This window comes from Ralstonia sp. RRA, assembly GCF_037023145.1.
Taxonomy (GTDB): Bacteria; Pseudomonadota; Gammaproteobacteria; order Burkholderiales; family Burkholderiaceae; genus Ralstonia.
Genome location: NZ_CP146091.1, coordinates 1,814,216 through 1,929,558, shown reverse-complemented (window position 1 = coordinate 1,929,558; position 115,343 = coordinate 1,814,216). Strand labels below are relative to the sequence as shown.

The 115,343-nt window shown below is 63.8% G+C and carries 103 protein-coding genes and 2 pseudogenes (2 of these 105 running past the window's edge); 77 read left to right on the top strand and 28 right to left on the bottom strand.

Annotation, left to right across the window (positions count from 1 at the left end; translation table 11 throughout):
• Together V6657_RS09485 and V6657_RS09480 are read right to left on the bottom strand one after the other, a co-directional pair.
• Positions 1-637, bottom strand: partial view of an ATP-binding protein gene (locus V6657_RS09485; protein ID WP_048932224.1) — the start only. Its footprint begins 773 nt before the window's first position; 637 of the gene's 1,410 nt are visible here — the first part of the coding sequence; its start codon is at positions 635-637; its stop codon lies beyond the left edge, outside the window.
• Complete coding sequence (locus V6657_RS09480; RefSeq protein WP_048932225.1) at positions 630-1,313, bottom strand: response regulator transcription factor; 684 nt, start codon at positions 1,311-1,313, stop codon at positions 630-632. The genes V6657_RS09485 and V6657_RS09480 overlap by 8 nt, the downstream gene beginning before the upstream one ends.
• A 168-nt stretch (positions 1,314-1,481) precedes the next feature.
• On the opposite strand from V6657_RS09480, the gene V6657_RS09475 reads away from it, so the two are divergent.
• The 4 genes and pseudogenes from V6657_RS09475 to V6657_RS09460 all read left to right on the top strand — a co-directional run.
• Entirely contained in the window at positions 1,482-2,627 is a 1,146-nt protein-coding gene (locus V6657_RS09475) for an efflux RND transporter periplasmic adaptor subunit (RefSeq protein WP_048932226.1), read from the top strand.
• On the top strand, positions 2,620-5,736 hold the full coding sequence (locus V6657_RS09470) for a CusA/CzcA family heavy metal efflux RND transporter (protein WP_048932227.1): 3,117 nt from the start codon (positions 2,620-2,622) through the stop codon (positions 5,734-5,736). Before V6657_RS09475 ends, V6657_RS09470 begins: the two co-directional genes overlap by 8 nt.
• The gene (locus V6657_RS09465; RefSeq protein WP_048932228.1) at positions 5,736-7,211 is read left to right on the top strand and encodes an efflux transporter outer membrane subunit; all 1,476 of its coding nucleotides are present in this window, start codon (positions 5,736-5,738) and stop codon (positions 7,209-7,211) included. Before V6657_RS09470 ends, V6657_RS09465 begins: the two co-directional genes overlap by 1 nt.
• An 18-nt stretch (positions 7,212-7,229) precedes the next feature.
• Positions 7,230-7,448: pseudogene (locus V6657_RS09460) on the top strand (tryptophan--tRNA ligase); the annotation flags it as partial.
• Between the two features lie 203 nt (positions 7,449-7,651).
• On the opposite strand, the gene V6657_RS09455 reads toward V6657_RS09460, so the two are convergent.
• The gene (locus tag V6657_RS09455) at positions 7,652-8,218 is read right to left on the bottom strand and encodes a hypothetical protein (RefSeq protein WP_048932229.1); all 567 of its coding nucleotides are present in this window, start codon (positions 8,216-8,218) and stop codon (positions 7,652-7,654) included.
• A 305-nt stretch (positions 8,219-8,523) separates the two neighbouring features.
• Between V6657_RS09455 and V6657_RS09450 the strand changes: the two genes are divergently transcribed.
• From V6657_RS09450 to V6657_RS09355, 20 genes are all read left to right on the top strand, one after another.
• Positions 8,524-9,531 (top strand): sulfate ABC transporter substrate-binding protein, encoded by a 1,008-nt coding sequence (locus V6657_RS09450; protein ID WP_048932230.1) that lies wholly within the window; start codon positions 8,524-8,526, stop codon positions 9,529-9,531.
• Between the two features lie 30 nt (positions 9,532-9,561).
• On the top strand, positions 9,562-10,185 hold the full coding sequence (gene ssuE / locus V6657_RS09445; RefSeq protein ID WP_048932231.1) for an NADPH-dependent FMN reductase: 624 nt from the start codon (positions 9,562-9,564) through the stop codon (positions 10,183-10,185).
• Positions 10,186-10,314: 129 nt separating this feature from the next.
• A complete protein-coding gene (locus tag V6657_RS09440) occupies positions 10,315-11,319 on the top strand; it encodes a sulfonate ABC transporter substrate-binding protein (protein ID WP_048932232.1) in 1,005 nt (334 codons plus the stop codon).
• Positions 11,320-11,324: 5 nt separating this feature from the next.
• A complete protein-coding gene (locus V6657_RS09435) occupies positions 11,325-12,347 on the top strand; it encodes a sulfonate ABC transporter substrate-binding protein (protein ID WP_048932233.1) in 1,023 nt (340 codons plus the stop codon).
• Between the two features lie 36 nt (positions 12,348-12,383).
• Positions 12,384-13,547, top strand: coding sequence for an FMNH2-dependent alkanesulfonate monooxygenase (ssuD, locus tag V6657_RS09430; protein WP_048932234.1), 1,164 nt, complete (start codon positions 12,384-12,386; stop codon positions 13,545-13,547).
• A 12-nt stretch (positions 13,548-13,559) separates the two neighbouring features.
• Positions 13,560-14,354 carry an aliphatic sulfonate ABC transporter permease SsuC gene (gene ssuC / locus V6657_RS09425; protein WP_048932235.1) on the top strand — a complete coding sequence of 265 codons (795 nt, stop codon included), beginning with the start codon at positions 13,560-13,562 and terminating at the stop codon, positions 14,352-14,354.
• Between the two features lie 10 nt (positions 14,355-14,364).
• Positions 14,365-15,216: an ATP-binding cassette domain-containing protein gene (locus V6657_RS09420; protein WP_048932236.1), complete on the top strand. Its 852-nt coding sequence runs from the start codon at positions 14,365-14,367 to the stop codon at positions 15,214-15,216.
• Between the two features lie 70 nt (positions 15,217-15,286).
• Entirely contained in the window at positions 15,287-15,502 is a 216-nt protein-coding gene (locus tag V6657_RS09415) for a molybdopterin-binding protein (RefSeq protein ID WP_048932237.1), read from the top strand.
• A gap of 50 nt (positions 15,503-15,552) precedes the next feature.
• The gene (locus V6657_RS09410) at positions 15,553-16,455 is read left to right on the top strand and encodes an EAL domain-containing protein (protein WP_048932238.1); all 903 of its coding nucleotides are present in this window, start codon (positions 15,553-15,555) and stop codon (positions 16,453-16,455) included.
• 44 nt (positions 16,456-16,499) lie between these two features.
• Positions 16,500-17,204, top strand: a complete 705-nt coding sequence (locus V6657_RS09405; RefSeq protein WP_048932239.1) for an alpha/beta fold hydrolase — start codon at positions 16,500-16,502, stop codon at positions 17,202-17,204.
• A gap of 120 nt (positions 17,205-17,324) precedes the next feature.
• A complete protein-coding gene (gene cysT / locus V6657_RS09400) occupies positions 17,325-18,236 on the top strand; it encodes a sulfate ABC transporter permease subunit CysT (protein WP_048932240.1) in 912 nt (303 codons plus the stop codon).
• A 1-nt stretch (position 18,237) separates the two neighbouring features.
• On the top strand, positions 18,238-19,224 hold the full coding sequence (cysW, locus tag V6657_RS09395) for a sulfate ABC transporter permease subunit CysW (protein ID WP_048932241.1): 987 nt from the start codon (positions 18,238-18,240) through the stop codon (positions 19,222-19,224).
• Positions 19,221-20,330, top strand: a complete 1,110-nt coding sequence (locus V6657_RS09390; RefSeq protein ID WP_048932242.1) for a sulfate ABC transporter ATP-binding protein — start codon at positions 19,221-19,223, stop codon at positions 20,328-20,330. Before cysW ends, V6657_RS09390 begins: the two co-directional genes overlap by 4 nt.
• Before the next feature lie 51 nt (positions 20,331-20,381).
• Positions 20,382-21,341, top strand: coding sequence for a CysB family HTH-type transcriptional regulator (locus tag V6657_RS09385; protein ID WP_021194319.1), 960 nt, complete (start codon positions 20,382-20,384; stop codon positions 21,339-21,341).
• Positions 21,342-21,469: 128 nt separating this feature from the next.
• A complete protein-coding gene (locus V6657_RS09380; protein ID WP_048932243.1) occupies positions 21,470-21,769 on the top strand; it encodes a 2TM domain-containing protein in 300 nt (99 codons plus the stop codon).
• On the top strand, positions 21,769-23,034 hold the full coding sequence (locus V6657_RS09375) for a sensor histidine kinase (protein WP_048932244.1): 1,266 nt from the start codon (positions 21,769-21,771) through the stop codon (positions 23,032-23,034). Before V6657_RS09380 ends, V6657_RS09375 begins: the two co-directional genes overlap by 1 nt.
• Positions 23,035-23,037: 3 nt before the next feature.
• A complete protein-coding gene (locus V6657_RS09370) occupies positions 23,038-23,862 on the top strand; it encodes a LytTR family DNA-binding domain-containing protein (protein WP_021194322.1) in 825 nt (274 codons plus the stop codon).
• Between the two features lie 93 nt (positions 23,863-23,955).
• Positions 23,956-25,665, top strand: coding sequence for a thiamine pyrophosphate-binding protein (locus V6657_RS09365; RefSeq protein ID WP_048932245.1), 1,710 nt, complete (start codon positions 23,956-23,958; stop codon positions 25,663-25,665).
• Positions 25,666-25,701: 36 nt separating this feature from the next.
• Entirely contained in the window at positions 25,702-26,199 is a 498-nt protein-coding gene (gene rraA, locus V6657_RS09360; RefSeq protein ID WP_048932246.1) for a ribonuclease E activity regulator RraA, read from the top strand.
• Complete coding sequence (locus V6657_RS09355; protein ID WP_021194325.1) at positions 26,196-26,615, top strand: gamma-glutamylcyclotransferase; 420 nt, start codon at positions 26,196-26,198, stop codon at positions 26,613-26,615. Before rraA ends, V6657_RS09355 begins: the two co-directional genes overlap by 4 nt.
• 25 nt (positions 26,616-26,640) lie before the next feature.
• Here the strand turns inward: V6657_RS09355 and V6657_RS09350 are convergent, their stop codons facing one another.
• A complete protein-coding gene (locus V6657_RS09350; protein ID WP_048932247.1) occupies positions 26,641-28,614 on the bottom strand; it encodes an APC family permease in 1,974 nt (657 codons plus the stop codon).
• A 241-nt stretch (positions 28,615-28,855) separates the two neighbouring features.
• On the opposite strand from V6657_RS09350, the gene V6657_RS09345 reads away from it, so the two are divergent.
• Positions 28,856-29,011, top strand: coding sequence for a hypothetical protein (locus tag V6657_RS09345; protein ID WP_160315275.1), 156 nt, complete (start codon positions 28,856-28,858; stop codon positions 29,009-29,011).
• A 487-nt stretch (positions 29,012-29,498) separates the two neighbouring features.
• Entirely contained in the window at positions 29,499-30,806 is a 1,308-nt protein-coding gene (gene aceA, locus V6657_RS09340; protein ID WP_048932365.1) for an isocitrate lyase, read from the top strand.
• Between the two features lie 111 nt (positions 30,807-30,917).
• Here the strand turns inward: aceA and V6657_RS09335 are convergent, their stop codons facing one another.
• The 7 genes from V6657_RS09335 to V6657_RS09305 all read right to left on the bottom strand — a co-directional run bounded on the left by V6657_RS09335 (position 30,918) and on the right by V6657_RS09305 (position 38,100).
• A complete protein-coding gene (locus V6657_RS09335) occupies positions 30,918-32,552 on the bottom strand; it encodes an aromatic amino acid ammonia-lyase (protein ID WP_048932248.1) in 1,635 nt (544 codons plus the stop codon).
• Between the two features lie 87 nt (positions 32,553-32,639).
• Positions 32,640-33,341, bottom strand: coding sequence for a GntR family transcriptional regulator (locus V6657_RS09330; protein WP_048932249.1), 702 nt, complete (start codon positions 33,339-33,341; stop codon positions 32,640-32,642).
• 68 nt (positions 33,342-33,409) lie between these two features.
• Entirely contained in the window at positions 33,410-34,144 is a 735-nt protein-coding gene (locus V6657_RS09325; RefSeq protein WP_048932250.1) for an aspartate/glutamate racemase family protein, read from the bottom strand.
• A 25-nt stretch (positions 34,145-34,169) separates the two neighbouring features.
• Entirely contained in the window at positions 34,170-35,660 is a 1,491-nt protein-coding gene (locus V6657_RS09320) for an NCS1 family nucleobase:cation symporter-1 (RefSeq protein ID WP_048932251.1), read from the bottom strand.
• Positions 35,661-35,857: 197 nt separating this feature from the next.
• Entirely contained in the window at positions 35,858-36,292 is a 435-nt protein-coding gene (locus V6657_RS09315; protein WP_048932252.1) for a universal stress protein, read from the bottom strand.
• An 85-nt stretch (positions 36,293-36,377) separates the two neighbouring features.
• Entirely contained in the window at positions 36,378-37,307 is a 930-nt protein-coding gene (locus tag V6657_RS09310; RefSeq protein ID WP_021194333.1) for a LysR family transcriptional regulator, read from the bottom strand.
• Between the two features lie 16 nt (positions 37,308-37,323).
• Complete coding sequence (locus V6657_RS09305; RefSeq protein WP_048932253.1) at positions 37,324-38,100, bottom strand: hypothetical protein; 777 nt, start codon at positions 38,098-38,100, stop codon at positions 37,324-37,326.
• Between the two features lie 214 nt (positions 38,101-38,314).
• Here V6657_RS09305 and V6657_RS09300 point away from each other — a divergent pair, with 214 nt between their 5' ends.
• The 4 genes from V6657_RS09300 to V6657_RS09285 all read left to right on the top strand — a co-directional run bounded on the left by V6657_RS09300 (position 38,315) and on the right by V6657_RS09285 (position 42,788).
• Positions 38,315-39,013, top strand: a complete 699-nt coding sequence (locus V6657_RS09300) for a haloacid dehalogenase type II (RefSeq protein WP_048932254.1) — start codon at positions 38,315-38,317, stop codon at positions 39,011-39,013.
• A gap of 70 nt (positions 39,014-39,083) precedes the next feature.
• Complete coding sequence (aceB, locus tag V6657_RS09295; RefSeq protein ID WP_048932255.1) at positions 39,084-40,664, top strand: malate synthase A; 1,581 nt, start codon at positions 39,084-39,086, stop codon at positions 40,662-40,664.
• A 115-nt stretch (positions 40,665-40,779) separates the two neighbouring features.
• The gene (locus tag V6657_RS09290; protein ID WP_048932256.1) at positions 40,780-41,250 is read left to right on the top strand and encodes an SRPBCC family protein; all 471 of its coding nucleotides are present in this window, start codon (positions 40,780-40,782) and stop codon (positions 41,248-41,250) included.
• 83 nt (positions 41,251-41,333) lie between these two features.
• Entirely contained in the window at positions 41,334-42,788 is a 1,455-nt protein-coding gene (locus tag V6657_RS09285) for a DHA2 family efflux MFS transporter permease subunit (protein ID WP_048932257.1), read from the top strand.
• Between the two features lie 47 nt (positions 42,789-42,835).
• Here the strand turns inward: V6657_RS09285 and V6657_RS09280 are convergent, their stop codons facing one another.
• A complete protein-coding gene (locus tag V6657_RS09280; protein ID WP_021194339.1) occupies positions 42,836-43,105 on the bottom strand; it encodes an acyl-CoA-binding protein in 270 nt (89 codons plus the stop codon).
• 150 nt (positions 43,106-43,255) lie between these two features.
• Here V6657_RS09280 and tsaB point away from each other — a divergent pair, with 150 nt between their 5' ends.
• The 3 genes from tsaB to V6657_RS09265 are packed head-to-tail and all read left to right on the top strand — an operon-like array spanning position 43,256 to position 45,320.
• Positions 43,256-43,993, top strand: a complete 738-nt coding sequence (gene tsaB, locus V6657_RS09275; RefSeq protein ID WP_048932258.1) for a tRNA (adenosine(37)-N6)-threonylcarbamoyltransferase complex dimerization subunit type 1 TsaB — start codon at positions 43,256-43,258, stop codon at positions 43,991-43,993.
• Positions 43,990-44,517, top strand: a complete 528-nt coding sequence (gene rimI, locus V6657_RS09270; protein ID WP_048932259.1) for a ribosomal protein S18-alanine N-acetyltransferase — start codon at positions 43,990-43,992, stop codon at positions 44,515-44,517. The genes tsaB and rimI overlap by 4 nt, the downstream gene beginning before the upstream one ends.
• Positions 44,514-45,320 carry a uracil-DNA glycosylase gene (locus V6657_RS09265; RefSeq protein ID WP_048932260.1) on the top strand — a complete coding sequence of 269 codons (807 nt, stop codon included), beginning with the start codon at positions 44,514-44,516 and terminating at the stop codon, positions 45,318-45,320. The genes rimI and V6657_RS09265 overlap by 4 nt, the downstream gene beginning before the upstream one ends.
• A gap of 8 nt (positions 45,321-45,328) precedes the next feature.
• Here the strand turns inward: V6657_RS09265 and V6657_RS09260 are convergent, their stop codons facing one another.
• Entirely contained in the window at positions 45,329-45,934 is a 606-nt protein-coding gene (locus V6657_RS09260; protein ID WP_048932366.1) for a LysE family translocator, read from the bottom strand.
• 88 nt (positions 45,935-46,022) lie between these two features.
• Here V6657_RS09260 and V6657_RS09255 point away from each other — a divergent pair, with 88 nt between their 5' ends.
• The gene (locus V6657_RS09255) at positions 46,023-46,934 is read left to right on the top strand and encodes a transcriptional regulator GcvA (protein ID WP_248694700.1); all 912 of its coding nucleotides are present in this window, start codon (positions 46,023-46,025) and stop codon (positions 46,932-46,934) included.
• Here the strand turns inward: V6657_RS09255 and lplT are convergent.
• Positions 46,931-48,247 (bottom strand): lysophospholipid transporter LplT, encoded by a 1,317-nt coding sequence (gene lplT / locus V6657_RS09250; protein WP_048932368.1) that lies wholly within the window; start codon positions 48,245-48,247, stop codon positions 46,931-46,933. The two genes, V6657_RS09255 and lplT, sit on opposite strands and share 4 nt — an antisense overlap.
• A gap of 658 nt (positions 48,248-48,905) precedes the next feature.
• Between lplT and alr the strand changes: the two genes are divergently transcribed.
• The 5 genes from alr to V6657_RS09225 all read left to right on the top strand — a co-directional run bounded on the left by alr (position 48,906) and on the right by V6657_RS09225 (position 53,962).
• Positions 48,906-50,030 (top strand): alanine racemase, encoded by a 1,125-nt coding sequence (gene alr, locus V6657_RS09245; RefSeq protein ID WP_048932369.1) that lies wholly within the window; start codon positions 48,906-48,908, stop codon positions 50,028-50,030.
• A gap of 79 nt (positions 50,031-50,109) precedes the next feature.
• On the top strand, positions 50,110-51,480 hold the full coding sequence (radA, locus tag V6657_RS09240) for a DNA repair protein RadA (protein ID WP_048932261.1): 1,371 nt from the start codon (positions 50,110-50,112) through the stop codon (positions 51,478-51,480).
• A gap of 178 nt (positions 51,481-51,658) precedes the next feature.
• The gene (locus V6657_RS09235) at positions 51,659-52,849 is read left to right on the top strand and encodes a transferrin-binding protein-like solute binding protein (RefSeq protein WP_137884622.1); all 1,191 of its coding nucleotides are present in this window, start codon (positions 51,659-51,661) and stop codon (positions 52,847-52,849) included.
• A 95-nt stretch (positions 52,850-52,944) separates the two neighbouring features.
• Positions 52,945-53,424: a disulfide bond formation protein B gene (locus V6657_RS09230; protein ID WP_048932263.1), complete on the top strand. Its 480-nt coding sequence runs from the start codon at positions 52,945-52,947 to the stop codon at positions 53,422-53,424.
• Between the two features lie 16 nt (positions 53,425-53,440).
• Positions 53,441-53,962, top strand: a complete 522-nt coding sequence (locus V6657_RS09225) for a DUF523 domain-containing protein (protein ID WP_048932264.1) — start codon at positions 53,441-53,443, stop codon at positions 53,960-53,962.
• Here the strand turns inward: V6657_RS09225 and V6657_RS09220 are convergent.
• A complete protein-coding gene (locus tag V6657_RS09220; RefSeq protein WP_137884621.1) occupies positions 53,945-55,060 on the bottom strand; it encodes a CaiB/BaiF CoA-transferase family protein in 1,116 nt (371 codons plus the stop codon). The two genes, V6657_RS09225 and V6657_RS09220, sit on opposite strands and share 18 nt — an antisense overlap.
• Before the next feature lie 29 nt (positions 55,061-55,089).
• Positions 55,090-57,027: an ATP-binding cassette domain-containing protein gene (locus tag V6657_RS09215; protein WP_048932266.1), complete on the bottom strand. Its 1,938-nt coding sequence runs from the start codon at positions 57,025-57,027 to the stop codon at positions 55,090-55,092.
• Positions 57,028-57,265: 238 nt separating this feature from the next.
• On the opposite strand from V6657_RS09215, the gene V6657_RS09210 reads away from it, so the two are divergent.
• From V6657_RS09210 to V6657_RS09170, 9 genes and pseudogenes are all read left to right on the top strand, one after another.
• The gene (locus V6657_RS09210) at positions 57,266-58,261 is read left to right on the top strand and encodes a MurR/RpiR family transcriptional regulator (protein WP_048932267.1); all 996 of its coding nucleotides are present in this window, start codon (positions 57,266-57,268) and stop codon (positions 58,259-58,261) included.
• 17 nt (positions 58,262-58,278) lie between these two features.
• The gene (locus V6657_RS09205) at positions 58,279-59,241 is read left to right on the top strand and encodes an isoaspartyl peptidase/L-asparaginase (protein ID WP_048932268.1); all 963 of its coding nucleotides are present in this window, start codon (positions 58,279-58,281) and stop codon (positions 59,239-59,241) included.
• Between the two features lie 47 nt (positions 59,242-59,288).
• Complete coding sequence (locus V6657_RS09200) at positions 59,289-61,136, top strand: dipeptide ABC transporter ATP-binding protein (RefSeq protein WP_171017943.1); 1,848 nt, start codon at positions 59,289-59,291, stop codon at positions 61,134-61,136.
• A gap of 48 nt (positions 61,137-61,184) precedes the next feature.
• The gene (gene gsiB, locus V6657_RS09195; RefSeq protein WP_048932270.1) at positions 61,185-62,738 is read left to right on the top strand and encodes a glutathione ABC transporter substrate-binding protein GsiB; all 1,554 of its coding nucleotides are present in this window, start codon (positions 61,185-61,187) and stop codon (positions 62,736-62,738) included.
• A 72-nt stretch (positions 62,739-62,810) separates the two neighbouring features.
• Entirely contained in the window at positions 62,811-63,734 is a 924-nt protein-coding gene (gene gsiC, locus V6657_RS09190) for a glutathione ABC transporter permease GsiC (protein ID WP_048932271.1), read from the top strand.
• A gap of 10 nt (positions 63,735-63,744) precedes the next feature.
• Positions 63,745-64,644, top strand: coding sequence for a glutathione ABC transporter permease GsiD (gene gsiD / locus V6657_RS09185; RefSeq protein ID WP_048932272.1), 900 nt, complete (start codon positions 63,745-63,747; stop codon positions 64,642-64,644).
• A gap of 10 nt (positions 64,645-64,654) precedes the next feature.
• Positions 64,655-65,680, top strand: a complete 1,026-nt coding sequence (locus V6657_RS09180; protein WP_048932273.1) for a P1 family peptidase — start codon at positions 64,655-64,657, stop codon at positions 65,678-65,680.
• An 8-nt stretch (positions 65,681-65,688) separates the two neighbouring features.
• The gene (locus V6657_RS09175; protein WP_048932274.1) at positions 65,689-66,504 is read left to right on the top strand and encodes a M55 family metallopeptidase; all 816 of its coding nucleotides are present in this window, start codon (positions 65,689-65,691) and stop codon (positions 66,502-66,504) included.
• A gap of 320 nt (positions 66,505-66,824) precedes the next feature.
• Positions 66,825-67,189, top strand: a pseudogene (locus V6657_RS09170) (chitin-binding domain-containing protein).
• A 281-nt stretch (positions 67,190-67,470) separates the two neighbouring features.
• On the opposite strand, the gene prmB reads toward V6657_RS09170, so the two are convergent.
• From prmB to dapC, 7 genes are read right to left on the bottom strand one after another with little or no spacing between them, the layout of a single operon-like run.
• Positions 67,471-68,373 (bottom strand): 50S ribosomal protein L3 N(5)-glutamine methyltransferase, encoded by a 903-nt coding sequence (prmB, locus tag V6657_RS09165; RefSeq protein ID WP_048932276.1) that lies wholly within the window; start codon positions 68,371-68,373, stop codon positions 67,471-67,473.
• A 7-nt stretch (positions 68,374-68,380) separates the two neighbouring features.
• Positions 68,381-68,899 (bottom strand): class IV adenylate cyclase, encoded by a 519-nt coding sequence (locus tag V6657_RS09160; RefSeq protein ID WP_048932277.1) that lies wholly within the window; start codon positions 68,897-68,899, stop codon positions 68,381-68,383.
• Positions 68,899-70,050, bottom strand: a complete 1,152-nt coding sequence (gene dapE, locus V6657_RS09155; RefSeq protein WP_048932278.1) for a succinyl-diaminopimelate desuccinylase — start codon at positions 70,048-70,050, stop codon at positions 68,899-68,901. The genes V6657_RS09160 and dapE overlap by 1 nt, the downstream gene beginning before the upstream one ends.
• A gap of 25 nt (positions 70,051-70,075) precedes the next feature.
• Complete coding sequence (locus V6657_RS09150) at positions 70,076-70,420, bottom strand: arsenate reductase (RefSeq protein WP_021194362.1); 345 nt, start codon at positions 70,418-70,420, stop codon at positions 70,076-70,078.
• Positions 70,421-70,434: 14 nt separating this feature from the next.
• Positions 70,435-70,830 (bottom strand): membrane protein, encoded by a 396-nt coding sequence (locus V6657_RS09145; RefSeq protein ID WP_048932279.1) that lies wholly within the window; start codon positions 70,828-70,830, stop codon positions 70,435-70,437.
• 59 nt (positions 70,831-70,889) lie between these two features.
• On the bottom strand, positions 70,890-71,717 hold the full coding sequence (gene dapD / locus V6657_RS09140) for a 2,3,4,5-tetrahydropyridine-2,6-dicarboxylate N-succinyltransferase (RefSeq protein WP_021194364.1): 828 nt from the start codon (positions 71,715-71,717) through the stop codon (positions 70,890-70,892).
• Positions 71,718-71,759: 42 nt separating this feature from the next.
• Entirely contained in the window at positions 71,760-72,959 is a 1,200-nt protein-coding gene (gene dapC / locus V6657_RS09135; RefSeq protein WP_048932280.1) for a succinyldiaminopimelate transaminase, read from the bottom strand.
• 129 nt (positions 72,960-73,088) lie between these two features.
• On the opposite strand from dapC, the gene V6657_RS09130 reads away from it, so the two are divergent.
• The 7 genes from V6657_RS09130 to V6657_RS09100 all read left to right on the top strand — a co-directional run bounded on the left by V6657_RS09130 (position 73,089) and on the right by V6657_RS09100 (position 84,304).
• Positions 73,089-74,018 carry a DMT family transporter gene (locus V6657_RS09130; RefSeq protein ID WP_048932281.1) on the top strand — a complete coding sequence of 310 codons (930 nt, stop codon included), beginning with the start codon at positions 73,089-73,091 and terminating at the stop codon, positions 74,016-74,018.
• Between the two features lie 36 nt (positions 74,019-74,054).
• Positions 74,055-75,101: an alpha/beta hydrolase gene (locus V6657_RS09125; protein WP_048932282.1), complete on the top strand. Its 1,047-nt coding sequence runs from the start codon at positions 74,055-74,057 to the stop codon at positions 75,099-75,101.
• A gap of 251 nt (positions 75,102-75,352) precedes the next feature.
• Positions 75,353-78,868 carry a chromosome segregation protein SMC gene (gene smc / locus V6657_RS09120; protein WP_048932283.1) on the top strand — a complete coding sequence of 1,172 codons (3,516 nt, stop codon included), beginning with the start codon at positions 75,353-75,355 and terminating at the stop codon, positions 78,866-78,868.
• A complete protein-coding gene (locus tag V6657_RS09115; protein WP_048932284.1) occupies positions 78,869-80,098 on the top strand; it encodes a cell division protein ZipA C-terminal FtsZ-binding domain-containing protein in 1,230 nt (409 codons plus the stop codon).
• Positions 80,099-80,115: 17 nt separating this feature from the next.
• Entirely contained in the window at positions 80,116-82,539 is a 2,424-nt protein-coding gene (gene ligA, locus V6657_RS09110) for an NAD-dependent DNA ligase LigA (protein WP_048932285.1), read from the top strand.
• 24 nt (positions 82,540-82,563) lie between these two features.
• Positions 82,564-83,097 carry a peptide deformylase gene (def, locus tag V6657_RS09105; RefSeq protein WP_048932286.1) on the top strand — a complete coding sequence of 178 codons (534 nt, stop codon included), beginning with the start codon at positions 82,564-82,566 and terminating at the stop codon, positions 83,095-83,097.
• An 85-nt stretch (positions 83,098-83,182) separates the two neighbouring features.
• Entirely contained in the window at positions 83,183-84,304 is a 1,122-nt protein-coding gene (locus V6657_RS09100) for a hypothetical protein (RefSeq protein WP_048932287.1), read from the top strand.
• A 77-nt stretch (positions 84,305-84,381) separates the two neighbouring features.
• Here V6657_RS09100 and V6657_RS09095 read toward each other — a convergent pair whose 3' ends face one another.
• From V6657_RS09095 to map, 3 genes are all read right to left on the bottom strand, one after another.
• The gene (locus tag V6657_RS09095) at positions 84,382-86,286 is read right to left on the bottom strand and encodes a pseudouridine synthase (protein ID WP_048932288.1); all 1,905 of its coding nucleotides are present in this window, start codon (positions 86,284-86,286) and stop codon (positions 84,382-84,384) included.
• A 25-nt stretch (positions 86,287-86,311) separates the two neighbouring features.
• Positions 86,312-88,906 (bottom strand): [protein-PII] uridylyltransferase, encoded by a 2,595-nt coding sequence (locus V6657_RS09090; protein WP_048932289.1) that lies wholly within the window; start codon positions 88,904-88,906, stop codon positions 86,312-86,314.
• 116 nt (positions 88,907-89,022) lie between these two features.
• A complete protein-coding gene (map, locus tag V6657_RS09085) occupies positions 89,023-89,847 on the bottom strand; it encodes a type I methionyl aminopeptidase (protein WP_048932290.1) in 825 nt (274 codons plus the stop codon).
• A 305-nt stretch (positions 89,848-90,152) separates the two neighbouring features.
• Between map and rpsB the strand changes: the two genes are divergently transcribed.
• From rpsB to V6657_RS08990, 19 genes are all read left to right on the top strand, one after another.
• Positions 90,153-90,896 carry a 30S ribosomal protein S2 gene (rpsB, locus tag V6657_RS09080; protein WP_039595870.1) on the top strand — a complete coding sequence of 248 codons (744 nt, stop codon included), beginning with the start codon at positions 90,153-90,155 and terminating at the stop codon, positions 90,894-90,896.
• A 262-nt stretch (positions 90,897-91,158) separates the two neighbouring features.
• Entirely contained in the window at positions 91,159-92,049 is an 891-nt protein-coding gene (tsf, locus tag V6657_RS09075) for a translation elongation factor Ts (protein WP_048932291.1), read from the top strand.
• 287 nt (positions 92,050-92,336) lie between these two features.
• The gene (pyrH, locus tag V6657_RS09070) at positions 92,337-93,047 is read left to right on the top strand and encodes a UMP kinase (RefSeq protein ID WP_048932292.1); all 711 of its coding nucleotides are present in this window, start codon (positions 92,337-92,339) and stop codon (positions 93,045-93,047) included.
• Between the two features lie 175 nt (positions 93,048-93,222).
• Positions 93,223-93,783: a ribosome recycling factor gene (gene frr / locus V6657_RS09065; protein ID WP_048932293.1), complete on the top strand. Its 561-nt coding sequence runs from the start codon at positions 93,223-93,225 to the stop codon at positions 93,781-93,783.
• A gap of 52 nt (positions 93,784-93,835) precedes the next feature.
• Positions 93,836-94,612, top strand: coding sequence for a polyprenyl diphosphate synthase (uppS, locus tag V6657_RS09060; RefSeq protein ID WP_048932294.1), 777 nt, complete (start codon positions 93,836-93,838; stop codon positions 94,610-94,612).
• A gap of 3 nt (positions 94,613-94,615) precedes the next feature.
• Positions 94,616-95,434, top strand: a complete 819-nt coding sequence (locus V6657_RS09055; protein ID WP_048932295.1) for a phosphatidate cytidylyltransferase — start codon at positions 94,616-94,618, stop codon at positions 95,432-95,434.
• Positions 95,435-95,448: 14 nt separating this feature from the next.
• Positions 95,449-96,639 (top strand): 1-deoxy-D-xylulose-5-phosphate reductoisomerase, encoded by a 1,191-nt coding sequence (gene ispC, locus V6657_RS09050; protein ID WP_048932296.1) that lies wholly within the window; start codon positions 95,449-95,451, stop codon positions 96,637-96,639.
• A gap of 88 nt (positions 96,640-96,727) precedes the next feature.
• A complete protein-coding gene (gene rseP / locus V6657_RS09045) occupies positions 96,728-98,116 on the top strand; it encodes an RIP metalloprotease RseP (protein WP_048932297.1) in 1,389 nt (462 codons plus the stop codon).
• Positions 98,117-98,231: 115 nt separating this feature from the next.
• Positions 98,232-100,529 carry an outer membrane protein assembly factor BamA gene (gene bamA, locus V6657_RS09040; protein ID WP_048932298.1) on the top strand — a complete coding sequence of 766 codons (2,298 nt, stop codon included), beginning with the start codon at positions 98,232-98,234 and terminating at the stop codon, positions 100,527-100,529.
• Positions 100,529-101,086 (top strand): OmpH family outer membrane protein, encoded by a 558-nt coding sequence (locus V6657_RS09035; RefSeq protein ID WP_048932299.1) that lies wholly within the window; start codon positions 100,529-100,531, stop codon positions 101,084-101,086. Before bamA ends, V6657_RS09035 begins: the two co-directional genes overlap by 1 nt.
• 10 nt (positions 101,087-101,096) lie before the next feature.
• Complete coding sequence (gene lpxD, locus V6657_RS09030; protein ID WP_048932300.1) at positions 101,097-102,170, top strand: UDP-3-O-(3-hydroxymyristoyl)glucosamine N-acyltransferase; 1,074 nt, start codon at positions 101,097-101,099, stop codon at positions 102,168-102,170.
• Positions 102,167-102,670 (top strand): 3-hydroxyacyl-ACP dehydratase FabZ, encoded by a 504-nt coding sequence (gene fabZ, locus V6657_RS09025; protein ID WP_048932301.1) that lies wholly within the window; start codon positions 102,167-102,169, stop codon positions 102,668-102,670. The genes lpxD and fabZ overlap by 4 nt, the downstream gene beginning before the upstream one ends.
• On the top strand, positions 102,667-103,479 hold the full coding sequence (gene lpxA, locus V6657_RS09020) for an acyl-ACP--UDP-N-acetylglucosamine O-acyltransferase (protein ID WP_048932302.1): 813 nt from the start codon (positions 102,667-102,669) through the stop codon (positions 103,477-103,479). Before fabZ ends, lpxA begins: the two co-directional genes overlap by 4 nt.
• A gap of 41 nt (positions 103,480-103,520) precedes the next feature.
• Positions 103,521-104,657: a lipid-A-disaccharide synthase gene (gene lpxB, locus V6657_RS09015; protein WP_048932370.1), complete on the top strand. Its 1,137-nt coding sequence runs from the start codon at positions 103,521-103,523 to the stop codon at positions 104,655-104,657.
• Between the two features lie 4 nt (positions 104,658-104,661).
• Complete coding sequence (gene rnhB / locus V6657_RS09010; protein ID WP_048932303.1) at positions 104,662-105,360, top strand: ribonuclease HII; 699 nt, start codon at positions 104,662-104,664, stop codon at positions 105,358-105,360.
• A 5-nt stretch (positions 105,361-105,365) separates the two neighbouring features.
• Positions 105,366-106,148, top strand: coding sequence for an RNA methyltransferase (locus V6657_RS09005; protein ID WP_048932304.1), 783 nt, complete (start codon positions 105,366-105,368; stop codon positions 106,146-106,148).
• A gap of 191 nt (positions 106,149-106,339) precedes the next feature.
• A complete protein-coding gene (locus V6657_RS09000; protein WP_048932305.1) occupies positions 106,340-107,227 on the top strand; it encodes a M24 family metallopeptidase in 888 nt (295 codons plus the stop codon).
• Positions 107,228-107,244: 17 nt separating this feature from the next.
• The gene (locus V6657_RS08995) at positions 107,245-109,044 is read left to right on the top strand and encodes an SDR family oxidoreductase (protein WP_048932306.1); all 1,800 of its coding nucleotides are present in this window, start codon (positions 107,245-107,247) and stop codon (positions 109,042-109,044) included.
• A 35-nt stretch (positions 109,045-109,079) separates the two neighbouring features.
• Positions 109,080-109,976, top strand: a complete 897-nt coding sequence (locus tag V6657_RS08990; RefSeq protein WP_048932307.1) for a metal-dependent hydrolase — start codon at positions 109,080-109,082, stop codon at positions 109,974-109,976.
• A gap of 70 nt (positions 109,977-110,046) precedes the next feature.
• On the opposite strand, the gene V6657_RS08985 is transcribed toward V6657_RS08990, so the two are convergent.
• Positions 110,047-110,886, bottom strand: a complete 840-nt coding sequence (locus V6657_RS08985; RefSeq protein ID WP_048932308.1) for a pyruvate, water dikinase regulatory protein — start codon at positions 110,884-110,886, stop codon at positions 110,047-110,049.
• Positions 110,887-111,104: 218 nt separating this feature from the next.
• On the opposite strand from V6657_RS08985, the gene ppsA reads away from it, so the two are divergent.
• From ppsA to V6657_RS08970, 3 genes are all read left to right on the top strand, one after another.
• On the top strand, positions 111,105-113,492 hold the full coding sequence (ppsA, locus tag V6657_RS08980; RefSeq protein ID WP_048932309.1) for a phosphoenolpyruvate synthase: 2,388 nt from the start codon (positions 111,105-111,107) through the stop codon (positions 113,490-113,492).
• 151 nt (positions 113,493-113,643) lie between these two features.
• Complete coding sequence (locus tag V6657_RS08975) at positions 113,644-114,072, top strand: NfeD family protein (RefSeq protein ID WP_048932310.1); 429 nt, start codon at positions 113,644-113,646, stop codon at positions 114,070-114,072.
• A gap of 34 nt (positions 114,073-114,106) precedes the next feature.
• Positions 114,107-115,033 (top strand): SPFH domain-containing protein, encoded by a 927-nt coding sequence (locus V6657_RS08970; RefSeq protein ID WP_048932311.1) that lies wholly within the window; start codon positions 114,107-114,109, stop codon positions 115,031-115,033.
• A 26-nt stretch (positions 115,034-115,059) separates the two neighbouring features.
• Here the strand turns inward: V6657_RS08970 and smpB are convergent, their stop codons facing one another.
• Positions 115,060-115,343, bottom strand: partial view of an SsrA-binding protein SmpB gene (smpB, locus tag V6657_RS08965; protein WP_048932312.1) — the 3' portion only. The gene runs 163 nt beyond the window's last position; the window shows 284 of its 447 coding nt (coding positions 164-447); its start codon lies beyond the right edge, outside the window — the gene reads right to left on this strand; it ends in the stop codon at positions 115,060-115,062.

Sequence of the window (115,343 nt, the reverse complement as noted above, 5' to 3'; positions counted from 1 at the left end):
GGTTGTTGTCACCGATCCGGCGGGCTTGCTTGACGACGTTGTCGATGGCACGAAAGACGCGCTGCGTGAGCATGGCGCCCGCCGTGCCGACAGCGAGCAGCAGTGCGATGGCCAGCCCGACAAACAGCACCACGGCCGATTCCAGGATCCGATTGACGTCATCGAGCGACCCCGCCACCTGGATGACCAAGGGCGGCGTACCGGGCGCATTGTGGTTTTGTATCGGCAGCGACACCATGCGCAGCGGCTCTTCGCTGAAATCCTGCAGGGTCTCGAACACCGTTTCGCCTTGCGCGAGACGTCCGAGCAATGCCGGAGACGTCGGCAGACGGGTCGTACCCAGGTTTGCACTGCGCGCAAGGACATCCCCCTGTGCATCAACGATCTGCACAAGCCGGTCCAGGCGCACAAGGGAAGGCGGTGCCGTGCCGGTCGGCTTTTCGTGCACGCGAATGGGCTGCCCCTGGCGGGCGTGCAGCATGCCGGCCTCGGTTTCGGCCAGTGCCAGCAGCGCGGCATCCAGTTGCCGATGGGCGATGCGCGAGAGCTCCCACCACGCGGCGAAGGCCACGCCCGTCACAACGATCACGATCACGGCCCAGTGCGCGAGGATCAGACGGCGCTGAAAACTAAACATGGTGGTCCGGTGGTGTGCTCAGACGAAAGCCCTGTCCGCGTACGGTTTGAACGAGCGCAGGCAGATCGGGCGGGTCGATCTTGCGGCGCAGGTTCTTCATGTGCACGTCGATCAGGTTGTCGATGGCGATGAGATCTGCATGCCAGATGTTTTCAGCGAGCTGCACGCGACTGACCACCTCGCCGGCATGGCGCATCAGGAACTCCAGCAGGGCGTATTCCTTGGGCGTGAGATCGATGGCGTTGCCTGCTCGCGTGACCAGGCGCGTGGACGGTTCGAGCCGCAGATCGCCAATGGCGAGCACAGGCGCCGGCGTCAGCCTGGCCCGACGCAACAGCGCGCGGACGCGGGCCAGCAGCTCGTCAAACACGAACGGCTTGGTCAGGTAGTCGTCGGCGCCGGTGTTGAGGCCAGTGATGCGGTCGGTGTGGGCATCCCGCGCGGTCAGCATCAGGATCGGGGTCTGGATGTCACGCTCGCGCAACTCGGCACAAAACGTCACACCTTCTTTGCCGGGGAGCATCCAGTCGAGGATGACCAGATCGGCCGCGCGGATCATCGGCTCGTGTGCCTCTTCCGCCGCGTGCGCAAGCGCCACCGTAAAGCCTTCTTCTTCCAAGCCTCGTGCCAGCAGGCGGGCGGCTTTTCGGTCGTCTTCGATCAGCAGGATGTTCATCGGATAGCGCGCATGAGGGCGGCGGGACGGCGGGATTCTAGCAATGCGACCGTTTGATGTTCCTGAAGAAGAATTCAGGTTGCACTGCAACATCGTTGCGTAGCATGGCGACCGCGTCCTCATGGAGCGGATGCGCAGAACATCAACACGCATGTATCGGAGCACGCCATGCAAGCCTCCTCGACTTCTTCCAAACGACTTTTCTATAGCGCCATCACGTTAGCCGTGGCCGGTGTGTGCGTGTGGGGCGCACTGTCCCTGCATGCCAAGGAACCCAGTGCGCCGGCTGCGGTGGCCCTTCAGCACAAGGATGACCGCATCGTGGTTCCGGAGGCTTCGCCGCTGCGCCGATCGCTGGTGGTGACGGCCGCGTCGGAAGATGCCGTCTCTGCGGCGTTTGTGCTGCCGGCCTCGGTGGAGGCCGACCCGGGCAAGCTCGTCAAGGTGTTGCCGCCGCTGTCGGGCCGCATCGTGAGCCTGAACAAGCAATTGGGCGATGAGGTCAAGGCTGGCGACGTGCTGTTTACGCTCGACTCGGCGGACTTGGCCGAGGCGACCAGTACGGCAGCCAAGGCGCAAGCGGCGCTGGTACTGGCCAAAAAGAACCTGGACCGCCTGCACGAGCTGGACAAATCCGAGATCACACCCCGGCGCGATTTCGAACAGGCCCAGAACGACTACGCCCAGGCCGTGAGTGAGGCCGAGCGCGCCAACAACAAGCTGGCACAGCTCGGTGCCAAGGGCGGGGCCAAAGTGTCCGGCGGGCACATCCTGTCGGTGCGCTCGCCCATCTCGGGCCGCGTTGTCGAACTCAATGGCGCCACCGGCGGGTACTGGAACGACAGCAATGCGTCGGTGATGACGGTGGCGGATCTGTCCCGCGTGTTCGTGACGGCCAACGTGCAGGAGAAGGATCTGTCCAAGGTCTACGTTGGCCAAGCGGCTGCCGTCAAGTTGGATGCCTACGCCGAACCGCTGGCCGCCAAGGTGCGCTACGTGGGCGAAATGCTCGACCCGGATACACGCACGGTCAAGGTGCGCATGGTGTTCGACAACAAGGACGGTCGCCTGAAGCCCGGCATGTTTGCGCAGGCCACGCTGCAGGGCCAGCCGCACACGGGCGTGATCGTGCCGATGTCGGCGCTGGTGCAGTCGGGCTTCAACACGCGCACCTTTGTCGAGGTGGCGCCGTGGCAGTTCCAGGCGCGCGTGGTCAAGACGGGTGCGCAGGTTGGCGACAAGATCGAGATCCTCGCAGGCCTGAAGGCCGGTGAGCGCGTGGTGACCAAGGACGGGGTACTGCTCAATGATTGAACGTCTGGTCACCCTATGCTTCAACCGGCGCGGCATTGTCGTGCTGGTCTTCCTGATGGCGGCGCTGTATGGCTGGTATTCATGGAAGCAGTTGCCGCTTGAAGCCTATCCCGATATTGCCGACACCAGCTCGCAGGTCGTGACGCAGGTCAATGGTCTAGCGGCGGAAGAGGTCGAGCAGCAGATCACCATTCCGCTGGAGCGCGCCATCATGGGCACGCCCGGCATGCACGTGATGCGCTCCAAGAGCACGTTCGGGCTGTCGCTGATCACCGTGGTGTTTCAGGACGGCGCGGAAGACTACTGGTCGCGCCAGCGCCTGCAGGAAAGCATCAACGGCGTTGATTTGCCCTATGGCGCCAAGCCCGGCATGGACCCGCTGACGTCGCCCATTGGCGAGATCTACCGCTACACGCTCGAATCCAAGACGCGTGACTTGCGTGAGCTGTCGGAACTGCAGTTCTGGAAGGTCATCCCGCGTCTGAAGCAGGTGGCCGGCGTGGTGGATGTCGCCAACTTTGGCGGCCTGACCACGCAGTTCATGCTCGAATTCGATCCGGCCAAGATGACGAAGTACAGCGTGTCATTGAGCCAGATCTCGCAGGCCATCCAGGCCAACAACGCCAACGCGGGCGGCAGCATCATGCAGCGCGGGGAGCAGGGCCTGGTGGTGCGCGGCGTCGGCTTGATCCGCAACCTGGAAGACCTCGGCAACGTTGTCGTGAGCCAGAAGGGCGGCGTGCCGGTGCTGATCAAGGACATCGGTCAGGTCATGCTGGGTAACCACGAGCGCAACGGCATTCTGGGGCGAGACGGCAATCCCGACACGATCCAGGGCATCACGCTGCTGCTGCGCGGCCAGAACCCCTCAGTCGTCATGAAAGGGGTGCACGAGGCCGTGCGCGACCTCAACGAGCACATCCTGCCGAAGGACGTGAAGGTGGTGGCGTATATCGACCGCAGCAAGCTGGTGGAGGCCACCGTCCACACCGTTGGCAAGACCCTGATCGAGGGCATGGTGCTGGTATCGCTGGTGCTGCTGCTGTTCCTGGGCAGCCCGCGTGCGGCGTTGATCGTGGCGGTGACGATTCCGTTCTCGTTGCTGGCCGCGTTCATCCTGATGCACCACTTCAAGATTCCGGCCAACCTGCTGTCGCTGGGCGCAATCGATTTCGGCATCATCGTCGACGGTGCGATCGTGATGATGGAAAACATCCTGCGCAAGCGTGAAGAAGAGGAAGGGCGCGAGCTGGATGGCGCCGACATCATGGCCGCTGCACGTCAGGTCACGCGCCCGATCTTCTTCGGCATGGTGGTCATCATCGTGGCCTACCTGCCGCTGTTTGCCTTCCAGCGCATTGAGTACAAACTGTTCTCGCCCATGGCGTTTGCAGTGGGGTTTGCGCTGTTTGGCGCGTTGCTGGTGGCGCTGTTGCTGGTGCCCGGCCTGGCGTACTGGGCTTACCGCAAACCGGCCAAGGTGTTCCACAACCCGGTGCTGCAGTGGCTGACGCCGCGTTATGAGGGTTTGCTCAACCGGGTGGTCGGCAAGTCGCGCGCCATGATCGGCCTGGCTGTGGCCACGCTGGCCGGTGTGGTGATCCTGGGCGCGTCCATCGGGCGGGATTTCCTGCCGTATCTGGATGAGGGCTCGATCTGGCTGCAGGTGACGTTGCCGCCCGGCATTTCGCTGGACAAGGCATCGGAGATGGCCGGCAAGCTGCGCGAGGCTGCACGGGAGTTTCCGGAGGTCGAGCACATCGTCACGCAGGTCGGCCGCAATGATGAGGGGACGGACCCGTTCTCGCCATCGCACATTGAAAGCGCGGTGACGCTGCACCCGTACAGCGAATGGAAGACCGGTCGCGACAAGCAGGAGTTGATTGCCAAGATGGCCGAGCGCTTCCAACAGTTGCCCGGCATTCAGGTGGGCTTTTCGCAGCCGATGATCGATGGCGTGCTCGACAAGCTGGCCGGTGCGCACAGCGATCTGGTGGTCAAGGTGTACGGCAACGACTTTGCGCAGACCCGGCAGTTGACCACGTCGATCGAGCGCCTGCTCAAGACCGTGCCCGGCGCGCAGGACGTGATCATCGATCAGGAGCCGCCGTTGCCGCAGGTGCGCATCGATGTGGACCGCGCAGCAGCGGCCCGCCTGGGCATCAACATTGCCGACGTGATGGATCTCATCCAGACCGGCATTGGCGGCAGCCCGGTCACGAAGGTGTTCGTGGAAGACCGCAGCTACGATGTAGCCGCACGCTTTGTCGGCACCTCGCGCAACAACCCCGAGGCCATCGGCAACCTGACGCTGACCACCGCCAACGGGGCGCACATTGCCCTGGCGCAGATCGCCAAGGTGGGCTTTGCCGAGGGCGAAACGACGATCACGCGAGAAATGAACAAGCGCCACCTGACCGTGCGTCTGAACCTGCGCGGGCGCGATCTGGCCTCATTCCTGGACGAAGCCAAACAGCGCATCGACCAGGAGATCCAGTACGACCACACGCGCAACCAGATTGCGTGGGGCGGCCAGTTTGAGAACCAGCAGCGTGCGCAAGCCCGCCTGGCGCTGATTCTGCCGATGGTGCTTGCGCTGATGTTCGTGCTGTTGTTTGCCGAGTTCAAGAACCTGCGCCAGCCAGCGTTGATCCTGTGCGCGGTGCCGTTGGCCACGCTGGGTGGGCTGGTGGCGCTGCACCTGCGCGGCATGACGTTGAATGTGTCGTCTGCGGTCGGCTTTATCGCGCTGTTTGGGGTGGCAGTGCTCAACGCCATCATCATGATTTCCAACCTGAACCGTTGGCGACGGCAGCCAGGCATCGGCCTGAAGGATGCCGTGGTGTGTGGTGCGCGCGAGCGCATGCGCCCGGTGCTGATGACGGCCACCGTGGCTGCGCTGGGTTTGATTCCCGCAGCGCTGGCACACGGTCTTGGCAGCGATGTGCAGCGGCCGCTGGCCACCGTGGTGGTGGGCGGCCTGGTGAGCGCAACCGTGCTCACGCTGGTGCTGCTGCCCGCGCTGTATTACCTGATTGAAGAACGAGCGGCCCGACGCAAGCGTCCGGAAGGTCCGGTCGCCTATGTTGCAACGGAAGGGGAGTCGTGATGAACCGCATGACACGTATTGCCGCCAGCGTCGTGCTGTCGGTGACTGCCGCGGGTTGTGCCGTAGGGCCGGACTTCAAGCGCCCGGCGGCACCGGATGTGCCAGGCTACACAGCCAACCAGCCCACTCCCACCGTAGCGACACCAACGCAAGACGGGCAGTCCCAACGCCTGAACCAAGGGCAGGCCGTCTCGGCCAAGTGGTGGACGCTGTTTGGCTCAGACGCGTTGAACGCGCTGGTGGAGGAGGCCCTCAAGGCGAATCCCGACCTGCAATCGGCCAAGGCCGCACTGCGTGCTGCCCAGGAAAACCTGGCAGCGCAGCGGGCCGATTTCTTTCCAACGCTGGATGGTTCGCACAACTCGTCACGCACACGGAATGCCAAGGCGATCGCCAGCCCGCTCAAGTCCAACGCGGATCTCTATTCGTTGCATACGTCGCAGCTGGTGGTGTCCTACATGCCGGACGTGTTCGGCGGGGTCCGGCGACAGGTTGAGTCGACCGCGGCCCAGACGGAGGCGGCGCGCTTCGAGTACGAGGCCGCCTACCTGACGCTGACTTCCAGTGTCGTCAACGCAGCCATCCAGGAGGCCGCGTTGCGTGCGCAGGTCAAGGCGACACAGGAGGCCGTGAGAGTGGCCGAGCAGTTGCTGGAGGCGACCCGCAGGCAACAACACGCAGGGCTGCTGGGCGGCGCCGATGTGGCCGCGCAGGAAGCCGCGCTCGCGCAGATGGAGGCCAGCTTGCCCCCGCTTGAGAAGCAACTGGCGCAGCAGCGCAACCTCATCACCGTGTTGGCTGGCCGTTACCCGAGCGACGAGATCACGCAGCGGTTCGAGTTGGACGCATTGCATCTGCCGGCTGAACTGCCGCTAAGCTTGCCGTCACAACTGGTTGAGCAGCGGCCCGACATTCGGGCGGCTCAGGCGCAACTGCATGCGGCCAGCGCAGACATTGGCGTGGCGATTGCAGCACGCCTGCCCAGCGTGACCTTGACGGGCAACGTGGGCAGTGCGGAGGAATTGCTGCGCATGCTGTTCACCAGCGGCACGGGCCTGTGGAACCTCTCGGCTGGCTTGGCGGTGCCGATTTTCCGTGGCGGCGGCCTGATGCACCAACAACGTGCGGCAGAGGCCCGGTATGACCAGGCAGCTGCGCAATACCGCAGCACCGTACTGACGGCGTTCCAGAACGTGGCAGATACGCTGCATGCCATCCAGGCCGATGCGCGCTCGCTGCAAAGCGCACATAAGGCCGAGCTGGCCGCCCGCAAGAGCCTGAACATGGCGCAGCGCCAGCTGGCCGCCGGCATGGTCGGCTCGCCGGCCGTACTGCAGGCGGAGCAGGCGTATCAGCAGGCCCTGGTGAGCGTGGCGCAAGCCCGCGCGGATCGCTTCACGGATTCGGTGGCACTGCTGCAGGCGCTGGGCGGCGGCTGGTGGAACCGTGACGAGCCATCTGCGTCCAGCAGCTAAACCACGCGATAGCGATTGATGATCCTCACCCTACGAGCGGGCAACCCTCGTAGGGTTTTTTGCCGAATCGGTGATCGGCCGACCGGGCCGCTGCACCTTGGGCATTACGTCGGGTTGTTGCAGACCCGTCTTCAACTCCAGGAAACGCACCGCCAGTTCGTGCTGGTGGCCGACACGCAAGCCCTGACCGACAACGCGCACGATGTCGACAAGGTGCGCCGCAACGTGCTGGAGGTGGTGCCGGTGGATGATCGGGATGGGCAGTTTACGTTTGAGCGCGTGGTGCACTGAGGGCTGCGCTAAAGGCTGAAGTGCCGCTCTGGAGGGCTCTAGAGCGGCATTTTTTGCGTTTATCGTTCGTGTCTCCTCGCCTTATCCCGCGCTCAAGGGCCGGATAAGCGCTCCAGCGGAGCGAGCTTGTCCTCGTCCAGCGTTTGAATTCATGCGTCGCCAAGGGCGTGGTTCGCTTTCATGCTGGCACGGCCGGCTTTCCTCAAGGCCTGATTCACCTGCCGGATGAATCGCCAGTGAATGATCCAGAGTGGTAAGGCCAGAACCCCCGCTATCGCCCCCACGTCGTTTGGGAGCAAAGAGATGATCTGTGCGGTGCACCAGCCCATGCCAGATACCATGCCGAAACGCTGGAAAGGATGAAGCGCACGATTGTGCTGCGCCTCGCTCCGCAAGGAATTTGCCACGTTAGCGATGATGAAAAAGTCCTCAACGAAGTTGTAGGGCAGCAGAAACATGAGCCAAACACTTCGCGGGGATGCCGTTCGCGCACTTGGGCGTACCAAGGAAAGGGATCGAAAAAGATCGCGGCAATACAGAAAAATCAATGTGAGAAAAGCGATCACAAGGACAGTGGCCCAGAACACGCCAAGCAACTCAACTTCCTTGAAAACGCCCCCGGTTGCGGACGCGTTAAAGAATGGGTAAGCCAACGCGTATGTCACCGGTACGGTGAGTGCGATCTTGATGAGGACGAGGAGGGCGTTTCGACTCATAGGCTGCGGGGCTGTCGATGCGGCTGAAAGTGCAATGCTATCAACTTGGCGGTGCCTATAGGACGGTCGTCGCCAAGACCCACCCGATCGGCCTGATGGCGCAACGGCCAAGAGGCGGTCACCTTGGGTCTGCACGGCCGCAAGCGGACACGCTGAGGGCCCTGCAGATTGGCGACATGACGGGTGCGCCTCTATATGCAAAAAACGATGAACAATCCCTGAAACCATTCGTTCCCCGTACAAGGCCCGCTCGGTAGTCTTGCTCCTATCCAAATCCATAAGATGCAAGAAACGGAGCCAGCAAGATGATTCGCAAGTTTGTCTTCAACGCCATCGCGGCTGCCATTGTGGCGGGGGGAACCGTAGGCGCGCACGCGGCAACGACGCTGCTGAACGTGTCGTATGACCCGACGCGCGAGCTGTACAAGGAAATCAACACCGAATTCGCCAAGAAGTGGAAAGCCGAGACGGGTGAAGACATCACCCTGCGCGCCTCACACGGCGGTTCGGGCAAGCAGGCCCGCTCGGTGATCGACGGGCTGGATGCCGATGTGGTGACGCTGGCACTCGGCTACGACATCGACGCCATTGCAGAGAAGGGCCTGACGGCCAAGGATTGGCAGAAGCGCCTGCCGAACAACGCGTCGCCGTACACGTCCACCATCGTGTTCCTGGTGCGCAAGGGCAACCCGAAGGGCATCAAGGATTGGAACGACCTGGTCAAGCCCGGCATTGCCGTGATCACGCCCAACCCGAAGACCTCGGGCGGTGCACGCTGGAACTATCTGGCCGCCTGGGCCTATGCGCTCAAGCAGCCGGGCGGCTCGGACGCGACGGCCAAGGACTTTGTGCAGAAGCTCTATAAGAACGTGCCGGTGCTGGATTCGGGCGCGCGCGGTGCCACGACCACCTTCACGGAACGCGGGATTGGTGATGTGCTGATCGCATGGGAAGACGAGGCGCTGCTGGCTGCGCGCGTGGAAGGCAAGGACAAGTTTGACGTGGTGGTGCCGTCGATTTCCATCCTGGCCGAGCCGCCGGTGGCGGTGGTGGACAAGGTGGCCGACAAGAAGGGCACGCGCAAGGCGGCCGAGGCGTATCTCAAGTTCCTGTACACGCCGCAAGGGCAAGAGATTGGCGCGAAGAATTTCTATCGCCCGACCGACCCGGCGGTGGCCAAGAAGCACGAGAGCGAATTCCCGAAGGTGAAGCTGGTGACCATCGACGACACGTTCGGCGGCTGGCAGAAGGCGCAGAAGACGCACTTTGCCGATGGCGGCCAGTTTGATCAGCTCTATCAACCGGGCAAGTAAGCCCAAGCAACCCACAGGTGTGTCCGCATCATGAGTATTCTCACCATCTCCGGCAGCCCTTCGGCGCAATCGAAGTCCGCGCGCCTGCTGGGCCATGTACGTGCGCAGCTCGAACGCGCCGGTGAGACAGCGGACCACCTGGACCTGCGTAGCCTGCCGGCCGATGCGCTGCTGGGCGCGCAGGTGTCCGACCCCGCCATCGCGAATGCGGTGGCGCGGGTGGAAGCGGCTGGGGTGGTGATTCTGGCCACGCCGGTCTACAAGGCGGCTTACAGCGGCCTGCTCAAAACGTTTCTCGATCTGCTGCCGCAGAGCGGGCTGCGCGACAAGGTCGTGCTGCCGATTGCCACCGGCGGCAGCCTCGCCCACACGCTGGCGATCGACTATGCGTTGCGCCCGGTGCTGACGGCACTCGCCGCGCGCTCGATCCTGCCCGGCATCTTTGCGGTCGATTCGCAGATCGTGGTGGAAGACGATGGCCTCACGGTGGAGCCGTCGCTGCAACAGCGTCTCGATGACGGTGTGGAGCGCGTGCACCAGGCGCTTGCGCTGGCCCGGCACCCTGCCGTTGCGCAGGTGATCGTCTCCAGCCGCAGCGCGGTACGCGCCACGTTCCAGACCGCCGGCGCAGAACGAATGCGATGTCTGGCTTGATGCCATAGCGGGTGCGCTGAGCGCACCGCTTGCATCGCCGACGCGTCCCCGACGCTTTCCCGTTGTTGTCATGCCGCGCAGCGCCTGCGCGCGGATCGTGCCGCCCTTACATCCCTGATCGACTGAATCATGAAAGCCCACTCGCCCCTGCGCAGGACCCTGACCATTGCCGCCACGCTGCTCGCCACGTTGGGTGCACCGGCCGCGTTTGCCAATAGCGATACGCCGCCCCCAACCGCTGCAAAGCAGCTCCGCATCGGCTATCAGAAATACGGCACGCTGACTGTGCTCAAGGCGCGCGGCACGCTGGAAAAGCGCCTCGCTTCGCAAGGCATTGAAGTGAAGTGGACGGAGTTTCCGGCTGGCCCGCAATTGCTCGAAGGCCTGAACGTGGGGGCCGTCGACTTCGGCACCACGGGCGAAGCGCCACCGATCTTCGCGCTGGCCGCCGGTGCTCACCTCGTCTACGTCGGCAACCAACCGCCCGCACCGGCCGGCGAGGCGATCATCGTGCCCAAGAATTCGCCGCTCAAGAGCGTGACGGATCTGAAAGGCAAGCGCGTTGCCTTCAACAAGGGCTCGAACGTGCACTACCTGCTGGTCAAGCTGCTGGAGAAGGCCAACGTGCCCTACAGCGACATCCAGCCCGTCTACCTGACGCCCGCCGATGCACGTGCCGCCTTCGAGCGCGGCGCCATTGATGCCTGGGTGATCTGGGACCCGTTCTTTGCGGCTGCCGAGCAGCAGCTCGGCGCACGTGTGCTGGCTGACGGCACGGGCGTGGTCAACAACTCGCAGTACTTCCTGGCATCGAAGGGCTATGCATCTGCGCGGCCCGATGTGCTGAACATCGTGCTCGATGAGCTCAAGAAGACCGACACGTGGGCCGCGGCCAACCCGAAAGACGTGACGACCATCCTCGGCCCGCAACTGGGTCTGGAGCCAGCAGTGGTGACCCGTTCGGTCTCGCGCATTGTTTACGGCATCCAGCCGGTCAGTGCGGAAGCCCTGGCGGATCAGCAACGCATTGCCGACACGTTCCACGCGCTCAAGCTGATCCCGCGCCCGGTGAAGGTGGCGGATTCCGCCTGGAATCCGAACGCGCAACCGACCACGCAACAAGCAGCTCGCTGATCGCCATGACCATTGATATTCAACGCCGCCGTTTGCTGACGGCCTCGGCCGCCGGGGCATCGCTGGCGGCGCTGGGCTCCGTCGCGCATGCTGCGAACGCTGCCGGCGCCCCTGCCAACCTGCCGAAGATCGCGCCGCCCGCGCAACTGCGCATTGGCTTTCAGAAGAGCGCGGTCAACCTCGTCATCGTCAAGGAGAACCGCGCGCTGGAGCAGCGCTTTCCGGGCACGAAGGTGAGTTGGCTGGAGTTTCCGGCCGGGCCGCAGCAACTGGAAGCGTTGTCCGCCGGCAGCCTGGACTTGGCGATTACCGGCGATACGCCGCCCGTGTTTGCGCAGGCGGCGGGCAAGGACTTGCGCTACGTGGGCGTGGAGCCGCCCAAGCCGGACAGTTCGGCCATCCTCGTGCAGCAGGACTCGTCGCTCAAGACGCTGGCGGACCTGAAGGGCAAGCGTGTCGCGTTGCAGAAGGGGTCGAGCGCGCATTTCCTGATCGTGCGCGGCCTGCAGAAGGGCGGCCTGACCTTTGCCGACATCCAGCCCGTGTACCTGACGCCCGCCGACGCACGTGCCGCCTTTGAGCGCGGCGCCGTGGACGCCTGGGGCATCTGGGATCCGTACTACGCCGCCACGGAACTCGCCATCAAGCCGCGCGTGCTGGCGACGGGCCGCACGTTGTCGTCCAACAACTCGTTCTACTTCGCGCCGACCGCGTTCACCGAGAAGCATGGCGACGCCATCGCCGCGATCTTTGCGGAGCTGTCGCGCGCGGATCGGCTTGTGCAGGAGAACCGCAAGGAGGCTGCGCAGCGCATTGCGGAGTTCTCTGGGCTGTCGCTGGCGACGGTGCATCTGTTCCTGTCGCGCCGGCCGCCGTCGCCTGTGCGGCCCGTCACGCCAGAGGCGATTGCCGAGCAGCAGCGCGTGGCGGATGCCTTCCACGGGCTCGGGCTGATTCCGCGTGCGGTCAAGCCGCTGGACATCGTGTGGCATCCGACGCCGGCGCAGTTGGCCATCGCTCGCGCGTGAGTTGATCTGAGAACAACACAATCCAAGGAAACCATCATGCAAGTCTTCTGGTTCATCCCCACCCACGGCGACAGTCGCTATCTCGGTACTGCCGAAGGCGCGCGCCAAGTTGATCAAACCTATCTGCAGCAGGTGGCCGTGGCCGCCGACACGCTCGGCTACGAGGGCGTGCTGATCCCCACCGGCCGCTCGTGCGAAGACCCGTGGATCGTCGCCGCCAGCCTGATTCCGGTGACGAAGCGCCTGCGCTTTCTGGTGGCCGTGCGCCCCGGCCTGATGGCACCGACGCTGGCTGCTCGCATGGCCGCTACGTACGACCGCCTCTCGCAAGGTCGCCTGCTGGTGAATCTTGTGACGGGTGGCGACCCGGCTGAGCTGGAGGGCGATGGTCTGTTCCTCAATCACGCAGAACGCTACGAAGCCTCGGAAGAGTTCATCCGCATCTGGCGCGAGACGCTGGCCGCGAGCCATGAGGGCGCGGCGCTGGACTACACCGGCAAGCACCTGAGCGTGAAGGGCGCAAAGGTGCTGTACCCGCCTGTGCAGAAGCCGCATCCGCCGGTGTACTTCGGCGGCTCGTCGGAAGCCGCGCATGAGCTGGCGGCAGAGCAGGTCGACACGTATCTCACCTGGGGCGAACCGCCTGCTGCCGTGGCCGAGAAGCTGGCCGACGTGCGCAAGCGCGCCGCCAAGCACGGCCGCACGGTGCGCTTCGGCATCCGCCTCCACGTGATCGTGCGCGAGACGGACGAGGAAGCCTGGCAAGCCGCGGACAAGCTGATCAGCAAGCTGGATGACGACACCGTCGCCCGCGCGCAGGAAGCCTTCCGCAAGATGGATTCGGCCGGCCAGCAGCGCATGGCTGCCCTGCACGCAGGCGGTGCCAAGCGCAGCCGTGCCGATCTGGAAATCAGCCCGAACCTGTGGGCAGGCGTGGGTCTGGTGCGCGGCGGTGCCGGCACGGCGCTGGTGGGCGATCCGCAAACGGTGGCCGCGCGCATGAAGGAATACGCCGATCTGGGCATCGATACGTTCGTGCTCTCCGGCTACCCGCATCTGGAAGAGGCGTACCGCTTTGCCGAACTGGTGTTCCCGCTGCTGCCGCGCTCGGTGCGTGAAAAGCTGCCGGGCAACGTGCTGAACGGGCCGTTTGGCGAGGTGATCGCCACCGGCATCGTGCCCAAAGTGGCAGCAAGCTGAAGGGGCAGGCGCATGGCATCAAAACAGAACACCTTCCTGCGTGCGGCGCGCAAGCGTCTGACGCCGTGGATCGTGCCGCTGGTGCTGCTGGTGCTGTGGCAGGCGTCGGCGCAATGGGGCTGGCTGTCGAACCGCATCCTGCCGGCGCCGCCGGACGTGGCCAAATCCGCCATTGCGCTCGCGCGCTCGGGTGAGTTGTGGACGCACGTGGCGGTGAGCACGTGGCGCGCACTGCTGGGCTTTGCGATTGGCGGCTCGCTCGGGCTGGCGCTGGGGCTGCTGACCGGCACGTTCCGCACCGCTGAGACACTGCTCGACACCACGCTGCAGATGATCCGCAACATCCCCGTACTGGCGCTGATTCCGCTGGTGATTCTGTGGTTCGGTATTGATGAATCGGCCAAGCTGTTTCTGGTGTCGCTGGGCGTGTTCTTCCCGATCTACCTGAACACGTATCACGGCATCCGCTCGGTCGATCCTGCGCTGGTGGAGATGGCGCGCAGCTATGGTCTGTCGCGTGCGCAGCTGTATCGCGAGGTGATCTTGCCCGGTGCGCTGCCGCAGATCCTGGTGGGCGTGCGGTTCTCGTTGGGGCTGATGTGGGTGACGTTGATCGTCGCTGAGACGGTCTCCGCACAAGCCGGCATTGGCTACATGACGATGAATGCGCGCGAGTTCCTGCAGACCGACGTGGTGCTGCTTGGCATCCTGCTCTACGCGCTGCTGGGCAAGCTGGCTGACTTGCTGTCGCGTGCCCTGGAGCGCTTCTGGCTGCGCTGGCACCCCGGCTATCAAGCGGCTGCCTGAGGAGAACATGATGCAAAGCAACGCTACCGAACACGCCGCGCTGGCCGGCACGGCCTTGCACATCGAACACGTCGTCAAACGTTATGGCGATCGTGAAGTGCTGCACGGCATCGATCTTGAGATTACGCCGGGCGAGTTTGTCGTCATCGTCGGGCGCAGCGGCTGCGGCAAGAGCACGCTGCTGCGGTTGATTGCTGGGCTGGAAGGTGTCGACGATGGCCACCTGCGCCGCGATGGTGATGCCGAAGATGGTCTGCATGACGATGCCCGTGTGATGTTCCAGGACGCACGCCTGCTGCCGTGGAAGAAGGTGCTCGACAACGTAGCCCTCGGCTTGCCGAAAACGCAGCGTGCGCAAGCTGCTGAAGTGCTAGCGCAAGTGGGCCTGGAGGAGCGGGCAGGTGAGTGGCCGGCACGCCTGTCGGGTGGGCAACGCCAGCGTGTGGCGTTGGCCCGTGCATTGGTGCACCGCCCACGCCTGCTGCTGCTGGATGAACCGCTGGGCGCGCTCGATGCGCTCACCCGCATCGACATGCAGAACCTGATCGAAGGCCTGTGGCAGCGCCTGGGCTTTACCGCCGTGCTGGTCACGCACGACGTGGCCGAGGCAGTGGCACTGGCTGACCGTGTGGTGCTGATCGAAGACGGCCGCATCGCGCTGGATGAACGTATCGACTTGCCGCGCCCGCGCCACCGGGGTTCGCCCGCGTTTGCACGGCTGGAAGAGGCCATCCTCAACCGTGTGATGCAGCGCAAGATCGATCCGAATGAGGTGGCCAATGAGGTGACCGATGTGCGCTCGCACACGGCGTGGACATCACCCCTGGACGTGTCGGCCACGGCCGTGCGCTGGGCGGTGTAAGACGCCGCAAACCTTTCTCCTGAAAACATTCATTGGCACGTAGTGCCGTTGTCATCTAAGAAGGAACATCATGACTATCCAAGCGATTAACGTACGCAACCAATTTCGTGGGCAGCTCAAAGAGATCATCCGGGGCGATGTGCTCTCGGAGATCGATGTGGAGACCCCGGCCGGCATCGTCACTTCGGTCATCACCACGCGCTCGGTCGATAGCCTCGGCCTCAAGATCGGCAGTGAAGTGGTTGCGCTGGTGAAGGCGACAGAAGTCTCGATCGCCAAACTGTAAGGACGGGGAGGAGACGGCGACCTAGTAGGAACATCCAGGAGCCCCATCCCATGAGTCTCATGCACACCACCGCACTCGCACAATTTCTCGGCACCCTGCCGAGTGCCCCGACGCCGGACCGCCAACTGTGGCGCGACGCCAGCGGCCGCGTGCAGGGCCAGTTCTTCCACAGCTCGCTCACCAGCCTGTTTGAACCGGTCTGGCAGCTTGCCGCTGACGGCACGCTGGCGCTCGCCGGCCACGAAGCGCTCATGCGCACGTGGACGCGCGACGGCGATCTGGGCCTGAACCCGTGGAAGCTGTTCTCGCTGGCGTCGGACGACAGCACGCTGGTGGAACTCGATCGCCTGTGCCGGCTGGTGCATACGCTCAACTACTTTGCCCGCACCGATGCGCGGCGGCTGGTCGTCAACGTGCACGGCCGCCTGCTGGCGGCGGTGGCGGCCGACCACGGCAAGGCGTTCCACCGCGCGGTGGTGGCGCTGGGGCTGTCGCCGGAGCAGTTCGTCATCCAGGTGCCGTCCACGGCCAATGACGATCTGGGTCTGCTGCTGTTCGTGGTGGACAACTACCGGCGCAACGGCTTTGCCGTAGCGGTGCAGGCGTCAGACCCGGCGGAAGCGGGCGCATTGCTGGTACATGCGAAGCCCGCGTATCTGAAGCTCGATGCGCGGCGCGATTGGGTGACGCGGCACGTGGTGTCGCTGGCCGAATCTGCGCGCGAGCTGGGCATCACGCTGACCCTGCGCCGCTGCGAGCGCCCGAGCGACCTGGAACTGGCGCGTGCAGCCGGTATCACCCACGTGCAGGGCAGCGTATTGCCCGGCGCGGAGCCGGAGCCGGAGCCTGTGGCTGCGCCCGAGCCCCTGGTGCTGGCGTCATCCACGCGCGCACCGATGGCGCAGGCGCCGCTGGTGCAGCAGCAATGCGCAGGTTTTTCTCTCATTGAATAGCGGCCTCGCCGGGTCACCCGGCGGGCGGCCCCAAGGAAGGTTTCATGGCACGCAGCGCATTGGCAACTTCGCCCGATACCTCGCCGGGCAAACGCGCGACGCGCGATTGGCACTGGCCGGCCGATGTGGCAATCGTCACGGTGCCCGGTCTGCATGGCAGCGGCCCCGGACACTGGCAGACGCGCTGGGAGGCGCGCTTTCCGGAATGGCGTCGTGTCGAACAGACAGATTGGTCGACGCCCGAGCTGCCGCGCTGGTCTGCGCGCGTGGGTGAAACGGTGCGCGCTGCGTTGGCCGAGCGTGCCGCGTCTCGCCACAAGCGCCGGGTGATTCTCGTGGCGCACAGCTTCGGCTGCCTGGCATCGATTCATTGGGCCACCCAGGCACAAGGCGCCCGCAATTCGGTCGCCGGCATCCTGCTCGTCGCGCCGGCCGATCCGGACAAATTTGGCGTGCGCGATCTGCTACCGCAGCGCACCTTGCCGTTTCCCGCCGTGCTCGTTGCCAGCCGCAATGATCCGTGGATGCCGCACTGCTACGCCGTCGACTGGGGCTCGCGCTGGGGCGTCGAACTGGTCGATGCGGGGGAGGCCGGCCACATCAACGCCGACTCCAACCTGGGCGAATGGGACGCCGGCCTTGCGCTGCTCGATCGCCTGATCGGCCGTGCATGTGCACAAGACGCCACCCGTGATGGCGCAGACTGGCAAGCACAGTGGGATGTCTTACCGAGCACTCCTTATATCTAGAACGATGATGCACATGCGTAAATATTCGTTTTCGTCATAAGAACAGTTCGCCACAATTGGTTCATCTGCATATCGGCCGCAGTGTTTTTCGCTTTGCGGCCATTTTTATCGGTTGCGCTGATGAGCCTGTCCTCTGCGTTGTTTCCTCCCGCGCGGCGTAAGCCTGCCAACGTGCTCCCCGGTTTCGGGCTGGCGCTGGGCTTTTCGCTGCTGTACCTCGCGCTGATCGTCCTGATCCCGCTGTCGGCGACCGTCCTCAAGACGTTCACGATGACGTGGGATGCGTTCTGGACCACGGTCACCGCGCCGCGTGTGGTGGCGTCGTACAAGCTGACGTTTGGCGCGTCGTTGATTGCGGCGGTGGTCAACCTCGTGTTCGGGCTGATCGTGGCATGGGTGCTGGTGCGCTATCGCTTTCCGGGCAAGCGCGTGATTGATGCACTGGTCGACCTGCCGTTTGCGCTGCCGACTGCGGTGGCAGGCATTGCGCTCACCGCGCTGTATGCGCCGAATGGCTGGATCGGCTCGCGCCTGGAGCCGCTTGGGCTGAAGGTTGCCTTCACGCCGCTGGGCATTGTGGTGGCGCTCACCTTCATCGGTCTGCCGTTTGTGGTGCGCACGGTGCAGCCGGTGCTCGAAGACTTGGAAACCGAGCTGGAAGAAGCTGCCGCCAGCCTGGGCGCCACGCGCTGGCAGACCTTTACCCGCGTGATCCTGCCGACCTTGCTGCCCGCGCTGCTGACTGGCTTTGCGCTGTCGTTTGCTCGAGCCACGGGTGAATACGGCTCGGTCATCTTCATCGCCGGCAACATGCCGATGGTCTCCGAGATCACGCCGCTGATGATCTATTCCAAGCTCGAGCAATTCGATTACGCAGGCGCCACAGCCATCGCTGTCGTCATGCTGGGTATCTCGTTCACGCTGCTGCTGGTGATCAACCTGCTGCAAGCCTGGACGCGCCGCCGCGGCAATCGCAATGACACCATCGAGCGTGCCCCCGAAACCTTGATCACCAGCGCGGCAGGAGCCTGACATGGCCGGTACTGTTTCCCGTCAACTTGGCGCGGCACCGGTTGCCGCACGGCGTGGTGCCACGGTGGAATCCGCCTGGGTGCGTGCGACGCTGATCCTCGTGTCGTTCGTGTTTCTCGCGCTGTTCCTGTTCGTGCCGCTGGCGAGCGTGTTCTACGAGGCATTCAAGAAGGGTGTGGACGTTTATCTCGAAGCCCTGATCGAACCCGATGCGCTGTCGGCGATTTACCTGACGCTGACCGTCGCGGCGATTGCCGTACCGCTGAACGTGGTGTTTGGCGTGGCGGCGGCGTGGGCGATTGCCAAGTTCGAGTTTCGCGGCAAGAACCTGCTGCTGACGCTGATCGACTTGCCGTTCTCGGTGTCGCCGGTCATCGCAGGGCTGATCTACGTGCTGCTGTTCGGCGCGCGGGGTTGGTTCGGGCCGTACCTCTCCGACCACGATTTCAAGATCATCTTTGCCGTGCCGGGCATCGTGCTGGCCACCGTGTTCGTCACGTTTCCATTCGTGGCGCGCGAGCTGATTCCGCTCATGCAGGCGCAGGGCAGCGAAGAGGAAGAGGCCGCCATCGTGCTGGGTGCATCAGGCTGGCAGACCTTCTTCCGCGTGACGCTGCCGAACATCAAGTGGGGTCTGCTGTACGGTGTGATCCTCTGCAATGCGCGGGCGATGGGTGAGTTTGGTGCGGTGTCGGTGGTGTCGGGCCACATTCGCGGGCTGACCAACACGATGCCGCTGCATGTCGAAATTCTCTACAACGAATACAACTTCGCGGCGGCGTTTGCCGTGGCCTCGCTGCTGACCCTGCTGGCGCTGGTGACGCTTGGCCTCAAGACGCTGGTCGAATGGCGCAGCCGCCGTGAACTGGCTGACGCAGATGCCGGCGTGGGCGAGGGCCCCGGTCAGCGCGCCGCCACGCAGCAAACCACATCCGTTTCGAATTCGCACGTCTCCGTGCAATCTCCGCTCGAAGGGAGCGCAGCATGAGCATCCAGGTTCAACATATCACCAAGCGCTTCGGCAACTTCATCGCCCTCAACGATGTCTCGCTCGATTTCAAGCAAGGCGAGCTGACCGCGCTGCTGGGCCCGTCGGGCTGCGGCAAGACCACGCTGCTGCGCATCATCGCGGGGTTGGAGCATGCGGATTCGGGCAGCATCCATCTGAACGGTGAAGATGCATCGGACCAGCACGTGCGCGAACGCCAGGTGGGCTTCGTGTTCCAGCACTACGCGCTGTTCAAGCACATGACGGTGTTCGAGAACGTCGCCTTCGGCCTGCGCGTGAAACCGCGTGCGCAGCGGCCCAGCGAAGAGAAGATCCGCGCCAAGGTGAAAGAGTTGCTGGAGCTGGTGCAACTGGACTGGCTGGCCGATCGCTATCCGCCGCAACTGTCGGGCGGGCAGCGTCAGCGGATTGCGTTGGCGCGTGCACTGGCGGTGGAGCCGCGCGTGCTGCTGCTCGATGAGCCGTTCGGGGCGCTCGATGCCAAGGTGCGCAAGGAACTGCGCCGCTGGCTGCGCCGCCTGCATGACGATCTGCATGTCACCAGCCTGTTCGTCACGCACGATCAGGAAGAGGCGCTGGAGGTGGCCGACAACGTGGTGCTGATGAACCGTGGGCAGGTGGAGCAGGTCGGCAGCCCGGCTACCGTCTACAACACGCCGGCCACGCCGTTCGTCTATGGCTTCCTCGGCAATGTGAACCTGTTCCACGGCCGCCTGGAAGAAGGCGAGGGCGGCAGCGTGCTGCATGTGGGCGATGCGTCCATCACCGTGCCATCGGGCGGTGTGGATTCGTCGCGTGCTGATCAAGCGGTGGCGTTTGTCCGCCCGCACGAGATCGACCTGGAGCGCTATGCGCCCGGCGCCGAAGGCATCCCCGTGACGCTGCGCCGCGCGCTCACGCTGGGCGCCGTCGCACAGCTGGAGCTGGAGCGCGAAGACACCGACGACGTTATCGAAGTCTCCCTGCCCATCGAGCGCTTCCGCGCCGAGGGTTTCCGTGAAGGCGAAACGCTGGTGGTGCGTCCGCGTGCCATTCGTGTGTTCGCCCAGGGCAGCGCACAGCCAACCGTGCAATCCGCCGCTTAACCCCTCACTCAATCCGCCGCTCCGACGACAACCATTCGAGAGGACACGAGCATGAACTTCCAACAACTGCGTTCCATCCGCGAGGCGGTCCGCCGCCAGTTCAACCTGACCGAAGTCGCCAACGCGCTCTATACGTCGCAGCCGGGGGTGTCGCGACAGATCCGTGAGCTGGAGGACGAGCTCGGCGTGGAGATTTTCGAGCGCTACGGCAAGCGTCTGACCGGCCTGACGGAGCCGGGCCGCGAGATCGTGCGCATTGTCGAGCGCCTACTGCTCGAAGCCGAGAACCTGCGCCAGGCCGGTGAGGAGTTCTCTGGCCGCCAGTCTGGTCGCTTGACTGTGGCGACCACGCACACGCAGGCGCGCTATGCGTTGCCGAAGGTGGTGCAGTCGTTCCGCAAGGAATATCCGCACGTCACGCTGGCGCTGCAGGAGGCCTCGCCATCGCACATCGTTGAACTGCTGCTGACGGGGCAGGCCGATATCGGCATCGCTACCGAGGCTGTGGCTAACGAACCGGGGCTGACGTCGTTTGAGGCCTACCGCTGGCGCCACGTGCTGGTGGTCAGCCCGGACCATCCGCTGACCAAGAATCCGTTGCCTACGCTGGAAGACGTGGCGCAGTACCCGCTGATTACCTACGACGCCGGCTTTACGGGGCGCCGCAACATCGACGCCGCGTTTGCTGCCTCGGGCCTGCATCCGGAGATCGTGCTGACCGCCATGGACGCCGACGTGATCAAGACCTACGTCGCGCTGGATGTGGGCGTGGGCATCATCGCGTCGATGGCGTATGACGGGCGCAAGGATGACAACCTCGTGTGCATCGGTGCGGACCATTTGTTCGAGCCGAATACCACGCGTGTGGCGGTGCGCCGAGGCGCGTATCTGCGTGGTTATGCGCACGACTTCATCGGGATGTTTGCGCCGCATCTGTCGCGCGAGACGGTGGCGGAGGCGGTGGCTTCTACGGTGGTCACGCAAGGGGTGCGGGAGGCGCTGGCGGCGTAGGGGCCACGCCAGCGGCGCGGGGTGGCGGCCGTTCACCCCTCCAATTCCGCCATTCGTCACACGCCAATGGCGCCCGCCCAGGCGCCATTCCTATACTGCGGACATCCTCGGTTCCACCTGAGACCGCCATGTCCGCCGTCCCCTACAACACCTCCCCTGAATCTGACGATGCCCTGCTGCGCCGCGCCCGCCACCGCGCCGGCGCCCGCATGGGATTCCGCATCCATCTGCTGTCGTTCCTGGCCGTGAACGCCGTGCTGGCGGCGATTGCGCTGTCACGCGGGCAGTTCTGGTTCGTCTGGCCGCTGCTGGGCTGGGGGATGGGATTGGCCGCGCACGGTCTGAGCCTGGCCTGGAGCATGGGCAACGGCTACCAGCGCATGGTCGATCAGGAGCTCGCCCGTCTGCGCGAACAGGCTGGCCGCTGATGCGGGAAACCCCAAGCTTCAACGCCGGAGAACCCTCCGGTAAGATCGCCCGCATGCTCGCCAATGTGTCGTTTCCTTCGCTTGCCGACTGCCTGCGCTTCGTGCGGCGCTGGCTGGTCCGCTATGCCGTCATCATCGTCATCAATACGTTGATTGCGACGGTGCTGGCGTTCGGCATCCGCCCGGAAGAGACGTTCTGGCAGGACTTTGTTTTCAGCCAGTCGATCGGTCTGTCGGTGTTCTCGTTGATTGGCATTCCGCGTCACGTCTTTTGGGGCGATGGGCCGCCCAGCAAGAAGTTCTTTCCGTGGGTTGTGGTTGGCGCGGTGGTGATTGGCGTGCCGTTCGGGCAATGGGTGGCGCGCATCATTCTCTGCATGAATGCGCCGTTCCCCATGCCCTGGCGGGCCGATAGCCTGCGCATGAGCTTCATCATCACGATGCTGGCCGCGCTGGGGGCAACCTACTACTACTGGTCGCGCGGCAAGCTGGTCGCGCTGGAGCGTCAGTCCGCGCTCGATGCGCTGGACCGTGAAGAAGCCGAGAAGCAGGTCGTGCGTGCGCAGCTCATGGCGTTGCAAGCGCAGATCGAGCCGCACTTCCTGTTCAACGTGCTCGCCCATGTGGATGTGTTGATTGCCCGGGACCCGGTTGGCGCGCGGCGCTTGCTGCAGCACCTGATCGGCTTTCTGCGTACGTCGCTCTCGCATGCCCGCGCCGAGCAATGCACGCTGGCGCAGGAGTTTGCGCTGCTGCGTGCGTATCTCGACATTCAGGCGCTGCGCTTCGGCAATCGGCTGCGGTTTTCGCTGACGCTGGACGATGCCATCGCCAACATCGTCATTCCGCCCATGTTGATCCAGCCGCTGGTGGAGAACGCTGTCGTGCACGGCATCGAGCCGGCACGCGAAGGCGGAGAGATTGCGCTCTCGGCCCGCTTGGTTGCCCACAATGAGGGCGAACGCCTCGTGCTGGAAGTGCGCGATACCGGCGTCGGCTTCGGCAACGATGGCGGCAAGGGCTCGGGGCTGGGCCTCACGCATGTGCGTGAACGGCTGGCGCGCCTGTTTGATGGTGACGCGCGCCTGACGATTACGGAAACCGTGCCGCATGGCGTGACGATCATTGTTGAGCTGCCGCTCGCACGCGAAACAACTGATACGCCTGCCCAGGCGGATGCGCCTGAATGGCGTTGCCGCTTTTCCCAGTCCTCACGCCCCGCCGCCAACCCAGCGCTGTCTTCACGCGCGCCCGCCGGAGCCTGACCGATGCCGTCTTCCCCCCGCCTGCTGATTGCCGACGACGAACCGGCGCTGGCTGACAACCTGGTCGCCGAACTGGCTGCGCTGTGGCCCGAGGCCACGCTGTTGCCGGCCGTGCACGACGGGCAATCCGTGCTGGACGTGATTGACGATACGCAGGCCGGGCAGGGGCCGGACGTTGTCTTCCTCGACATCCGCATGCCGGGGCTCTCAGGCATCGACGTGGCGCGTGAGCTGTCGGACCGGGAGGACCGCCCGCTGGTGGTGTTCGTCACGGCCTACGATCAGTTTGCGCTGGATGCCTTCGAACAGGCGGCTGTCGACTACGTGCTCAAGCCCGTGCAGACCGAGCGCCTGGCCGAGACCGTCAAGCGCCTGAAGGACCGACTGACCGTGCGCCCCAGTAGCAACGGCGCCGCGGATCCGGCGCAGACGCTGGCAGAGCTCGTCGAACGCCTCGCCGGCCTGCAAGGCGCTGCGCAGACGCGGGTGACACCGCAGGGCGGTTATCTACGCTTCATCAAGGCGCTGGTCGGGCAAGAGGTGCGCTTCATCCCCGTGGATGACGTGCTGTATCTGGAGGCGACCGACAAGTACGTCAACGTGGTCGCCAGCAGCGGTGAATCGCTCATCCGCATGAGCCTGCGTGAGTTGCTGGCCCAGCTTGATCCGGAGCACTTCTGGCAGGTGCACCGCGGCACTGTGGTCAACGTGGCGCATGTGTCGAGCGCCGTGCATCTGTCGCTGGGCCGTTTGGGTCTGAAGATACGCGGGCGGGCGGAGACGCTGCCGGTGGCGCGACAGTACGCGCATCTGTTTCGGCAGATGTAGCCCGTTCTTGCGTGTGCGCCCGCTGTTTACACAGGCTGGCCTTCCGCTATGATCCGTTGTGTCGTCAACGAATCAAGCGTGAGACTACTCGCCATGGAGACTGCAGTTGTAGGCCAACCCCGCCACGGCGGGCAGATCCTGGTCGATGCGTTGGTCGGCCACGGTGTCGACATCGCCTTTGGCGTGCCCGGTGAGAGCTACCTGTCGGTGCTTGAGGGTTTCTATCAGCGCCGCGACCGCGTGCGCTTCATCATCTGCCGGCAAGAGGGTGGTGCCGCCAACATGGCCGACGCCTACGGCAAATTGACCGGCCGCCCCGGCATCGTTTTCTGCACGCGGGGCCCCGGCGCCACCAACGCCAGCATCGGCGTGCACACCGCGTTCCAGGATTCCACGCCGATGATTCTGTTCATCGGCCAGGTCGGCCGCGATTTTGTCGACCGTGAAGCGTTTCAGGAAATCGACTACCGCCGCATGTTCGGCCAGATGGCCAAGTGGGTGGCGCAGATCGACAGCGTGGAGCGCATCCCCGAATACATCGCGCGCGCCTTCCAGACGGCCACTGCTGGCCGGCCCGGTCCGGTCGTGCTGGCGTTGCCGGAAGATATGCTCACCGAGGTCGCTACGGTGGCCGATGTGCCGCCCGATGTGGCAACGAAAGTGCGCGCCATGGCGTGGCCCGGTCCGCACGATCTCGCACAACTGAAAGTGTTGCTGCAGAACGCAGAGCGCCCGCTATTGCTGCTGGGCGGCTCTGGTTGGACACCGCAGGCCGCCGCACGCATGCAGGCGTTTGCCGAGCGCTGGAACCTGCCGGCCGGCTGCGTGTTCCGCCGGCAAGACCTGTTCGACAACCGGCACCCGAATTACGCGGGCGATGTTGGTATCGCCATCAACCCGAAGCTTGCCGCGCGCGTGAAAGAGGCGGACGTGGTGCTCGCCATCGGCCCGCGCCTGGGCGAGATGACGACCTCCGGCTACACGCTGTTCGACGTGCCGCGCCCGAAGCAGACGCTCATCCACGTACATGCCGGCGCGGAAGAACTGGGGCGTGTCTACCAGGTACACCTGATGATCCATGCGTCGATGCCCGCGATTGCCGAAGCGCTGGAGGGTATCTCGCCAGACGCCACGCCACGCTGGTCCGCCTGGACCGAAGCCGCCCATGCCGATTACCTTGCCAACATCGTGCCGCCGCCGTTCACCGGGCAAGGCATCGACATGGCCCGTGCGATGCAATGGCTGCGCGAGCGCCTGCCGCACAACAGCATCCTGACCAATGGCGCAGGCAACTACGCCACGTGGCTGCATCGCTTCTATCAGTACGGCGCGCTGGCTTCCGGCTCGCGCACGCAACTGGCGCCGACCAGCGGGGCGATGGGTTACGGTGCACCGGCTGCCGTGGCCGCCAAGATCGTGTGCCCCGACACGCCCGTCATCTGCATGGCGGGTGATGGCTGCTTCCTGATGAACGGTCAGGAGCTGGCGACCGCCATGCAATACAACGCGCCGGTCATCTTCATCGTGGTCAACAACAACATGTACGGCACCATTCGCATGCATCAGGAGCGCGAGTACCCTGAGCACGTGAGCGGCACCGAACTGCGCAATCCCGACTTTGCGGCACTCGCCCGCGCGTACGGCGCCGAGGGGCTTACGGTACGCTCGCTCGAAGGCTTCCAGTCGGCCGTTGAGGCTGCGTTGGTTGCCCCCGTTGCCACGATCATCGAGGTGCAGACGGATCCGAACATCATCAGCCCGCGTGCGACCATCGACTCGTTGCGAGCACAGTCGCGCAGCTAATCTCCTTCTACCAACGCCCAACCCTTCGACACTGCCATGACGATGACCCCAGTCACTGACCTGTGCGATCTGCACGAAGACAAACTCATCTACGGAAGCCTGCGTGTACTCACGCCCGTGTTCCGCAGCTTTGGCAAGCGTGCCGCGTTTGCCGGCCCGGCTTCGACGCTCAAGGTGTTTGAGGACAATGGCCTGGTGCGTGCCGCGCTGGAAGAGCAGGGCGCGGGGCGCGTGCTCGTCATCGACGGCGGCGGCTCGTTGCGATGCGCATTGGTGGGCGGCAACCTCGGCAAGCTGGCCGAGGAGAACGGGTGGGAGGGCATCCTGCTCAACGGCTGCGTGCGCGATACGCGCGAGCTGATCGAATGCAATGTCGGCATTCATGCACTGGCAGTGCATCCGCGCAAGAGCATCAAGAAGAACGCCGGCCAGCGCGAGGTGGGGGTGCAGATGCCCGGCGCGTACATCCAGTCCGGTGAATGGATCTATGCCGATGAAGACGGCGTGCTGGTTTCGCAGGACCCACTCGTATGAGCCCGGTCAACGCCATTCACGTGTTCGTCTACGGCACGCTGCGCGCCGGAGAGGCCAACGACCTGCGCGTGGCCGCAGCCAAGCGCGGCATTCCCGAACCGGAGTTGCTGGGCACCGCCATGTTGCACGGTCGCCTGTACGACTTCGGTGCATATCCGGGCCTGGTGCTGGACCCGACCGGCACCGCCGTGCGTGGTGATGTCTATCGTATCGATGCCGCGCTCGTGCCGGTGCTCGACGAGATCGAAGAGGTGTACCCCGGTGGCGACGCGCTCTTCCTGCGCGAGAACCACGCCGTGATGCTGGGCAGCGAGCCTGTCGAGTGCATCGTCTATCCGGTCAGCCCGGCACACATTGCTGGGCGGCATGTCATTACGGGCGGCGATTGGGTCGCGCATCGGCTGGCGCGCGGCTGAGCGCTGCGCACTTGCACAGTTCGCCTCAGCCGACATTCATCGGCAGCAGCACCATCTGCTTACCTTGCAGATGCAGCCGCGTCTGGATTTCCAGCGGGCTCTGGTTGTGCAACCAAGCGGTGAGGAAGTTGACCTGCCGGAAGATCAGTTTGCTGGCAAAGCACACGCTGTTGGGAAACTCATCCATCGTGGTCTCGGCCAGCTTGGTGAACTGTGCAACCGGGTTGGTACCGAAGGCGATGCGGTAGTCGGCCGCATCGCCATGTCGGCGGCATTGCGCCACGTAGTAGTCCAGTGATGCTGTGATGGTCTGGCGCAGGCGCTCCAGATGTTCGGCACCGTCGTAGCTCTTGGCATCGACCTCGCCCACGGCCAGGAAGATGAAGTTCTTGAAGTGCCCTGGGAAGAGTCGGTTGACCCACAGCAGCGCGTGCATGCTGGCCCCGCGATGCTTGCCCACCAGGAGGATGGCGGTGGGTAGGCTGGGGTCGGGTTTGCTCGGCGCTGCGGTGTCGAGCACGACGGGGGTCTCGCCGGAGAAAAGCGCGTCTTCCTTGGCGATCTGCGCGCGGGTCTCGTCGTAGTGATGCCGGATCAGGAAGCACAGCGCAATCACTGCGCTCGTGACCAGCACCGTCAGCCAGCCGCCCGCAGTGAATTTTTCGACCAGGGTGATGACCAGCACCGTGCTCGTGACCGACAGCCCCAATGCTGACAGCGCAAAGTGTCTCCACCAGTGCGCGCCATTCTTGCGTTGGCGCCACCAATAGGTGCACAGGCCCAGCAGTGACAGGCTGAAGGTCAGGAATACGTTGATGCTGTACAGCACCACCAGCACCGCCACGTCGCCGTGCGTCCAGAACAGGATCAGCACGCTTGCCACGCCCATCACGATGATGCCGTTCTGGCGCACCAGCCGGGCCGACAGATCACGAAAGTGCCGGGGCACCCAGGAGTCGTGCGCCATATTGGCCAGCACGGCGGGACCGTCGAGAAAACCGGTCTGCGCACCGACCAGCAGCAGCCCCGCCTCAAACGCCAGCACCGCAGCCAGCAGCGCACCACGCGCAAATGCCGAGCCGAGCCCCAGGTGGTCGATCACGCTGCCGAACACCACGGCGTTGAGCGTCTGGCCCTCCACCGGTTTGGCGTGCCACAGCATATAGAGCAGGATGATGCCGCCCGCCGTGAACGCCAGCGATGTCGACATATAGAGCATGGTCCGCTTGCCGTGGGGCGTGCGCGGCTCGGCCAGCATGTTGACGTTGTTCGAGACCGCTTCCAGGCCCGTGTAGGTACCACCGCCCAGCGAGAACGCGCGCATCAACAGCGCCAGCATCACCAGCGGCCCGAGCGTTTGCGACATGGTGTGCGCCTCGCCCACGGCGTCCGGGACGACGGCGGTGAGCCCGCTGCCATGGACTGCCACACCATAGACGATCAGCCCGAAGTGCAGCACGACAAAACCCAGGAAGATCGGCAGCAACACGAGAATCGATTCGCGCATGCCCCGGAAGTTGAGGCCCGTCATCAGCACGATCAGGATCAACTCAGTGGTCAGCTTGAACGCTTGTGCGCTCAACGGCAGCAGGCTGAAGAAGGCATCGACACCGCTTGCCAGTGACGTGGCCACCGTCAGTACGTAGTCGACCAGCAGTGCGGCGCCGGACACCAGTCCCGCGCGCTGGCCCAACAGCGCAGTTGCAACGCGATAGCCACCGCCCCCGGTGGGAAACAGTTCGATGACCTGGTTGTAGCCCAGGGCAATGATGAACACGGTGGCTGCAGTTGCCAACGCCAGGAAGAGGGCGAGGGGTGTGTGCTGGCCCAGGGCGAGGAATGCCTCCTCGGGGCCGTAGCACGATGAGGACAGACCATCGGCCCCAAGCCCAACCCACGCCAGAAGCGGCGTCACGGCAATGGCATGGCGGGTTCGTGGGTCGAGTGGATCAAGCGGCTTACCAACAACCGCCTGCCACATCTTGTCGAATGTAGCCATCGTGCCTCCCGCCCTTCTTATTGACGCTATCTGTAGGTGTAGAGCAATTCCGTGAGGCATACCAGTCTGAGATACCCAGCACCCTGGCCGGGCAGATGACTGCCGGGTCAGCGGTTTGCGTGCGGGCCTGCACGTTGATGCGAATTTTGCGTCGAGGGCGGCGTTCTTTATGACTTCTTGATGAACGACGTCTTACGCTGGAGGCCCAAAAAACATGGGGGCGTGCTGCGCCCTGACCGCTATGACGCTGACGGATCGGCTGTTGCTGGGCGTGGCGGCCGTGTTGGCCGTCGTCGGTATTTTCGTTGCCGAAGCCATCCGTGCAGAGCGTGTGGCGCGGCGCTTGGCGAAGGCGAAAGAGACGGCGGCCCACAAGCACGCCAACGATTCGGATTGAACGCGCATGGCCTGCATGTAGATGCCAGGCATAGGCATGTAGACGTATTTCTCCCGGCCCGCAGAAGCCACCGTGCCAAAGAGGGCCAGTGGAGCGGCGCCATCAACGCCACGAAGCCAGTGTGATGGGTGCCGACCTACCGCATGTGAAGGATGGGTCTTCTATTTTTCATAATGCGGAAAGTCTTTTTGGTCCACAAAAATTCCGCATCGCAGGGCACCATCACTCTCTTTCATGATGGGGAAAATCTTTCCGTATCGTGAAATGATGGTATTAAGTCGTTGAAAATAAACAAATAAAAACTTCAGGTCGAGTTGAGGTTCTTCTTGTTGCGCCGCATCGTGCCTTTCTACACTCTTATATAAGACACATGACTTTTGGCCAGCCGACGACACCCAGGAAGGGCGCCAGCGGAAGGCAGTGGCTTTGAGCGGTGAGCGAGCTACCCGGTTCTTATTGGATGGATGCGATCAAGCAGGAGAGTGTGATGACGACGCGCGAACAACAAGTGCAGCAACTGCAAAAGGAATGGGACACCAACCCGCGTTGGAAAGGCATCAAGCGCGGTTATACCGCCGAAGACGTCGTGCGCCTGCGCGGCTCGCTGCAAATTGAGCACACGCTGGCCAAGCGCGGTGCTGAAAAGCTGTGGGACCTGATCAACAACGAGCCATTCGTTAACGCGCTGGGCGCACTGACGGGCAACCAGGCCATGCAGCAGGTCAAGGCTGGCCTGAAGGCCATCTACCTGTCGGGCTGGCAAGTGGCGGGTGATGCCAACAGCAACGGCGAGATGTATCCGGACCAGTCGCTGTACTCGGTGGACTCGGTGCCCAAGGTCGTCAAGAAGATCAACAACACGTTCGCCCGCGCCGACCAGATCCAATGGTCGGAAGGCAAGGACGACATCGATTTCTTCGCCCCGATCGTGGCGGATGCGGAAGCCGGTTTCGGTGGCGTGCTGAATGCGTTTGAACTGATGAAGGCCATGATCGAAGCGGGTGCAGCCGGCGTGCACTTTGAAGACCAACTGGCCGCCGTGAAGAAGTGCGGACACATGGGCGGCAAGGTGCTGGTGCCGACGCGTGAAGCCGTGAGCAAGCTGGTGGCTGCGCGTCTGGCTGCCGACGTCATGGGCGTGCCCACCGTGCTGATCGCCCGTACCGATGCCGAAGCCGCTGATCTGCTGACCGCCGACGTGGACGACAACGACCGCCCGTTCTGCACCGGCGAACGCACGGTGGAAGGTTTCTACCGCACGAAGCCCGGTCTGCAGCAAGCCATCTCGCGCGGCCTGGCCTACGCAGAAGTGGCCGATCTCGTGTGGTGCGAAACCGGCAAGCCGGACCTGGAGTACGCCAAGAAGTTTGCCCAGGCCATCCACGCCAAGTTCCCGGGCAAGATGCTGGCCTACAACTGCTCGCCGTCGTTCAACTGGAAGAAGAACCTGGACGACGTCACGATTGCCCGATTCCAGAAGGAACTCGGCGCGATGGGCTACAAGTTCCAGTTCATCACGCTGGCCGGCTTCCATGCCCTGAACTACTCGATGTTCAACCTGGCTTACGGCTATGCCCGCAATCAGATGAGCGCCTTTGTCGAGCTGCAAGAGGCCGAGTTCAAGGCGGCGGAAAAGGGCTTCACTGCTGTGAAGCATCAGCGCGAAGTCGGCACGGGCTACTTCGACGCCGTGACGCAGACTATCGAGCGCGAAGCGTCCACCACGGCGCTCAAGGGCTCGACGGAAGACGAACAATTCTTCGAAGAAACGGCGCAAGCCAAGAAGGTGGCTTGAGTTTGCCGACGCATCCGGCATCCAGGACACCTGGGCCCGCGCGCTGACCACGCGCCGGCCTCTCGAAACCGCGCTTTCCTCAACGGCGCGGTTTTTTTTTTTGCGTGCGAATTACTGCGGCATCTGGCGCAGCACCTGCGTTGCCGCGCGGAAGTCGTCCGTCAGAGCGCGGTCCTGATCGATGAAGGGTGCACGGGCGCGCAACGCGTCGTACAGCTTCTGCGAGGATGGCGACAGCGTGAAAGTAGGCTGCTTGCGCCGGCGCAGGTCAATCGCCTGCGCAGCCTGAATCGCTTCAATTGCCAGCAATGCGTACGTGTTGTCGATCTGCTTGCGCACCCGTTGGACTGCCGCCGGCGCGTTGGTTGCCACATCCTCAATATTGCCGGCCATGGGCAGGTAGTCCAGCGAGACCGGCTGTGCCAACGCCTTGATCTCCATGGCCAGCGCCGTGGCAGGCTTCTCAATTTCCGCCAGCGCTTGCACGGCGGTGTCGGTGCCCAGGAAGCGCGGCAGCCCCGTGAACTTTGTGTCGTTCAGCTTGACCACGCGCTGCGCCACACCGAGCCCATGCTGAGCCAGTGCGATGCCCAGGCTCTCAAACGCCAGCACCCACGGCAGCGGCTCAAAGTTGGCCGATGGCAGGACCGCTCCCCCTTGCAGATAGCCTTGCGATTCCTGTGCGCGGTCGGACTTGGGGTGCACACCCAATGCTATGCCTGGGTTGTCGTCGGAACTGTTCAGCTGTATGTCGATCAACGCGCGAGAGGCCGCATTCGCGCGGTCCAGTTCGCCCAGCAGGTAGACGCTGGTGCGATAGCTCAGCGGGTCTTGCAGCGGCCGAGCGGGATCGTGCTGCCACAGGCTGGAGCCATCCAACAGGCGGCGCAGTTCCGTGCCAGCGCGTACGGTTTGCGGGAAGGGCCGCAGCGCCAACGTGTCCTCCAGGAACGGCGACACATTGCCGTTGAGCGCCTGCAGGCTGAGTGCGTAGACCTGCTTGGCGACGGTTGCCAGGTGGTCCATCTCATGCAAGGTCAATGCTGCCAGGCCAGCACTGTATGCGTTGGAGCTCAGGATCGACAGACCATCTTTGCCGAAGGGCGTGATGGGCACGATGCCGGACGCCTGGAGCGCTTGCAGGGCAGGTTGCTTGCGACCACGGTAGTAAGCCTCGCCTTCGCCCATCAGGCCGATACCGATGTGGGCCAGCAGGGTGATATCAGCTTCGCCCACCGAACCATTGGCGGGCATGGCGGGTGTGACGCCGGCATTGAGGGCGGCAGCGTAGGCGTCGACAATGCTGGGCTGCACGCCGGAACCGCCAGCGAGCATGCCGTTGAGCCGCGCGGCCATGGCGGCGCGCGTGTCGGCAACCGATGCATCCGGGCCTGTGCCCATGCCATGCGAGCGCAGCAACCCGATGTTGAAGCGCCGCGAGGCGTCGATGACCTCCGGTGTCAGCTGGCCGCGGGCGTCGACCATCTCGCGGTCTTTGTTTTCGCCCACACCTACGGTCAGGCCATAGATTTGTTGGCCCTGACGTGCGGCATCCAGCAGCAACTGATGCGATTGGCGAACGCGCTCGCGTGCCGCTGGGGCAATCAGAGCGGGCTCGCCCTGCGCAATGCGCGCAATGGCTTCAGGCGTGACGTGGCGGCCGTCGAGTTCAACGCTCGCAATGGCGGCGAGTGGGCAGGATGCGGCAATCGACAGCGCCAAGGCTGTGATCGTGCGGGCTTGCATGGTGTCTCCTCAAGCAGGGTTGGTATGAGGGAGACATTGTTGGCAACGCCGCTTGCAAAAAGGGTGGCGTTTTGTGGCGCGGGCAGGTCAGGCGCGTTTGAAAATCGATTCGAGATCCAGCGCCGACGTTGGTGTGGTATGCAGGTCCAGCGAATGCTCGATGTGCTCAAGGTGCTCGCGCATCAGGTCGTGCGCGCGTGCCGCATCGCCTGCGGTAATGGCCTCGGTGAGGGTGTCATGCTCGTGCTCTGGGCAGGCGGGCAGGCCGGGGCGGTCGTACAGCGTGATGATCAGGCAGGTGCGCGAGACGGTCTCGCGAATCAGCCGCTCCAAGACGTGGTTGCCGGCCATCTCGGCGATGAGCACGTGGTACTCGCCGGAGAGGCGGATGGTGCCTGCGCGATCGCCACGCTCGCGTGCGGCATGCTCTGCAGCGATGTGTTCGCGCAGGCGCTTGGCCTGCGCGGGCCTGCACGCGCGTGCCAGCATGGCGGCCAGTTCGGGTTCGATGATGCGGCGGGTCTGGAAGACGTCGCGCGCCTCCTCCACGGAAGGCTGCGCGACGAAGGCGCCCTTGTTGGGCACCAGTGTCACGAGTTGCTCATGCGCCAGCCGCGCCAGCACCTGGCGGATGCGGGGCCGGCCTGCGCCGGTGGCTTCACATAGGCGCTCCTCGACCAGCTTGGTGCCGGCCGGAAGCCGGTGTTCCATGATGGCCGTCAGCAGGCCTTGGTAGATCGGCTCGGCAGCAGGCTGGCTGTCGGTGGTTTCCCGTTCGGATGCGGGCATGGCGGGTGACAGAGCGGAGGAAAAAGGCGGAAGGATGCATGGTAGCAAATGCACCCTCCCGTGCCGCACTAGGCTAATGCAAACGGTGCAAGCATCCCCGTGTAGGGTTTTGGCAGCGGGCGCGCCCAATCGCCGCGCTTGCTGGTCGATAGCCGCATGCCGACCAGCGCCTCCACCAGCTTCACCGCCGCCACCACGCCATCGATGACGGGCACGCCCAGTTCGGCACTCAGGTCTTCGCACAGATCCGCCATGCCAGCGCAGCCGAGCACGATGCAGTCGCTGCGGTCCCGCACCAGTGCGTCGCGGCAGGCTTGCAGGATGACGGCGCGCGCATTGGAGCCCGGCTTTTCCAGATCCAGCACCGGCAGGTCACTCGCGTGGACGTTGCGGCAGGCATGGCGCATGCCGTAGCGCTCGGCCAGGTGCCAGGCCATGCCGACGGTACGTTCCAGCGTCGTCACCACGCTGAAGCTGTTGCCGATCAGGCTGGCCATGTGCATAGCCGCTTCGGCAATGCCGATGACGGGGCCGTGCGCCAACTCACGTGCGGCGTAGAGGCCCGGGTCACCAAAGCAGGCGATCACGTAGGCATCGGCGCCGTCGCGCTCGCCGTGGCGGATTTCCTCCAGGATGCCGGGCACGGAGAGGGCCTCGTCATAGTGGCTTTCGATGGAAGCCGGGCCCATCTTCGGGCTGACCGCGGTGATGCATGTGCCCGATGCGGCCGCTGCTTGTGCGCAGCGGCCGATCAGCGCGGTCATGCTGGCGGTCGTGTTGGGGTTGATGATGCGGATGTCCATGTTGGTGCGTCGTAATTCGTCAGGGTCAATGGGCGGAGGCGAGTTGCTTGCGGCTCAGCGTGGTGTAGAGCACCAGCGCGATGCCCACGCCGATGAACCAGCTGTAGTTGGCCAGCCATTGCAGGCGCTCGAACACCACGCAGGCCATCGGGATCAGCGCGGACGGGATCATCGTCCAGACGGCTGCCGGGTTGTAGCCGTTGCGGAACCAGTAGCTGCCCGTCGGGCGCATCGAGTAGAGATCGTCCACGTTGATCTGCTGGCGGCGCACGAAGTAGTAGTCCGCAATCAGGATGCCGAACAGCGGGCCGATGAAGGCGCCCAGCACGTCGATCGTGTAGTGGATCACCTCGGGGTTGTTGTAGAGGTTCCAGGGCGTGATGAAGATCGAGGCCACCGCCGCGATCATGCCGCCCGTGCGCCAACTGATATGTTGCGGCGCCACGTTGGAGAAGTCGAACGCCGGCGACACAAAGTTGGCGACGATGTTGATGCCGATGGTGGCAATCATGAACGTGAGCGCGCCGATCACCACTGCTGTCGTGTTGTCGATGCGGGAGATGACTTCCACCGGGTCGGAGATCAACTGGCCAAACACTGGCAGCGTGGCGGAGGTGGTAATGACCACCAGCAGCGCAAAGCCGAGGAAGTTGACCGGCAAGCCCCAGAAGTTGCCGCGCTTGACCGAGCCGAAGTCCTTGCCGTAGCGCGAGAAGTCACCGAAGTTGAGCATCGGGCCCGAGAAGTACGACACCACCAGCGCAATCCCGGCCAGCATGACGGGCACGGCATCCCAGCCTTCGTACTTGAGGAAGGAGAGCGTGAAGTTGATGTTCTCCCAACCCGCCTTGTGCACCAACCACACGGCCAGCGCGATCATCACCACATACACGGCCGGGCCGGCCCAGTCGATGAACTTGCGGATCGACTCCATGCCGTGCCAGAACACAAAGGCTTGCAGCACCCACAGCAACATGAAGGCCGCCCAGCCCAGCGTGGACAGGCCGACAAAGCCATGCTGTTTCAAGTCCGCATACGGCGCGAGTTCCGGCATGAATTTCAGTGCCACGATCAGGAAGGCATGCGAGGCCAGATAGGTCTGGATGCCGTACCACGCCACCGCGATCAGGCCACGGATGATGGCCGGAATGTTGGCACCAAGCACGCCAAACGAGGCCCGACAGATCACCGGATACGGCGTGCCGGTCGCTTGGCTGGGCCTGGCAACGAGGTTGCAGAACACCTGCACGATCACGATGCCCACCAGCAGCGCAAACAGCACTTGCAGGCTCGACAGGCCCAGCGAGAACAGGCTCGCCGCGGTCAGATAGCCGCCCACGCTGTGCACGTCCGACATCCAGAACGCGAAGATGTTGTAGGTGCCCCAGGTTTGCTTGCTCAGCGGGGCGAGGTCTTCGTTGGTGAGCCGCGGGTCGTACTGCGGTTTGATGACGACGTTGGAATGCGCGTGCGGCGGATCATCCGCCGGTGCCGCCGAAGCGGTAGTGATGGTCATTCTGTCTTCTCCTTGGTTGATGCCGGCATGAAGTCGAGTTCAGGCTGTGCATTCATTGTGCGCAAACTTGTGCACAAGATTATTTAGTTTTGTGTACAAAGTTGTATGCACGAACAAGCCAAGAGTCAAGGACAAAAAGAAAGCCGCCCGGTCAGGGGCGGCTGCGTGTCGAGGGAGTCCTGCCTTCTGGAGGTGGCTCAGCGATAGACGATCACCGGGATTTCGGTGTGCGTGAGCACCTTCTGCGTCTCGCTGCCGAGCAGCAGTCCGGCCAATCCGCGTCGGCCGTGCGAGGCCATGAAGATGACGTCACAGCCGTGACGTTCTGCCGCATCGATGATGCCCATGTAGGGCACCGCGAAGCAGCTCATGTCGGTATCGCAGTTGATGCCGGCGCTGCGGGCCGCGTCTTCCACGTCCTTGAGCACCACGCGCGCCTGGGCTTCAACGCGCTCCTTGAAGGCCTGAGGGGTCTCCACGACAATCTCGGAGAAGGGCGTGTAGGGGTATTCCTCCAGGCAGGTGTACGCCGTCAGGCGCGCCCCCAGCGTCTTGGCAAAGTCGAGTGCGCCTGCCACGGCCTTGCGCGATAGCTCGGAGCCATCTGTGGGGATGAGGATGTGCTGGAACATGCGACCTCCTTCAAAGTGATGCGTACTGTCTTGATTGTAGGCTCCGTGCTTCGCAACACCCATCGGGAGTGATCGCTAGGCGTCGCTAGTCCATCCCGATGAGAGCATCGGCCCGGCGCCAGTAGGCTGGGTTGCCGTAGGTGTTCTTGAGGAAGTCGATAAAGAGCCGCACGCGCAGCGGCAGGTGCTTGCGCTGCGGAAACACCGCATGGATGCCGATCGGCGGCGCCTCGAAGGCATCCAGCACCGTCACCAGCTTGCCCGTGGCGATGTCGTGGCCGACCTCCCACCACGAGCGCCATGCCAGGCCATAACCTTGCAGGCACCACTCGCGCAACACGGCGCCGTCGGTGCATTCCATCGTGCCCGATACCTTCACGGTGACAGTCTTGCCGCCTTGCTGGAAGACCCAGCCGCGCTGCACGTTGGCGCTGGCGCCGAAGGCCAGGCAGTTGTGGCCAGAAAGTTGCTCCACCTGGGTTGGCACGCCATGGCGCTCCAGATAGGCGGGCGCGGCCACCACGACGCGGCGGTTCTCCCACAGGCGGATCGATACCAGGCTCGAATCCGGCAGATCACCCAGGCGGATGGCGCAGTCGAACCCTTCGTTGACAAGGTCGACTACGCGGTCGCCCAGGTCCAGCGTCATCGACACATCTGGGTGGGCCTCGATGAAGTCCGGCACCATCGGCGCGACGTGGCGGCGGCCGAAGCCGGCCGGGGCCGTGATGCGCAGGTGGCCGCTGGCCTTCACGCCGCCGGCGGAGACGCTGGCTTCAGCGTTGTGCAGATCGTTGAGAATGCGCTGGCAATCTTCCAGGAACGCCGAGCCCTCGAAGGTGAGGGTGATGCGCCGGGTGGTACGCACCAGCAGCTTCACGCCGAGGCGCTCTTCCAGTGCGTCGATACGCCGGCCGATGATGGCCGGTGCCACGCCTTCAGCGGCGGCCGCAGAAGACAGACTGCCGCGCGTGGCCACGGCGACAAAGGTTTCGAGTTGCTTGAAGTGATCCATTCTGATGCCAGCGCTGTTAGGCGGGGAGTCCCGCCGATGTCGATGTCCGGCGCAAGCGCCATTGCGCCAGACCGATTTCTGGTGCCGCCAGGGCCAGCCAAAAGAGGCAGTGCAACCCGATGCCGCGATAAAGCGCAATGAAGAATGCGTGTATCCGCTCGGCCAGGATACTCGCCACGAATTCGCCGTCGGCCAGTGATGCCAAGGATTGGCGCAGCGCAATGCGCGTGGTTTGGGCATCGATATGCGCGAGTTTGTGCAGGCGCTCCACCAGCACGTCCTTGATCGTTTCGCGAAACGCGTGTGCCCCCAGCAGTGCGGCACCGGCCGCCGCGAGTTGCCGCAGCGCGCCATTCCCCATGGCTTCGGGCGCCTGCACGGCTTGGTCAACGGCGGTGTCCACCACATGCTCAATGGAAACCGTGGACAACTGCGGATGCTGTTCAAGCAGCGATTGCAGTTGCACCTGCATCGCGCCGAGCGTCTGTTGCGTCAATGTCCGGATGACGGGGCGAGCGGTCTTCAGGTGTTCGGCCAATGTGCCTTCCACGCACACGGCCAATGCGGCCTGCATCGCGCAGATTGCCAGCACGACGGGCAGATACAGGAAATACAGGCGTGCCACCCAACGCCCGATCCGAGTGCGCCGGCGCAGCAGCCCGGCACGATGCAGCCCCCATGCCGCCATGACGCCCAGCGCCAGACCGGCCAGCAGCGCCAGTGCGGCGTACAGCATGAGTTTTGCGACCGGCACGAACTGTGCAATCGACCAGAATTGGGCCCACAGAGACATAGGGTTTGGAATGTATCGGAAAGCGTGGGATTGTGACGAATATAAAGGTTATCACTCGTCATTCCGATGGTAAAAGTTAAAGATCAAGTGACCATTGCCGTCTTTGTGCGGTGCGTCACCTTTTCTACAATGGCCCTCGTTGCGAAGGTCGGATAGGCGTTCTGTGCAGTAGAACAAACGGGGCGCGCCGCCTTCGGGTCCGTGGAGCTTTGGCATGAGTTCGATTCGCGCGGTGGTCTTCGACGCCTATGGCACGTTGTTCGACGTGTATTCCGTGGCTGCGCGCGCCGAGCAACTCTTTGCCGGCAAGGGCGAGGCGCTGTCGGTGCTCTGGCGTGACAAGCAGATCGACTACACGCGCATCCGCTCGCTGGCCGGCCCTTCGGGCGAGCACTACAAGCCGTTTTGGGACATCACCGTTGATGCGCTGCGCTACGCGGCGGCACGCCTGGGCGTAGAACTTTCCTCCCACGACGAAGCCACGCTGATGCGCGAATATGCGTGCCTGTCGGCGTTTCCCGAGAACGTGCCTGCCCTGCGCCGCCTGCGCGAGATGAAGCTGCCGCTCGGCATTCTCTCCAACGGCAATCCGCAGATGCTTGATATCGCTGTCAAGAGCGCGGGTATGTCAGGCCTGTTCGACCACGTGCTGTCGGTCGATGCTGTGAAGCTCTACAAGACTGCTCCGCAAGCGTACGCATTGGCACCGCAGGCTTTTGGCGTGCCGGCCGAAGAGATTCTGTTCGTGTCGTCCAACGGCTGGGACGCCTGCGGCGCGACGTGGTACGGCTTCACGACGTTCTGGATCAACCGCCTGGGGCATCCGCCCGAGGCGCTCGACGTGGCGCCCACCGCGGCTGGCCACGACATGCGCGATCTGCTGCAGTTTGTACAGGCAAGGCAACTGACCTAAGGCATTCCAAATCGGCCCAAACATAGGGCCGAACCCGTTCAACCCTCACATCATCCTCTGGAGAACAACCATGGCGCTCACGCTGCCCCAAGGCATGGAGATCAAGGCCGAGATCCTGCCGGCCTACGAAGACATTCTGACCCCCGAAGCACTGGCGCTGGTTGCCAAGCTGCACCGTGCCTTTCAGCCGCGCCGCAAAGAGCTGCTGGCTGCCCGTGTCGAGCGTGCCAAGCGCCTGGACGCCGGCGAGCGCCCGGATTTCCTGGCGGAAACGAAGGCCGTGCGTGAAGGCGACTGGAAGGTTGCCCCGATCCCGCAGGCACTGCACTGCCGCCGCGTGGAAATCACCGGCCCGGTCGATGCCAAGATGGTCATCAACGCGTTCAACTCGGGCGCGGACAGCTACATGACCGACTTCGAAGATTCGAATTCGCCCAGCTGGCACAACCAGATCCAGGGCCAGGTCAACCTGAAGGCCGCCATCCGCCGCACGCTCACGCTGGAGCAGAACGGCAAGACGTACAAGCTCAACGACAAGATCGCCACGCTGCAAGTGCGTCCGCGCGGCTGGCACCTGGACGAGAAGCATGTGCTGATCGACGGTGAACGCGTGTCGGGCGGCATCTTCGACTTCGCGCTCTTCCTGTTCCACAACGCCAAGGAACAGATCGCCCGCGGCGCCGGCCCGTTCTTCTACCTGCCGAAGATGGAAAGCCATCTGGAAGCGCGCCTGTGGAACGACATCTTCGTGATGGCCCAGAACGAGATCGGCCTGCCGCAAGGCACGATCAAGGCCACCGTGCTGATCGAAACCATCCTCGCCGCGTTCGAGATGGAAGAAATCCTGTACGAACTGCGTGAGCACAGCGCTGGCCTGAACGCCGGCCGCTGGGACTACATCTTCTCGTGCATCAAGAAGTTCAAGGTCGACAAGAACTTCTGCCTGGCCGATCGCGCCAAGGTGACGATGACCTCGCCGTTCATGCGTGCCTACGCGCTGCTGCTGCTCAAGACCTGCCACAAGCGCGGCGCGCCCGCCATCGGCGGCATGAGCGCACTGATCCCGATCAAGAACGATCCGGAGAAGAACGCCATCGCCATGGCCGGCATCATCGGCGACAAGAAGCGCGACGCCACCGACGGTTACGACGGCGGCTGGGTGGCCCACCCGGGTCTGGTCGAACCGGCGATGAAGGAATTCGTGGCGGTGCTGGGCGACAAGCTGAACCAGTTCGAAAAGCAACGCCCGGACGTGGAAGTGACGGCCGCCCAACTGCTGGACTTCCAGCCGGAAACGCCGATCACGGAACACGGCCTGCGCATGAACATCAACGTCGGCATTCACTACCTGGGTGCTTGGCTGGCCGGCAACGGTTGCGTGCCGATCCACAACCTGATGGAAGATGCCGCCACGGCGGAAATCTCGCGCTCACAAGTGTGGCAGTGGATCCGCTCGCCCAAGGGCAAGCTGGAAGACGGCACGAAGGTCACGGCCGACCTCGTGCGCAAGCTGATCCCGGAAGAATTGGCCAAGGTGAAGGAGACGGGCGCGGTGGGCCACTTTGACCGCGCTGCAGTGATCTTCGAACAGATGTCGACGTCGGAAGACTTTGCGGAATTCCTGACGTTGCCGCTGTACGAAGAAATCTAAGCGACGCTTCGGCATCGCGACGGAAACGCCGGCTGGGGCAACCCACCGGCGTTTTTCATTTGGCGCAGGGTTCGCCGCGTCGCGCGATAATGGCGGGAAATCTTTGGAGGCCGCTTTGCGCTTTGAACACCTGGTGGAAGTCAACGATCCACTGAACCCCCTCATCGACGCACTTACCTTGAACCAGATCTGGCAGGGCCTGGTGCTGCGTGTGCGTGAACAGACCGAATTCGTCGAAAGCCTGGACGAATGCAACATCACCGCGGAAGGCGATGGCTGGGTCGAACGTGAACTCGTCTTCGGCAAGGCGCGTATTCAAGACCGCGTGACGCTGGAGCCGCACAAGCGCGTGACCTACACCACGGCTGCCACGGGCGAACACGCCGGCGGTTCGCTCACCATGACGATCGAAACGAACGACGCCAACAGCACGTTCATCCGCTTCGTCTACGACACCACGCTGCCCAATGCGGACGAGACGGGCGACACGCGCTACTCAGAGATCGTCAAATCCGCCTACCGTGAATCCGATATCGACACCGTGCGCCGCATCCGCGAGATCGCTGCTACCGGCCGCCTAGGCTGATGTGTCCCACCCGACCGGCGCTGGAGGAGGCGCCGGCCGGGGTTTGTCCCCCTGGTCGTCTCACACATCACGATAACGAGACCATGACGACATTCACGCCCACCCTGGAAGCCCTGCGTGCCCGCTACGGCGAGCGCTTCAAGTGGCTAGTGTTGTTCACGCTGATGGTGGGCGCGGTGTCGTCCGTCATCTCGGCCACCATTGTCAACGTGGCGATTCCCGACCTGAGCCGGCACTTCGTGCTGGGGCAGGAGCGGGCACAGTGGGTGTCCGCCAGCTTCATGGTGGCGATGACGCTGGCGATGCTGCTCACGCCGTGGCTGCTGTTGCGCTTTGGCTTGCGGCGCACCTTCATCGGGGCATTGTTGCTGCTGGGGCTGGGTGGGTTGGCCGGAGGGCTGTCACCCAACTACGAGGTGATGATCGCCATGCGGGTGGTGGAGGGCATTGCCGCCGGCATCATGCAGCCGCTGCCCAATATCCTGATCTTGCGGGTGTTTCCCGAGCGTGAGCAGGGCAAGGCGTTCGGCCTGTTCGGTTTCGGCGTAGTGCTCGCGCCAGCGGTCGGCCCAAGCGTGGGTGGCTTTCTGGTGGAGCTGTTCGGCTGGCGCTCGATCTTTTTCGTGGTGGTGCCGTTCACGCTGCTGGGCTGGGTGATGGCGCGGCGCTTCATGGCGCTCAACTCGTCCATGGCGGGTGAGCCCAAGCCGCTCGACTGGCGCGGTCTGCTGCTGATCGGCGCGGCCACGGTATCGTTGCTCAACGGATTGGTGGCGCTGCATACCGATGCCACGCACGGCGTCATGCTGATGGCCGTGGCGGCGGCATGCGTGGCGGGCTTCGTGTTCTGGCAGCGGCGGGTGGAGTCGCCGTTGCTGGATCTGCGGCTGTTCAGCTACCGGCAGTTTGCGATGGGGGCGGTGGTCGCCTTCATCTATGGGGCGGGGCTGTACGGCTCGACGTATCTGGTGCCGGTGTATATGCAGGTGGCACTGGCCTATGCGCCGTCGCGTGCGGGGCTGGTCCTGTTGCCGGCCGGGTTGGTGCTGGCCGTGACCATCATTTTGGCGGGGCGCCTGACCAACCGTATCGAGCCGTTCCGGCTGGTGTCGTTTGGGTTGGCTGCGCTGGCAGTGTCCTTCTTCCTGATGGCTACCAACACCCGCGCGACGAGCTATTTGTTGCTGATTGCCATTGCTGTTGTTGGCCGAATCGGGCTGGGTTTCGTGCTGCCATCATTGAGTCTGGGCGCCATGCGCGGTGTGGATTTCACGCTGATCCCGCAGGGTTCCAGCGCCGTCAATTTTCTACGCCAGCTCGGCGGGGCGATTGGTGTGTCGGCCACGGGCATTTTCCTGCAATGGCGGCTCGCCTCGCGCGGCATCGAGACCATTCATGGTGCCGCGGTCGATCCGGAGGCACGCATTCTCGCCTTCGACGAGACCTTCATCTTCCTCGGCACGCTGTGCGCACTGGCGGTGCTGGCCGCGTGGCGCATGCGGCGGCGCGAGGTGCCATCCGCCATTTCCGCCGCGTAATAAAAAACCGGGCACAAGGCCCGGTTTTTCGTCTGACGAGGCAGCGATCAGGTCGTCGCACCGCTCTTCAGTTCTTCGACGAGGTCGATGTATTTCTGCTTGGCGTCGTCTTGCGAGGTGCCCTTCAGGCCTTCCCACGCTTCAAACTTGTAGCGGCCGACGATGTCGGTGAAGCCCGGTTTGTCGCCGTGCGCATCGCCTTCGCTGCCTTGTTTGAAGAGGGCGTACAGACGCAGCAGCGTCATGTTGGCGGGGCGCTCGGAGAGGCCCTTGACGTCGATCTGGGCTTGGTCGAAACGGGCTTGTAGGTCGCTCATGATGATTCCCGGCTGAAAACAATGGTCCGGCGATGATAGCGCCGGGGTCGCACGGTCGGGCCGTTTGAATTCGAGGATGGCTTCGGTTTTCTGCATGGCGAGGCATGGGTTTGCGCATTCAGCCGTCACACCAGCCGGTACAATGCCGCCATGCCTTGGATTCTTGCTTTCGATACTTCCACCGAGTTCTGCTCCGTCGCCCTTGGTGACGGCACGCGCACGCTGTTCCGCCATGAGCACACCGGCGCGCGCTCCAGCAGCCGTGTGCTGCCGGCTGCCGGCGAATTGCTGGCCGAGGCCGGCATCGCTCTGGCCGATTGCGCCGCGATTGCCTTTGGCGCTGGGCCCGGCTCCTTCACTGGGCTGCGTACCGCCTGCGGTGTCGCACAGGGTCTGGCGTTTGGTGCTGATCTGCCGGTGGTGCCGGTCAACTCCCTGGTGGCATGCGCGGAGCAGACACGAACAACATTGCCAGCCGGCATGGCGGTGACGGTTGCGCTCGATGCGCGGATGGACGAGTGCTACTGGGCCAGCTTCGTCCCCGCCGATGCGGCACAGGATGCTTCGGGCTGGCATGCGCTCTCGGCCATTCAGGTGAGTGGCCCTCAGACCGTGATCGCACCGTCGCAGCCGTACTGGCTGGTCGGCAATGCCGCCACGGTATTCGGCGACCAACTGACCGCTGCGACTGGCGCGACCACCGTGCTGCCGGAGGTGGCACCGCATGCGCGCGAGATTGCCGCGCTTGGGTTGCGCCTGCTGGCTGCGGGTCACACGGTCCGCCCCGAGGATGCCGCGCCGCTGTATGTGCGCGACAAGGTCGCACTCACCATTGAAGAGCGTCAGGCCGTGCAGCAGGCCAAGGCCGCGGCAGGACTGCGCGCATGAGCCTGATCGACAACGCACTGGCCAGCGTGACCGCGCAGACGCCGCTGCCCGCCGGCTGGCGTGCCGAGCGCATGACGGCGTTGGATCTGGCCGGCGTGGCCGCCATCGAGCAGGCCGCGTTTGCGTTTCCCTGGTCGCGCGGCAACTTCGAGGATTCGCTCAAGTCGGGTCACCTCGGCATCGTGCTGCGCGACGGTGGCAACGAGGTCGCGGGCTACCTGATTCTGATGCCAGTGGTTGACGAGATGCACTTGCTGAACGTGACGGTGGCCCCCGTCTGGCAGCGACAAGGGCTGGGGCGTTGGCTGTTGCGTCTGGCAGTGGCGCTGACGCTCGCGCATGGCTTTGGCAGCCTGCTGCTGGAAGTGCGGCCGTCCAATACCGGCGCGATTACGCTGTATCACCGCGTCGGATTTGCCGAGATCGGCCGCCGCAAACGCTATTACCCGGCCGAGAACAACACACGTGAAGACGCGCTCGTCATGCGCATCGTCTGCGAAGCGAGCGGGGTGGAGGCTGCATGAATCGTCGATCTCGCATGCTGGAGGCGCTGGGCGTTTCCAACGAATGGGTGCTGCGCGGCGCCGAGCGGGCTGAGGTGGAAGTCGCTGAAGTCGTCGAGGTTGCCGTTGCCGAGCCGGTTGTCGCTGAGATGGCGGCGGTGGCTCCGGAACCCGTCGTCGCGCGCGCCGAGGTGCCCGGAGTGGCCCACGCAGCCGATGCGCCGAACGACGCTGCCGTGCCCCGCGCGCAACGCATTGCAGCGTTTGACTGGGCGCAGCTGGAAGACGCCGTTTCCAACTGCACGTCGTGCAAATTGTGCGAGCGCCGCACCAATACAGTCTTTGGCGTTGGTGACCGCCAGGCCGAGTGGATGCTGATCGGCGAGGCCCCGGGCGAAAACGAAGACAAGCAAGGCGAGCCCTTTGTCGGCCAGGCCGGCAAGCTGCTCGACAGCATGCTGCGCGCTGTCGGTCTCTCCCGAGAGAAAGGCGTGTTCATCGCCAACGTGCTCAAGTGCCGCCCGCCAGGCAACCGTGATCCGGAGCCGGACGAAGCAGCGATGTGCGACCCGTATCTCAAGCGCCAGATCGCGTTGGTCAAGCCACGCATCATCGTTGTGCTGGGCCGCGTTGCCGCGCAGAACCTGCTGCAGACACAGACGGCCGTGAGCAAGCTGCGCGGCAAGGTGCACGAGGTGGAAGGTGTGCCCGTGGTGGTGACGTACCACCCGGCGTATCTGCTGCGCACGCTTACCGACAAGGCCCGCGCGTGGGAAGACCTGTGCCTCGCGCGCAAGGTCTATGCAGAGCATGGCGGCCAATAGCATCACCCTCAGGTGAGGGCGACATACGCCGCCACCGCGAGCATGCACAGCCCGAAGATCCACCCCTGAATGCGCAGCGCCCGCGGTGAGCGGAAGCGCTGCAGCACCACCTTGCCGCCCGCAATCCAGGGGAAGTGGCACGTTACGCCCACGAGCATGAAGCCCGTCGTCAACAAGGCCGCCTGTGTCGCCATGCTTGCGCCCGGCTTCAGGAACTGCGCGAACATCACGACGATCATCGAGTGGATCTTCGGGTTGACCATCACGCAGAAGAAGCCCGCGCCAAAACCCAGGCGCGAGGTATCACGCGCTTCCGCAGCGCCTTTGGCCGACGGCATCAGGAAGCCTTTGGCGAGATAGAGCAGATACAGCACGCCCACCCATTTCAATGCCAGTTCAATGGCCGGATAGTCGTGCAGCACACGGCCGAGACCCAGGCCGTAGATCAGGCACAGCACCAGGTTTGCCGCTTCAAAGCCCAGCCAGAACGGGACTGAGCCACGGATGCCGAAGCGCCCGCCGGCAGTCGCCAGTAACGTGTTGCCCGGGCCGGGGCTGATGACCATCGGAATGGCGTAGCCGAAGAAGGCGGCCCACAGTTCCCAAGCGAGCATGGTGTCGATCTCCAATGACGATGGCGCGGTGTGCGCTGAAGCGGTCATTAGACGGGGTACACGATGCGGTGCAAAACGATCTATCCTCATGGCTTCGATCAACCAGGGTTATCGAGCAAACACGATGCGACGACTGCCGCCGTTGGGTGCGCTACGGGCTTTCGAGGCTGCCGCACGCCACCTGAGCTTCACCCGTGCCGCTGCCGAGTTGTGCGTCACGCAAGCGGCCATCAGCCATCAGGTGAGGCAGCTGGAGGACTGGCTTGGCCTGAAACTGTTTGCCCGACATGGTCATGCACTGACGCTGACGGCAGAAGGCGGCAGCTATCTATCCGAGCTGACGCATCTGTTCGATGGTCTGGCGGAGGCCACTGCGCGTTTGAGCGGGCGCTCGCAGGACACGCTGCGCATCACCGCGTTGCCGTCGTTTGCATCACGCTGGCTGCTGCCGAGGCTGGGCGGCTTCCGCGCGCAGCATCCGGAGATCGATCTGAAGTTGACCACTTCCACCACGCTGTGGGCTCACACCGACGACACCTTCGACATTGGCATCCGCTCGGGGTTGGGCCGCTGGCCCGGCCTGAAGGCTGACCTCATCGCACGTGAGTACCTGAGCCCCGTGTGCAGCCCGGCGTTGCGCGAATCATTGGCAGCGCCGACCGACCTGCGACATACCACGCTGCTGCACGACGAGCCCAAGGGCGCTTGGCGCGCGTGGTTCGAGCACGCCGGTGTGACTCCGCCCCGGCGTACGTCGGGCGTGGTCTTCAACGATGCGGGGATGGCCCTGCAGGCGGCCGTGGAAGGCCAGGGTGTGGCGCTGGGCCGGTTGCTGCTTGCTGCGGAGGATCTGGCGGTAGGGCGGCTGGTGCAGCCGTTCGACGTGAGCATGCCGAACGACTTCAGCTACTGGCTGGTGTATCCGCGTGCCTCGGCCGGGCGGCCAGATGTGGCGGCGTTTCGCGCATGGCTCCTGGCGGAGGCGCGCGGCAACGCTTAGTGGTGCTTATCCTCGCCGATGAGGGCGGCAGTGTGGAACAGTTTCTCGTTGATGCGATGTCGGCGCATCACCAGCGCCATCGTGATGCACACGAAGATGCCGAACGATACGATTACGATGCTCACCGGCACGTTGAACTTGATGAGCAGTGCGTACAGGCACAGCATCAGCAGCACCGAAACGTTCTCGTTGAAGTTCTGCACGGCGATCGAGTGGCCCGCCGAGAGCAGCACGTGCCCACGGTGCTGCAGCAGCGCATTCATCGGCACCACAAAGAAGCCCGACATCGCGCCCACCACCATCAGGAACAGGTAGGCGATCAGCATGTACAGCGGCAACTTGAACTCGCCAATGTGGAACGTGACTTCGGGAATCGTGTGCTTGGTGTAGAACGCCATCAGCATGACGACTGCGCCCATCGCCACGCCCACCGGCAGCACATCGAGCGAGCGGCGCAGCGGGATCTTCACCGCAGCTGCCATGGCGCCGGCGGCCACACCTACGGCCACCACGGCCTGCAGGATGGCGCCCTGCGAGAGGTTCAACTCAAGCGATTGTTCTGCCCACTTCAGCACGATGAACTGCAGCGTGGCGCCCGCGCCCCAGAACAGCGTCGTCACCGCCAGCGAGATCTGGCCCAGCCGGTCGCGCCACAGCGCGTTGAAGCAGTCGGCAAATTCGGAGATCAGGCGTACCGGGTTCTTCTCTTGCTGCGGGTAGCGCGCACCGGTATCGGGAATCCGCAGATTGAACAGCGCCGCGATCAGGTAGATCGCCATGATGACGAGCATGGCCGCTTCCGCCGGCGTGTCGATGGCTTCCAGGCCGGGAATATCAAACGCCAACAGCCACGTCGACACATGCTTGGAGATCAGTGCGCCGCCCAGCACCGTGCCGAGGATGATCGAACTGACTGTAAGTCCTTCGATCCAGCCGTTGGCGGCAACCAGTTTTTCTGGGGGGAGCAGCTCGGTGAGGATGCCGTACTTGGCCGGAGAATAGGCCGCCGCGCCAAAGCCCACCACGCCGTAAGCGAGTAGCGGATGTACGCCGGTGAGCATGACGCCGCAGCCGATCAGCTTGATGGCATTGGTGATGAGCATCACGCGGCCCTTGGGCCGGGAGTCTGCAAAGGCGCCCACGAACGCGGCAAGCAGAACGTAAGAGAGCACGAAGAACAATTTGAGCAGCGGGGTCATCCACTGCGGCGCATGCATCTCTGTCAGAAGGGCGATGGCGGCGATGAGCAGCGCATTGTCGGCGAGCGACGAAAAAAACTGCGCCGCCATGATGATGTAAAAGCCCTTCTTCATACCTTCGAATTCGTCCCCGTAGAGCGCGGTGCCAATCCCGTCTTCACGACGCGCAGACGTTGTGCCGGCGTACGGAAGCTTCCCTCCCAGGCAGCCGGCTGCGCGATGCATCGGCTGACCGGCCGTGCAGCGCACAGGTGCGCGAGTGCGGCATGCATGCCGCCGCCCACGCGGGCTCCCCTGGCTGTGGTTCCCTTTGCCGGACCTGTTCGGTGCTGCAAGGCATGCATCGCAGGGCAACGGTGGGAATCTTCACTGACAGGCGTCCGAGGCATGCGTTCCGCTCGGTGCATCTTTTGGTCTCGCCTGCGCACATGGTCAAACCGGGTGTGACGCGTGAAAGCACGAAGACGCGCAAAAAGAAGTGGCTGTTACCCAACTTTCCTTATGCAGCCAATGCATCACGTATGTTTGCCCATGCCTAAATTGAACGGCTTTATAACATGAAACTTGTGCGCTTCCGGTGACGGCGGCGCACTTTCTTTTTTGCCGATCGGCCCGTGGGCGCGAACCACTTGGCGTCCTGTGGTCAAATAGAACGCTGATCGCTCGGGGCTGGCCGCCACACGTTCGCCGGCCTCGCAATATTTATTGCATTGCAACACCGATGCCGCACCACAAGCGCGCCATCGCTCCAACGTTCTGCAGGTTTGCCGTCATGCCAAGACCCATTCAGGCCGTCATCCACGGCCCCGCACTTGCCAACAATCTCCAGGTTGCCCGCCGCCATGCACCCAACTCGCGCGTGTGGGCGGTCGTCAAGGCCAATGCCTACGGCCACGGTATCGAACGCGCCTACGAGGGCCTGCGCCAGGCCGATGGCTTCGGGCTGCTCGATCTCGATGAGGCCGTCCGTGTGCGCCAGCTTGGCTGGCAGGGGCCGGTTCTGCTGCTGGAGGGTTTTTTCAAGCCCGAAGACCTCGCCATCGTCGAGCAGTATCGCCTGACCACCACCGTCCATAGCGAAGACCAACTGCGCATGCTGGAACTGGCCCGCCTGAAAGGGCCCATCAGTGTGCAGCTCAAGATCAACACGGGTATGAGCCGCCTGGGCTTCATGCCGGCGGCTTACCGTGCCGCGTGGGAACGTGCCCGTGCCATCTCCGGCGTTGGCACCATCGTCCACATGACGCATTTTTCCGATGCGGATGGCCCGCGTGGCATTGAGCACCAGCTCGCTGCCTTCGAGCTGGCTACGCAAGGATTGCCGGGCGAGGCATCGCTGTCGAACTCCGCCGCCACGCTGTGGCACCCGAAGGCGCACCGCGACTGGGTGCGCCCGGGCGTGATCATGTACGGCGCCTCGCCGACGGGCCTGGCCAGCGATATCGAAGGCACCGGCCTGATGCCCGCCATGTCGCTCAAGAGCGAACTGATCGCCATCCAGGATCTGCAGCCGGGCGACACCATCGGTTACGGCTCGCGCTTCGTGGCAGAGCGCCCGATGCGCATCGGCGTGGTGGCATGCGGCTATGCAGACGGCTACCCGCGCCACGCCCCAGGTTGGGGTGACCAGTTCACGCCGGTGCTGGTCGACGGCGAGCGCACGCACACGGTGGGGCGCGTATCGATGGACATGATTACCGTCGATCTGTCGGGCCTGCCGAACGCCCGCGTTGGCACGTCCGTCACGCTGTGGGGCGAAGGTCTGCCCATCGATGATGTGGCGCATGCCGCTGGTACCGTCGGCTATGAACTGATGTGCGCGGTCGCGCCGCGCGTGCCGGTCACAGTCGAGCCGGTTGAGACCGCGGACGCGGGCGAGCTCGGCAAGGCAGCCTGAGCGTCGCGCCAAGTTACACACGCAATACGAAGATCAAGCGGCCGCCCGACACACGTAGCGGCCGCAAGCAGGGGGTTGTTTGGCCAAGAGCAAGACGGTCTATACGTGCACCGAATGCGGTGGCACGGCACCGAAATGGGCGGGGCAGTGCCCGCATTGCCAGCAGTGGAACACGCTGGTGGAAACCGTGGCACAGCCGGCATCCGGCGCGGGCGCGCGCTTCCAATCACTGGCATCGAGCGCGACGGTACGCAAGCTGTCGGAGATCGACGCGGAAGACGTGCCGCGCTTCTCCAGCGGCATTGATGAGTTTGACCGTGTACTGGGCGGTGGCCTGGTCGGTGGTGGCGTGGTGCTGATCGGCGGCGATCCGGGCATCGGCAAGTCGACGCTGCTGCTGCAGGCGCTGTCCAACCTGTCGGCCACGCGGCGTGTGCTCTATGTGAGCGGTGAAGAATCCGGCTCGCAGATTGCGCTGCGTGCGCATCGCCTCGGCATCGAAAGCCAGAATCTGGCGCTGCTGGCGGAGATTCAACTCGAACGCATCCAGGCAACCATCGAGACGGAAAAGCCGGAAGTCGTCGTTATCGATTCCATCCAGACGCTGTATTCGGAGGCGTTGACCTCCGCGCCGGGCTCGGTGGCGCAGGTGCGCGAATGCGCGGCGCAACTCACCCGTATTGCCAAGCGGCTCGATGTGACCACCATCCTGGTCGGCCATGTGACCAAGGAAGGCGCGTTGGCGGGCCCGCGTGTGCTGGAGCACATCGTCGATACGGTGCTGTATTTCGAGGGCGATACGCATTCGTCCTACCGGCTGGTGCGCGCGTTCAAGAACCGCTTTGGCGCCGTCAACGAGTTGGGTGTGTTTGCGATGACGGAGCGCGGGTTGCGCGGCGTGGCGAATCCGTCGGCACTGTTTCTGTCGCAGCATGAGCAGGTGGTACCGGGCTCATGCGTGCTGGTCACGCAGGAGGGCACGCGGCCGCTGCTGGTGGAAATCCAGGCATTGGTGGATACGGCCAACGTGCCGAACCCGCGCCGCCTGGCAGTGGGCCTGGAGCAGAACCGCTTGGCGATGTTGCTGGCGGTGCTCCATCGCCATGCCGGCATTGCGTGCTTTGACCAGGACGTGTTCCTCAATGCTGTGGGCGGGGTGAAGATCACCGAGCCGGCAGCCGACTTGGCGGTGTTGCTGGCGATTCATTCGTCGATGCGCAATAAGCCGCTGCCGCGCGGGCTGGTCGTGTTTGGTGAGATTGGCTTGGCCGGAGAGATTCGCCCGACGCCGCGCGGCCAGGAGCGGTTGAAGGAAGCCGCCAAGCTGGGTTTCTCGATCGCCGTCATCCCGAAAGCCAATGCGCCCAAACAGGCGATCGATGGGCTGGAGGTGATTGCGGTTGAGCGTATCGAGCAGGCGATTGACCGCGTGCGGGCGTTGGAGGCTTGAGGGGTAACCAAGCGGAATATGCGTGCCGCGATGACGTGCTCCATGTGATACTGAATGCTTGGTAAGCGTGTAAAAATCAGTATTTCATTATTTTTTATTGTTAAACCTGAACTCTATTTACTGATTTTTTTTGTGGCTCTAAATTGCCTGCTCTTTTCAAGCGGAAATGGAGTAAGGCGTGGAGGTTTCGCAGATTTTTAGGGCCGCAGTTGTTGTTTCGGCTTCTGCTATGTTCGCTGCGTGCGGTGGTGGGGGTGATGCAGTTGATGATGCTGGCGTCGTTAAGGACGCGGTGCCCGTTGTTGGAGGTGGGGGCGGAGCGCCAAGTGAGGGAACTCCGCCGGTGAAGGAGCCAGGCTCCCCAGGTGAGCAGCCGGGCTCGGGTGGTGAGGCTCAGCCGCCCGTGACGCAACCTCCAGTGGGAGGCGGGGAGGTTCAACCACCCGAGGAGTCAAAATACGCGCGTATTGTCGATCTGCCGCCAGGTCCGATTGGCAATGTCGACAGTGTCCTGATGGCAGCTGATTCAAGGCACAGCACATTTCCCCCGCCAAGCGGAACCGAGGTTATCAACAATATAAAAAATCCAGTCACTGGACAGGTCGTGCTTCGGGTGGCCGGTGAGCCGGGGGCATCGAGCGGAAACCTGGGCCGTATTGGTATTCAGGCAAGCCAACTTGAAACATTGAGGTCCAGTGCTACCGGGTTTGATGAGAGAATCGTTTCATTGACAACTCGTACGATCAGGATTGGTCAATTTGACTATGACGTTTCTAGCGGAAATAGCCTGCGCTTTACGCTTTTCGGAGCCAAAGGTGGTACTGGATATGCCGCTATTGGTGCGTGGGAAGCCGTTTTTACTGGCTTGTATGTAACTGATTATTCGCCGGTAACCGGCGCGTTTGTCTTTGGTTTACCCACGATCGCCACAGAGCTAACCACGATTGATCGGCACGGCTATGCGGGGGTAGCTGTTGGCAAGTTGCGCTACTCAGGTGATTGGATCGGCTCACCCAGCTACCCTGTTGCTGGAGCAGTGGTCAACGCCACGGTTGATATGGCTACGAACAAAGTTGCCGTGCGAGTTGCGAAGATGACCTCAATCAGGGATCAGGCTGATTGGGGGAAGCTGAACGCGCAACCTTCGGATGCACTGTTCGCCTGCGAGGCGGACATTGATGTTCAAGCAAATCGATTCTCTTGTGAGCTCCGATCGCTGGACGATTACACGTTGTTATCTGGTGGAAAAATCAGTGGTCGTTTTTATGGGCCTAGCGGCAAGGAAATCGGTGGTGTGTTGAGCTACTGGGATTGGTCAAACTTCCCGGCCAATCAGGTTGTCGCAGGATTCGTGTTGGAAGCGCAATAGCCCTGAGGCGCCTGAACCCGTCGCTCTGCGGGTTCAGGCATGCTAGGCGCGGTCTTGATGCGATAATCGCGCGTTCCTACTGATTCGCTAATGCCATGCAAGCCAATTCGCGTGCCTTTTTCCTGCTAATTGCCGTGATCTCCTTTGGGGTGGTCGGCTATGCGTTGTACCTGCAGCACGTAGAGGGGCTGCAGCCATGTCCACTGTGCATCCTGCAGCGGTTTGCTTTCCTTGGCATTGGGGTGTTCTCCTTGCTGGCGGCGCTGTCGTCGGCCACGCGGCTGCTGTGGCACGGGCTGGGGATGCTGTCCGGGCTGGCTGGCCTGTGCGTGGCGGGGTACCACGTATCGCTGCTGCTGAATCCGAAGGCGACGTGCGGTATCGACCCGATCGAAAACTGGGTCAATGCGCTGCCCACAGCCAAATGGCTGCCGCAGGTATTCGAGGCCGATGGCCTGTGCGTCGGGCCGATGCCGCCGGTGCTGGGACTGTCGGTGCCGGTATGGTCGCTGATCTGGCTGGTGATTCTGTCGCTGACGCTGGTGGTGGCGATGATCCGCCGCGAGCGTCGCTAAGCCGGAGCCGCACATCATGCAACGCGTACTGGTGAGTGCCTGTCTGCTGGGCCAGCCGGTGCGCTATGACGGCGGCACGGTTGTCACAGAGGGCGGCATTCTGGCGCGTTGGCAGATGGAAGGTCGCATCGTGCCGATGTGCCCCGAGATGGCCGGCGGTTTGCCCGTGCCACGGCTGCCCGCAGAAATCCATGGCGCGGGTGGCGGCGCAGCCGTATTGCAAGGAATGGCTCGCGTGGTCGAGCATCACGGCCATGATGTGACCGAAGCCTTTGTACAGGGCGCGCAATGCGCCCTGAAAGCTGCGCAAGAGGCCGGTGTACAAGTCGCGGTACTCACCGAGCGCAGCCCGTCGTGCGGTTCCACATTTCTCTACGACGGTTCGTTTTCCAGCCAACTGCAGCCCGGCGAGGGCGTGACGGCGGCGCTGCTGCGTGAGCACGGCATTCGCGTGTTCAGCCAGCACCAGTTGGAAGAAGCCGCGCGCCTGCTGGACGATCTGGATCGCGCCGACGCGGCGTCAGTCGGCAAACCGTAGCGGCAGGGCGAGCTGAACGGGCTCGCCGTTCTCCTTCACCACGCTGTTGCGCTCGGTAAAGAGCGGATGCTGCAGGGCTTCTTCCATGCGCAGCACGGGCGTGACACAGCAATCGGCACCGGCAAAACGTGCGGTCCATTCAGCCTGTGTGGCCGTGCGGAACAGCGCAGCGAGTTCGTCGCGAAGGGCGAGCGCATCATCGCCGCCGACGCGCTGGCCGAGGGCCCAGTGCTTGCCTTTCCATTCGGGCTTGCCGAGCACATCGCACATCGTCTGCCAGAACTTCAATTCGAGCGCACCAACAGCCATGAAGCGATCATCTGCCGTGCGGTAGACGCCGTAACACGGTACGCCGCCGTTGAGCAGATCCGCACCGGCCGGGCTGGCCTTGCCGCGCGTGCCGACGGCAAAGAACGCCATCAGGTTGTGCGCGAAGACCGAGTCCGTCATCGATACGTCGATGTAGCGGCCACGGCCGGTGGCGCGTGCATCGACTAGCGCGGCCAGAATGCCGACCACCGCCGTCAGTGCGCCGCCCAACAGGTCGCCGATCTGCACGTTCGGGACGATGGGCGTGCCGTCCGCGCTGGCCAACTGGTCCAGCATGCCCGCATAGCCGACGTAGTTGATGTCGTGCCCGGCGGCCTGCGCGAGCGGGCCATCCTGGCCGTAGCCGCTGATGGAACACATCACCAATGCCGGGTTGGCGGCGCGCAGCGTCTCCCAGCCGACGCCAAGGCGCGCCATGACGCCGGGGCGGAAGCTCTCGATCAGCACATCCGCATGGCGCGCGAGTTCGATCAGGGCTTCGCGGTCTTCGGCGAGTTTCAAGTCAAGCCGCACTTCGGTCTTGCCGCGATTGAGTGAGCGGAAAAACAGGCTCGGGCGTTCGGCCGCGCGGTCGGCGGGCGAGCGCATCATGTCGCGGGCGTAGTCGCCGGGGCCGGGATCTTCGATCTTGATGATCTCGGCGCCAAGGTCGGCCAGGTGGCGTGTGGCGGCGGGGCCGGGTAGCAGGCGTGTGAGATCGAGCACGCGCACGCCGGCCAGCGGCTGGCTGGTGGAGGTGGCGGTGTCCGGCGACGGGGTTGTCTTCAACAAGGTCTCCTTGGCCGGACATGCCGGCATTAGCCGATTTGTTCGAGTTGTTCGTGCAGCTCAAGCCAGCGTTCTTCCAGCTGGTCGAGCTCGGTGTTGATCTCGGCCTGGCGGCGCAGGCTTTCCATCATGCGCGTTTTATTGGCCTCCTCATACGCGGCGCCGTCGGCCAGGAAGGCTTCGAGTTCTGCCTTCTCTTTCTGCAGTGGCGCCATGCGCTTTTCGATCGTGTCGACGTTCTTCTGCAGCGGCTTGCGCAGCGCATTCAGGCGTTGACGTTCGGCGGCTTCTTCGCGCTTCTGGTCTCGGCGATTGGTGGCAGGTGCGCCATCTGCATCGGTTGATGCCGTTTGCGCGCTGGCTGCCGCACGCTTGGCGGCGGCCTGCTTGAGCAGCCAGTCGCGGTAGTCGTCCAGATCGCCGTCGAACGGGGCGACGGTGCCTTGGCCGACCAGCAGGAACTGATCTGTCGTGGCGCGCAGCAGGTGCCGGTCGTGCGAGACGAGGATCAGCGTGCCGTCGAATTGGGCGAGCGCCATGGTCAGCGCTTCGCGCGTGTCGAGATCCAGGTGGTTGGTCGGCTCGTCGAGCAGCAGCAGGTTGGGGCGCTGCCAGACGATGAGTGCCAGCGCCAGGCGTGCCTTCTCGCCGCCCGAGAACGGGGCGATGGGCGCGGTCGCCATGTCGCCGCGGAAGTTGAAGCTGCCGAGAAAGTCGCGCAGCTCCTGTTCGCGCACGTCAGGTGCCAAGCGCGCCAGATGCAGCAGCGGGGAGGCGTTGTCGTCCAGCGTTTCCAACTGGTGCTGCGCGAAGTAGCCGATTTGCAGACCCTTGCCGCGGCGGATCGTGCCGGAAAGCGACGCCAGCGTATCGGCCAGCGTCTTCACCAGCGTCGATTTACCTTGGCCGTTGGCACCCAGCAGGCCGATGCGCTGGCCGGTCTGGATCGAGAACGTCAGGTGCTTGAGGATGGTGATGGGCGCGTCTTCGCTCGGCCCCGGATAGCCGCAATCGACGCCCTCGAACGTGAGCATCGGGTTGGGCGCCGCATCGGGCTCGCGGAACTCGAACGAGAAGCCGGCCGCCGCATGCACGGGCGCAAGGCGCTCCATGCGCTCCAGTGCCTTCACGCGGCTCTGCGCCTGCTTGGCCTTGCTGGCCTTGGCCTTGAAGCGCGTGATGAACGATTCGAGATGCGCAATCTGCTTCTGCTGGCGCGCGTACGACGCTTCCTGCAGCGCCATTTGCTGCAGGCGCTGCGTTTCGAACTGCGTGTAGTTGCCGCCGTAGCGCTTGAGCTTCTGGTGCTCGATATGCAGCGTGACGTTGCACACGCCGTCGAGGAATTCGCGGTCGTGCGAAATCATCACCAGCGTGCCGGCGTAGCGCGACAGCCAGTCTTCCAGCCAGACCACGGCGTCCAAGTCCAGGTGGTTGGTCGGCTCGTCGAGCAGCAGCAGGTCGGACGGGCACATCAGCGCCTGCGCCAGGTTCAGCCGCATGCGCCAGCCGCCGGAGAAGCTCGCCACCGGCTGCGTGGTCTGCGCCATCGTGAAGCCGAGGCCGAGCAGCAACGCCTGCGCGCGCGCCGGGGCGGTGTAGCCATCGGCATCGGCAAAGGCGGTGTGGGCTTCGGCCTGGGCGTGGCCGTCGTGCGCGGCTTCAGCGGCGGCGAGGCGCTGTTCGATGTCGCGCAGGCGGGTGTCGCCGTCGAGCGTGTAGTCCAGCGCGCTGCGGTCCACCGCCGGCGTTTCCTGCGCCACGTGGGCGACCTGCCAGGTGGGCGGGATGGCGACTTCGCCGCCGTCGGCATGCAGCTCGCCGCGCAGCATCGAGAACAGCGTGGATTTGCCGCTGCCATTCACGCCGACGAGGCCGACGCGCTCACCAGGGTTGAGGGTGGCGGTGGCGTGGTCGAACAGCACCTTGGTGCCGCGCTGGAGGACGAGGTCGTCGAATCGGATCACGAAAAACTGCGCTTTAGACAATCGGAGAAGGGTGGGATTGTAGCGTGCTGCGCCGCACGATCCTGGCGCGCGCTGAGTGTTTGGACTGGTGCATCGCACCGTGAGGAGGCGGCGCTCGCCCGCAATCTGTGCACCCGCTTTCGGCCTAGGGAAAACCATAGGTCGTCATGAAAGTTTTTTTCTTTACATGGTCGATTCGTGAAAATACATTTACACAAAATTTTCACGGCCCAGAACGATGGCGAAATCCACCAGCAAGCGTACGGATGTGTCGAAAGGCGCATTTGCCGCCGATGCGACGGTCTCCGAGCGCATTGGGGCGGCGCTTGCCACGCTCACGCCCGCGCACCAGCGCATGGCGGAATACGTGCTGGCGAACCCGTTTCGCGCAGCCACCATGCGCATCGACGAGTTTGCCGCTGCAGTGGACATGTCGATTGCCACGGCCAACCGCTTTGCGCTGGCGCTGGGCTTTGACGGCTATCCGCAGTTCCGCGCCGGACTGCTGCGCGGCTTCGAGGCGACCCTCGCGCCAGTCGAGAAACTGCGCCACGAACTGGCGCGCCCGGCCACCAGCGCAGAGATCTTTGCCGCCTCGCTCAACGAAGACATCGCCAATCTGGACGCCACGCGCCGCATGCTCGACCCCGCCGCCTGCGAGCGCGCGGTGGATGCCATCCTGGGTGCGCAACGCATCTACGTGATGGGCTTTGGCGCCAGCGGTTATCTGGCGGGCCTGCTGCGGCATGGGCTGGATCTCTACTGCGACACGGTGATCTCCGTCTCGCAGGCGGGCGGGGCGTCGGACGCGGCGCGCCAGCTGCGGAAGATTGGCGCGAAGGACTTGCTGATCGCCATCGCCTTTCCGCGCTATGCCTCGGACACGATCACCCTGGCCAAGCAAGCCGGTGATCAAGGCTGCCAGGTGCTCGCGCTGACCGACAGCCCGACTTCGCCGCTCGCGCCGCTGGCCGACATTGCGCTGTATGCGCGCCCGGAGCGGCAGTTTTCGGCCACCTCCGACACGGCGGCTGTGGCGCTGTTTGAAGCGCTGTGCGGGGCGGTGGCACACCGGTCTGCGCATTCGCTGGAATCAGCCGAGCGCCTGACTGAATTCGTGCTGCCGTGGCTGCATACCGGCCAGGCCTCGCGCGCCAATGCTGCGCAAGGCAACGACGCGGCCAATGCCCCCACCACCACTCGACGCGGCCGCAAGCGCACCGCTGAAAACTGATTTTCACCGAGCCACGCATGACCACGCCCATTCTTGCCATCCACGGTGGCGCCGGCACCATCACTCGCACGGCCATGAGCGCCGACAAGGAAGCCGCCTATCAGCAGGCGTTGAACGACATCCTGGCAGCCGGCCAACGCATCCTCGTCGATGGCGGCAGCGCGCTCGACGCCGTGACCGAAGCGGTGCGCTTGCTTGAAGAATGTCCGCTGTTCAACGCCGGCAAGGGTGCGGTGCTGACCAGCGCCGGTACGTACGAACTCGATGCGTCGATCATGGATGGCGCCACGCTGGCTGCAGGCGCAGTCACCTGCGTCAAGCGCGTGCGCAACCCGATCCTGGCCGCCCGCGCCGTGATGGAGCACAGCGAGCATGTGCTGTTCACCTCCGAGGGCGCGGAGGCCTTCGCGCAGGCACAGGGGCTGGAGTTCGTCGAGCCCGACTACTACTACACCGAAGCGCGCTACGCCCAGTGGCAGCGTGCCCGTCAGCAAGACGGCATGGCGCTGCTCGATCACGACGCGGCATCGCTCATGGCAAAGGAAAACGCGCCTATCGACCCAGACAGCAAGTTCGGTACCGTAGGCGCCGTGGCATGCGACGCGCAAGGCCGCCTGGCAGCCGCCACCTCCACCGGCGGTGTGACCAACAAGAAGGTTGGCCGCGTGGGCGATACGCCGATCATCGGCGCAGGTTGCTTTGCCAACAACGTGGCGGCTGTGTCGTGCACCGGCACGGGTGAGATGTTCATCCGCGCCGTGGCTGCCTATGACGTGGCCGCGCAGATGGAATACGCCGGCAAGTCGCTGGCCGATGCGAGCGACGACGTGGTCATGCGCAAGCTGATGGCCATCAACGGCCGCGGTGGCCTGATCGCCGTAGATGCGCACGGCAACGTCGCCTTGCCGTTCAACACCGAAGGGATGTACCGCGGGTTCGCACGCGGCGCTGAGGCGCCTGTCGTGTCGATCTACCGCTAAGCAGGAGAGTTGCCGTGACAACAGCCAAACAGCACAGCGCCATTGCGATGCCCGACCAGCGCATCGTGCAGGTGCAGGACCTGAGCGTGCGCTTTGCCACGTCCGAGCGCGTGGTCGACGCGGTGCGCAACCTGTCGTTCCATGTGGATCGCGGTGAAACGCTGGCCGTGGTCGGCGAATCGGGTTCGGGCAAGTCGGTCACGTCGCTGGCACTGATGCGGCTGGTGGAGCACGGCGGCGGCAAAATCGTCGGCGGACAGATGCACCTGCGCCGCCGCAATGGCGAAGTGCTGGACCTGGCAAACGCCAGCCAGTCGGCCATGCGCGGCGTGCGCGGTGCTGATATCGCGATGATCTTTCAGGAGCCGATGACTTCGCTCAACCCGGTCTTCACCGTGGGCGAGCAGATTGCCGAATCGATCCGCCTGCACCAGGGCAAGTCGCCCAGCGAGGCCAAGGCCGAGGCGCTGCGCATGCTGGAGCTGGTGCGCATTCCGGAAGCGCGCAATGTGCTGGGGCGCTATCCGCACCAGCTGTCGGGCGGCATGCGCCAGCGCGTGATGATTGCGATGGCGCTGTCGTGCAAGCCGTCGCTGCTGATTGCGGACGAGCCGACCACCGCGCTGGACGTGACCATCCAGGCGGAAATCCTGCAACTGATCCGCGCGCTGCAGCAGGAGCTGCACATGGCGGTGGTGTTCATCACGCACGACATGGGCGTGGTGGCCGAGGTGGCCGACCGCGTGCTCGTCATGTACAAGGGCGACCGCGTGGAGGAGGGCCCATCGGCCACCGTGTTTGCGCAGCCCGCGCATCCGTACACGCGCGCGCTGCTCTCCGCTGTGCCGCGTCTGGGCTCGATGCAGGGCACCGATGGCCCGGCGCGTTTCCCGTTGTTGCGCGTGGATGGCACTTCTGCTGCGGTCGATACCACGCCGCAGCCGGCGGCCTCGCACGATGTGCAACCCATTCTGCGGGTGCGTGATCTCGTCACGCGCTTTGACGTGCCCACCGGCATCTTCGGCCGCGTCACGCGCCGGGTGCATGCGGTGGAGCAGGTCAGTTTTGATCTCTACCCTGGTGAGACGCTGGCGCTGGTCGGCGAATCGGGCTGCGGCAAGTCGACGACGGGACGGTCGCTCTTGCGTCTGGTGGACAGCCAGAGCGGCAGCATCGAATTTGCCGGCCAGAACATCGGCGAGCTGAAGGGGCCCGCGCTCCAGACGCTGCGCCGAAACATCCAGTTCATCTTCCAGGACCCATTCGCCTCGCTGGACCCGCGCGTGCCGGTCGGCTACTCCATCATGGAGCCGCTGCTGGTGCACAAGGTGGCGTCCGGCAAAGAGGCGCAGCAACGTGTGGAATGGCTGCTCGACAAGGTGGGCCTGCAGCCCGCGCATGCGTCGCGTTATCCGCACGAGTTCTCCGGCGGGCAGCGCCAGCGCATCTGCATTGCGCGCGCACTGGCACTGAACCCGAAGGTGGTGATTGCCGATGAATCGGTGTCGGCGCTGGATGTGTCCATTCAGGCGCAGATCGTCAACCTGATGCTCGATCTGCAGAAGGAGTTTGGCGTTGCGTTCCTGTTCATCTCGCACGACATGGCCGTGGTTGAACGCATCAGCCACCGCGTGGCGGTGATGTACCTGGGCCAGATCGTCGAGATCGGCCCGCGCCGCGCGATCTTCGAGAACCCGCAGCACCCGTACACGAAGAAGCTGATGTCCGCCGTGCCGATTGCGGACCCGGCGCGCCGGCACCTGAAGCGCGAGCTCTCTACGCACGAAATCCCCAGCCCCATCCGTGCCATCGGCGACTTGCCGGTGGTGCAACCCTTGGTGCAAGTGGCGCCAGACCACTTTGTTGCACGCCATTCGATTGGCGGTGCGTATTAACCCAAGACAGAACGCAGTCAGACGTCATCTTTGTTGAGGAGGTAGGAAATGTTCAATCGCTTTGCTTTCGGCCCGCGCGCAGCCATGGTTGCCAGCGGCCTGGCCCTGGCGGCATTCACCATGCCGGCCTTTGCCGCCAAGGACGCCGTGATGGCGGTCTACTCGACCTTCACCACGATGGACCCGTACGACGCCAACGACACGCTATCGTTCAGCGCCGCCAAGTCGTTCTATCAAGGCCTGTTCGGCTTCGACAAGGACATGAAGCTGGTCAACGTGCTGTGCGACAGCTACGAAGTCAGCAAGGATGGCCTCGTCTACACGTTCAAGCTGAAGAAGGGCGTGAAGTTCCACGACGGCACCACGTTTGACGCCACCGCCGTCAAGGCCAACCTGGACCGCGTGACCGATCCGGCCAACAAGCTCAAGCGCTTTGTGCTGTTCAACCGCGTGGCCAAGACCGAGGTGGTGGATGCCAACACCGCACGCGTGACGCTCAAGGAGCCGTTCTCGCCGTTCATCAACGTGCTGGCCCACCCGTCGGCGGCCATGATCTCGCCCACCGCGCTGAAGAAGTACGGCAAGGACATCGCCTTCCACCCGGTCGGTACCGGCCCGTTCGAGTTTGTCGAGTGGAAGCAGACCGACTACCTGAAGGGTAAGAAATTCGACGGCTACTGGAAGCACGGCTTGCCCAAGATCGACACCATCACTTGGAAACCGGTGGTGGACAACAACACGCGCGCCACCGTCATGCAGACGGGCGAAGCGGATTTCGCGTTCAGTATTCCGTTTGAGCAGGCCGCAGTGCTCAAAGCCAGCCCGAAGGTGGACCTGATCGCGGCGCCGTCGATCATCCAGCGCTACATCACGTTCAACACGCGCGTGAAGCCGTTCGACAACCCGAAGGTGCGCCAGGCGATCAACTACGCCATCAACAAGGATGCGCTGACCAAGGTAGCGTTCTCGGGCTACGCCGTGCCGCAGGATGGTGTGGTGCCGCAAGGCGTCGACTACGCCACCAAGCTGGGCCCGTGGCCGTACAACCCGGCCAAGGCGAAAGAACTGCTGAAGGAAGCGGGCTACCCGAACGGTTTCGAAACGCAGTTGTGGTCGGCCTACAACCACACGACGGCGCAGAAGATCATCCAGTTCGTGCAGCAGCAGCTGGCGCAGGTTGGCATCAAGGCGCAGGTGCAGGCGCTGGAAGCCGGCCAACGCGTCGAGAAGGTCGAGAGCGTGCAGAAGCCGGAAGACGCTGGCGTGCGCATGTACTACATGGGCTGGTCGTCTTCGACGGGGGAGTCCGACTGGGCGCTGCGTCCGCTGCTGGCCTCGGAATCGATGCCGCCCAAGCAGTTGAACACGGCGTACTACAAGAACGACGAGGTGGATGCGGACATTGCCGGCGCCTTGCGCACCACCGACCGAGCCGAGAAGACCAAGCTCTACACCGACGCACAGAAGCGCATCTGGGAAGACGCACCCTGGGCCTTCCTGGTGACCGAGAAGATCGTCTACGCGCGTTCCAAGCGCCTGTCGGGTGTGTATGTCGCACCGGACGCTTCGTTCAGCTTTGACGACATCGACATCAAGCAGTAAGCCTCAATGCTGTACCGGCCCGCGTGCAGCCTGTGCGCGGGCCATTGAATTGCCGTCTGTGGTGGATTTGCCATGCTGAACTACTTCGTAAAACGTGTGCTGGGCGTGATCCCGACACTGCTGATTGTGGCGGTGCTGGTGTTCCTGTTCGTGCACCTGCTGCCGGGGGATCCTGCGCGCCTGGCTGCCGGCCCCGAAGCCGACGAGGCGACCGTTGACCTCGTGCGCCGCGACCTGGGCCTGGACAAGCCGATGCCCGAGCAGTTCGTGCGCTTTTTCACCAACGCCGTGCGCGGCGAGTTCGGTTCGTCGCTGCGGAGCAAGCGTCCGGTGAGCGAAGAGATCGGCGAACGCTTTTGGCCCACGCTGAACCTAACGATCGCCAGCATGGTGTGGGCGGTGATTTTTGGCATGGTGATCGGCATTACCTCTGCCGTGTGGCGCAACAAATGGCCGGACCGCCTGGGCATGACGCTTGCCGTGTCCGGCATCTCGTTTCCTGCCTTCGCGCTGGGCATGCTGCTGATGGAGGTGTTCTCCGTGCAGCTCGGTTGGCTGCCGTCCATCGGCGCGGATACCTGGAAACACTACGTCCTGCCGTCTCTCACGCTGGGCGCCGCAGTGGCCGCCGTGATGGCGCGCTTCACCCGCGCCTCGTTTGTCGAAGTGCTGCAGGAAGATTTCGTGCGCACCGCCCGTGCCAAGGGCGTGCGCGAGACGGTGGTGGTCATCAAGCATTGCCTGCGCAACGCGATGATCCCGGTGGTGACCATGATGGGCTTGCAGTTCGGCTTCCTGCTGGGCGGCTCGATCGTGGTGGAAAAGGTGTTCAACTGGCCGGGCCTCGGGCGCCTGCTGGTGGACGCAGTGGAGATGCGCGACTACCCGGTCATCCAGGCCGAGGTGCTGCTGTTCTCGCTGGAGTTCATCCTGATCAACCTGGTGGTGGACATGCTGTACACCGTGATCAACCCGACCATCCGCTACAAGAAGTAAGGGGGCCACCATGACGCAGGCATCCAATCCGGCAATCGCCGCGCAAGCCGCCACCGAACCTGTCCGCACCCCGTGGACGGAGTTCTGGCGCAAGTTCCGCAAGCAGCATCTGGCGATGGGCGCCGGTGTGTTCGTGATCGCGCTGGCGTTGATCGCCATCCTCGCGCCGCACATCGTGCCGTTCGATCCGGAGAACTATTTCGACTATGACGCGCTCAACGCAGGCCCGTCGGCACAGCACTGGTTCGGCGTCGATTCGCTCGGCCGTGACATCTTCAGCCGCATCCTGATGGGCACGCGCATCTCGCTGGAAGCGGGCTTCGTGTCGGTCATCATCGGCGCGATCATCGGCACCGTACTGGGCCTGCTGGCCGGCTACTACGAAGGCTGGTGGGACCGCATCGTCATGCGCATCTCCGACGTGCTGTTCGCCTTCCCGGGCATTCTGCTGGCGATCGGCATCGTGGCCATTTTGGGCAACGGCATGATCAACGTGATCTTTGCCGTGGCGGTGTTCAGCATCCCGGCGTTTGCACGGCTGGTGCGCGGCAACACGCTCATGCTCAAGCACCTGACGTATGTAGAGGCCGCACGCAGCATTGGCGCGTCGGACTGGACGATCATCATGCGGCACATCCTGCCGGGCACGATCTCGTCCATCGTCGTGTATTTCTCGATGCGGATCGGTACGTCGATCATCACCGCCGCCAGCCTCTCGTTCCTGGGCCTGGGCGCACAGCCGCCCACGCCGGAGTGGGGCGCGATGCTCAACGAAGCGCGTGCCGACATGGTGACGGCGCCGCACGTGGCGATCTTCCCGAGCCTGGCCATCTTCCTGACCGTGCTGGCGTTCAACCTGCTCGGCGACGGCCTGCGTGACGCGCTGGACCCGAAGATCGACCGTCGTTGAGATGTTGCGGATGTCCATCAGTCTTCCCACCATCGGCGCACTGCCGGCCGGGCCGCGTAACAGCATCACGGATGTGACGGGCGTCACCGTTGGCCACGCCACGATTGCCGGCGGCGACATCCAGACCGGCGTGACCGTGGTACGCCCGCATGCCGGCGACCCGTTCGTCGACAAGGTGCCGGCCGCATGCGCGGTCATCAACGGCTTCGGCAAGAGTGTCGGCCTCGTGCAGGTGGAAGAGCTGGGCGTGCTGGAAACGCCCATCGCGCTGACCAACACGTTTGCCGTGGGCGCCGTGGCGCAAGCGCAGATCCGCCAAGCTGTCGCGGCCAATCCGCAGATCGGTCGCGCATGGTCCACCGTCAATCCGCTCGTCTTCGAGTGCAATGACGGCTTTCTGAATGACCTGCAGGCGTTTGCCGTGCAGGACGTGCACTACGAGGCCGCGTATGCCGCTGCTGCCGAGACGTTCGAGCAGGGCGCGGTTGGTGCAGGGCGGGGGATGTCATCGTTCGGCGTAAAAGGCGGTATCGGGTCCGCCTCACGCGTGGTGCTGCTGGCTGACGGCACGCAACGTACAGTCGGTGCGCTCGTGCTCTCCAACTTTGGCGTGACAGGAAACCTGACGCTGGCAGGACGCCATATCGGCGCGGAGCTGGCGAAGGCCTTGGCTGCCCGCGCACCCGAGCCAGAGAAGGGCTCGATCATCATGCTGCTCGCCACCGACGCGCCGCTCGACGCGCGCCAGTTGCGTCGCCTCGCCTTGCGCGCAGGTGCGGGCCTGGCACGCACCGGCTCCGTCTACGGCCACGGCAGCGGCGATATCGCACTGGCGTTCTCCACGGCCTACACCGTGCCGCACCAGGGCACGCGTGCGATGCCGGCCCTCGCCATGACACACGAATCGCATCTCGACCCGCTGTTCCAAGCCGCCGCCGACAGCGTGGAACAAGCCATCGTGCACGCGCTGTTCCATGCCGAAGCCGTCACCGGCCGCGACGGCAACACGCGCCGCGCATTGACCGAACTGATTTGACCCACCAAATGCGAATCCTGATTTCCGCCGACATTGAAGGCGTCGCCAACGTGTTCCACCCCGAGCAGACGCGCGCCGGTAATGCCGAATACGAACGCGCCCGCCGCTGGATGACCGCCGAAGCCGACGCCGCTGTACGCGGTGCCTTCGACGGTGGCGCGACGGAAGTCCTCGTCAACGATTCGCACGGCGGCTTCCGCAACCTCATCCCCGATTCGATCGACCGCCGCGCGCGCTTCGTGCTCGGCAAACCGCGTTACCTGAGCATGATGGCCGGCGTGGATGGCTGCAATGCGGTCTGCATGATCGGCTACCACGCCCGTGCCGGCAGCCGTGGTGTGCTGGCGCACACCATCAACAGCTTCGCGTTCACGCGCGTCTGGTTTAACGAGCAGGAATTGGGCGAGGCAGGCCTCTACGGCGCCCTGGCCGGCGAACGCGGCGTGCCCGTGGCCGTGGCCAGCGGCGACGACGTCTTCATCAAAGAGACCAAGCCGCTGCTGCCGCACACTACGTTTGTCGAGACCAAGCAGGCAGAAGGGCAAAACGCAGGGACATCGCTCTCGCCCGAGCAGTCGTGCGAAGCGATCTATGCGGCCGTAAAGGCTACCGTGCAGCGCGGCCACTTCAGCATGCCGCTGCGCATCCAGGCGCCCATCGTGTGCCGCCTGCAAACGCAAACGCCCGCACTGGCCGACCTGTTCTGCCAATGGCCCGCGTTGGAACGCGTGGATGGAACGATGCTGCGTTTCGCAGCGGATTCCGTCGAACACGCCGTGCGCATGCTCAACAGCCTCTCCGCCATGTCGGCGATGCTGCGTTGAGAAAGACGCAGCGCGAGCTATAGCGCCAACCCACGCACCCAGACGGTTTGGCCGTACCTGCCCTAGATGGCGCCTTGAATTTCTGTAAGCGGGCGGAAACAAGGCGGGGAACTGTCTGAGCGAAGCGAGTTTTCCCCGCCTCCGCACGGTTACATAAATTCAAGGGGAAGTCGCCATCTCGGGCGCGCCTTTCTTTGCCTACCTTTCTTTGGCAAGACAAAGAAAGTAGGTCGGCCCCGGCAGGGGACGAAACAAGGGATGGACCACAAACGCGCACCCCAGCGTAAACTTCAGGGTATCCAACCCCGAAGGAGCCCCCCATGACCCGCGCACTCACACTCACCACACTGCTGTGTGCGCTAGCAGTAACGGTAACGGCCTGCGACCGCCGCCCATCCCCGTCCAGCCCCCCACACCGCAGACCACCAAAGCCGAAAAAGCCGCCGCCGCCCTGGCCAAGGCCGCCGCCGATTTCAAATGCCCCGCGCCATCTGCCCGCTTCATGGTCGACGACGGCACCAACCGCGGCCCCAAGCAACCCGTGCGCACCAACTGCACCACGGCGTACGCTACCTGCGACGCCCAATTGCAAGCGGTCTTCGACCACTGCCCAAGCGGCCAGGTATTCGATAAGCGGTTTTCCATCTGCGTCGTGAAAGACGCGTGCGACGAGGTTCGGTCCTGACGCCAGCGCGGCAACGCCGGCTTCCTCTGACTGTTGCACTCGACGCGCTGCGTTCCGAACGCCGAACGTGAGCTTCTGAACAGCAGTCACGGAGCCCCGAGTGGGGAATGCGAGGTTCCAAACGCAGCCCCTGAAGGGTCAGAACCCTATGCACCGAGTCCGGAACCTCAACCACGGCGTCTGGAACGCAAAACGCCGAGCGTAGAGCCCGGCGTCTGGTGTTCCTGAACCTCAAACAGCGGGTTCCGAACCTGAAATATCGAGTCCGGAACGCCGCGCGCTTATAGCGCCTCGCGCGTGACCAAGAAGACTTGGTCTTCGCCAGCGCTGGTCGGCAGCCAAACCAAGTCCAGATCCGGGAACGCCGCTTCGACGTTCTCGCGCTCATTGCCGATCTCCACCACCAGCACGCCGTGCGGCTTCAGGTGGCGCGGGGCATCAGCCAGGATGCGGCGCACGATGTCCATGCCGTCATTGCCGCCGGCCAAAGCCATGCGCGGCTCGGCGAGGTACTCCGGCGGCAGCGCCTGCATCGAGGTTTCGTTCACATACGGCGGGTTCGTCAGGATCACGTCGTAGTGCACGCCCGGCGGCAGCGGCGCATACAGATCGCCTTCGTGCAGGCGGATGCGGTCTTCCAGCTTGTATTCGTCGACATTGCGATTGGCCACCACCAGCGCATCCGGCGACAGGTCCACCGCATCGATCGTCGCATTGGGCCATTGCAGCGCCGCAAGGATCGACAGGCAGCCGGAGCCGGTGCACAGCTCCAGCACGTCGGTCGGACCGTCTTCCTGGTCGAGCCACGGTTCCAAGCCTTCTTCCAGCAATTCGCCGATGAAGCTGCGCGGCACGATCACGCGTTCGTCCACGTAGAAGCGCATGCCGTGCATGAACGCCTCGTGTGTGATGTACGCGGCGGGCACGCGGTCGACGGCGCGGCGCTCGATCACCTTCAGCACGGCGGCCACCTCCTCGGGCAGCAGGCGCGCGTCCATGAACGGCTCCAGCGTGTCGATCGGCAGGTGCAGCGTGTGCAGGAGCAGGTAGGCAGCTTCGTCGTAGGCGTTCTCGCTGCCATGGCCGAAGACGAGGCCAGCAGCAGTGAAGCGCGACACGGCGTAGCGCAGCAGATCGCGCACCGTGGTGAACGGGTGGGAGGCGGGGAGAGTGTGGGAGGTCATGTTTGGCTCAGTGTTGTTTGGCAGCCAGCAGGTCGACGTAGGCAACGTCGAGCAAGTCGGTTTCGGCAATGCCGAGGGCGTGCATCAGTTGATGGGCGATGGCTACGCCGTCGTCTTCGGATTGGTCATCGCGCAGCACGACTTCGAGTTCGACGAAATCACCGAGGTCTTTGACGGTATCCACATGAATGCGCGTCTGGCCGGCGAGATACAGCTGTCGCACCTTGATGACGCGGCCGGCGGTACCGATGGCAGCGGCCAGCGTGTCACGCAGCGCATCGGGCGCGTTGGTCGGCACGATGTTGTAGCTGGACACGCACGGGCCGGCGCTGTCGGCGCGGAAGTAGTGGATCAGATCACCGCGCTCGGGCGAGAACTGCCGCAGCTTCAGGCGCCCATTCGCGCAGGCGAAGAAGGTGTCGTCTTGATCGATGCGCTCAGGGCCTGAATCGGCGATGGCCGCGGCGCGTTCCAGCAGCGCTGCCACGTCGCGTACACGCGCCTTGATCTCGACGTTGCGGGCCATCAGGCGATCAACGTTTCCAACACGCGGCGATACACGTTCTTCAGCGGCTCGATAAAGGCCACTTCGACGTGCTCGTCGATCTTGTGGATGCTCGCATTCGGCGGGCCGAATTCGATTACTTGCGGGCAGATCTTGGCGATGAAGCGGCCGTCCGACGTGCCGCCGGTGGTCGACAGCTCGGTGGTCACGCCGCATTCGGCCTGGATGGCGGAGGCGAGCGCTTCGGACAGGTCGCCGCGCTCGGTCAGGAAGGGCTCGCCGCCCAGCGTCCAGTCGAGCGTGTAGTCGAGGCCGTGCGCATCGAGGATGCCTTGCACGCGCGCCTTCAGGCCGTCCGGCGTGCTCGCAGTCGAGAAGCGGAAGTTGAAGTCGATGGTGACGTGGCCGGGAATGATGTTCGTCGCGCCCGTGCCGCCGTGGATGTTCGACATCTGCCACGTGGTCGGCGGGAAGTATTCGTTGCCGTCGTCCCACTTGGCGGCGGCCAGTTCGGCCAGCGCGGGCGCGGCCAGATGGATCGGGTTCTTGGCCAGATGCGGATAGGCGATGTGACCCTGTACGCCATTCACCGTGAGCTTGCCCGACAGCGAGCCGCGTCGCCCGTTCTTGACCATGTCGCCGAGCGTGGACACCGACGTCGGCTCGCCCACCACGCAGTAGTCCAGGCGCTCGCCGCGCGTGCGCAGCAGGTCGCACACCTTGACGGTGCCGTCGTGCGCCGGGCCTTCTTCGTCGCTGGTGATCAGGAAGCCGATCGAGCCGGCGTGGTCCGGATGCTTGGCCACGAATTCTTCCGATGCGACCACGAAGCCAGCGATGGACGTCTTCATGTCAGCCGCGCCGCGCGCGTAGAGCTTGCCGTCGCGGTGCGTGGGCTCGAACGGGTCGGAGTGCCATTGCTCGACGGGGCCGGTGGGCACCACATCGGTGTGGCCGGCGAAGACGAGCAGCTTGCCCTCTGTGCCCGCGCGGCCGCGCTTGACGGCCCACAGGTTGGTCACGCGAAAGTGGTCCGGGCCGCTGACCACGGTTTCGCATTCGAAGCCGGCGGCGGTCAGGCGTTCGATCAGCACGTCCTGGCAGCCCTTGTCTTCGGGCGTGACGGAGCGGCGGCGGATCAGGTCTTCAGTGAGGGCAAGCGTGGGCGACATGTCGGTCACGGTGATGTTGTTTGGGTTAGAACAGGCCGGCGTATTGGTCAGCCGAGAAGCCTACGTTGACGCTCTTGCCATGCACCAGCACCGGCCGCTTGATCAGCGATGGGTTGGCTTGCATCAGCTCGATGGCACCGGCTTCGTCTTCGGCGCGGGCCTTGTCGGCATCCGACAGCGCGCGCCACGTGGTGCCCTTGCGGTTAAGCAGCGTCGTGAGTGGCACGTGCTTGAGCCAGCCGGCCAGCATGTCGGCGCTCACGCCTTGCTTCTTGAAATCGTGGAACGTGTACGCAACGCCGTTCGATTCGAGCCACGTGCGGGCTTTCTTCACGGTGTCGCAGTTGGGAATGCCGTGCAGGGTCGTCATGGTGGGATTCGAGATCAGTGTCGAGAGGCTTGCTGAGCGATGACGAGTGCAGCGATTGCCAGCGCAAAGCCGATGGATGCAAGCCACGTCATGCGCTTCAACCGGCGTTCGAGCCGTGCGGCCTCATCGCGCAGGGCGTCGATCGTGATGGCGTGTTGCTCGGCCAGGAGCTTGACCGATTCGGCCTGCTGCAGGATTGCCGCTTCCAGCTCGGCAATCCGGGTATTCGGGTCGGGCGCGGCACCTTCTGCGCGTGCAGCTTCGGTGCCGGCTTTCTTGCGGTTCTTGAACTTGTCGATGGTCTTGTTGGCCTGCTCCAGGATGGTGGGCAGCAGAGACAAGACGGTACCGATGGTGTTTGGATCAAGACCCATGATGCGTTGGCGCAGTTTGTCGAATTTTCCGGACATGCTGCGTTCAGGTTGGTTGGCGTGCCGGTCAGACTACACGACACGCCCACCGTTCCTATTTAGTCGCCGCGCAGCAGCTCGTTCAGGCCAACCTTGGCGCGCGTCTTGGCGTCGACCTTCTTGACGATCACGGCGCAGTACAGGCTGTGCGTGCCGTCCTTCGACGGCAGGTTGCCCGCCACCACCACCGAACCCGCCGGGATGCGGCCGTAGCTGACTTCACCGGTTTCGCGGTCGTAGATCTTGGTCGACTGGCCCAGGTACACGCCCATCGAGATCACCGAGTTCTCTTCAACGATCACGCCTTCCACCACTTCCGAGCGCGCACCGATGAAGCAGTTGTCTTCAATGATGACCGGGTTGGCCTGCAGCGGCTCCAGCACGCCGCCGATGCCCACGCCACCCGACAGGTGCACGTTCTTGCCGATCTGCGCGCACGAACCGACGGTGGCCCACGTGTCGACCATGGTGCCTTCATCCACATAGGCGCCGATGTTCACGTACGACGGCATCAGCACGGCGTTCTTGGCGATGAACGAACCACGGCGCGCCACGGCCGGCGGCACCACGCGGAAACCGCCAGCGGCAAAGTCTTCGGCCGTGTAGTTGGCGAACTTGCTCGGCACCTTGTCGTAGAACTGCGTGAAGCCACCAGCGGCCATCGGCGCGTTGTCTTCCAGGCGGAACGACAGCAGCACGGCCTTCTTGATCCACTGGTTGACGATCCACTCACCGTCCTTCTTCTCGGCCACGCGCAGCGCGCCCTTGTCGAGCTGGCCGATCACGTTGGCCACAGCTTCGCGGACATCGGCCGGAGCGGCCTTGGGCGACAGGTTGGCGCGGTCTTCCCACGCTTGATCGATCAGGGATTGCAGTTGTTGCGTCATGGCTTGTTGGCTCTAGGAGAGATTCAAAAAAGGGGTAGAGGATCAGCGTTGCTGGCAGAACTCGACAATGCGGCGCGCGCCTTCCAGGCACTCGTCCACACCGGCCACCAGGGCGATGCGCACGTAGTCCTGGCCCGGGTTCGTGCCGTGCGCCTCGCGGGCGAGGTAGCTGCCCGGCAGCACGGCGACGTTTTTGGCAGCCAAGAGCTGACGTGCGAATTCAGTGTCCGACAGGCCCGTCCGATTGACGTTGGCCCACAGGTAGAAGGCCGCGTCAGGCAGGGCTACGTCCAGCACTTCGGCCAGCATCGGCGTGACTTGCTGGAACTTCTTGACGTACTGCGCGCGGTTGTCGCGCACGTGGGTCTCGTCATTCCATGCGGCGATGCTAGCGGATTGCACCGACGGGCTCATCGCGCTGCCGTGATACGTGCGATACAGCAGATAAGCCTTGAGCAGCTTGGCGTCACCCGCCACGAAGCCCGAACGCATGCCTGGCACGTTGGAGCGCTTGGACAGGCTGGAGAACATCACCAGCCGATCAAAGCCACGGCCCAGTTGGTGCGCAGCCTGCAGCGCGCCCAGCGGCGGGTTGGCCTCGTCGAAATAGATTTCGGAATAGCACTCATCCGACGCGATGATGAAACCGTATTCGTCCGACAGCGCGAAGAGCTGCTTCCAGTCTTCCAGCGTGAGCACAGCGCCAGTCGGGTTGCCCGGGCTGCACACGAAGACGAGCTGCACGTTGCGCCATTCTTCCGGCGTGATCGAATCGAAATCGGGAGCGTAATTGCGCGCCGGGTCGCTGTTAGCGAACAGCGGCGTCGCGCCGGCCAGCAGCGCCGAGCCTTCGTAGATCTGATAGAACGGATTCGGACACAGCACGCGCGCGCCGGGCTTGCTGCCGTCGATCACGGTCTGGGCGAACGAGAACAGCGCCTCGCGCGAGCCATTCACGGGGATGACCTCGGTGGCCGGGTCGACCTTCGGTAGGCCGTAGCGGCGCTCCAACCATGCGGCGATGCACTGTCGCAGTGCATCGGAGCCCAGCGTCGTGGGATAATTCGCCAGCCCGCCGAGCGCGGCCACGAGCGCATCTTTGATAAGCGCTGGCGTCGGGTGCTTGGGCTCACCGATGCCGAAGCTGATTGGCGTGTGGACGGCGCTGGGCGTCACGTCCTTGACGAGCGCTTTCAGTTTCTCGAACGGATACGGCTGCAGGGCGGACAGGCGCGGATTCACAGTGCTGGGCGGGTTAGGTGGGCAAGCTCGGTGCTTGCGGGCGGAGCCCGAAATTATACGGCCAACGTGTGTTGGCCACGCCAAGACATTGCTGGAAGCGGCGGTTTTCCGCCGTTTTTTATTGGATTCATGACAACGATTGCCTCTTCGGCGCCCTCGGCAGACGGCGCCACCCATCACGAGCCGCAATGGACGGCGGCACTGTTCATCCTCGTGGGTGCCTCGGTCTGGGGGATTTCCTGGTATCCGTACCGCCTGCTCGCCGGCTGGGGGCTGGGCAGCATGCTGGCCTCGTCGGTGACGGGCGCCGTGGCCGCCGTGATCGCGGCCGTGGTGCTGCGGCGGCACTTTCCCACTTTCCAATGGTCCTGGGTGATCCCGGCGCTGGGGCTGGCGGCAGGTATCACCAACGCTGGTTTTGTCTGGGGGACGGTGCACGGCACGGTCATGCGCGTGCTGCTGCTGTTCTACCTCACGCCGGTGTGGACGGCCCTGTTGGCGCGCTTCTGGCTGCATGAGCGCCTGGGGCTGCGCGGCGGTGTTTTGCTCGCATTGGCCTTGTCGGGTGCCATGCTGATGCTGTGGTCAGGGCAGGCCGGTACGCCGTGGCCGGGTTCGGCGGCGGAATGGGCAGGGTTGATTGCCGGCCTGGCTTTCGCGTGCAACAACGTGCTCTCGCGCCTGGCCGGGCAGCGGCATCCGACCATGCGGCCGGAAATGCGTACCGTGGTCGTCTTTACCGGTTGTGCCCTGGTGGGCTTGCCGGCGGCGGTTCTGCTCGATGGCGTGCAGGCGGTGCCTGCCGCAATCACGCAACTCAACACGTGGATGCTGCTGCTCGGCATGGCATGTGTGCTGGTGGGCGGCAATGCGATGGTGCAGCGCGGTCTGCAGCGGTTGCCAGCCAATCGCGCCGCGCTGTTGATGCTGTTTGAGATCGTGGTGGCGGCCGTATCGTCGGCACTGCTCACGTCGGAGCGCCTGTCGATGCAGGAGATGGTGGGCGGTGCCTGCATCATCCTGGCGGGCGCGCTGTCGGGGCTGTCGCGACGCAAGTAGTGCAGGCGTTTCACGAATCCATCAAGGAGTGTGCTGATGTTGCTTCGCTCGATTTCCGTTGCGCTGGTTGCCGCCTTGGCAATGTCGGGTGTGTCCGCGCAAGTCGCCACCGCTGAGAGCGGCCCCGCGTATGGCCCCCGGCTGGAGGGCTTCGACTATCCGGCGCCGGTCCACCTGTTCAAGTTCGAATCCCAGGGCAATGCGCTGGAGATGGCCTATCTGGACATCAAGCCCGAGCAGGCCAACGGCCAGGTCGCAGTGCTGCTGCACGGCAAGAACTTCTGCGCGGCCACCTGGGATGGCACGATCCAGGCGTTGACGAGCGCCGGCTATCGCGTGATCGCGCCGGACCAGATCGGCTTCTGCAAATCGAGCAAGCCGCGTGCGTATCAGTATTCGTTCCAGCAACTGGCGAGCAACACGCATGCGCTGCTGGCCTCGCTGGGCATTCAGCAGGCCATCCTGATCGGCCACTCGACCGGCGGCATGCTGGCCACGCGCTATACGCTGATGTATCCGACCGAAGTTTCGCGGCTGGTGATGATCAACCCGATTGGCTTGGAAGACTGGAAGGCCAAGGGCGTGCCATCCATGACGGTCGACCAATGGTTTGCACGTGAGAAGCAGACCACCGCCGAGCGCATCCGCGCCTATGAGCAATCCACTTACTACGCGGGCCAATGGCGCGCCGACTACGAGCCCTGGGTGCAGATGCTGGCCGGCATGTATCGCGGGCCGGGGCGAGACCTTGTGGCCTGGAACTCGGCCCTGCTGTACGACATGATCTACACACAGCCTGTGGTGTACGAATTCGGCCAAGTGCGCCCCTGGACACTGCTGCTGATCGGCCAGAAGGACACCACCGCCATCGCCAAGGACGCGGCGCCCCCGGAAGTGCGCGCCCGCCTGGGCAACTACCCGGAACTGGGTCGGGCCGCTGCCAAGGCGATTCCGCGTGCGACGCTGGTGGAGTTTCCGGATGCGGGCCATGCGCCACAAATTCAGGACGCTGCTGCGTTGCACAGGGCATTGCTGGACTGGCTGGCCAGCCCGGATGTTTCCCGCACGCGCAGGCCGGATTGATGCCGGCATGTCCGAAAGGTGAAATTGCTGACAAATCCTCAGCAATTTGCCTTCTGGGATCGCAAATTTCGTCCATTTTTGTGCCGTTCGGATTGGCTGGAGCCCGGGTGCCCGATGGTATGATGACGCCATCCGCGCCCCCGGCGCGCGCCTTGCAATCCCGCGCCCCGTGGCGTTGGTGTGATTGCGACGGCGCATGTCTTGGGTGCCCGCTTCATCACTCTTACTGATCCCTTCGAGACGACCTCAACGTGCGCCTCTCCTCGATCAAGCTCGCAGGCTTCAAGTCTTTCGTCGATCCGACCAATTTCCACGTTCCGGGCCAGCTCGTCGGCATCGTCGGCCCGAACGGTTGCGGTAAATCCAACATCATCGACGCCGTGCGCTGGGTGCTCGGCGAATCACGCGCTGCGGAACTCCGTGGCGAGTCGATGCAGGACGTCATCTTCAACGGCTCCACCCAGCGCAAGCCGGCTGGCCGGGCCAGCGTCGAACTCGTGTTCGACAACGCCGAAGGCCGGGCCGCAGGCCAGTGGAGCCAGTACGCCGAAGTGGCGGTCAAGCGCGTCCTGAGCCGCGACGGTACGTCGTCGTACTTCATCAACAACCAGGCGGTGCGCCGCCGCGACATCCAGGACATCTTCCTCGGCACGGGCCTGGGCCCGCGCGCTTACGCCATCATCGGGCAGGGGATGATCTCGCGCATCATCGAGGCCAAGCCCGATGACATGCGCATCTTCCTGGAAGAGGCCGCGGGCGTCTCCAAGTACAAGGAACGCCGCCGCGAAACCGAAAACCGCCTGTCCGACACGCGTGAAAACCTGACCCGCGTGGAAGACATCCTGCGCGAACTCGGCACCAACCTCGAGAAGCTCGAGGGCCAGGCCGAAGTCGCGCAGCGCTTCCAGGCCCTGCAAGCCGATGGCGAAGAGAAGCAGCACCTGCTGTGGCTGCTGCGCAAGCGTGAGGCGCAAGGCGAGCAGGAACGCCATCAGCGTGCCATTGAACAGGCGCAGATCGATCTCGAAGCGCAGACTGCGCAGTTGCGCCACATCGAAGCCGAGCTGGAAACGCAGCGCGTTGCGCATTACGCATCGTCCGATGCCATGCACGCCGCGCAGGGCGCACTGTACGAGGCCAACGCCGAAGTCAGTCGCCTGGAAGCTGAGATCCGCTACGTGGTGGAGTCGCGCAACCGGATCCAGCAGCAGATCGCCACGCTGACCGCGCAGCAGGATCAATGGCACACGCAGGGCGAGCAGGCGCAGGAAGACCTGGCCGCCGCCGAAGAAGAGCTCGCCATGGCTGAGGAGCGCGCAGCGCAGGCGGCCGAGGAAGTCGCTCGCAAGTCGGACGAGCTGCCTAGCCTGGAGGCCCAATGGCGCGATGCGCAGACCACGCTGAATGACCAGCGTGCAGCCATTCTGCAGTCGGAACAGGCGCTCAAGCTGGAAGCCGCGCACCAGCGCAATGCCGATCAGGCGTTGCTGCAACTGGAGCAGCGCCGCGAGCGCCTGTCGCAAGAATCCAGTGGTCTCGACAAGCCGGACGACGTACAGCTCGAAACACTGCGTGCTGAACTGGCCGAACAGGAAGAAGTCCTGGCCGAAGCGCAGGCCGCGCTGGAAGACGCCGAGATCCAACTGCCGCAACTCGACGAGGCCCGTCGCACCGCACAGGACCGTGTGCAAGCCGAAGCGGCCGCCATCGCCACCCTGGAAGCCCGCCTTGCCGCGCTCAAGCAACTGCAGGAAAACGTGCAGACCGACGGCAAGGTCCAGCCGTGGCTCGCCAAGCATGAACTGAGCGAACTGCCGCGCTTCTGGAAGAAGCTGCAGATCGAGCAGGGTTGGGAGCCCGCGCTGGAATCGGTGCTGCGCGAAAAGCTCGGCGCGTTGGAGGTTTCCAACCTCGATTGGATCAAGGCGTTTGCCGCTGACGCACCGCCCGCCAAGCTGGCTTTCTATGCGCCGCCGCCGGCTGCGAAGCCCATCGAGGCACCAGCAGGGCTGCGTCCGCTGATGTCGCTGGTGCAGGTGACGGAGCCGGGCATTCGTGCCGTGCTGCAGGACTGGCTGGCCGACGTCTATATCGCTGACGACATGCAGGCTGCGCTTACCGCGCGCCAGACGTTGCCGGAAGGCGGTACGTTTGTCGTCAAGGCTGGGCACCTGATTGGCCAATCGTCGGTGCAACTGTATGCGCCGGATTCCGAGCAGGCCGGCATGCTGGCCCGCGCGCAGGAAATCGAGAATCTGCACAAGCAGGTGCGTGCGCAGATGCTGCTGTCGGACGAGGCCAAGAGCGCTGCCGTGCGCGCAGATGCGGCTTACACGCAAGCCAGCCAGGCACTGCTACATGTGCGTGCTCGCGCCGATCAGGCAACGCGTCGTGTGCACGTGCTGCAGATGGACGTGCTCAAGCTCTCCCAGGCGATGGAGCGTTACAACGCCCGCAGCGGCCAGATCGACAGCGAGCTGGAAGAAATTCGCGCGCAGATCGAAGAACAACGCGCCATCCGCGCTGAGTCCGAGGCCACCTTCGAGCAGCACGACGCGGCACTCGCCGACATGCAGGCGCGCTTTGAAGACAACCAGCAGGCGTTCGAAGCACTGGAAGCGCGCCTGGGCGATGCCCGCAACGCACTGCGCGATCTGGAACGCGGCGCACAGGAAGCTCACTTTGCCGAGCGCAACCTGGGCAACCGCATTGCCGAGTTGAAGCGCAACATCCAGGTCGCGACCGACCAGGCGCAGCAGATCGTGCTGACGCTGGAAAACGCCCGCGCCGAACTCGAAACCATCAACGAGCAGACCGCGCACACCGGCCTGCAGGAGGCGCTGGAGCGCCGTGCCGAGAAGGAAGAAAAGCTCGGTGCAGCGCGCATTGAACTGGATGCGCTGACGGCCCAGCTGCGCACCTTCGATGAACAGCGCCTGACCGCTGAACGCGCCCAGCAACCGCTGCGTGACCGCATCACCGAACTGCAGTTGAAGGAGCAGGCTGCGCGCCTGAACCAAGAGCAGTTCTCCGAGCAGCTCACCACGGCCAACGTGGATGAGGCCGTGCTGGCAGAACGCCTGACCGGCGACCTGAAGCCTTCCTACTTGCAAGGCGAAGTCACGCGCATCAACAACGCCATCAACGCGCTGGGTCCGGTCAACATGGCTGCGCTGGACGAGTTGGCCGCGGCACGCGAGCGCAAGGGCTTCCTCGATGCGCAATCGGCCGATTTGAACGACGCCATCACCACGCTGGAAGACGCGATCCACAAGATCGATCAGGAAACGCGCTCGCTGCTGCAAGGCACCTTCGATCAGGTCAACCATCACTTTGGCGAGCTGTTCCCGACGCTGTTCGGTGGCGGCCAAGCCAAGCTGATCATGACCGGCGAAGAGATTCTCGACGCGGGTGTGCAGGTGATGGCACAACCGCCGGGCAAGAAGAACTCGACGATTCACCTGCTGTCGGGCGGCGAGAAAGCGCTGACCGCGATTGCGCTGGTGTTCGCGATGTTCCAGTTGAACCCGGCCCCATTCTGCTTGCTGGACGAGGTGGACGCGCCGCTGGACGACGCCAACACCGAGCGCTACGCCAACATGGTCAAGCGCATGTCCGACAAGACCCAATTCGTTTTTATTTCTCACAACAAGATTGCGATGGAAATGGCGCAACAGCTCATCGGTGTGACCATGCAGGAACAAGGCGTGTCCCGGATCGTGGCGGTGGATATGGATGCCGCACTGACCATGGCGGAGGCCGCGTAAATGCAAGACAACAACCTGGTCATGGCGCTGCTGGGCGCTGGTGTTGTTTTCGTACTGGTGATCGTGGTCTACAACCAGTGGCAGATTCGCAAGGCACGCCGTCCGGAAGCCTACAACCCGTCTGTTGACGAGGCCCCACGCGGTGAAGGTTGGACAGGAAACGAGCGCCACGAACCGGCGCTGGGTGGCGAGCGAGATGAGGCTGGTCGCGTCGAGCCGCGCCTGGAACCCGGCCTCGCGCCGCAACCGCATGCACCGTCCACCGGCAGCGCGGAAACCGAAGCTGGCGTGATCGGCGCTGAACTCACACCCACCAGCGAAGAGGCTGCGCGGGAGGCCGCCGAAACGGGTCAAGCGGAAAAGGCGGTCGAGCCCGCACCCGGCTCGCTGGAGCCGGCCAACGGCGTGATCGACCCGCTGATCGATTGCATCGTTTCGCTGCATCCCGAGCGCGAAGTGTCGGGGGATCGCCTGCTGCCGGCGCTGTCCAAGCTGCGCCGTGCAGGGACCAAGCAGATCCACGTGGAAGGCCTGAACCCCGCGGCAAACGCCTGGGAAGCCATTCGCGCCGGCCAGCGCTACCTGGATCTGCAGGTGGCCGTGCAACTGGCCAACCGCACCGGTCCGCTCAACGCGCTGGAGTTCTCGGAGTTCATCACCGCGATCGACCCACTGTCGGACGCGGCGGATGCCGTGCCCGAGTTGCCCGACATGAACGAGACCATCGCCAATGCGCGCGAGCTCGACGCGTTTGCCGCCGAGTGCGACGTGCAGCTTGGCGTGAGCGTGATCTCCGACGGCGCACCGTGGTCGGCCGCCTACGTGCAGACCGTGGCCACGCAGGACGGCCTGGTGCTCTCGCGCGATGGCACGCGCTTCACGCGCTACCACGCCGGCACCGACGGCGTGCAGCGCGCGCTGTTCACGCTGCAGTTTGGCGACACCAACTTCCTGCGCGATGACCTGACCGTCAAGGCCGGCCGCCAGATCACGCTGCTGCTGGACGTGCCAGTGGCTGAAGAGGCATCCAAGCCGTTCAAGCTGGTTTGCGAGTACGCTTACACGCTGTCGCAGCGTATGGGCGCGCAGGTGGTGGACGACAACCTGCGTCCGTTGACGGAGCAGTCCTTCGTTGCCATCCAGAAGCATCTGCGGGTGCTGTACGACAAGCTTGAATCGCGCGGCGTGCCTGCCGGTTCCAGCGCCGCGGTGCGCTTGTTCAGCCACTGACGCGTTCCCCAATTCCCATGAGCAAGACCGCAGAACCCGCGTCCGGAGCAACGCCCGAGACGCGGGCAGCGTGGCTGCGCGCCACGCTCAACCACTACGCCCACGAGTACTACGTGCTCGACCAGCCCAGCGTGCCGGACGCCGAATACGACCGGCTGTACCGCGAGCTGGAAGCACTGGAAGCTGAACATCCCGAACTGAAGACACCTGACTCGCCCACGCTCCGTGTGGGCGGAGGGATCCTGCCGGAGTTCGCGCAGGTCCGGCATGTTATTCCGATGCTGTCGATCCGCACCGAGACCGACACCACCGAACACGGTGCCCGCGCGTTCGATGCCAGCGTGCGCCGCGAGTTGGGCCTCGATGAGACCGATCCGCCCGTCGAATACGCCGCCGAACTGAAGTTCGATGGTTTGGCGATCAACCTGCGCTACGAGCGCGGCTTTCTCGTACAGGCAGCCACACGCGGCGATGGCACCACAGGCGAAGACGTCACGCAGAACATCCGCACGATCCGCCAGATTCCGCTGGGGCTTACGCCTGTGGCCGGGTCTGTGCCCGAGGTGTTGGAAGTGCGCGGCGAGGTCTATATGCGCCGTGACGATTTCGAGAAGCTCAATGCCCGTCAGCGCGAGCGTGGGGACAAGACCTTCGTCAATCCGCGCAATACCGCTGCCGGTGCCGTGCGTCAGCTTGACCCGAAGATGGCCGCCGAGCGCCCGCTCTCGTTTTTTGCTTATGGCCTGGGCGAAGTCGTTGGCTGGCATGGCCAGCCCAAGACGCACTCCAGCATGCTCGATGCACTGCAGGCATTTGGTTTCCCGGTCAGCAAGGAGCGTGCGGCGGTGAAGGGCGGCGAAGGCTTGGTCGAATTCCATGCCGCCATTGGTGCCAAGCGTGACAGCCTGCCGTTCGATATCGATGGCGTGGTCTACAAGGTCAATGATCTGGCACTACAGCGCGAGCTGGGCTTCCGCACGCGCGAGCCCCGCTGGGCGGTGGCGCACAAGTATCCGGCGCAGGAAGCACTGACCACCGTCGAGAAGATCGAAGAACAGGTTGGTCGTACGGGCGCTATCACACCAGTGGCGCGCCTCGCGCCGGTGTTCGTCGGCGGCGTGACGGTCACCAACGCGACGCTCCATAACGAAGACGAAGTCCGCCGCAAGGATGTGCGTGTGGGCGACACCGTGATCGTACGGCGCGCTGGCGACGTGATCCCCGAGGTGGTGAGCGTGGTGTTTGAGCGGCGCCCGATGGTGGAAAAGCCCGGTAGCGATCTATTCAACGCGGAGCGGGTGCCCGAGCACGGACCTTACCTGTTGCCGAAGACGTGCCCGGTGTGTGGTTCGCACGTGGTGCGCGAAGAAGGCGAAGCGGTAGCCCGCTGCTCAGGCGGGCTGTTCTGCTCGGCGCAGCGCAAGGAGGCGATCCGCCACTTTGCCGGGCGCCGCATGATGGACATTGAGGGCCTGGGCGAGCGCTATATCGACAACCTGGTCGAGCTCGACTACGTGCATGGCATCGCCGATCTGTACAAGCTCAAGCTCGAAGACTTTCTCGAGATGAAGCGCCGCGCCGACGAGCGCGACGGCGTGACCCCCGAGACCGTTGCCGCCGGCAAGATCGCCACCAAGTGGGCAGAGAACCTGCTTGAAGGTATTCAGGCCAGCAAGACGCCGCCACTGGCGCGCTTCCTGTTTGCGCTGGGTATTCGCCACGTGGGCGAATCGACCGCCAAGACACTCGCCGATTGGCTGGGTAGTCTGGCCATGATCCGGCGTGCACCGGCACCGTTGTTGTTGGCGTTGCCGGACGTGGGCGCAACGGTGGCAGAGGCCATCGCCGATTTCTTTGCCGAGCCGAAGAATCAGCAGGCATTGGATGCGCTGCTCGAAGCCGGCGTCACCCCTCAAGGCGAGCACGCGCCCAACGCCAAACTACGAGAAAAACTGGAGCCGGCGGAGTTGTACGCCACGCTCGGCGTGCCCAAGTTGACGGCGACGCGCGCCAAGCAACTGGCGGTGGCGGCCCCTACGCTCGCGCAATTGGCGGCAGTGGAAGCCGGGCAGTTGGCCGGCCTACCGGCGGACGTGTCCGCATCGCTGCTCGAATGGCTGGGCGCGCATGATCATCGTGCGCAACTCGTGCAGCTTGATGCACTGCGCAACGAACTGCTCGAAGTCATGCCGGCCGAGGTGGCGGAAGAGGGCATCCTTGCCGGCAAGACCGTCGTGCTGACCGGCACGCTGCCCAACCTCACGCGCGATGACGCCAAGGCGATGCTGGAAGCCGCCGGCGCCAAGGTGTCGGGCTCGGTATCGAAGAAGACCGACTATGTCATCGCTGGTGAAGAGGCCGGCAGCAAGCTCGCCAAGGCGGAAGAACTGGGGGTGAAGGTTCTGGATGAAGCGGGTATGCTCGCGCTGTTGCAAAAATAGCCAGAAATCGGCGGGAGACTCGGCATGATCCGAAACATCCTCAAAATGGGCGACAGCCGCCTGCTGCGCGTGGCAAAACGGGTCGAGCGCTTCAATACGCCCGAACTGACCGCGCTGATCGAAGACATGTTCGACACGATGGACGCCGCGCGGGGCGCCGGCCTGGCGGCTCCGCAGATCGGCGTGGACCTGCAGGTCGTCATCTTCGGGTTCGATCGCAACGAGCGCTATCCGGATGCGCCGGCTGTGCCCAAGACGGTGCTCATCAACCCGACCATCGAACCACTCACCGAAGAGACGGAAGAGGGCTGGGAAGGCTGCCTCTCGGTGCCCGGCCTGCGCGGTGTAGTGCCACGCTACACGCGGCTGCGCTATACCGGCTTTGACCAGCACGGCCACACCATCGACCGCATTGCCGAGGGCTTCCATGCCCGCGTCGTGCAACACGAGTGCGACCACCTCCAGGGCGTGCTGTACCCCATGCGCGTGAAGGACTTCACCCGCTTCGGCTTTACCGAAATCCTGTTTCCAGAACTGCCTGCCAATCACGACGACTGAGCCGACGGCGGATCGTGACTGTGGGAGCGCCGCACCCGTCCGTGGGGGCGGGTGGGTGCATTTTTTCATCCACGACGGAGATGATATGAAGCGTGATGGTTTGAGGGGGTGGCGCCGGCTGGCGCTTGGGATGGCCGCGGTAGTCTTGCTTGGGTTGGCGGCGTGCGCCGGTCCTCAGACGACGGACACGGCCACCGCACCGGCTGCCGAGAAGCCCCAGGGCCCGGTCTGGCAGCGCGTGCATCTGGGCAGCGATGCCGCTGCCTACGACTTCCCGGTCTTCGCCAACCATCCGCTTGACGGCGACCTGAGCGGCATTCGCGAGGTCGTGCTCGTGCAACACGGCCTGCAGCGCAACGGCAACGACTACTACAAAGCTGGCGCTGATCTGCTCGCGGCCAGCGGCCGCAATCCCGATGAAGTCCTGCTGATCGCTCCGAACTTTCCCGGTGAGCCGGATGCTGGCAAAGGCTTTGACGGCATGCCAGTGTGGTCGGTGGACGGCTGGATCGGCGGCTTCAACGCCACCAATGCGCCGTACACCGAGCTGAGTTCGCTCAAGGTGCTAGATGATTTGATCGGCTACGTGACCGACCCAGCGCGTGCACCCAGCGTCAAGCGCGTGACGGTGGCTGGCCACTCGGGCGGCGGCCAGATCGTGCAGCGCTACGCCGTGCTCAACAACGTGGACGAAGGCATCCGCAAGCGCGGTATCGATCTGAACTACGTCGTTGCCAATCCATCGTCGTATCTGTACTTCACGCCGGATCGCCCGCACGGCAAGGGCTTCGCCCGCTACAGCACGCGCACCTGCCCGGACTACGATCACTACAAGTACGGCATGGTCGACATGGTTCCGTATGCCGCCGGCAAGAGCGGCAAGGTGCTGTTCAGCCGCTATGCACAGCGCCACGTGACGTATCTGGTCGGCACGAGCGATAACGACCCGAACCATCGCGTGCTCGACAAGACCTGCGGCGCCGAAGCCGAAGGTCCGACGCGTCTGGATCGGGCCCGCAACTACTGGCGCTACGAGCGTCACCTTGCCGGCCCGCGCAAGCGCATCAATCACCAGTCGCACGAGGTGATTGGCGTGGGGCACGATCAGGCAAAGATGTTCGGCTCGCGATGCGGTGCACAGGCCGTGTTCGGCACGCCGGCATCGGCCAACACTACGGGCGCAGCCTGTCAGCCGCCACAGCGTTGATCTAGCTGCAGTGGTCATAAAAAAACCGGTCAGCGCGTTGTGCGTTGACCGGTTTTTTATTGGGGCAGAGGCGTGCCTTAGAACTTCTCGAACGGCCCCAGGAAGCGCCACTGACCGACCGGCAGGTCACCCAGCACGATGCGACCCATGCGGATGCGCTTGAGGCCAACCACCTCCAGACCCACCTGTTCACACATGCGGCGGATCTGACGCTTCTTGCCTTCACGCAGCACGAAACGCAATTGCTCCTCGTTCTGCCAGCTCACCTTCGCGGGCTTGAGCTCTTCGTCATCGAGCCACAGGCCAAAGCGCAACTTTTCCAGCAGTTCTTCCGGGAAGACCTTGGAGATGTCGTGCTCGACCCGGCCTTCCGGCGAGTCCCACACCACGCGCACCAGGTACTCCTTCTCGACCGTCGAATCTTCGCCGATCAGGTGGCGCGCCACGCGGCCGTCCTGCGTCAGCACCAGCAAGCCGGTGGAGTCGATATCGAGGCGGCCAGCCGGGGCCAGCGCCTTGCGTTGCCACGGTGCGAAGCGCTTGCGTGTGGGGTCTTCTTCCCACTGGTTTTCCGGCACGAACAGCGCGGCAGCAGGCTGGTAGCCGTCTTCCGCCTGGCCCGACACATAGCCGACCGGCTTGTGCAGCAGCACGGTCACACGTTCGCCTTGCTCAGAACGCGCAGCCTGATGGATTTCGATGATCGCATCCGGCTTCACACGCGAACCCAGCTCGGTGACGGGCTCACCGTCCACCAGCACCCAGCCGCGCGGAATCCACTCATCGGCCTCGCGGCGCGAGCACAGGCCCAGCTCGGACATGCGCTTGGACAGGCGGACCAGTCCGCTCTCGTCGGCTTGCGGGGCTTGGCGTGGTGCCTCTTCCTCGGTGCGACGCGGTGCACGCTCTTCGCGCTCCGGACGTTGCGAACGCTCTTCAAAGCGACGTGGAGGACGGTCGTTGTCAAAACGGCGCGGTGCACGGTCGTCACCATAGCGACGCGATGGCCGTTGCTCGTCATCGAATCGACGCGGCGGGCGCTCGTCGTCAAAGCGTCGCGGAGGACGTTGATCGCCATCACGGCGCTGCGCGCGTTGATCGTCGCCGTAGCGGCGTGGGCGCTCGTCATCGAAACGTCGTGGCGGGCGATCCTCAAACCGACGCGGCGCACGTTGATCATCGCCGAACTTGCGCGGCGGGCGTTCATCGTCAAACCGGCGTGGTGGCCGATCTTCGAAACGACGCGGCGGACGCTCGTCATCAAACCGGCGTGGCGGGCGATCTTCGAAACGACGCGGCGGACGCTCGTCATCAGAGCGACGGGGCGGACGTTGGTCGTCGCTGAACCGGCGCGGTGGACGTTCATCATCAAACCGGCGCGGTGGGCGATCTTCGAAACGACGCGGCGGACGCTCGTCATCAAAGCGACGGGGCGGACGTTGGTCGTCGCTGAACCGGCGCGGTGGGCGTTCATCATCAAACCGGCGTGGCGGGCGATCTTCGAAACGACGCGGCGGACGCTCGTCATCAGAGCGACGGGGCGGACGTTGGTCGTCGCTGAACCGGCGCGGTGGGCGCTCATCGTCAAACCGGCGCGGAGGACGGTCTTCAAAGCGGCGCGGTGGTCGCTGGTCGTCGCCAAACTTGCGCGGCGGACGTTCGTCGTCAAACCGGCGGGGCGGGCGATCGCTCTGCGCGCGGCGCGGTGGTTGAGCGGTGTCGTTGTTGCCGTCGCGGCGCGGTGGGCGCGGTTTGCGCTCACCCTCGGCCGGCTCGGGGCGACGTTGCGACGGGCGCAGCGGCAGGCGGTCGCGGTTCAGGTCGGAGGCGCGCAGAGGCTTGCCGGTGGAGCGCACGGTATTGCCTTCGTCGTCGCGGCGTACACCGAGCGTGGTGCGCTTGCCCGGGCGGGTGGCACGTTGGGTCGGGTCGCTGCGGCGCTTGTCGTCGTCGCTCGGGAAATCGTCAGAATCGGTAGTCATGAATCAAAACCGGTAAGGCTGGCGCTCAGATGGCGAGCGCATCAAGCAGCTCGCTTTCCAGCGCGAGTTGCAGTTTGGTGTCCTGGGTCAGGCGTGCGCCGTCGACCAGGAAAATGTCTTCCACGCGTTCACCCAGCGTGTTGATGCGCGCGGTGTGCACCGACACGCGATGGTGGGCGAGCACGCGGGCAATGGCATACAGCAGGCCGGTGCGATCTGTGGCTGAGATGGACAGCAGGTAGTACTGCCCACGCTCATCCGGGCGCAGATCGACGCGCGGCTTGATCGGGAAGCTGCGGGACTGGCGCGAGATACGTCCGCGCGGCGGTTCGGGTAGGGCGGTTTCGCGTGAGATCTGCTCGGCCAGTTCGTGCTCGACCAGTGTGATGATGTCGCGGTAATGGCCAGGCTCCACCAAGCCGGTGCCCGTGTCGGCCACCTGGAAGGTGTCGAGCGCGTAGCCGTGCTTGGTGGTGTGGATCTTGGCGTCGAGAATCGTCAGGCTCTTGCGCTCGAAATAGCCGCAGATGCGTGCGAACAGGTCGGGTCGGTCGGGCGAGTACACCGCCACCTGTAACCCTTCGCCCACCGGCGAGATGCGTGCCCGCACGATCGGGATGGTGGTGTCCATCCGGTGATGGAAGTGCCGCGTGAACCAGGCGATGTCGCTCGCGCCATGGCGCAGGAACACGCCCACGTCGAGCTGTTTCCACAGCGCGTCATAGGCAGTGTCTTCCACCGTGGCCAGGCGCAGGAGGGCGCGCGCGCGTTCCTTGCGGCCTTCCAGCACGGCGTGCGGGTCGGTGGTTGCGCCGCCCAGCGCACGCAGCGTCATGCGATACAGGTCTTCAAGCAGCTTGCCCTTCCACGCATTCCATACCTTGGGGCTGGTGCCGCGAATGTCGGCCACCGTCAGCAGATACAGCGCAGTCAGGCGCCGCTCATTGCCCACCAGGTCGGCAAAGCGGCGAATCACATCGGGGTCGCCCACGTCCTGCTTCTGTGCCACCTGGCTCATCGTCAGGTGATGCTCGACCAGCCAGACGATCAGATCGGAATCTTCCTTGGCGAGGCCGTGGTCCTTGCAGAAGCGCCGCGCATCGGTCATGCCGAGCACGGAATGGTCGCCGCCGCGCCCCTTGGCGATGTCGTGAAACAGCGCAGCGATGGTCAGCACCCACGGCTTGTCGAAGTTCGCCATCAACTGGCTGCAGAACGGGAACTCGTGCGTGTGCTCGACGATGGCGAAGCGGCGGATGTTGCGCACCACCATCAGGATGTGCTGGTCCACCGTGTAGACGTGGAACAGGTCATGCTGCATCTGCCCGACGATGCGCCGGAAGTTGAGCAGATACCGCCCCAGCACGCTGGTCTGGTTCATCAGGCGCAATGCGTGGGTAATGCCCTGCGGTTGCTGCAGAATCTCCAGGAACAGCGCGCGGTTGGCCGGGTCCTTGCGCCATTTCACGTCCATCAGCGTGCGGGCGTTGTAGAGCGCGCGCAGCGTATTGGCCGATAGCCCCTTGATGCCGCGCACCTGCTCATACAGCAGGAATGTCTCCAGGATGGCCGTCGGCTCGCGCTGATACAGGTCGGGGTCGCCAATCTCCAGCATCCCCTGGCGCTCGACAAAGCGTTCGTTGATCTTGCGCGTGATGCCAAGCTCGGTCGGGAACAGGCGTGCCTCGATGTTCTGCAGTACCACCGTGTTGAGCTGCGTGACCGCCTTGGCCGCCCAGTAGTAACGGCGCATGATCTGCTCGCTGGCGCGCTTGGCGGTGGTCGAGCGGTAGCCGAAGGCCTCGGCCAGCTGTGTTTGCAGATCGAAGACGAGCACATCCTGGCGGCGTCCAGCCAGCATATGCAGGCGCGCGCGAATGGTCTTGAGCAGACGTTCGTTGCTCGCCAGTTCCTGCGCTTCACGGCGCGAGAGCAGCCCGTTGGCAAGCAGCTCGTTCCAGCTTGATCCAAAGCCCGCCGCCCGCGTCATCCACAGGATCACCTGCAGATCGCGCAGGCCTCCCGGGCTTTCCTTGCAGTTGGGCTCGAGCGAGTAGGGTGTGTCCTGGTACTTGGCGTGCCGCTGGCGCATTTCCAGCAGCTTGGACTGGAAGAAGTCGGTGGCGTCGAGGTGGTCTTGGTAGTGCGTCTCGAACGTGCGGTACAGGCCCTCGTCGCCGGTCAGCAGACGCGCTTCCAGCAGCGACGTCTGCACCGTCACATCCTGCGCGGCTTCCTGTATGCACTCGTCCACCGTGCGCACCGAGGAGCCGATATCCAGCCCCATATCCCAGCAGCGGCCGATGAATGCCTCCAGGCGTGCTTGAAGGGACTCGGGAGCCTTGTCTGCGGCCTGAGGCAGCAGCAGGAGGATGTCGACGTCGGAGTGCGGGAACAGCTCGCCGCGCCCGTAACCGCCCACCGCGATCAGCGCGCAATCGGCGGGCATCTGCTCGTCTTGCCAGAGTTGCACCAACGCGTGGTCCACCGCGCGGGCCAACTTGGTCACAAGTTGGTGCACGTTGGCATGTTGGTCGAACTGCGCAAACAGGTGCGTGCGTTCGGCCTTCAGGGTGTCGCGCGGTGAAATCTCGGGGTTGATGGCAGCGGCGGTGTGCATGAATGGAGCGCGAATGAAACAACGACCGGAGGAAATATCCGGTCGCTGCAAGAGTCGGGCCGGCGCTGCGCCGGCCACTGCAGTGCACTCATGGGCGAGCGCACTGCCAAGTTCAATCAGGCCGTGGCCGGCGTGCCTTCGTGCACGAATTCCGGTGCCGGCGGCGTCAGCGCCGAGACGGTCAGCACTTCATAGCCGGTTTCCGTCACCAGCAGGGTGTGCTCCCATTGAGCCGACAGGCTGCGGTCACGCGTCTTGACGGTCCACTGGTCGGGCATCGTGCGGATGTCGCGCTTGCCCGCGTTGATCATCGGTTCGATCGTGAAGATCATGCCGGCCTTCAGTTCCATGCCGGTGCCCGGGCGGCCGTAGTGCAGGATCTGCGGATCTGCATGGAACACCTTGCCGATGCCGTGGCCGCAATATTCACGCACCACGCTGTAGCCGGAGGCTTCGGCGTGCTGCTGGATCACGTGGCCAATGTCGCCCAAGCGCGCACCCGGGCGCACGGCGGCAATGCCCTTCCACATGCACTCGAACGTTACCTGCGTCAGCCGCTTGGCCAGGATCGAACCTTCGCCGACGATGAAAGTGCGGCTGGTATCGCCGTAGTAGCCTTCCTTGGTGATGACGGTGATGTCCAGGTTGACGATGTCACCGTTCTTGAGCACCTTGTCGCCCGGAATGCCGTGGCAAATGACGTCGTTGACCGACGTGCAAATCGAGGCGGGGAAGGGGGGGTAGCCCGGCGGTGCATAGTTGAGCGGTGCCGGCACAGTGCCTTGCACGTCACGCATGTAGGCATGGCACAACTCGTTCAGCTTGCCCGTGGTTGCGCCCGGTTTGACGAACGGGGTGATGTAATCCAGGACTTCGGACGCAAGCCGGCAGGCCACGCGCATCTGCGCAATGTCTTCGGCGGTATGAATGGTAACGGCCATGCTGTGACTCTTTCTGCACGCAAGCGGACGAAGCGCCGCGTTGTATCTAAAGCATGGATTATCGCACCAAAGCGGCCCGGACGGGTTTTTTGGGCGCCCGGTGCCGGTCTCGGTTCGTTCGCTGTCAATGCTTGGAAGGTATTGAGTTGATTGGGTTTTTGGGGCTATAATCGCTGGCTGAGCAGATTGCCGGCCATGTGGCTGGCGGTGCTTGAAATCGCGAGCCGCTTCACCGCGGGTGCTTCTCGTATCGCATGCGAGGGGTGTCTGAGGCGGCTTTAGACCTAACCCGACTGGAGAATTTCATGTCCGTGACCATGCGCGAAATGCTGGAAGCTGGTGTCCACTTTGGCCACCAAACCCGCTTCTGGAACCCGAAGATGGCCCCCTTCATTTTCGGCCATCGCAACAAGATTCACATCATCAACCTGGAAAAGACGCTGCCGATGTACCTGGACGCACTGAAGTATGTGCGCCAACTGGCAGCCAACCGGGGCACCATCATGTTCGTCGGCACGAAGCGCCAGTCGCGCGAGATCCTGGCTGAGGAAGCCGCTCGTGCAGGCATGCCGTTCGTCGATAGCCGCTGGCTCGGCGGTATGCTGACCAACTTCAAGACGGTCAAGACCTCGATCAAGCGCCTGAAGGACATGGAAGCCGCCAAGGAAGCTGGCGCGACGGACACCATGAGCAAGAAGGAAGCGCTGATGTTCGAGCGCGAAATGGACAAGCTGCAAAAGTCCATCGGCGGTATCAAGGACATGGGTGGCATTCCTGACGCCATCTTCGTGGTGGACGTTGGCTACCACAAGATTGCCGTGACCGAAGCTGCCAAGCTGGGCATTCCGGTCATCGGCGTGGTTGACACGAACCACTCGCCGGAAGGCATCGACTACGTTATCCCGGGTAACGACGACTCGAGCAAGGCTGTTGCGCTGTACGTGCGCGGCGTGGCCGACGCGATCCTGGAAGGCCGTGCAAACGCGGTCCAAGAAGTGGTTGAGGCTGCTCGCGGCGGCGACGACTTCGTCGAAGTCCAAGAAGGCTAAAACATAAGAAGGCGCGCGCCCGCCGCATTGTCGAGCGGGAAGCGCGTCAGGCCGCTTCGATGCGCTGCATCGGAATCAATGGCCAGACAGGGGCGCGTAACAAACGCCCCTTTTTTTTGAAATTTGTCATCCGGATGTCCCGCGCGCGTCGTATTTCGTGGGGCGGCCGGATACAACCCGGACGACAGGCCGGCATAGCGTGACGACGGGCGAAAACCAATTCGCGCGCAGCTGGACGACGATCTGAAACAAGGAGCATGAAATGGCGGCAATTACCGCAAGCATGGTGGCAGAACTGCGCGCGAAGACCGACGCGCCGATGATGGAATGCAAGAAGGCCCTGACGGAAGCCGAAGGCAACCTGGAAAAGGCCGAAGAAATCCTGCGCGTGAAGCTGGGTAACAAGGCTGGCAAGGCTGCCGCCCGTATCACCGCTGAAGGCGTGGTTGCTGCTGCAGTGGACGGTTCGACCGGCGCGCTGGTCGAGATCAACTGCGAAACCGACTTCGTTTCGAAGAACGACTCCTTCCTGGCATTCGCCAACTCGGTGGCTGCACTGATCGCGAAGAACAACCCGGCTGACGTGGCGGCTATCGGCGCGCTGCCGTTGTCGCAAGACGGCTTCGGCCCGACGGTTGAGGACGTGCGCGTGGGTCTGATCGGCAAGATCGGCGAGAACATGACGATCCGCCGCTTCAAGCGATACGAAGGCAGCAAGCTGACGTCGTACCTGCACGGCGCCCGTATCGGCGTGATGGTGGCGTTCGAAGGCGACGAAGTGGCGGCTAAGGACGCAGCAATGCAAGCGGCAGCCATGAAGCCGGTGTCGCTGTCGGCTGATGACGTGCCGGCCGATCTGGTTGCCAAGGAGCGCAGCGTTGCTGAGCAGAAGGCTGCTGAATCGGGCAAGCCGGCTGAAATCGTTGCCAAGATGGTGGAAGGCAGCGTGCAGAAGTACCTGAAGGAAGTTTCGCTGCTGAACCAGCCGTTCGTGAAGAACGACAAGCAGACCGTTGAGCAGATGCTCAAGGCTGCCAACACGACCGTGAAGGCTTTCACGCTGTTCGTGGTGGGTGAAGGCATCGAGAAGAAGCAAGACGACTTCGCTGCTGAAGTGGCCGCCCAAGTGGCTGCTGCAAAGCAACAGGCGTAATGCTGCAGCGATTGCTTCCGATGGAACGGAGATCCGCCCGCCGGCGCAGGCCGGCAGGGCAACTTTTCTCCATCGGCGCGATCGTATAATGCCGAGCAAACAGGGCACCGCAAGGTGCCCTGTTTGTAGGTGCAGCCTGCTTGCGCGGGCATCGTTTGGCTGAACTGAGCCCAGACGGCTTCCGCGCAAGAAGGTTGCGAGATGAGCGAAGCCCCGCCGCTTCGTCTGTCGCAGCTGTCATTCCCCCTTTCCTGTCTCCCGTACCAGGAATCGTCAAGAGGATCTCCATGCCTGCCTACAAGCGCGTTCTACTCAAACTTTCCGGCGAAGCCCTGATGGGCGATGATGCCTTCGGCATCAACCGCAGCACCATCGAGGGGATGGTCAACGACATCGCCGAAATCGTGAGGCTGGGCGTGCAGGTGGCGGTGGTGATCGGCGGTGGCAACATCTTCCGCGGTGTCGCGGGCGGTGCGGCAGGTATGGACCGCGCCACGGCCGACTACATGGGCATGCTGGCCACCATGATGAACGCACTGGCCCTGCAGGATGCCATGCGTCACGCCAACCTCGAAGGCCGCGTGCAATCGGCGCTGCGCCTGGACCAGGTGGTTGAACCGTACATCCGCCCCCGCGCGATCCGCCAGTTGGAAGAGGGCAAGATCGTGATCTTCGCGGCCGGCACCGGCAACCCGTTCTTCACCACCGACACTGCAGCCGCGCTGCGCGGCTCGGAAATCGGGGCCGAGATCGTCCTTAAGGCCACCAAGGTTGACGGCGTCTACACCGCCGACCCGAAGAAGGACCCGAGCGCCACCCGCTACACCACCATCACCTTCGACGAGGCCATCTCGCGCAACCTGCAGGTGATGGATGCGACCGCCTTCGCGCTGTGCCGCGACCAGAAGCTGCCGATCAAGGTGTTCTCGATTCAGAAGCCGGGTGCGCTCAAGCGCGTGATTCTGGGTGAAGACGAGGGCACGCTGGTGCACGTCTGAGGCCCGCGAGAAACTGTCTGGTAATCGCCTTTTTACCGTTCGCTGACCCCGCGTAAATGGCGTTGGCGAGCGGCTTCCATGTAAAATCGCCTATTGTCTTTTTGGTTTTGCCGGTGCCCTGTGTCGAACTCCGGGGCGCATGTCCGGCAGACCGCCGTTATCGTTCGGAGGAAGTATGAGCGTCGCCGATGTCAAGAAGAATGCCGAGCAGAAGATGCAGAAGTCGATCGAGGCTCTCAAGACGGATTTGGCCAAGATTCGCACTGGGCGTGCCCACACCGGCCTGCTCGATCACGTGCAAGTCGACTACTACGGCTCGATGGTGCCGATCAGCCAAGTCGCTAACGTGACCTTGGTGGACGCACGCACGATCGGCGTGCAGCCGTGGGAAAAGAAGATGGTGCAGGTCGTGGAGAAGGCCATCCGTGAGGCGGATCTGGGCCTGAACCCCGCCACCATGGGTGACATCATCCGCGTCCCGACGCCTGCACTGACCGAAGAGCGCCGCAAGGAGCTGACCAAGGTCGTCAAGGGCGAAGGCGAAGACGCCAAGGTCGCCGTGCGCAACCTGCGCCGCGATGCGAACGAGCAACTCAAGAAGCTGGTCAAGGACAAGGCCATCTCGGAGGACGACGAGCGTCGCGGTGGCGATGAGGTGCAGAAACTGACCGACAAGTTCGTCGCCGAGATCGACAAGCTGGTTGCCGAGAAAGACAAGGAAATCATGACGGTGTAAGGCCGTCTCCCAAGCCTGGCGCGTTGAGTGCCGGCTGCGGGAAGCCCGATTCATGCATATCAGTTCCACACAGGCGGTGCCGGACACCGCCGATACCCCGCGCCACGTTGCCGTCATCATGGATGGCAACGGCCGCTGGGCCACCGAGCGCCATTTGCCGCGCGTGGCGGGGCACAGCCGTGGCCTCGACGCCGTGCGTGCAACGGTTGAAGCTGCGGCGCGCCGAGGAGTCGGTTACCTGACGCTATTTGCGTTCAGCTCCGAGAACTGGCGCCGCCCGGCCGAAGAGGTCACCTTCCTGATGAAGCTGTTCATGACAGCGCTGCGCCGCGAGGTGAGCAAGCTGCATGACAATGGCATCCGCTTGCGCGTGGTGGGCGACCTGTCGGCATTCAGCCCGCGCATTCAATTGCTGATCCGCGAGGCGGAGGCCAAGACGGCTGCCAATCCGGGCCTGACGGTCACCATCCTCGCCAACTACGGCGGTCGGTGGGACATCCTCCAGGCCATGCGTGCATTGATGGTGGCGCAGCCGGGCATCGCGCCCGAGGCCATCACGGAAGACGTTCTGGCGCCGTACATGGCCCTGGCCTATGCGCCCGAGCCGGACCTGTTCATCCGCACCGGCGGCGAGCAACGCATCAGCAACTTCCTGCTCTGGCAACTTGCGTATTCGGAGCTGTATTTCACTGATCGCTACTGGCCCGATTTCGACGCCGCCGAGCTGGACCGTGCCTTTGCTTGGTATCGCAATCGCGAGCGCCGCTTCGGGCGCACCAGTGCGCAGCTTGAGCCCAATGTTCCCCCCGCGCTGTCTGCCGGAGCCTGACACATGCTGCTGACTCGCGTCATTACCGCTGTCTGCCTGCTGATTGTCATCCTGCCCATTCTGTTCTTCGCCCCGCCAGCCGGCCTTGCCGGGCTGGCGACGGTGTTTGCCGTGCTGGCAGCCTGGGAGTGGGGGCGGCTCGTGCGCTTGCCGGGCTGGTGGGGGCCGCTATTGTATGCCGTGATCGTGGTTGTACTGACGATTGCCTGGCATGACATCCCGGTGCGTGGCGATGTGCAGCCGCTGTTCCATGGTGCGGTGATCGCGTGGGTGGTCGCCTGGGGCCTGCTGGCTGGCGGCGTACGTGAACTGCGTGGTACGCGCAAGGCCATCTTTACCCTGCTTGGCTTGGTGATCTTGCCGGCGTTCGTGCATGCGGCCATCGCGCTGCGCGCACAGGGGGTCGCCTTCCTGCTCTCCGTCGCGGTGCTCGTATGGGCGGCCGATGTGGGCGCCTATTTCGTTGGCAAGGCCATCGGCCGTCGCAAGCTGGCGCCGACCATCAGCCCCGGCAAGTCATGGGAAGGTGCGATCGGCGGGGCTGTGCTTGTGGCAATCATCGCGACGGTGGCCGGCGTTACCCATTGGTTTGCGCCGACATGGTTCTCGCGCCAGTTCGACCAGAACGGTGCAGTCGTCGCTCTGGCGCTGACGATCGTGCTGGTGGCCGCAAGCATCGGCGGTGACTTGTTTGAGTCCCTGCTCAAGCGTCAGGTCGGCATGAAAGACAGCAGCCGTCTGCTGCCTGGCCATGGCGGCGTGCTCGACCGTATCGATGCGCTGTTGCCGGTGTTCCCGCTGGCCGCGTTGCTGATTTCCTGAGGCGTCTTCCGAACATGATGCGTTTGACCGTTCTTGGCGCAACCGGCTCCATTGGTGACAGCACGCTCGACGTGGTGCGCAGTCACCCCGACAAGTACCGCGTGTTCGCGCTCACGGCCCACGCACAGGCCGACAAGCTCGCCAAGCTGTGCCGCGAGTTTCGTCCGCAGATGGCTGTGCTGGGCTCGGCGGTAGCGGCTGATGCGCTGCGCGAGCAGCTTGGCGCTGATGCGACCGGCATCGATATCCGTTTTGGCGCTGAGGCGTTGGAAGAAGCGGCGGCGCATCCCGATTGCGACGGGGTGATGGCGGCCATTGTTGGCGCCGCGGGCTTGCGTCCGACGCTGGCCGCCGTGCGAGCTGGCAAGCGCGTGCTGCTGGCGAACAAGGAAGCGCTGGTGATGTCCGGCGCGCTCTTCATGGACGCCGTACGCCAGCATGGTGCCACCGTGCTACCGATCGATAGCGAGCACAACGCCATTTTCCAGTGCCTGCCGCAGCAGGCCCCTAAGTTTGGCCATGGCGTGTCGCGTATCGTCTTGACCGCCTCGGGCGGCCCATTCCGCACGCGCGCCGTTGACACGCTCGCTGACGTCACGCCCGACCAGGCTTGCGCTCACCCCAACTGGGTTATGGGACGCAAGATCTCGGTCGACTCCGCCACCATGATGAACAAGGGGCTGGAGGTGATCGAAGCGTACTGGCTGTTCGGCGTGCCGGTCGAGCGACTCGAGGTGCTGATCCATCCGCAGAGCGTGATCCATTCAATGGTCGGCTACGACGATGGCTCGGTGCTGGCGCAGCTCGGCAACCCCGACATGCGTACGCCGATTGCATACGGGCTGGCGCACCCGGAGCGGATTGAAGCCGGTGTACCACTGCTGGACCTGGCCGCCACCGGCACGCTGACTTTCGAGGCGCCGGACCTGCGCCGCTTCCCGTGCCTCGCACTCGCATTTGATGCGCTACGTGCGGGTGGTACCGCACCTGCTGTGCTGAATGCGGCCAACGAGGTGGCGGTCGATGCATTTTTGCAGCGCCGCATCCGTTTTACCGATATTGCCGCTGTGGTGGGCGACACGCTGGCGCGTGCTTCCATCGTGCCGGCGGACTCGCTCGACACCGTGTTTGCCGCTGATGCGCAGGCGCGCGGTCAGGCAGAGCGCTACATTGCGACGGCGTGCGCGCATCTGCCGGCGGCGTGACAAGTGCTCCGTCAGCGCGAGCGGGTAACATAGTGCGCTCGCACGGGTTGCACCCGTGCGCACCCATCAGTGCATCCGGAGAAGGTTCTTGCAGACCGTTTTAGCGTTTGTTTTTGCGATCGCGGTACTGATCGTCATTCATGAACTGGGCCACTACAGTGTCGCGCGCTTGTGCGGCGTGAAAGTGCTGCGGTTCTCGGTCGGCTTTGGCAAGGTGCTGTTCCGTCATGTCGGCCGAGGCCCGGACCGTACCGAATGGACCGTCTGCGCCATCCCGCTTGGCGGTTACGTCAAGATGCTGGGCGAGGGCGCGAGGGACCCCGAAAAGGACCCGCCCATCCTGCCCGAAGAGCTGCCGCGCACCTTCGACCACCAACCCGTCTATAAGCGTTTCGCGATTGTGGCCGCTGGCCCAGTCGCCAACTTCCTGCTGGCGATCGCTCTGTATGCCGTGTTGGCGTGGGTTGGCGCGGTCGAGCCGTTGCCCATTCTCGGTGCGCCGCCGCCGGGCAGCATAGCCGCGCAGGCTGATCTGCGTGCGAAAGATCAAGTCATTGCCGTCGGTACTGACGCTGAAGCACCGAGCCCCGTACGCAGCTGGAGCGATGTGCGCATGCGCCTGTATTCGGCCGGCATTGGCGGGCATGATGCGCTCGTGCAGGTGCGCGGCACCGATGGCACAGAGCGTACGGTTCGCCTGCAAGGCCTGCCGAGCCCGGCACGCACGCCCCAGGCTGACGTGATCGACCAGATCGGTTTGCGCCTGCTTGGTGGTCCGGTCACCATCGTTGCTGTTCTGCCAAATAGCGCTGCCGCGCGTGCCGGGTTACGTGCCGGCGACCAGATCGTCCGTTTTGCAGGTCAGCCTGCCGACCAAGCGACGGATCTCATTCGCCAGATTCGCGCCATGCCGGAGCAGAACGCCTCGATCGACATTCTGCGCAATGGCGAACCGATGACCCTGCCGGTGCGCCCCGACGCCGATACCGATCCGAAGGCTTCCAATGGGGCGAAGGTCGGCAAGCTGGGCGCTCAGCTCAACCAGAAGGTCGAGACGGCGCTGATGCGTGACGCGCCGGGCGCTGCATTGGTGCATGGATTGCGCCAGGTCTGGCAGACGTCGGTGCTGTCGCTGCAGGTGCTGGGCAAGATAATCGTGGGGCAGGCCTCGCTGCAGAACCTGAGCGGGCCGATCACGGTGGCGGACTTTGCGGGCAAGGCGGCAAGCCTTGGCTGGCAGACGTTTGTGGGCTTTCTCGCGTTGATCAGCGTCAGCCTCGGTGTCCTGAACTTGTTGCCCGTTCCGGTATTGGATGGGGGGCATTTGCTGTATTATTGCGTGGAATTTTTGACAGGCCGACCCGTGCCGGAATCCTGGCAAGCAGTACTCCAAAAGATCGGCGTCGCCTGCATTCTGCTTCTCACTTCGCTCGCCTTGTACAACGATTTGAGTCGGCTGTTTCTGACTCGAGGCTAGGCCGTATTTGTTTTTGTCGGCAAGCCGCATCGCTGCCACAAGCGTGAGCGGGCAACCCAAGATTTTGAAAACACTCGGAAGTGGATTCCAACCGGATCCAATTTAGGGGATTAGATTGATCAGACAACATCGCTTCCCGCTCAGCGTGCTGGCGGCCTCCGTGCTGACCGTGACTGCCGGTCAGGCTCATGCAGTGGAGCCGTTCGTCGTGAAGGACATTCGCGTGGAGGGGGTACAGCGCGTCGAACCGGGTACCGTGTTCGGCTATCTGCCCGTGAAGGTAGGTGAGACCTTCACCGACGAGAAGGGCGCCGAGTCGATCCGCGCGCTCTACAACACCGGCTTCTTCAAGGACGTGCAGATTCGCGCCGAAGGCAACGTGCTGGTGGTGCGTGTTGAAGAGCGTCCGGCCATCTCGCAGCTCGAGTTCATCGGCTTCAAGGAGTTCGACAAGGACGCACTGCGCCGCACACTGCGTGGCGTGGGCGTGGCCGAAGCGCGCTACTACGACAAGTCGCTGATCGACCGCGCCGAGCAGGAAATCAAGCGCCAGTACGTCTCGCGCGGCTACTACGCCGCCGACGTGTCGACTACCGTTACGCCGGTCGACGCCAATCGTGTGTCGATCACCTTCACGGTGGACGAAGGCCCGACCGCCAAGATTCGCCAGATCAATATCGTCGGCAACAAGGCCTTCAAGGAAGGCGACTTGCGCGACGAGATGCAGCTGTCCACGCCCAACTGGCTGTCGTGGTACACGAAGAACGATCTGTACTCGAAGCAGAAGCTGACCGCCGACCTGGAAGCGCTGCGCTCGTTCTACCTGGACCGCGGTTACCTGGAATTCGCGATCGAGTCGACCCAGGTTTCCATCACGCCGGACAAGAAGGACATCTACCTGACGCTGAACATCCACGAGGGTGAACAGTACAAGGTGTCGGACATCAAGCTGACCGGCGAGCTGCTCTCCAAGCAGGCCGAGATGGAAAAACTCATCAAGCTCAAACAGGGCGATGTGTTCTCCTCGGCCAAGCTGTCGGCCACGACCAAGTCGATCACCGATCTGCTCGGCACGTACGGCTACGCTTTCGCTACGATCAACCCGCAGCCGCAGATCAACCAGAAGGACCGCACAGTTGCGCTCACGCTGGTGGTTGATCCGGGCCGCCGCGTCTACGTGCGCCGCGTCAACGTGCTTGGCAACAGCAAGACGCGCGATGAAGTGGTGCGCCGTGAAATGCGCCAGATGGAAGCTTCGTGGTTTGACGGTGAGAAGCTGCAGCTCTCGCAGAACCGCATCAACCGCACGGGCTACTTCACCGATGCGAACATCACCACCGAAGACGTGCCGGGTACGTCTGACCAGGTGGACGTGAACGTCAACGTGACGGAAAAGCCGACTGGCCAGATCAACCTGGGTGTGGGCTTCTCGTCGACGGACAAGGTGGTGCTCTCGGCCGGTATCCGCCAGGACAACGTGTTCGGTTCCGGCACCAGCCTGGGCCTGGACGTGAACACCTCCAAGGCAAACCGAACCATTGCAGTGACGCAGTTCGATCCGTACTTCACGACCGACGGCATCAGCCGTTCGACCGAGCTGTACTACCGTACGTACCAGCCGCTGTACTACACCGGCGACTCGACGTACAAGATCGTGCAGCAGGGCGGCAACATGAAGTTTGGTGTGCCGTTCTCGGAAACAGATACCGTGTTCTTCGGTATCGGCTACGAGCGCACGTCCATCGACGTGTCGACCAACACGCCGTTGGCTTATCAGAACTGGGTTGCCAAGAACGGTCGTGTCACCAACAACTTCCCGTTCACGATCGGTTGGTCGAAGGATCAGCGTGACAGCGCCCTGGTTCCGACCCGTGGCCGCTATCAGCAGGCCAATCTGGAAATTGGTGTTCCGGGCGGTGTCACGTATTACCGCGCGTATTACCAGCACCAGTGGTTCTATCCGGTCTCGAAGTCGTTTACGCTGGCCTTCAACAATGAGTTCGGCTACGGCCGAGGCTACGGCGGCAAGGACTTCCCGATCTTCAAGAACTACTACGCGGGTGGTATCGGTTCGGTGCGTGGCTATGAAACCAGCACGTTGGGCCCGCGCGACGCCAACGGCATTGCCATTGGTGGCGCCAGCAAGATTGTCGGTAACGTCGAATTCATCTTCCCGCTGCCGGGCTCGGGTGTGGACCGTACCGTTCGCCTGTTCACCTTCTTCGACTACGGTAACGTGTTCGCGGAAGCCTCCCAGCCGTACAAGCTTAGCGACATGCGCTACTCGACCGGTTTCGGCCTGTCGTGGCTGTCGCCGATTGGTCCGCTGAAGATCAGCATGGGCTTCCCGATCAAGCGGAAGGCCGAAGACCAGACTCAACGCTTCCAGTTCCAGATTGGGACGGCATTCTAATGACTGCATTCATCATGAAATCCACACGCGTCACATTGTCCCGCATGGGCGTGTCGGTTGCTTTTGCCGCGCTCGCCGCCGCCAGCTTTGCATTGCCGGCCGCTGCGCAGGAAGCACGTATCGCCGCTGTCAATTCCGAGCGCATCCTGCGCGATTCGCAGCCCGCCAAGGCGGCTCAGGCCAAGCTGGAGGCCGAGTTTGCCAAGCGCGACCGCGATCTGCAGGACACGGCCGCCAAGCTCAAGACGATGTCCGACAAGCTGGACAAGGACTCGGCTGTGCTGGCTGATGCTGACCGTACCCGCCGCCAGCGCGAGCTGTCCGATCTGGACCGTGATTTTCAGCGTAAGCAGCGCGAGTTCCGCGAAGACCTGAACCAGCGTCGCAACGAAGAGCTGGCCCAGGTGCTTGAGCGCGCCAACCGCGTGATCCGTTCGATCGCCGAGCAGCGTAAGTACGATCTGATCGTGCAGGAAGCGGTGTATGTGAATCCGCGCATCGACATCACTGACGATGTGCTCAAGGCGCTGAACGCGGCTTCGCAATCGGCGAAATGAGGTTGTTCCCATGTCGTTTTCGCTTGGTGAACTTGCCGCGTCGCTCGGCGCGACCGTCCAGGGTGACGCAGGCCTGATCGTCAAGTCGATCGCGCCGCTGGATCAGGCCGGCGCCGATCAGCTCGCCTTTCTTTCCAATCCGCTGTACCTCAATCAGGCTGTGGACTCCAGTGCGGGTGCGATCATCGTATCGCCCCGTGATCTGGAAACGCTCGCCGCCCAAGGTCATGCCGACGGCCGCAACTGGCTGGTTGCCGCCAACCCGTACGCTGCGTTTGCCCGCGTTGCCCAGCGCTTTGTTGCGCTGACTGCGCGGCCTGTGGTGCCTGGCGTTCACCCAAGCGCGAGCGTGGGTGAGGGCGCTGTGGTGCCGGCTTCGTGCTCGATCGGCCCGAACGTGACCATCGAGGCAGGCGCCGTGCTTGGTGAGCGCGTGCGTATTGCTGGCAACGGCTTTGTCGGAGCAGATGCGCGCATTGGCGACGACACGCTTCTCTACGCAAACGTCTCGATCTACCACGGCTGTGTGGTGGGGGCGCGCTGCATCTTGCACAGCGGCGTGGTGATCGGTGCAGACGGTTTTGGCTTTGCGCCGGACTTTGGCCCGCAAGGCGGCGAGTGGGTGAAGATTCCGCAGACCGGCCGCGCGGTGATTGGCGACGATGTGGAGATCGGCGCGAATACCGCCATCGACCGCGGCGCCATGGCCGACACGGTGGTCGAGCAGGGCTGCAAGATCGACAACCAGGTGCAGATTGCGCACAACGTGCACGTTGGCGCCTACACCGTCATTGCCGGCTGCGCGGCCATCTCGGGCAGCACGAAAATCGGACGCTACTGCATCATCGGTGGCGCGGCGAACTTTGCTGGCCACCTGACGATTGCGGACCGCGTGACCGTCTCGGGCGGTACGTCCATCACCAAATCCATTACCAAACCCGGTGGCCATTTCACCAGCGTTTTCCCGTTCATGCCGCATGGCGATTGGGAGCGTAACGCGGCTATCGTTCGAGGCCTGACGCGCATGCGCGAACGGTTGCAACAACTGGAACAGCGGGTCAAAGACCTGCGCAAAGAATCATGACTGAAGCATCGAATACGACCAACGCGACGACCAGCCTCGTCAGCGATTTCAACATCAAGAAAATCCTCGACCTGCTGCCGCATCGCTACCCGATGCTGCTGGTCGATCGTGTGGTCGAGTTCGAATCGGGCAAGCGCATCAAGGCCATCAAGAACGTCACGTTCAACGAGCCGTTCTTCAATGGCCACTTCCCGGGGCACCCGGTCATGCCGGGTGTGCTGATTCTCGAAGCGCTGGCGCAGACTGCCGCGCTGTTGACTTTCGGTGAGCCTGGTCACCAACGCAACGAGAACGATCTCTACCTGTTCACGGCCATTGATGGCGCCCGTTTCAAGCAGCAGGTCGTGCCAGGGGATCAGCTCTGCATGCACGCAGAACTGCTGCGAGGAAAGCGCGGCTTCTGGAAGTTCAAGGTGGTTGCCACGGTGGAAGACAAGGTTGCTGCCGAGGCCGAAATCATGTGCGCGATCATCAAGGATGAACCGAAGGGAGCCGCATGAGCACGAGCAAGATCCATCCGACCGCGCTGATCGACCCGAAAGCCGAGCTGGACTCCAGCGTCGAGATCGGCGCCTTTACCGTTGTCGGCCCGAATGTGCGCATGGGCGCGGGCACACGTGTCGGTCATCACACTGTGGTCGAGGGCTACACCACGCTGGGTCGCGACAACAGCATCGGCCACTTCGCGTCGGTGGGCGGCCGCCCGCAGGACATGAAGTACCGCGATGAGCCGACGCAGCTCATCGTTGGCGACCGCAACACCATCCGCGAGTTCACCACGATCCACACCGGCACGTCGCAGGATGCCGGTATCACGTCCATCGGCGACGACAACTGGATCATGGCCTACGTGCACATCGCGCACGACTGCCGCGTGGGCAACCACACCGTGTTCTCGAGCAACGCGCAGATTGCCGGCCACGTGGAAGTGGGCGACTGGGCCATCCTGGGCGGTATGTCGGGCGTGCACCAGTTCGTGCGCATCGGTGCGCATGCGATGCTGGGCGGTGCGTCTGCGCTGGTGCAGGACGTGCCGCCGTTCGTGATTGCCGCGAGCGACAAGGGGGGCAACAAGGCCGCGCCGCACGGCATCAATGTCGAAGGTCTGCGCCGACGCGGTTTCACGGCCGAGCAGATCACCGGCCTGCGCCAGGCGTACAAGCTGCTCTACAAGAGTGACCTCAGCTTCGATCAGGCCAAGGCCGAGATTGCCGCGCAGGTTACCCAGGCTGACGATGCCCCGACGCGTGAAGTGCTGACAGCGTTCGCAGATTTCATCGCCGCCACCAAGCGCGGCATCGTGCGTTGACCGATCAGGCCCAGGGGGCTGCGCCGGCGCGCCGCATCGGCATGGTGGCTGGCGAGGCGTCCGGCGATCTACTGGCCTCGCTGCTGCTCAAGGGGCTGCACGCACAACAACTGCCCGCCGATATTGCCTACAACGGCATCGGCGGCGCGCGCATGGCCGAGCAAGGCTTCCAGTCCAATTGGCCGATGCACAAGCTGTCGGTCAACGGCTACGTGGAAGTGCTTGGCCAACTGCGTGAGATCCTCGCTATCCGCAAAGGACTCAAGCAGGATCTGCTGTCCAATCCGCCGCTGGCCTTCATCGGCGTCGATGCGCCGGACTTCAATTTCAACGTCGAGATCGCCATGCGGCAGGCGGGTGTGCCGGTGGTGCACTTCGTCAGCCCGTCGATCTGGGCGTGGCGTGCCGGGCGCATCAAAACGATCGCCAAGGCTGTTGACCACATCCTCTGCCTGTTCCCGTTCGAGCCCGAAATCTACGCCAAGGCGGGCATTCCTGCCACGTACGTTGGTCATCCGCTGGCGGACGTGATTCCGCTGGTGCCGGACGTGGAAGGCGCACGCACGCGGCTGGGTCTTCCGCTAGGCCGCAAAATCGTGGCGGTGCTACCGGGGAGCCGTAACTCAGAGGTCAAGAACCTCGGCCCGACGCTGTTTGCCGCCATGGCGCGCATGCAGGCTGTCGAGCCGGACATCGCCTTCGTACTGCCGGCCGCCAGCGCGACACTGCGCGAGCGCGTTGACGCGCTGCGTGCGGAGCACCCGGGCCTGCATCTGTGGGTGGTTGACGGCCAGTCGCACGCGGCCATGGAAGCCGCTGACGTGATTCTGCTTGCCAGCGGCACCGCCACGCTGGAAGCCGCGCTGTACAAGAAGCCCATGGTCATCACCTACAAGGTGCCCTGGTTGACGGCGCAGATCATGAAGCGCAAGGGCTATCTGCCCTACGTGGGGCTGCCGAACATTCTGTCCGGCCGCTTTGTCGTGCCCGAGCTGCTGCAGGATGACGCGACGCCCGAGGCGCTTGCGCGTGAGACGCTGCTGCAGTTGAGTGACCACGGCAACGCCACCTTCCTGCGCGAGCATTTCACGCAGATGCATCTGACGCTCAAGCAGAACATGGCGGAGATTGGCGCGAAGGTCGTGGTCGATCTGCTGCGCAGCCGCGGTCAGCTTTAACGCCATGGCTTCCCGCAAACCCAATCCGGATCAACTGGGCCTGCTGCTGTCGCAGGAGCCGGCGGACGATGCCGGCAAGCGTGTGCACCGCATTCTGTGTGGCGTGGATGAAGCTGGCCGCGGGCCGCTGGCCGGGCCGGTGACAGCCGCTGCCGTCATCCTCGACCCACGCAAGCCGATTGCTGGGCTGGCCGATTCCAAGATCCTCACTGCCAAAAAGCGTGAGGCGCTGTACGACGAGATCATCGAAAAAGCGCTTGCCTGGCACGTGGCTGAGGCGACTGTCGATGAGATCGACCGGATCAACATCCTGCATGCGACCATGCTGGCCATGCAGCGCGCCGTGCACGGCGTGGCTGCGAAAGGCACGCTGCCGGACCTCGTGCAGGTGGACGGCAATCGCTGCCCGCAGGTGCCGTTTGCCGTGGAGGCCATCGTCAAGGGCGACGCGCTGGTGCAGGAGATTTCGGCGGCGTCGATTCTTGCCAAGGTCACGCGTGATCGGCAGTTGGTCGCTTTGCACGCTGCGTTTCCCGAGTACGGCTTCGATGTGCATGCTGGCTATGGCACGCCCCAGCATTTGGCTGCCATCGAAGCGCATGGCGTGACACTGCATCATCGCCGCTCGTTTGCACCAGTGCGCCGTGCGCTGGAAGCGCAGGCTGCAACGACTGCGGGCGGTAGCCCCGCCTGGGACGACTGATTTTCATGAAGCACATCACTTCCCGCGACAACGCCGTATTCAAGCACCTGAAAGCGCTGTCGGGTTCGACACAGCAACGCCGGCGCGCGGGGCAATCCGTGCTCGACGGCGTGCATCTGGTTGCGGCCTATCTGGATGCCGGCCAGACGCCGGACCAGATCCTGGTTTCCGAGCGTCATGTCGCTCACCCGGAAGTCACAGCGCTGCTGGATCGCGTTGATCCGCAGACTGTCATCTTGCTGGCCGACAACCTGTTTTCGCAGCTCACCACGGTCGTCAATGGCGTGGATCTGATCGCCTTGATCGAAACGCCTGAAGGCCATCTGCCGCAAGTCATTGATGCTGATTGCGTGATCCTGGATGGCATTCAGGATGCCGGCAACGTCGGCTCCATCCTGCGCTGTGCAGCGGCGGCGGGGGTGCGCGATGTGTTCATGACGGCGGGTTGTGCGTTCGCGTGGTCAGCCAAAACCTTGCGCGCTGCAATGGGCGCGCATTTCCACCTGAACATCGTCGAGCACTGCACGTTCGAGAGCGTGCATCCGCGCATTCGAGTGCCATTGCTGGCAACGTCGTCGCACGCCAAGCAGGCTGTCTTTGATGTGCCGCTGAGTGCACCCGTCGGTTGGGTCTTCGGCAACGAGGGTGCAGGGGTGTCCGAAACGTGGCTTTCCGCCGTGACGACACCAGTGACGATCCCCCAACCAGGCGGCATGGAATCCCTCAACGTGGCTGCCGCAGCAGCCATCTGCCTGTTCGAAGCGGTGCGCCAGCGTCGCGCCAACTGATCTCGTTTTCCTGTCGGTTACCGGTCACACGGCGTTTTCAAACGCCAGAAAAGTCCCGCATTGACTTTGCCATTGAGTAATGGAACATTGTGCGTGGTGCCATTGAGCACCCCTCGATAACCAGACTCAGAGCCTGTTCGCAATCCGCATCACGCGGTCGAAGCGTCAACGGGTTCGCAAGGAGACCGGCCATGCCGAACCCCACCCTGGCGCGCGTCAATGTCGACGAACTCGCGCAGTTTCGTGAAATCCAGCAACTCGCCTACCAATGCGTCGAAGCGGTCGGGGGCATGTTGCGCCCGGGCATGACGGAGAAGGATGCGGCCAGGCTGCTCACTGAGTGGCTGGGCGACCGCGGTGTCCATGACTGGCTGCACAAACCGTTCGCCTGGTTTGGTGATCGCACGGCGTTTCAGGGGTTCTCTGGCCTGACGCACATGGCAGGTTTCAACATGGCGTTCTTTCCGTCGTCGCGGCGGCTGGAGGAGAACATGCCGGTCATCCTGGACGTGGCGCCGGTGCGCAACGGGGTGATTGCCGACGTGGGCTACGCCACGTGTGTTGGTGAGAACGCCATCCTTGAACAACTGCTGGACGATCTGATGGCGCACCGCGAGCTGATCGTGCGCCTGATTCGCGAGCGCCGTCCGATGGCGGATGTCGCGCGTGCGGTGGATCAGCTCTGCATGAAGCAAGGGGTGGAGCCGCGCCACAAGGCCTATCCGTTCAAGGTGCTGGCGCATCGCGTGGCCAAGCTGGAGAAAACGTCGAAGCCGCGCTTCGTGGCGCGCTTCGGGCTGAACGCCACGCGCAACCTGATTCTCGACCAGGTGCGCAGCGGCAAGCAGGAGGGGTGGTCACCGCTGTGGTCGATCGACCGCCGCTCCGAGCACGCACCCGTACCGGGTCTGTGGGCCGTGGAGCCACACCTGGGCTTTCACGGCGTGGGCGCCAAGTTCGAAGAGCTGCTCGTCATTACCGAAGACGATGCCTACTGGCTCGACGACGACCTGCCGCACGTGCGCAGGTGGCAACAACGGCAGCAGCAACGCCAGCTCGCACAGCAGCGTGCGGCCTGATGCTTGCGGAGGCTCAGATGAAGACGCTTCTTGAAGAGGCCCCGCTGGCGCTGTTCGAGCCGGTCGCAGCCTTTCCACGTGCCGAGCGCACCGTGCAATCCGGTGATGTCGCGCTCGCCGTCAAGACCTGGGGCGACCCGGCTCGCCCGACCGTCGTGCTCGTCCACGGTTACCCGGATAACAGCGAGGTCTGGCACGAGATGGCGCCGATACTCGCGCGCGACTACTACGTCATCGCCTACGACGTTCGCGGCGCAGGGCAATCAAGCGCGCCCAAGGGGATGCGCAACTACACCTTCGCACGGCTGACCGACGACTTCATCGCGGTGATTGATGCGCTGAGCCCGAGCAAGCCTGTCCACCTGATTGCACACGACTGGGGTTCGATCCAGTCGTGGGAATTCGTGACGGAAGAGCGCCTGCGCGGGCGCATCGCGTCTTACACGTCGTGCTCGGGGCCGTGTCTGGATCACGTCGGGCATTGGATGCGCCAGCGTTTGCTGCGTCCGACGCCGTCGTCGTTGGGCAAGATGCTGGGGCAGCTTGTGCGCTCGTGGTACGTGCTGCTGTTCCATCTGCCGATTGTGCCGGAACTGAGCTGGCGCCTGTGGCTAGGCCGCGCCTGGCCGCGCGTGCTACGCCGCGTGGAGAAGACCACCATCGTGCCGCGTGCCACGCAGACGGCCGATGGGGTCCGCGGTGTCTCGCTGTACCGCGCCAACTTCATTCGCAGCCTGTTCGCGCCGCGTAAGCGCTACGCGCACGCGCCTGTGCAGGTGATCGTGCCCACGCTGGACAAGTACGTGAGCCCCGCGTTGTCCGAAGACCTATCGCGTTGGGTGCCGAACTATTGGCGGCGCGAAGTGGTGGCGCGGCACTGGCTGCCCGTGACACATGCCGGGCGCATGGCCGAGATGGCGCGCGAGCTGATCGAGCACGCCGAGGGCAAGCCGGAATCCGAGGCGTTGCAGCGCGCTCGCCAGCACGGCGAACGCAAACCGTTCACCGGCAAGCTGGCCGTCATTACCGGTGCGGGCAGCGGCATCGGTCGCTGCGCGGCGCTGGAGTTTGCGGAGCAAGGCGCGGCCATCGTCGCAGTCGACATTCGTGCGGAGGACGCCGAACGCACCGCCACACTGATCCGGCTCTCCGGCGGCAAGGCGTGGGCGCGCACCGTTGATGTGGGCAACGCTGAGCAGATGGAGGCCCTGGTCGATTGGGTCGGCAAGGCGCTGGGTGGCGCTGACATTGTCGTCAACAACGCGGGCATCGGCATGGCCGGCGGCATTGTCGACACCTCCGAGCGCGATTGGCAACGCATCCTGCATGTGAACGTGTGGGGCGTGATCCACGGCGCGCGGCTGTTCGCCAAGCAGATGGTGGCGCGTGGGCAGGGCGGGCACATCCTGAATACCGCGTCGGCGGCGGCCTTTGCGCCGTCGCGCGATCTTGCTGCGTACGCGACCACCAAGGCCGCCGTGCTGATGCTGTCCGAATGCATGCGTGGCGAGCTGGCCGCGCAGGGCATCGGCGTATCGGCCATCTGCCCGGGCTTTGCCGAGACGGGAATCATGGCCTCCACCGTCTACGCCGGCACGACGGAGGTGCAGCAGGCCCAACTGCGCGCCCGCGCGACCAAGCTCTACCAGTTGCGCGGCCTCAAGCCCGAAACCGTTGCCAAAGCCATGCTCCGTGCGGTGCTCCGCAACAAGCCGGTCGTCACGATCGGCATCGAGGCACATTCCTCGCGCTTCATCTCACGCTATGCGCAGTGGCTCAGCCGGCTGATTGCCCGCGTGAGCATGGCCGGGCATTGAGCGCGGTCCTGAACAAGAACGACAGGAGACAAACCATGACTGCGCTCGACTACTACATCAAGCCCCGGCATGTGCGCTTCGACTGGAAGGACACGCCCATCCAATGGATCCCCGGCGATCCGTCCAGCACGCACATCATCAACATTCTCAATCTGCTGTTCCCGGCCGGCGAGCTGTGGTTCTGCCGCGTCTACAACAAGGCCATGCCGCAGATCACCGATGCGAAACTGCGCGCCGATGCGGAAGGCTTCCTGCGCCAGGAGGCGATCCACTCGCGCTCGCACGGCGGCGTGCTCACGCATTACTACAAGGACCACGGCATCGACACGCAGCCCTTCACCAAGCGGCTGGATTGGTTGTTTTCCAAGGTGCTCGGCGAGCAGCCGCTCGGCCTGAAGATTGGCCACACGCGCTTCTGGCTGCGGCAGCAACTCGGCATCATCGCTGCGCTGGAACACTTCTTCGGCTATCTCGGCAACTGGGTGCTCAACGCAAAAGGGCTGGATGCCGCCAACGCCGATCCGGTCATGCTCGATTTGCTGCGCTGGCACGGCGCAGAGGAAGTCGAACACCGCACGGTGGCCTTTGACATCTTCCGGCACATGGGCGGCAACTACTTTGAGCGTTGCTTCCACATGCTCAGCACGATTCTGCTGCTGCTGTACTTCCTGGTGACGGGCTTCCGCTTCATGTACAAGCGCGATCCGGGGGCGGGGCGGTTCCCCGGGTTCATCCGCGGCTGGTGGTACGGGTCGCGCCGCGGCTGCCTGCCGTCGTTCTGGAAGATGCTGGGGGCAGCGCTACGCTACTTCCGACCCAGCTACACGCCACACCACGAGGGCTCGACCGAGCAGGCCCTGGCCTATCTGGCGACATCCCCTGCCGCCCAGGCGGCCGCGCACGGCGGCAACTGGGTGCGTGATCGCGCTTGAGCCTGGCGTCGGCGGAAAAGCAAAACGGCCGGTGTGAACCCGGCCGTTCTTTATTGTGTGAGCACGACGCTCAGTAGTTGTCGCGCTCCATCTTGACGTCCTGCAGGACCGTCGTCGCAATCTCTTCGATGGACTTGTGCGTGGACGACAGCCACTTGATACCCTCGCGCCGCATCATCGATTCGGCCTCGTTGACCTCGTAGCGGCAATTCTCGATCGCAGCGTATTTACTGCCTGGGCGACGTTCGTTGCGGATCTCGGACAGGCGCTGTGGGTCGATCGACAGGCCGAAGATCTTGCTCTTGTAGTCGTACAGCACCGTGGGCAGCTTACCGCGCTCGAAATCATCAGGAATGAGCGGATAGTTGGCCGATTTCACGCCGTACTGCATCGCCAGGTAGAGGCTGGTCGGCGTTTTGCCGCTGCGCGACACCCCCACCAGGATCACATCCGCCTCGGCCAGATTCTTATGTGACTGGCCGTCATCGTGCGCAAGTGAAAAGTTGATCGCTTCGATGCGGTTTTTGTACGCCTCGGTGTCGGCGTTCTGGTGAAAGCGGCCGATGGCGTGGGTGGACTTGAGGTTCAGCTCCTTCTCGAGCGGCTCGATAAAGGTCTGGAACATGTCCAGGATGGTGGCCTTGGCACGATGGACGATCTGGTTGGCGTCGGCATCCACCAGCGTGGTGAAGACGATCGGGCGAACACCCTCGGCGTTGAACGCCTCGTTGATCTTGCCAACCGCCACATGCGCTTTTTCGACCGTGTCGACAAACGGAATCCGCACCTGGCGGAATTTCATCTCGAACTGGGCCAGGATGGAGTGGGCGAAGGTTTCTGCGGTGATCCCGGTGCCATCCGACACGATAAATACGGTGCGGACGCCCGGCTTGGCGGCAAGGTCGGTCATCGAAACAAGGGGTTTTTCCAGCACGCAGGCAAGAAATCGTGCTGCGGCACGGTAGAATAGCGGCGATCGTTTCGCTAAGCAATTCGGGCCCGCCGCCCGCCAGACAATGTCACAGCGGCTGTCCCAGATGATTTAGCCAAGCGATTCGCATGGTCAGACGAAAAAAACATGCCCCGTGCGAATCCGACCGGTTTTTTACTTAGCTTAGGGACTTTTGTATGATTAACCTGTCGCAAGACGGCGCCTATGTGCTGCCGTTCGAGCAACTGCGGATGACCGATGTCGAGGTCGTTGGCGGTAAGAACGCTTCGCTGGGCGAGATGATCTCCCAGCTGGATGGCGCCGGCGTGCGCGTTCCTGGCGGTTTTGCCACCACGGCACTGGCCTTCCGTGACTTCCTCGCCCACAACAACCTGACCGAGCGTATCTCGCAGCGCCTGGCCGCGCTGGACGTCGACGACGTCAAGGCGCTGGCCGTTGCCGGTAAGGAAATCCGCGAGTGGGTTGCCACTGCACCGTTCCAGCCACGCCTGGAGCAAGAGATTCGCGAGTCGTACGCTCGCGTGGCTGCCCGTGAAGGTGCCGAGGCATCGTTCGCGGTGCGTTCGTCGGCCACGGCCGAAGATCTGCCGGACGCCTCGTTCGCCGGTCAGCAAGAGAGCTACCTCAACGTGCTGGGCATCGACGACGTGCTCGACAAGATCAAGCACGTGTTTGCCTCGCTGTACAACGACCGTGCGATTTCGTACCGCGTGCACAAGGGTTTCGCCCACGACGTGGTGGCCCTGTCGGCCGGTATCCAGCGCATGGTGCGCTCGGACTGCGGCGCCTCGGGCGTGATGTTCACGATCGACACCGAATCGGGCTTCCAGGATGTCGTCTTCATCACCTCCAGCTACGGCCTGGGCGAAACGGTGGTGCAGGGCGCGGTGAACCCGGACGAGTTCTACGTCTTCAAGCCGACGCTGGCCGCCGGCAAGTACCCGATCATCCGCCGCTCGATCGGCTCCAAGCTGATCAAGATGGAATTCACCGCGCCGGGCGAAGCAGGCCGCGTGAAGACCGTCGACGTGCCGGGCGAACTGCGCAACCGCTACTCCATCAGCGACGCGGATGTGACGGAGCTGGCCAAGTACGCCGTCATCATCGAGAAGCACTACGGTCGCCCGATGGACATCGAGTGGGGCCGCGACGGCAAGGACGGCAAGATCTACATCCTGCAGGCCCGCCCGGAAACGGTGAAGAGCCAGGCACACGGCAAGGTCGAGCAGCGCTTCCGCCTGAAGGGCTCGGCACCGGTGCTGACCACCGGCCGCGCCATTGGCCAGAAGATCGGCACGGGCCCGGTGCGCGTGATCAACGATCCGGCTGAAATGGAACGCGTGCAGCCCGGCGACGTGCTGGTGGCCGACATGACCGACCCGAACTGGGAACCGGTGATGAAGCGTGCCTCGGCCATCGTCACCAACCGCGGCGGCCGTACCTGCCACGCGGCCATCATCGCGCGTGAGCTGGGTGTGCCGGCCGTGGTCGGCTGCGGCGACGCGACCGATCTGCTGAAGGACGGCACGCTGGTGACGGTCTCGTGCGCCGAGGGCGACGAAGGCAAGATATACGACGGCCTGCTGGAAACCGAAATCACGGAAGTCCAGCGCGGCGAAATGCCGACGATCAGCACCAAGATCATGATGAACGTCGGCAACCCGCAACTGGCGTTCGACTTCTGCCAGATCCCGAACGGCGGCGTGGGCCTGGCGCGTCTGGAATTCATCATCAACAACAATATCGGCGTGCACCCGAAGGCGATCCTCGACTATCCGCAAGTCGACAGCGACCTGAAGAAGGCCGTGGAAAGCGTGGCCCGCGGCCATGCCAGCCCGCGCGCGTTCTACGTCGACAAGCTGGCCGAGGGCATCGCCACCATCGCAGCGGCGTTCTATCCGAAGCCGGTGATCGTGCGTCTGTCGGACTTCAAGTCGAACGAGTACAAGAAGCTGATCGGCGGTTCGCGCTACGAGCCGGACGAAGAAAACCCGATGCTGGGCTTCCGTGGCGCCTCGCGTTACATCGCCGAAGACTTTGCTGAAGCCTTCGAGATGGAATGCCGTGCCATGAAGCGTGTGCGCGACGAAATGGGCCTGACCAACGTTGAGGTCATGGTGCCGTTCGTGCGTACGCTTGGCCAGGCCGAGAAGGTGGTCGAACTGCTGGCCAAGTACGGCCTGAAGCGCGGCGAAAATGGCCTGCGCCTGATCATGATGTGCGAAGTGCCGTCCAACGCGATTCTGGCCGAGCAGTTCCTGCAGCATTTCGACGGCTTCTCGATCGGCTCGAACGACCTGACGCAGCTCACGCTGGGTCTGGACCGCGACTCCGGCATGGAGCTGCTGGCCAAGGATTTCGACGAGCGCGACCCGGCGGTCAAGTTCATGTTGCAGCGTGCCATCTCCACGGCGCTGTCGATGAACAAGTACGTCGGTATCTGCGGCCAGGGCCCGTCCGACCACCCGGATTTTGCCGAGTGGCTGGCCAAGGAAGGCATCTCGTCGATCTCGCTGAACCCGGATTCGGTGGTCGACACGTGGAAGAAGCTGGGTTCGGCCTGAGCTAGAGTGTTGTAAGGCAAGGCGCGTATCCTGACGGGTACGCGCTAACAAGAACGCGAAGTGCCCGGTGGCGTCTAACGCTGGCGGGGGCCGAGCGACATGCCCCCGCAGACGTGCAGCGTCGCGGGGGTTTTTTTCTGGGAGGGGGAGCATGTCGGCTCAGACCGTCTGGTTTTCGCTGGCTGTGCTGCTCGTCATCGGTGAACTGATGACGGGCACGTTCTACCTGCTGATGGTGGCAATCGGCTTGCTGGCCGGTGGTTTGGCAGCACTGGTTGGGCTGGCGTTTCCGGCGCAGGCCATTGTGGCCGCCATCATCGCGGTATTCGGCATCGCTGGGCTGCGGCGCTCGCGCTATGGGCGCGTGACGCGCGAAGATGCCGCCCGCAATCGCAACGTGAATCTGGATATCGGCGAAGTGCTGCGCGTAGACGCGTGGTCGCCCGAGCGCCGCGCGCGCGTGCAGTATCGCGGCGCCGCGTGGGACGTCGAGCTGGCGCCGCACGCCACGGCTTCGGGCGGCGAATTCCGCATCGTCGAGGTACGCGGCAACGTGCTGGTTGTCGCGCCCAAGCATTAAGCCTTAGCACCCAATACCAACAACCGGAGGTTCTATGTTCGAGCTGGGGACTCTCGCGCTTATCGTTCTGTTTGCGGCTATCGTGCTGATCGCGCAGGGAATCAAGATCGTGCCGCAGCAGCACGCATGGATTCTGGAGCGGCTGGGCAAGTACCATGCAACGCTGTCGCCGGGGCTCAACATCGTGCTGCCCTTTGTCGACCGCGTGGCCTACAAGCACGTGCTCAAGGAAATCCCGCTCGACGTGCCGAGCCAGATCTGTATCACCAAGGACAACACGCAACTGCAGGTGGACGGCATCCTGTACTTTCAGGTGACCGACCCGATGCGCGCATCGTACGGTTCAAGCAACTTTGTGGTCGCGATCACGCAACTGGCACAGACGACGCTGCGCTCGGTGGTGGGCAAGCTGGAGCTGGACAAGACGTTTGAAGAGCGCGACTTCATCAACCACAGCGTGGTTAATGCGCTGGATGAGGCCGCCTCCAACTGGGGCGTGAAGGTGCTGCGCTACGAGATCAAGGATCTGACGCCCCCGAAGGAAATCCTGCACGCCATGCAGGCGCAGATCACGGCGGAACGCGAGAAACGTGCGCTGATCGCTGCATCAGAGGGTAAGCGTCAGGAGCAGATCAATCTGGCGTCGGGCGCGCGTGAGGCAGCAATCCAAAAGTCTGAAGGTGAAAGGCAAGCCGCCATCAACAAGGCCCAGGGTGAGGCTGCGGCCATTCTGGCAGTGGCCGAAGCCAATGCACAGGCAATTCAGAAGATTGGCTTGGCGATCCGCACCGAAGGCGGCATCGACGCAGTTAACCTGAAGGTGGCGGAAGAGTATGTGAGCGCGTTCGGCAACCTGGCCAAGCAGGGCAACACGCTGATCGTGCCGGGCAACATGGGCGACCTGAGCACGATGATTGCGTCAGCGTTGACGATCGTGAAGCAGCAGCGACCTGGCGCCTAAGCGCAAGAATTGCGGCGGGAAGGCGGTTAGGCCTTCTCGCGCATGAGGCGCGCTTTCTCGCGCTGCCAGTCGCGGTTCTTCTCGGTTTCGCGCTTGTCGAACTGTTTCTTGCCCTTGGCGAGACCGATTTCGCATTTCACGCGGCCGCGCGTGTAGTGCAGGTTGAGCGGCACGAGCGTGTAGCCGCGCTGCTCGACCTTGCCGATCAGCTTCTTGATCTCTTCGGCGTGCAGCAGCAGTTTGCGGGTGCGCACGGGGTCGGGATGGACGTGCGTGGAGGCCGATTGCAGCGCGCTGATGTGCGCGCCGA

Coding starts and splice junctions, on each gene's coding strand:
- V6657_RS09355 (WP_021194325.1), top strand. CDS start 26,196: ATGAGCCCGGTCAACGCCATTCACGTGTTCGTCTACGGCACGCTGCGC.
- gsiC (WP_048932271.1), top strand. CDS start 62,811: ATGCTGAACTACTTCGTAAAACGTGTGCTGGGCGTGATCCCGACACTG.
- V6657_RS09480 (WP_048932225.1), bottom strand. CDS start 1,313: ATGAACATCCTGCTGATCGAAGACGACCGAAAAGCCGCCCGCCTGCTG.
- V6657_RS09035 (WP_048932299.1), top strand. CDS start 100,529: ATGACTGCATTCATCATGAAATCCACACGCGTCACATTGTCCCGCATG.
- V6657_RS09150 (WP_021194362.1), bottom strand. CDS start 70,420: ATGACGACCCTGCACGGCATTCCCAACTGCGACACCGTGAAGAAAGCC.
- uppS (WP_048932294.1), top strand. CDS start 93,836: ATGCATATCAGTTCCACACAGGCGGTGCCGGACACCGCCGATACCCCG.
- V6657_RS09370 (WP_021194322.1), top strand. CDS start 23,038: ATGCCGTCTTCCCCCCGCCTGCTGATTGCCGACGACGAACCGGCGCTG.
- V6657_RS09365 (WP_048932245.1), top strand. CDS start 23,956: ATGGAGACTGCAGTTGTAGGCCAACCCCGCCACGGCGGGCAGATCCTG.
- V6657_RS08975 (WP_048932310.1), top strand. CDS start 113,644: ATGTCGGCTCAGACCGTCTGGTTTTCGCTGGCTGTGCTGCTCGTCATC.
- lpxB (WP_048932370.1), top strand. CDS start 103,521: ATGGTGGCTGGCGAGGCGTCCGGCGATCTACTGGCCTCGCTGCTGCTC.
- V6657_RS09385 (WP_021194319.1), top strand. CDS start 20,382: ATGAACTTCCAACAACTGCGTTCCATCCGCGAGGCGGTCCGCCGCCAG.
- alr (WP_048932369.1), top strand. CDS start 48,906: ATGCCAAGACCCATTCAGGCCGTCATCCACGGCCCCGCACTTGCCAAC.
- V6657_RS09435 (WP_048932233.1), top strand. CDS start 11,325: ATGACCATTGATATTCAACGCCGCCGTTTGCTGACGGCCTCGGCCGCC.
- ppsA (WP_048932309.1), top strand. CDS start 111,105: ATGATTAACCTGTCGCAAGACGGCGCCTATGTGCTGCCGTTCGAGCAA.
- rnhB (WP_048932303.1), top strand. CDS start 104,662: ATGGCTTCCCGCAAACCCAATCCGGATCAACTGGGCCTGCTGCTGTCG.
- V6657_RS09280 (WP_021194339.1), bottom strand. CDS start 43,105: ATGAGCGACCTACAAGCCCGTTTCGACCAAGCCCAGATCGACGTCAAG.
- V6657_RS09095 (WP_048932288.1), bottom strand. CDS start 86,286: ATGACTACCGATTCTGACGATTTCCCGAGCGACGACGACAAGCGCCGC.
- V6657_RS08990 (WP_048932307.1), top strand. CDS start 109,080: ATGACTGCGCTCGACTACTACATCAAGCCCCGGCATGTGCGCTTCGAC.
- aceB (WP_048932255.1), top strand. CDS start 39,084: ATGGCGCTCACGCTGCCCCAAGGCATGGAGATCAAGGCCGAGATCCTG.
- ssuE (WP_048932231.1), top strand. CDS start 9,562: ATGAGTATTCTCACCATCTCCGGCAGCCCTTCGGCGCAATCGAAGTCC.
- V6657_RS09285 (WP_048932257.1), top strand. CDS start 41,334: ATGACGACATTCACGCCCACCCTGGAAGCCCTGCGTGCCCGCTACGGC.
- V6657_RS09320 (WP_048932251.1), bottom strand. CDS start 35,660: ATGACCATCACTACCGCTTCGGCGGCACCGGCGGATGATCCGCCGCAC.
- frr (WP_048932293.1), top strand. CDS start 93,223: ATGAGCGTCGCCGATGTCAAGAAGAATGCCGAGCAGAAGATGCAGAAG.
- V6657_RS08970 (WP_048932311.1), top strand. CDS start 114,107: ATGTTCGAGCTGGGGACTCTCGCGCTTATCGTTCTGTTTGCGGCTATC.
- cysT (WP_048932240.1), top strand. CDS start 17,325: ATGAGCCTGTCCTCTGCGTTGTTTCCTCCCGCGCGGCGTAAGCCTGCC.
- V6657_RS09175 (WP_048932274.1), top strand. CDS start 65,689: ATGCGAATCCTGATTTCCGCCGACATTGAAGGCGTCGCCAACGTGTTC.
- V6657_RS09470 (WP_048932227.1), top strand. CDS start 2,620: ATGATTGAACGTCTGGTCACCCTATGCTTCAACCGGCGCGGCATTGTC.
- V6657_RS09415 (WP_048932237.1), top strand. CDS start 15,287: ATGACTATCCAAGCGATTAACGTACGCAACCAATTTCGTGGGCAGCTC.
- V6657_RS09100 (WP_048932287.1), top strand. CDS start 83,183: ATGAAGCGTGATGGTTTGAGGGGGTGGCGCCGGCTGGCGCTTGGGATG.
- V6657_RS09125 (WP_048932282.1), top strand. CDS start 74,055: ATGTTGCTTCGCTCGATTTCCGTTGCGCTGGTTGCCGCCTTGGCAATG.
- V6657_RS09005 (WP_048932304.1), top strand. CDS start 105,366: ATGAAGCACATCACTTCCCGCGACAACGCCGTATTCAAGCACCTGAAA.
- V6657_RS09475 (WP_048932226.1), top strand. CDS start 1,482: ATGCAAGCCTCCTCGACTTCTTCCAAACGACTTTTCTATAGCGCCATC.
- V6657_RS09390 (WP_048932242.1), top strand. CDS start 19,221: ATGAGCATCCAGGTTCAACATATCACCAAGCGCTTCGGCAACTTCATC.
- V6657_RS09345 (WP_160315275.1), top strand. CDS start 28,856: ATGACGCTGACGGATCGGCTGTTGCTGGGCGTGGCGGCCGTGTTGGCC.
- V6657_RS09200 (WP_171017943.1), top strand. CDS start 59,289: ATGCCCGACCAGCGCATCGTGCAGGTGCAGGACCTGAGCGTGCGCTTT.
- V6657_RS09160 (WP_048932277.1), bottom strand. CDS start 68,899: ATGGCCCGCAACGTCGAGATCAAGGCGCGTGTACGCGACGTGGCAGCG.
- V6657_RS09305 (WP_048932253.1), bottom strand. CDS start 38,100: ATGTCTCTGTGGGCCCAATTCTGGTCGATTGCACAGTTCGTGCCGGTC.
- gsiB (WP_048932270.1), top strand. CDS start 61,185: ATGTTCAATCGCTTTGCTTTCGGCCCGCGCGCAGCCATGGTTGCCAGC.
- V6657_RS09230 (WP_048932263.1), top strand. CDS start 52,945: ATGCAAGCCAATTCGCGTGCCTTTTTCCTGCTAATTGCCGTGATCTCC.
- cysW (WP_048932241.1), top strand. CDS start 18,238: ATGGCCGGTACTGTTTCCCGTCAACTTGGCGCGGCACCGGTTGCCGCA.
- V6657_RS08985 (WP_048932308.1), bottom strand. CDS start 110,886: ATGACCGACCTTGCCGCCAAGCCGGGCGTCCGCACCGTATTTATCGTG.
- V6657_RS09330 (WP_048932249.1), bottom strand. CDS start 33,341: ATGCCCGCATCCGAACGGGAAACCACCGACAGCCAGCCTGCTGCCGAG.
- fabZ (WP_048932301.1), top strand. CDS start 102,167: ATGACTGAAGCATCGAATACGACCAACGCGACGACCAGCCTCGTCAGC.
- V6657_RS09350 (WP_048932247.1), bottom strand. CDS start 28,614: ATGGCTACATTCGACAAGATGTGGCAGGCGGTTGTTGGTAAGCCGCTT.
- V6657_RS09405 (WP_048932239.1), top strand. CDS start 16,500: ATGGCACGCAGCGCATTGGCAACTTCGCCCGATACCTCGCCGGGCAAA.
- V6657_RS09260 (WP_048932366.1), bottom strand. CDS start 45,934: ATGCTCGCTTGGGAACTGTGGGCCGCCTTCTTCGGCTACGCCATTCCG.
- def (WP_048932286.1), top strand. CDS start 82,564: ATGATCCGAAACATCCTCAAAATGGGCGACAGCCGCCTGCTGCGCGTG.
- V6657_RS09225 (WP_048932264.1), top strand. CDS start 53,441: ATGCAACGCGTACTGGTGAGTGCCTGTCTGCTGGGCCAGCCGGTGCGC.
- V6657_RS09145 (WP_048932279.1), bottom strand. CDS start 70,830: ATGTCCGGAAAATTCGACAAACTGCGCCAACGCATCATGGGTCTTGAT.
- ligA (WP_048932285.1), top strand. CDS start 80,116: ATGAGCAAGACCGCAGAACCCGCGTCCGGAGCAACGCCCGAGACGCGG.
- rpsB (WP_039595870.1), top strand. CDS start 90,153: ATGTCCGTGACCATGCGCGAAATGCTGGAAGCTGGTGTCCACTTTGGC.
- V6657_RS09310 (WP_021194333.1), bottom strand. CDS start 37,307: ATGGATCACTTCAAGCAACTCGAAACCTTTGTCGCCGTGGCCACGCGC.
- ssuD (WP_048932234.1), top strand. CDS start 12,384: ATGCAAGTCTTCTGGTTCATCCCCACCCACGGCGACAGTCGCTATCTC.
- pyrH (WP_048932292.1), top strand. CDS start 92,337: ATGCCTGCCTACAAGCGCGTTCTACTCAAACTTTCCGGCGAAGCCCTG.
- lplT (WP_048932368.1), bottom strand. CDS start 48,247: ATGAAGAAGGGCTTTTACATCATCATGGCGGCGCAGTTTTTTTCGTCG.
- gsiD (WP_048932272.1), top strand. CDS start 63,745: ATGACGCAGGCATCCAATCCGGCAATCGCCGCGCAAGCCGCCACCGAA.
- prmB (WP_048932276.1), bottom strand. CDS start 68,373: ATGACCTCCCACACTCTCCCCGCCTCCCACCCGTTCACCACGGTGCGC.
- rimI (WP_048932259.1), top strand. CDS start 43,990: ATGAGCCTGATCGACAACGCACTGGCCAGCGTGACCGCGCAGACGCCG.
- rraA (WP_048932246.1), top strand. CDS start 25,702: ATGACGATGACCCCAGTCACTGACCTGTGCGATCTGCACGAAGACAAA.
- dapE (WP_048932278.1), bottom strand. CDS start 70,050: ATGTCGCCCACGCTTGCCCTCACTGAAGACCTGATCCGCCGCCGCTCC.
- V6657_RS09300 (WP_048932254.1), top strand. CDS start 38,315: ATGAGTTCGATTCGCGCGGTGGTCTTCGACGCCTATGGCACGTTGTTC.
- tsf (WP_048932291.1), top strand. CDS start 91,159: ATGGCGGCAATTACCGCAAGCATGGTGGCAGAACTGCGCGCGAAGACC.
- V6657_RS09130 (WP_048932281.1), top strand. CDS start 73,089: ATGACAACGATTGCCTCTTCGGCGCCCTCGGCAGACGGCGCCACCCAT.
- V6657_RS09465 (WP_048932228.1), top strand. CDS start 5,736: ATGAACCGCATGACACGTATTGCCGCCAGCGTCGTGCTGTCGGTGACT.
- V6657_RS09315 (WP_048932252.1), bottom strand. CDS start 36,292: ATGTTCCAGCACATCCTCATCCCCACAGATGGCTCCGAGCTATCGCGC.
- V6657_RS09210 (WP_048932267.1), top strand. CDS start 57,266: ATGGCGAAATCCACCAGCAAGCGTACGGATGTGTCGAAAGGCGCATTT.
- lpxA (WP_048932302.1), top strand. CDS start 102,667: ATGAGCACGAGCAAGATCCATCCGACCGCGCTGATCGACCCGAAAGCC.
- V6657_RS09450 (WP_048932230.1), top strand. CDS start 8,524: ATGATTCGCAAGTTTGTCTTCAACGCCATCGCGGCTGCCATTGTGGCG.
- dapD (WP_021194364.1), bottom strand. CDS start 71,717: ATGACGCAACAACTGCAATCCCTGATCGATCAAGCGTGGGAAGACCGC.
- V6657_RS09000 (WP_048932305.1), top strand. CDS start 106,340: ATGCCGAACCCCACCCTGGCGCGCGTCAATGTCGACGAACTCGCGCAG.
- map (WP_048932290.1), bottom strand. CDS start 89,847: ATGGCCGTTACCATTCATACCGCCGAAGACATTGCGCAGATGCGCGTG.
- V6657_RS09380 (WP_048932243.1), top strand. CDS start 21,470: ATGTCCGCCGTCCCCTACAACACCTCCCCTGAATCTGACGATGCCCTG.
- V6657_RS09455 (WP_048932229.1), bottom strand. CDS start 8,218: ATGAGTCGAAACGCCCTCCTCGTCCTCATCAAGATCGCACTCACCGTA.
- V6657_RS09410 (WP_048932238.1), top strand. CDS start 15,553: ATGAGTCTCATGCACACCACCGCACTCGCACAATTTCTCGGCACCCTG.
- V6657_RS09115 (WP_048932284.1), top strand. CDS start 78,869: ATGCAAGACAACAACCTGGTCATGGCGCTGCTGGGCGCTGGTGTTGTT.
- aceA (WP_048932365.1), top strand. CDS start 29,499: ATGACGACGCGCGAACAACAAGTGCAGCAACTGCAAAAGGAATGGGAC.
- tsaB (WP_048932258.1), top strand. CDS start 43,256: ATGCCTTGGATTCTTGCTTTCGATACTTCCACCGAGTTCTGCTCCGTC.
- ssuC (WP_048932235.1), top strand. CDS start 13,560: ATGGCATCAAAACAGAACACCTTCCTGCGTGCGGCGCGCAAGCGTCTG.
- V6657_RS09265 (WP_048932260.1), top strand. CDS start 44,514: ATGAATCGTCGATCTCGCATGCTGGAGGCGCTGGGCGTTTCCAACGAA.
- V6657_RS09335 (WP_048932248.1), bottom strand. CDS start 32,552: ATGCAAGCCCGCACGATCACAGCCTTGGCGCTGTCGATTGCCGCATCC.
- ispC (WP_048932296.1), top strand. CDS start 95,449: ATGATGCGTTTGACCGTTCTTGGCGCAACCGGCTCCATTGGTGACAGC.
- V6657_RS08995 (WP_048932306.1), top strand. CDS start 107,245: ATGAAGACGCTTCTTGAAGAGGCCCCGCTGGCGCTGTTCGAGCCGGTC.
- V6657_RS09180 (WP_048932273.1), top strand. CDS start 64,655: ATGTCCATCAGTCTTCCCACCATCGGCGCACTGCCGGCCGGGCCGCGT.
- lpxD (WP_048932300.1), top strand. CDS start 101,097: ATGTCGTTTTCGCTTGGTGAACTTGCCGCGTCGCTCGGCGCGACCGTC.
- V6657_RS09055 (WP_048932295.1), top strand. CDS start 94,616: ATGCTGCTGACTCGCGTCATTACCGCTGTCTGCCTGCTGATTGTCATC.
- V6657_RS09440 (WP_048932232.1), top strand. CDS start 10,315: ATGAAAGCCCACTCGCCCCTGCGCAGGACCCTGACCATTGCCGCCACG.
- V6657_RS09255 (WP_248694700.1), top strand. CDS start 46,023: ATGGCTTCGATCAACCAGGGTTATCGAGCAAACACGATGCGACGACTG.
- V6657_RS09420 (WP_048932236.1), top strand. CDS start 14,365: ATGCAAAGCAACGCTACCGAACACGCCGCGCTGGCCGGCACGGCCTTG.
- V6657_RS09375 (WP_048932244.1), top strand. CDS start 21,769: ATGCGGGAAACCCCAAGCTTCAACGCCGGAGAACCCTCCGGTAAGATC.
- V6657_RS09205 (WP_048932268.1), top strand. CDS start 58,279: ATGACCACGCCCATTCTTGCCATCCACGGTGGCGCCGGCACCATCACT.
- V6657_RS09090 (WP_048932289.1), bottom strand. CDS start 88,906: ATGCACACCGCCGCTGCCATCAACCCCGAGATTTCACCGCGCGACACC.
- V6657_RS09325 (WP_048932250.1), bottom strand. CDS start 34,144: ATGGACATCCGCATCATCAACCCCAACACGACCGCCAGCATGACCGCG.